The organism is Buttiauxella sp. A111 (genome assembly GCF_014189855.1).
Lineage (GTDB): Bacteria > Pseudomonadota > Gammaproteobacteria > Enterobacterales > Enterobacteriaceae > Buttiauxella > Buttiauxella selenatireducens.
Window position 1 is genome coordinate 1 of record NZ_BJFN01000002.1, and the last position, 115,343, is coordinate 115,343.

Consider the following 115,343-nt stretch of genomic DNA (forward strand, 5'->3'; position numbering starts at 1 on the left):
ATCTGAGATATCAATCCTGCGAGTGCCCACACAGATTGTCTGATAAATTGTTAAAGAGCAGTGAGTTACGCGCTTTCGCTTGCTAACTCGAGGTGGCGTATATTACGCTTTCCTCTTTCAGAGTCAAGCGTTTATTTTCGCTTTTCATCTGACTGACGGGCCGGTTTGTAAGCCGTTGTGCCGTGTCAGTGGAGGCGCAGTATAGGGATTTTCTGGAAGCTGGCAAGTACCAAAATGCAAAAAAATCACCGTTCGCTCACTTTCCAGGCAAACCACTATCACAAAGCATAATATCGCCTAGTTTTTAAACAAAAACGAGCCCCGAAGGGCTCGTTTTATCTTTTTTGTGACTTACTGCACTGCCACGATATGGCCATCTTTTACTTCTAAATGCACTTGTTTCCCAGGAATCAGCTCTCCGGAAAGGATTTGCTGAGCAAGTGGGTTCTCAATTTGCTGCTGAATAGCGCGTTTCAACGGTCTTGCACCATAAACCGGGTCATAACCATTCGCGCTAAGCAGTTTCAACGCCTCTTCAGAGATAGTGACTTCATAGCCACGGTCTTCAAGACGTTTATACAAACGCTGCAACTGAATCTGCGCAATAGAAGCAATGTGTTTTTCACCCAAAGGATGGAACACGACGACTTCATCTATACGGTTAACAAACTCTGGACGGAAGTTCTGGCTAACAACGCCGAGAACAATGTCCTTCATATGACCATAATCCAACTTGCCGAAACGTTCCTGAATCAAATCAGAACCGAGGTTAGATGTCATGATCACAACCGTATTACGAAAATCGACTGTTCTCCCCTGCCCATCAGTCAGGCGCCCATCATCCAACACTTGCAATAAAAGGTTAAATACGTCTGGGTGAGCCTTCTCAACTTCATCCAAAAGAATGACTGAATAAGGACGACGGCGAACGGCTTCTGTCAGGTAACCACCTTCTTCGTAACCCACATATCCAGGAGGCGCACCGACCAGACGCGAGACCGAGTGTTTTTCCATAAACTCAGACATATCGATACGCACCATCGCGTCATCGCTATCAAACATAAAGTTTGCCAGCGCTTTACACAGTTCAGTTTTACCCACACCCGTTGGCCCAAGGAACAAGAAGGAACCAATTGGGCGATTCGGATCGGCCAATCCTGCTCGGCTACGACGGATAGCATTCGATACGGCCTCTACTGCTTCATTCTGCCCGATTACGCGGGTATGAAGTTGTTGTTCCATACGTAGAAGTTTATCGCGCTCACCTTCGAGCATGCGAGCCACAGGTATCCCAGTCCAGCGTGCCAGGACTTCCGCAATCTCGGCGTCAGTGACTTTGTTACGCAGCAGACGCATAGTTTTACCTTCATTCTGCGTTGCAGCCGCCAGTTGTTTCTCAAGCTCTGGGATTTTCCCATATTGCAGCTCGGACATTCTGGCAAGGTCACCCACACGGCGAGCCTGCTCAATGGCAATTTTCGCCTGCTCAAGCTCCGCTTTAATCGTCTGCTCGCCGGAAAGTGAAGCTTTCTCAGCTTTCCACTCTTCTTCCAGCACTGAATATTCACGTTCTTTCTGCCCTAATTCTTCCTCAAGCATACTCAAACGTTTTTGGCTCGCTTCGTCAGACTCTTTCTTTAATGCCTGCTGCTCCAGTTTGAGCTGGATAATACGGCGATCAAGACGGTCTAACTCTTCTGGCTTCGAGTCAATCTGCATACGAATACTGGAAGCCGCCTCGTCAATCAAGTCGATGGCTTTATCCGGCAATTGGCGGTCAGCAATATAACGATGCGATAAAGTCGCAGCCGCAACAATTGCCGGGTCAGTGATTTGCACATGGTGGTGCAATTCGTAGCGCTCTTTCAGCCCGCGTAAAATAGCAATGGTATCTTCAACAGAAGGCTCTGCAACGAACACTTTCTGGAAGCGACGCTCAAGTGCTGCGTCCTTCTCTATATATTGACGATATTCATCCAGCGTGGTCGCACCTACGCAATGCAACTCACCTCGCGCCAAAGCAGGTTTGAGCATGTTGCCCGCATCCATAGCACCATCAGCTTTACCCGCTCCAACCATGGTGTGCAATTCATCTATAAATAGAATGACATTCCCTTCCTGCTTAGAAAGGTCATTGAGCACACCTTTAAGACGCTCTTCAAACTCACCACGATATTTTGCACCCGCTACCAGTGAACCCATATCCAGCGATAATACTCGGCGCCCTTTCAAACCTTCAGGGACTTCGCCATTAATAATGCGCTGGGCCAGGCCTTCAACAATGGCGGTTTTACCCACCCCTGGTTCACCAATGAGCACCGGGTTATTTTTAGTACGGCGCTGCAAAACCTGGATAGTGCGACGAATTTCTTCATCACGACCGATAACGGGATCGAGCTTGCCCTGCTCCGCACGTTCGGTCAGATCAACTGTATATTTTTTCAATGCCTGACGTTGGTCTTCGGCACCCTGGTCATTCACGTTTTCGCCTCCACGCATTTGCTCAATTGCTGCTGTCACATTTGCCGTGGTAGCACCCGCTGATTTCAGTACATCAGTTAATGTTCCGCGTGATTCAAGTGCTGCCAGAACAAATAACTCAGACGAAATGAAGTTGTCATTTCGTTTTTGTGCCAGTTTGTCACACAGATTCAGTACCCGGACTAAATCCTGCGAAGGCTGGACGTCACCGCCAGTGCCTTCAACTTGTGGTAAACGGCTTAAAGCTTGCTCAATATCGGTACGCAACTTGCCAGCATTTACGCCAGCTGAAGTCAGTAAAGGACGCACAGATCCGCCTTCCTGATTGAGCAGTGCGCTCATCAAGTGAAGGGGTTCGATAAATTGGTTGTCGTGCCCGAGAGCTAAGGATTGGGCATCGGCGAGAGCAAGCTGGAATTTATTAGTAAGACGATCCAGACGCATAACTCCTCCCATATACAGGTCAAATTTGCTACTGGAGATTAAATGAGGTCATCCCTCAATTATTCAAGGTTAATGACCTGAAATATTTGAAGCTTTAGTTACCCGCACTGGATCGTCTTGATTCAATAGGTTATATCAGCCAAATGAAACTTGCCATACGGCCTGTGGTTCTGTCGCGTCGATATGAGAAAAAATCACCCGCTTCGCTGTAAGTACAACGGTCGCCACCATAGACATGGTTGATCCCAACGGCAGACAAACGCTGGCGAGCCAGTGTAAAGATGTCAGCAATGTATTTTTCCCCCGAAGGGCGAAAAGCGCTTTCAGCTTGTATATCTTTAGCCATGAATGCTTCGCGCACTTCAGGGCCAACTTCAAATGCTTCAGGACCGATAGCCGGGCCAAGCCACGCCATAATGTTTTCTGGCGCGTCTTTAAAACAGGCTACGGTTTCTTCAATCACGCCTTCGCACAAGCCACGCCATCCCGCATGAGCAGCCGCAACTTCGGTTCCTGCCTTATTACAGAATAGCACTGGCAGACAATCTGCTGTCATTACCGCACAAACGGTACCTGGCGTTGAACTATATGAAGCATCTGCACGTTTAGACAGATAAGGTTCGCCGGTAAGTTTTAGCACACCTGTACCATGCACTTGCTCTAACCAAACCGGTTTTGTAGGCAATTTGGCAGCAGCATAGAACAAGCGGCGGTTTTCTTCGACATCATCCAGATTATCACCGCAGTGAGCCCCAAGATTCAGCGAGTCGTAAGGCGGCTGACTAACGCCGCCAATACGTGTCGAACTGCAAGCGGCAACTCCTTTAGGAAGTGGCCAATGCGGGACGATCAATTTGCTCATAACCAGTCCAGTTGATCCTTATGGAGTTCTGTATCAACACGCAGCGCTTCAATCAACTCAACCATATCCTGAGGAATTGGCGCATGCCATTCCATCAACATACCGCTGATTGGATGATGAAGGCGAAGCATCGTTGCATGTAGTGCCTGACGGTCAAACTTGCGCAGTACATTTACAAACTCTTCTGACGCACCTTTAGGTGGACGCGGACGGCCACCGTACAGCTGATCGCCAACTAATGGATGAGTAATATGCGCCATGTGAACACGAATCTGGTGCGTACGACCCGTTTCCAGACGCAAACGCAAACGCGTGTGCACACGGAAGTGCTCCATGATTCGATAATGCGTGACCGCAGGTTTACCCATCGGATGTACAGCCATATGAGTACGCTTAGTTGAATGCCGACTGATTGGCTCATCTACTGTGCCACCGGCGGTCATATGACCGATCGCAACCGCTTCGTATTCACGCGTAATTTCACGTAATTGCAATGCCTCAACAAGGTGAGTTTGCGCAGGAACGGTTTTCGCCACGACCATCAAGCCTGTCGTGTCTTTATCCAGACGATGCACGATGCCAGCACGTGGTACATCGGCAATCGGCGGATAATAATGCAGTAGCGCATTCAGTACGGTCCCATCAGGGTTACCCGCACCAGGATGCACAACGAAATCACGCGGTTTGTTAATCACCAGAATATCGTCATCTTCATAGACAATATTGAGCGGGATATCTTGTGGTTCCCAGCGCACATCCTCTTCGATTTCAGCATTGATAGTGACGCTTTCTCCACCCAATACTTTTTCTTTCGGTTTGTCGCTGATTTTGCCATTGACCAGCACGCGCTGATCAAGAATCCATTCTTTTATACGCGAACGTGAATAATCCGGGAACAATTCGGCCAAAGCTTGATCTAAGCGTTGACCGAGTTGAGATTCGGATACTGTTGCGTTGAGTTGTACTAGTTGTGCCATAGACAGCTTCTTCGTTAACGTTGGGTTTTACGGCAATGCCGTTTAATATAGTGTGCTATTGTAGCTGGTCTTTATCGGGAGCTGGTACTGTGAGCCTCCCGGATAACATTCTGAGGAAAGTCAAAACGTCATGACGCGTATGAAATATCTGGTGGCAGCAGCCACGTTGAGCCTGGCTTTGGCTGGTTGCTCCAGTTCCAAGGATGAGGTTCCTGATAGTCCACCTTCTGAGATCTATGCGACTGCCCAACAAAAGTTGCAGGACGGTAACTTTAAAGCGGCGATAACGCAACTGGAAGCGCTGGATAACCGTTATCCGTTCGGGCCTTACTCGCAACAAGTGCAGTTAGATCTCATTTACGCTTACTACAAGAATGCTGACTTGCCACTGGCTCAGGCAGCTATTGACCGCTTTATGCGTCTAAATCCGACCCATCCAAACATCGACTACGTACTTTACATGCGTGGTCTGACGGACATGGCACTGGATGATAGCGCATTACAAGGTTTCTTTGGCGTAGATCGTTCTGACCGCGATCCTGCTCATGCGCGTGACGCATTCAACGATTTCTCTAAGCTGGTTCGAGGTTACCCGAAAAGCCAGTATGTCACCGATGCCACAAAGCGTCTGGTATTCCTGAAAGATCGTTTAGCGAAATATGAGCTTTCCGTGGCGCAATACTACACTAAACGCGGCGCATGGGTTGCAGTAGTTAACCGTGTCGAAGGAATGTTGCGTGATTTCCCTGATACTCAGGCCACCCGTGATGGTCTGAAGCTGATGGAAAATGCCTATCGTGAACTGCAAATGCCGGCTCAAGCCGAAAAAGTTGCAAAAATTATCGCGGCCAACGGCAGCAATACTTGATAGACCGATTTTAAAAACAAAATGGCAGCCCATGGCTGCCATTTTTATTGCCTGAAACACCAACCTGAAACGGTTTAGCGTCAGGTCATCCAATCAAATATGGACGCTATTTCTCCGTTCCACAAGCGCTAAAAACAGAGATCCTGTCCTGCCTCACAAAAAGGGTTTGTTGACAAAAAGCGACAAAACAATGTGATTTACATCACACATTTTGACATTCAGAAAGGTATGCTGGAGTTACCAAGACGGGAAAGACAAGAGGTAACTTTATGACAATGAACATTACCAGCAAACAAATGGAAATCACCCCAGCTATTCGTCAGCACGTCGCAGACCGTCTCTCTAAACTGGACAAGTGGCAAACTCATCTAATTAACCCACATATTGTTTTGTCCAAAGAACCGAAAGGTTTCGTGGCTGATGCCACCATTAATACGCCAAACGGCCAGCTCGTAGCGAGCGCCAAACACGATGATATGTATACGGCTATCAACGATTTGATCAACAAACTGGAGCGGCAGTTGAATAAAGTGCAACACAAGGGTGAAGCGCGTCGCACAGCAGGTTCAGTGAAAGACGTTGCTATCGCGGAAGTTGAAGAAGAGTAATGAATTAGCTTTGTTACACTCAACGCGCCTCCGGGCGCGTTTTTTATTGACAGAGCGAAAACAGAGCGAGTACCTTACTTGTCTGACTTATCAGGAACCAACCATGAAATTAATTCCGTTTTTCTTCGCATTCTTTTTTACCTTCCCCTGAATGGGAGGCAATTCGTCGTGTGATAAAGAATGCGAAGACGAACAAACAGGCCTCCCCAAGCGGGAGGCCTTTTTTATGGACTTCGAAAAGGTAGCGTTATGAGTGAGACAAACCCATTGCTGGCACTGCGCGATAAAATCAGCGCCCTGGATGTAAAATTGCTGGCATTGCTGGCAGAGCGTCGCTTATTGGCTGTAGAAGTCGGAAAAGCCAAGCTCGCAACTCACCGCCCGGTACGTGATATCGACCGCGAGCGTGACTTGCTGGAGCGCCTTATCAACCTCGGTAAAGCGCATAATCTGGACGCTCATTATATTACGCGTTTGTTCCAACTTATCATTGAAGATTCAGTTCTGACGCAGCAAGCGCTATTACAGCAACACCTTAATAAAACCAATCCGCAATCAGCACGGATTGCTTTCCTTGGGCCAAAAGGTTCTTACTCGCACCTGGCCGCACGTCAGTATGCTGCTCGTCACTTCGAGCAATTCATTGAAAGTGGCTGTGCCAAATTCCATGACATCTTTAACCAGGTTGAAACTGGTCAGGCGGATTACGCCGTTGTGCCGCTAGAAAACACCAGCTCCGGTGCGATAAACGATGTCTACGATTTGTTGCAGCATACGAGCTTGTCCATCGTTGCCGAAATGACCGTGCCAATCGATCACTGCGTGCTTGTCAACGGCACGACAGATTTAGACACAATCCATACGGTATACAGCCATCCGCAGCCTTTCCAGCAATGCAGCCAATTCATTAACCGCTATCCGAACTGGAAAATCGAATACTGCGAAAGCACCTCTGCGGCGATGGAAAAAGTGGCTCAGGCCAACTCTCCACATGTCGCAGCGCTTGGCAGTGAAGCCGGTGGGGCGTTGTATGGTTTGCAAGTTCTGGAACGTAATCTGGCTAACCAGACGCAGAACATTACCCGTTTCATCGTACTGGCACGCAAATCGATTGAAGTGACCGACCAGGTCCCAGCCAAAACGACATTGCTCATGGCGACAGGTCAGCAAGCTGGCGCATTGGTAGAAGCCCTTCTGGTGTTACGAAATCACAATCTGATTATGACAAAACTGGAATCGCGCCCGATAAACGGCAACCCGTGGGAAGAGATGTTTTATCTGGATGTTCAGGCAAACCTGAATGATGAAGCAATGCGCAAAGCACTACGCGAGCTTGGTGAAATCACTCGTTCGATGAAAGTGCTTGGCTGTTACCCAAGTGAAAACGTTGTACCTGTCGACCCGGCTTGATACTGGCAGTAAGCCAGCGTCAAGCTGGCTTACTGGCTCACTTTGAATTTCAGTTTCGGCATCCCTGCAACCGCGACTTGAAGTGTAAAAATCGCACCAGAAAGCGGCCTTTCAGTAACTTCACTATCACCCATATTTTCTCGCGTCGTCGTAATGAACAACGTTTTCATGTCATCGCCACCGAAACACACCATCGTTGGGCAGCGTACCGGCAACTGATGTTCTTCCAGAACATCGCCATCAGGTGATAAACGCGCAATACGGTAGCCATCAAACAGCGCCGTCCAGTAGCAACCTTCTTCGTCTATCGCCGCGCCATCGGGTATCCCCTGCCCTGGCTCAAAGCGCTTAAACACTTCACGCTTCCCCGGTTCACCATTTTCTTCCAGAGGGGTTCGATAAATCACGCGGTTAGGCGTATCGGATGTGTACATCCATTTTTTATCTTCACTGAATGCCAAACCGTTAGCGCCATGAATATCATGTTGGACAACATGCGCAGTCAGATCGTTATCTACGCGACATAACAATGCGCCATTGTAGTCACCTGGTCCCCAAAATGTTCCGGCATAAAAACGCCCATCTCTGTCAGTGCCGCCATCATTGAAACGAGCCAAAGCGGGGTTACTCGGATTGTCACAGACTTTGCAAGTGATAAGGCCAGTACGGTTAGTGAGGTAAATTCCACTTCGCAACGCGACAATAAAGCCCCCTGTTTCACACAAAGCAAAACAGCCGACTTCCTCGGAAAACTTAATCACATCGTGTTTACTGTTTATCGTGCTGTAACGATGAATTTCATTTTCAAGAATGTCCGTCCAGTAAAGGCAATTTTCTTCTGCACTCCACGTAGGGCATTCGGGTAAATGACCTGTGTAATCGAACAGAACTTGCGGCTGCGCCATTTCTTTATCCTTATAGCCATTAAAAAAGCCACCAGGTTTCCCTGATGGCTTTTGAGTATAAAACCTTTATTGAAATTACGGTCGGCTATCATTTGCCTGACGTAACAAAGTTCGACTTTCGCTCTGGAAGCGCTGTGCGTAATCGCCAAACCAATGTTCGACTTTACGGAAGCTGTCGATGAAAGCTTGCTTATCACCGTGTTCAAGTAAGCTAATTGCCTCACCGAATCGCTTGTAGTAACGCTTGATAAGTTCCAGATTGCTTTCGGAAGACATAATAATATCGGCGTAAAGCTGTGGGTTCTGGGCGAACAATCGACCTACCATCGCCAGTTCCAGGCGATAAATGGGTGATGAAAGCGCAAGTAACTGTTCGAGCTGAACATTCTCTTCAGCCAGGTGAAGACCATATGCAAAGGTTGCAAAGTGGCGCAACGCCTGAATAAATGCCATGTTCTGATCGTGTTCAACAGCGGTGGAACGGTGCAAACGAGCACCCCAGACTTGAATTTGTTCAAGGAACCACTGGTAAGCTTCTGGTTGACGGCCATCGCAATAGACCACGACCTGCTTCGCAAGACTTCCGCTATCTGGGCCGAACATTGGGTGTAACCCAAGAACGGGACCTTGATGCGCGGCCAGCATGGCTTGTAGCGGGCCATTTTTCACCGACGCCAGATCAACCAGAATACAGTCATCAGGCAAACGTGGAAGTTGGGAGATAACTTGCTCGGTAATATGAATCGGCACACTGACAATCACCATGCCCGCATCAACCATCAACTCCGCAGCCTGCGCCCAGTCTTCTTTTTCCAGAATGCGCACCTGATAGCCAGAAAGGGTGAGCATCTTTTCAAACAGACGCCCCATCTGCCCGCCGCCACCGACAATAACCACCGGACGCAGCGCAGGAAACAGTGTTTTAAACCCTTTGTCATTCTCGCTCGAGTAAGACTCGCGCATGACTCGGCGCAGCACATCTTCAATTAAGTCAGGAGGAACGCCCAGCATTTCTGCCTCCTTGCGGCGTGAAGCTAGCATTGCAGCTTCACGTTCCGGGACATAAATCGGTAAACCATACTGGCTTTTGACTTCGCCAACTTCCGCTACCAATTCCAGGCGGCGTGCCAGCAACCCCAGCAACGCCTTATCCACTTCATCAATTTGATCGCGCAGCGCGGTCAATTCAGCCACCATAGTAAAACCTCTTATGCCTTACGCGCCGCAAGCGTGCCGTTCAGATCCTGATGAATCTCGCGCAGTAAGGTCTCAGTCGTTTCCCAATCGATGCAAGCATCTGTTACAGAAACACCGTACTTCATTTCACTGCGTGGTTGCTCTGATGATTGATTACCTTCGTGGATATTACTTTCTATCATCAGGCCAATAATCGAACGGTTACCATCTTTAATTTGAGCGACAGCTGATTCAGCCACGCCCGGCTGGCGGCGGTAGTCTTTGTTTGAGTTGCCATGGCTGCAATCTATCATCAAGGCTGGGCGGAGTCCCGCCTGCACCATCTCTTTTTCACACTGTGCGACATCTGCCGGGCTGTAGTTTGGTGCTTTGCCTCCGCGCAAAATCACATGGCCATCAGGGTTCCCCTGAGTTTGCAGCAAGCAAACCTGGCCTGCCTGGTTGATGCCAACGAAACGGTGCGGCATAGATGCAGCACGCATCGCATTTATCGCAGTCCCAAGGCTACCGTCAGTCCCATTTTTAAATCCAACAGGCATTGAAAGGCCCGAAGCCATTTCACGGTGGGTCTGGGATTCAGTGGTACGTGCACCAATCGCGGACCAGCTGAACAAATCGCCCAGGTATTGCGGGCTGTTCGGATCAAGTGCTTCTGTCGCCAGCGGCAGACCCATGCTGACCAATTCTACGAGTAAGTGACGAGCAATTTTCAAACCAGCTTCAACATCAAACGAGCCATCCATGTGTGGGTCGTTGATCAGCCCTTTCCAGCCGACGGTAGTACGTGGCTTTTCAAAATAGACGCGCATCACGAGGTACAGACTATCGCTAACTTCTTCAGACAACGTTTTAAAACGACGAGCATATTCAATCGCAGTTTCAGGGTCGTGGATCGAGCAAGGTCCACACACCACCAACAGACGAGGATCGCGGCCAGCGATAATATCGGAAATCGTCTGGCGGGAGTGCTCGATCTGCACTTCTTGAGCAGCAGTCAGTGGGAATTCCGCTTTCAGTTGATCCGGAGTGATTAATACCTGTTCGTCAGAAATATGAACGTTGTTCAGCGCGTCTTTTTGCATGATGGCAGTCCTGTTAGCTCGTTTGCGATAGTCGTTTCCTCAGTGAGGATGGCACTACCTTACCATCTTTAGTAAAGAATGCAATCCATATTGCGTAAACAATAAATTACACATAGGAAATAAATGCCGCTTAAAGCCCATTAAATCACAATTAATGTAAACATAAATATACACAACTGCATAATCACGCTTGTTTTATGCTCAACCATGCACTCTGTAAAAATAGCGTAATGCAAAGTCATAAGCGCTCTATGCTCAGATAATACGCTTTGAAATGGATATCCCCACTATGCGCTACCTGGCTCTGATTCCGATCCTGTTACTGTCTGCTTGTTATGTTGATCCCTACACGCATGCGCCAACCCCGGCTCCTACCGACTGGTATCAGGCAGGTTGGGATGATGCGATGTCTGGACAGCCAATAAGAAGTAATCCCGTCATTGCACATTTGCATAACGATGAAAATGTGGATCGTGAAGAATGGTTAAAAGGATATGCGGATGGCCAGCAGCGGATTTGTGATCCAAAGTTTTTAGCCATTCAGGGACAAAGTGGGAAATCATTCCCTTCCAGTTGTGAAACGCTGCCAGATGTAGCTGAGCGCCGCGCAATATGGGAAAAAGCCAGCCGTGAGGGATTACAGGAATCCCTCATGCATTAAACAAAAAAGGGCTGCCAAATGGCAGCCCTTTATATGGATGTCGCGTTAGCGAAATCTTACTTAGTAAGACGCTCTTTGATACGAGCAGATTTACCAGTACGCTCACGCAGGTAGTACAGTTTAGCTTTACGAACGGCACCACGACGTTTAACAGTAATGCTGTCGATTACTGGGGAGTGAGTCTGGAATACACGCTCAACACCTTCGCCGTTGGAAATTTTACGAACAGTGAATGCAGAGTGCAGACCGCGGTTACGGATAGCAATAACCACGCCCTCAAATGCCTGCAGACGTTTTTTAGAACCTTCAACGACCCATACTTTCACTTCCACGGAATCACCCGGACGGAATGAAGGTACATCCTGTTTCATCTGTTCTTGTTCAATTTGCTTAATAATGTTGCTCATAATTTAATCTCTTATCCTGGGTAAACTGATGTATTGGGTGGTATGAACCATGCCCATCATGTTTATGTTGCTGTATTTGCGTGTTCCCGTTGGAACTCCGCCAGCAACCTTGCTTGCTCTTCAGTCAGAGCCAGGTTTTCCAGAAGTTCAGGTCTTCTAAGCCAGGTACGGCCCAGCGACTGCTTCAGGCGCCAACGTCGAATCTCTGCATGGTTCCCCGACAGTAATACTGGCGGAACCTCCATGCCTTCTAACACTTCAGGACGAGTATAGTGTGGGCAGTCAAGCAATCCATCAGCAAACGAATCTTCGATTGCTGATGACTGATGTCCCAGAACTCCCGGAATAAACCGTGAAACCGAGTCAATCAGCACCATTGCTGGTAATTCACCACCACTGAGTACGTAATCGCCGATTGACCATTCTTCATCAATTTCGGTTTGGATTACGCGCTCATCTATCCCTTCGTACCGGCCACAAACCAGAATTAGCTTCTCATTTGTTGCCAGTTCGCTGACGCCTGCTTGATCAAGCTTGCGCCCCTGAGGTGAAAGATAGATAACCTTAGCACCTTCCCCTGCCGCTGCTTTCGCTGCGTGGATGGCTTCCCGTAAAGGGTTTACCATCATAAGCATACCCGGTCCGCCGCCGTAAGGACGATCGTCCACGGTACGGTGCCGGTCATAAGTGAAGTCACGTGGACTCCAACTTTGGATGCTCAGCAGGCCATTTTTTACTGCCCGGCCAGTTACCCCGAAGTCGGTAATTGCGCGGAACATCTCTGGAAACAGGCTAACTACACCAATAAACACAAGCCAATCCCCATTACGCCGTCTTTTACCGTTAATCCGGAGGTTTTAAAAACCAGGATCCCAATCTACTTCAATGGTTTGAGTAGCGAGATCGACTTTCTTGATAACCTGCCCATCGAGGAACGGAACCAGCCGCTCCTTGATACCGAACGCATCCTTCAGGTTTGCCTTAATGACGAGAACGTCATTTGAGCCGGTTTCCATCATGTCGATGACTTTACCAAGCTGATATCCCTGAGTCGTCACTACCTGGCAACCCATAAGGTCTTTCCAGTAATAGTCACCCTCTTCGAGATTAGGCAGTTGCGTTGAATCAATCACAATTTCGCAATTAGTGAGCAGATTCGCAGCATCCCGGTCATCAACGCCTTTCAGCTTGATAACCAGATCCTGATTGTGGTGCTTCCAGCTTTCCAGCTGTACTTGCTGCCACTGACCCGCCTTCTGGATAAACCAGGGCTGATAGTCAAAAATGCTATCGGCGTCTTCGGTAGAGGAAAACACTCTGAGCCAACCACGAATACCATAACAGGAGCCCATCTTGCCCAATACGATTGGGTTAACAGGTGCCTTTGGAGCGAGTTGATTGCTCATCATGACCACCGTGACAGATTAAGCTGCTTTTTTTGCTGCTTTGATCAGCGCAGATACGCGATCAGACAGGGTTGCGCCTTGGCCAACCCAATGCTCGATGCGATCCAGATCCAGGCGAGTAGCCTCGTCTTTTTCGCTAGCGATAGGGTTGAAGAAACCAACGCGCTCAATGAAGCGACCGTTACGTGCATTACGGCTGTCAGTAACAACAACCTGATAGAACGGACGCTTTTTTGCGCCGTGACGTGCTAAACGAATAGTTACCATAACATCCTCTTTAGTGAATAAAACACCGGGCCCCGTCGAGGGACGGAGCCCGGTGTCATATTAAAAGCCCGAAAATTGTACTCATTCCTGAGCGGAAATCAATTTTTGTTTTGCTGGCAAAACAAAAATTGCAGAAATTAACGACCTGGGAAACCTGGCGGCATCATACCTTTCATGCCGCGCATCATTTTCGCCATTCCGCCCTTCTTCATCTTCTTCATCATGCGCTGCATGTCATCGAACTGCTTAAGCAGACGGTTGACATCCTGCACCTGCATACCCGCACCCATCGCGATACGACGTTTGCGTGAACCTTTGATAATCTCTGGCTGCGCACGCTCTTTGAGCGTCATGGAATTAATAATGGCTTCCATACGCACCAGGACTTTGTCATCCATTTGCGACTTAACGTTATCCGGCAATTGCCCCATGCCTGGCAATTTGCTCATCATACTCGCCATGCCGCCCATGTTTTTCATTTGTTTCAGCTGATCGAGGAAATCGTTGAGATCAAACCCATCGCCTTTCTTCAGCTTGCTTGCCAGCTTTTCAGCCTGAGCACGGTCAACTTTGCTCTCAATATCTTCGATAAGCGATAAAACATCGCCCATCCCCAGAATACGAGAAGCAATACGATCAGGGTGGAAAGGTTCCAGTGCTTCGGTTTTTTCGCCTACACCCAGGAACTTAATTGGCTTACCGGTGATGTGACGAATAGAAAGTGCCGCACCGCCGCGCGCATCACCGTCGACTTTCGTCAGCACGACGCCCGTCAGTGGCAACGCTTCGTTGAAAGCTTTTGCGGTATTTGCCGCATCTTGCCCCGTCATGGCGTCTACAACAAACAGTGTTTCAACTGGATTAATCGCAGCATGAACCTGTTTGATTTCATCCATCATCGCTTCATCAACGTGCAAACGACCAGCGGTATCCACCAGCAGCACGTCAAAGAACTTCAGCTTCGCTTCTTTCAGCGCAGCATTAACGATATCGACAGGTTTTTGCCCGACATCTGAAGGGAAGAAATCGACACCAACTTGTTCAGCCAGCGTTTCCAGCTGTTTTATCGCCGCCGGACGATAAACGTCGGCAGAAACGACCAGCACTTTCTTTTTGTGCTTTTCACGCAGGAACTTACCTAATTTACCTACGCTAGTCGTTTTACCCGCACCTTGCAGACCCGCCATTAACACTACGGCTGGCGGTTGTGCCGCAAGATTCAGGCTCGCGTTCTCTTCGCCCATCGCCGCGACCAATTCGGCACGAACGATTTTGACGAACTCCTGACCTGGGGTCAGGCTTTTGTTAACTTCGTGACCAACCGCTTTTTCTTTCACGCGGCTGATAAAGTCTCGCACCACCGGCAGCGCAACATCCGCTTCCAGAAGTGCCATGCGCACTTCGCGCAGAGTTTCTTTTACATTCTCTTCAGTCAGCCGCCCGCGGCCGCTGATATTGCGCAGTGTGCGCGACAGACGGTCAGTTAAATTATCAAACATTGTCTTTTGCCTAACGTGGTAACTTAGGGCCGCAGCTTGCGACACAAAACAGAATTTGGCGGATTATACCCTAAATAGTTCAAGTTGTGGGTAGGCGGCAAGGGAGCTTATCCCCACGAGCTTACTAAAGTAAGTGATTGGGGTAAGTGAGTGCAGCCAACACCCCCATAACTTGTAGTATGACGGGTATATAACATGAAGCCGCCTTTGGTGTGATGCAACGGTTAGAGTTGGAGCAGGCGGCAGGTAACGTTATACTGCTTTTTTTCATCTCTGGCTAATTGACCGACACTTTATATGCCTGTTTTCGCAATCCTTGCGCTTGTAGCCTATTCCAGCAGCCTCGCGCTGATTATCCCCAGTCTGCTGACAAAGAACAGCGGGTGGCGTCGTTTCGCTATTATATCGGCCGTTATCGCGCTTGTAAGCCACGGTCTGGCGCTCGAAGCGCGTATTTTTGCCGCCGACGGTGGTCAAAACCTCAGCCTGCTTAACGTCGGCTCGTTAGTCAGTTTGATGATATGTACCGTGATGACCATCGTGGCTTCACGAAATCGCGGCTGGCTGCTGTTACCGATTGTTTACGCTTTCGCCTTAATCAATCTGGCGCTGGCGACCTTCATGCCCAACGAATTCATCACCCACCTTGAAGCCACGCCGGGTATGATGGTGCACATTGGTTTGTCGCTGTTTGCCTACGCGACGCTGATTATTGCTGCACTTTATGCGCTGCAACTGGCATGGATTGATTATCAGCTCAAGAATAAGAAACTTGCCTTCCGCGCTGAAATGCCGCCATTGATGAGCATTGAGCGCAAAATGTTTCACATCACCCAGGTCGGCGTTGTACTGCTGACGTTAACCCTTTGCACCGGCCTGTTTTATCTGAAAAATCTTTTCAGCCTGGAAAACGTTGATAAAGCGGTATTGTCGATTCTCGCATGGTTTGTCTACATCGTTTTACTGTGGGGACACTATCATGAAGGTTGGCGTGGGCGCCGTGTCGTGTGGTTTAACGTTGCGGGTGCCGCTATTCTGACGCTCGCCTACTTCGGCAGCCGAGTTCTACAACAATTCGTCAGCTAATTTTGCATTTTTAAAGGACACACCTTTTGGAACACATCTCAACCACCACGCTGATCGTTACCTTGATCATCATGGTGGTGGTATCGGCGTACTTCTCCGGTTCAGAAACCGGCATGATGACGCTTAACCGCTATAAACTCCGCCACCTTGCCAAACAGGGCAATCGCTCGGCAAAACGGGTTGAAAAACTGCTTCGCAAACCAGACCGCCTGATTAGCCTGGTGCTCATCGGCAATAACCTGGTCAACATTCTGGCCTCGGCCATTGGCACCATCGTCGGCATGCGTTTGTACGGCGACGCAGGTGTCGCCATCGCCACCGGTATCCTCACCTTCGTGGTACTGGTGTTCGCTGAAGTCCTGCCAAAAACAATTGCCGCGCTGTATCCGGAAAAAGTCGCCTTCCCAAGTAGCTTCCTGCTCGGGCCGTTGCAAATACTGATGATGCCGCTGGTGTGGCTGCTCAACATCATCACACGTATGTTGATGCGTCTTATGGGTATCAAAAACGTCAGTACCGTAAATAGCGCGTTAAACAAAGACGAATTGCGTACCCTTGTGCATGAGTCACACACAAAAATCTCCCGTCGCAACCAGGATATGCTGCTCTCGGTGCTGGATCTCGAAAAAATGAGCGTCGACGACATCATGGTGCCGCGCAACGAAATTGTGGGCATAGACATCAACGATGACTGGAAATCTATCGTACGCCAGCTGACACACTCCCCACATGGCCGCATTGTGCTGTATCGCGATACATTGGACGATGCCATCAGCATGCTGCGTGTCCGTGAAGCCTACCGTTTAATGACGGAAAAACAGGAGTTCACCAAAGAAACTCTGCTGCGTGCCTCTGATGAAATTTACTTTGTGCCTGAAGGGACGCCGCTCAGTGTTCAGTTGGTAAAATTCCAGCGCAACAAAAAGAAAGTCGGTCTGGTCGTTGACGAATACGGTGACATTCAAGGGCTGGTAACGGTTGAAGATATTCTTGAAGAGATTGTTGGCGATTTCACTACATCGATGTCTCCAACGCTTGCCGAGGAAGTTACGCCACAGAACGACGGCTCCGTCATTATTGAAGGTAGCGCCAATGTGCGTGAAATCAACAAGGCTTTTAACTGGACGCTGCCAGAAGACGAAGCGCGTACCGTAAACGGTATGTTGCTTGAAGAACTGCAAGAGATCCCAGCCATCGACACGCGAGTGCGATTGAGCCATTACGATATCGATATTCTCGACGTACAAGACAACATGATTAAGCAAGTGCGCGTGACGCCTGTGACACCACTTCGCCAAAGTGTTGAAGAATAATCAGCGTTGAGAATGACAGAGACAAAAAAGCCAGCCTTCGAGGCTGGCTTTTTATTTCAAGCGTTTAAATCAAATTACGCTTTTGCTTTCGCCACAGAAACCATGGCTGCACGCAGTGTGCGACCATTCAGGGTGTAACCCTTCTGCATCACCATCAGTACGTGGTTTGGAGCAACATCTTCAGACTCAACCATGGCAATCGCCTGGTGTACATCCGGGTTGAACGGCACATTGGTATCGCCAACCACTTCCACACCAAACTTACGTACCACATCAAGCATCGATTTCTGAGTTAATTCGATGCCTTCAATCATGGCGGCTAAGTCGGTGTTGGACTTGTCTACCACTTCCAAAGCGCGATCCAGGCTATCAATCACCGGAAGCAGCTCGTTGACAAATTTGTCCAGAGCGAACTTGTGCGCTTTCTCGATATCGAGCTCAGTACGGCGACGGAGGTTTTCCATTTCCGCTTTGTTGCGTAACACACTGTCACGCTCGCGCTGCTGAATTTCTTCCAGTTGCGCTGTTAAATCGGCAATTTTTTCATCGCGCGGATCAACCACTTCGGCACCCTCTACGGCCTCGACTTCTTCGTGGCTTTCCATTGCAATTTCGTCCGAGACTTGCTCGTCTGGTGTTTTCTGATCTTTACTACTCATGAATTTCTCCGCGTTTTTAGCATTCATCTCGCTGGTTCGCTTATTATGGGGATCAGTTTCCGGGATTCAAGGGAACGTGACATATTGTCATAAACGACTGCATCACTGCGCATAAGGACCATCAGCATAATGAACAAACATTTCAACTGCATTGGTATTGTCGGGCACCCACGTCACCCTACAGCCCTAACCACGCATGAAATGCTGTATCGCTGGCTCTGCACCAAAGGCTACGACGTCATTGTCGAGCAGCAAATTGCCCAGGAACTTAATCTCAATAACGTGAAAACCGGCACGCTGGCGGAAATAGGCCAACAGGCTGATCTCGCGGTTGTTGTAGGTGGTGATGGCAATATGCTTGGCGCAGCCCGCGTTCTTGCTCGTTATGATATCAAAGTCATTGGCATCAACCGCGGCAATCTCGGCTTTCTTACCGACCTTGACCCAGACAACGCACAACAGCAACTCGCAGATGTGCTTGAAGGACACTACATTGCCGAGCGCCGCTTCTTGCTGGAAGCCCAGGTGTGCCAACAGGATACCCCGACGCGCCTGAGTACCGCGATTAACGAAGTCGTGCTACACCCAGGCAAAGTGGCGCACATGATTGAATTCGAAGTCTATATCGATGAGATTTTCGCTTTTTCGCAACGCTCTGATGGGTTGATCATTTCGACACCGACCGGCTCTACCGCCTATTCGCTCTCCGCTGGCGGGCCAATTCTTACTCCGTCACTTGATGCCATTACCCTGGTGCCGATGTTCCCGCACACACTGTCTGCACGCCCACTGGTCATCAACAGCAGCAGCACCATTCGCCTGCGCTTTTCGCATATGCGTAACGACCTGGAAATCAGTTGTGACAGCCAGATTGCGCTACCGATTCAGGAAGGTGAAGACGTATTGATCCGTCGCTGCGACTACCACCTCAATCTTATTCATCCAAAAGATTACAGCTATTTCAATACATTGAGCTCAAAACTCGGCTGGTCAAAAAAATTGTTCTAAAAAGTAGCCCAGCCTCTTTACTGTATATAAAACCAGTTTATACTGTATGAAAACACAGTCATGTCTTTTCATACAGGAAAGCAATTATGCTGGCACAACTCACCATCAGTAACTTCGCCATCGTTCGTGAACTGGAAATTGATTTTCACCACGGCATGACCGCCATTACCGGTGAAACAGGTGCCGGTAAATCCATTGCTATTGATGCCTTAGGGTTGTGCCTGGGTGGCCGTGCGGAAGCCGATATGGTTCGCCAGGGCGCTACTCGTGCCGATCTCTGCGCCCGCTTTTCCTTAAAAGATACTCCCGCAGCCCTGCGTTGGCTCGAAGAAAACCAGCTCGATGATGGGCGTGAATGTCTGCTACGCCGCGTCATTAGCAGCGATGGACGTTCACGCGGCTTCATCAACGGAACCGCGGTTCCCCTTTCCCAGTTGCGCGACCTCGGTCAAATGCTGATTCAAATTCATGGTCAGCACGCACATCAGCTTTTGCTGAAACCAGAACATCAAAAAAACCTGCTGGATGGTTATGCGGGTGAATCTGCTCTGCTTGCAAAAATGGCAGAAAGATACCGCGAATGGCATCAAAGCTGCCGCTCTCTGGCGCAACATCAACAACTGGCTCAGGAACGTGCAGCCCGCTCTGAACTGCTTCAGTATCAACTGAAAGAACTCAATGAATTTTCCCCGATTGCAGGTGAATTTGAGCAGATTGATGAAGAGTACAAACGTCTGGCGAACAGTGGGCAATTGATATCTGTCAGCCAGCAAGCGTTAGCAATCCTCGCTGATGGCGAAGACAACAACCTGCAAAGCCAGCTGTATACCGCGCGTCATTTAATGGAAGAACTGGTTGGGATGGATAGCAAACTTTCAGGTGTTTTAACAATGCTTGAAGAGGCCACTATTCAGATTACGGAAGCCAGCGATGAACTGCGTCATTATTGTGACCGTCTGGATCTGGACCCTAATCGTCTTTATGAACTGGAACAACGCATCTCCAGGCAAATCTCATTGGCCCGTAAACACCATATTTCGCCGGAAGAACTGCCATTGTTCCATCAACAGCTCCTCGAAGAGCTACAGCAGCTTGATGATCAAGCCAGTTCTCAAGATGAATTAATGCAGGCGGTAACACTCCATCACCAACAAGCACTGAGCATTGCGCAGGAGCTGCATCAGCGCCGCGCGCATTATGCAGCAGAGCTTTGCCAATTGATTACCGCAAGCATGCATTCGTTGTCGATGCCACACGGTAAGCTAGCCATTGATGTTGAATTTAATGAAAACCATCTGACCGCTGAAGGGGCAGACCGCATCGACTTCCGTGTCAGTACTAACCCTGGCCAACCATTACAGCCGCTGGCAAAAGTGGCCTCCGGCGGCGAGCTTTCACGTATCGCCCTCGCCATTCAGGTCATCACCGCGCGCAAAATGGAAACACCTGCACTCATCTTCGATGAAGTGGATGTCGGGATCAGCGGCCCAACGGCAGCCGTTGTCGGTAAATTATTACGTCAGTTAGGTGAATCCACTCAGGTCATGTGCGTAACGCACCTGCCGCAGGTTGCAGGGTGCGGGCATCATCACTTCTTTGTCAGTAAAGAAACCGATGGCGAAATGACTGAAACTCACATGCAGCCGCTGGACAAACGCTCACGCCTGCAAGAATTGGCTCGTTTGCTCGGTGGCAGCGAAGTCACTCGTAACACGCTTGCCAACGCAAAAGAGTTGTTGGCGGCTTAAAGGCGATTGTTAAATATACATCCCGACAACGCTCTGCTAATCGTTCAAAAAACAATCGCTCAGTCAGCATATTGTTAATTGAGCATGTTTTAAGCCAACTTTTTTGCCGTACCAGGGTCAGAGTTAAGCGCCTTAATGTTTTAAACTGCGTAAAGGTTTATTATCATCGGCATATTATGAATGAGCCATGTGCTGCTCGGGCCCGAAAAGGAATCAAATCACTATGCGCTGTAAAACGCTGACTGCTGCCGCAGCGGTTCTTCTTATGCTGACCGCAGGCTGTTCCACTCTGGAGCGAGTGGTTTACCGCCCCGACATTAACCAGGGGAACTACCTGACACAGAACGATGTGTCAAAGATCCGTACTGGCATGACTCAACAGCAAGTTGCGTATGCTCTGGGTACGCCAATGATGACTGATCCATTCGGTACAAGCACCTGGTTCTATGTCTTCCGCCAGCAACCAGGCCATGAAAAAGTGACTCAGCAAACGCTGACGCTGACTTTCAACAGCAGTGGTGTGTTGACCAACATCGACAACAAGCCGAAGCTGGAAAACGAATAACCAACAAAAAAGGTGCCGATGGCACCTTTTTTTTGGCTACTTCTTAGCGGATTTTTCTGCTCGTTGGCGTCTGAGCTCTTTAGGATCGGCAATCAGTGGACGATAAATTTCCACCCGATCCCCCTCATTAACCGTGTCGGTCAATTTTACCGGACGGCTAAAAATGCCAACTTTATTCTTCGACAGATCGATATCCGTGCGCAGTTCAAGAATGCCTGACCTGGTAATTACCTGCTCAACCGTTGTGCCCTCTGCAACTCTAACCTTGAGCAAATACTGCTTTTCAGGCAGCGCATAAACGACTTCAACCGTGATATCAGGCGACACTGTAGACCTCTTTGGCACGAACGGTAAACGCCTGAACCATGTTTCCCGCTAACTCTTTGAAGATACGACCAAAAGCCAACTCGATAAGTTTATTCGTAAACTCAAAATCGAGCTGGAACTCGATACGGCATGCTTCCGCGCTCAGCGGTGTAAATTTCCAGCCTCCCATCAATGACTTAAATGGCCCATCGACAAGATGCATCAGAATACTGTGATTGCTGGTAAGCGAGTTACGCGTGGTGAAAGTTTTGCTGATCCCCGCTTTGGAAACATCTACCGCCGCCGTCATCTGATCATGCGACGCGTCAATGATCCGGCTGCCAGTGCAACCCGGTAAAAAGTCAGGGTAGGATTTCACATCGTTAACTAATTGATACATCTGCTCCGCGCTATAAGGCACCAGCGCAGTACGGGTAATCTGAGGCATAGCATTTCCTGAGAGTCACAAAACACGCAAATAATACCATTTATCATCATGCAAAGAAAAACTCTTAGCCCAGAGCCGTGCTAAGATATGCCTTCATCCTCGCAGCGAAGCGGGGTGTATTTGAACTCCTGGATTACTTATACTGAGCAGCACTATGACAAAGAAAAAAGCATACAAACCAGGTTCAGCCACCATTGCGCAAAACAAACGCGCCCGCCATGAATACTTTATCGAAGATGAGTTTGAAGCGGGACTCGTGCTACAAGGCTGGGAAGTAAAATCTCTGCGTGCCGGGAAGGCCAACATCGGTGATAGCTACGTCATTTTGGTAGACGGCGAAGCATTCCTGTTTGGTGCCAACTTTACCCCGTTAAATGTGGCTTCAAGTCATGTAGTCTGCGACCCAACGCGTACCCGTAAACTCCTGCTTAACCAACGTGAGCTTGATAACCTTTACGGGCGTATTAACCGTGAAGGTTACACCGTTGTCGCCCTGTCGATGTACTGGAAAAATGCCTGGTGCAAAGTGAAAATCGGCGTGGCAAAAGGTAAGAAACAGCACGACAAGCGTAATGATGTGAAAGACAAAGAATGGGCGGTTGATAAAGCCCGCATTATGAAACACGCAGGTCGTTAAGCTTATACCCGTCATACTTCAAGCTGCTTATGCGTTGGCTACTCCCGCTCACCCCAGTCACTTACTTGTGTAAGCTTCTGGGGATTGATGAGCCTCATCCGTGAGGCTCACCCTACGGGCCAGCGCAAGCGCTGTTCAAATCTGTTCCAGACAGATTTGTCACGGCCTTGCCGCCTTTAAGCAACTCGAATTATTTTGGGTATAAATATTTGATGGATGGCAACGCGCCATCCACTAAAGCCCTCAAACTATTTCCTCAAACTACCGCTCACGCAGTGATTCTTTCACCTTGTTCAACGGCTTCACCAGATAATCCATTACCGTTTTTTGCCCGGTTTTGATTTCTACACTCGCCACCATGCCCGGTAAAATGGGGAAGCGCTTGCCGTTACGGTTATGCAACTCCGCGTTTTGGGTGCGAACATAAACCCGGTAATAATACTGGTCACGCTTCACCTCATCCTGCAATGTATCCGGCGAAACCACCTCTACCGTACCCTGCAAATTTCCATAGATTGATGAATCATAAGCGGTGATTTTCACCGTCGCCGCAAGTCCTGGCCTGATGTAGGCAATATCTCGTGGGTTGATACGCGTTTCGATCAATAACTGATCCTCAAGCGGCACAATCTCCATCAGTTTGCCGCCCGGAGGCAAAACGCCGCCGACGGTCGTCACCTGCACATCTTTCACGACCCCACGCACGGGCGAAAAGAGTGACGCGCGGTCCAGCTGATCCGCTTTACCCGCCATCACTTGCAACTGCGCATCCAGCTCGGCGTTATTCTTCACCTGCTCTTCACGGGCTCGAACTGCAAACTGATTACGCGCATCGTCGATTTTGCCTTTCAGTTCGGTCGCCTGACGCTGCAAGCGGATAACCTCAACGGCCCCCGCCGCCCCTTTCGCCACCAGCGGTTGCGTCATTCTCAGTTCTTCCATCACCAGCTTGTAAGAGCTTTGCAAATTGGCGACCGTTTCATCCAGATTACGACGGCGTGAATCGTAGAGTTGCTTTTCACGCGCCACTAAATCAGGCGCGCGCAATGACTCTGCGCTAAAACGCAACGGCTCACCGGTTAACTCAGAACGCAAACGTTCAGAAGATGCCCGCAGAGCCAACGCCCTGGCGGCGGCTTCACCATAGTTAGACTGAAAACGGGTAGGATCAAGTCGCGCCAGCATTTGCCCTTTATTGACGATATCGCCTTCGTGAACCAACAACGCGCTGACAATCCCGCCGTCCAGGCTTTCAATCAGCTGCGCATGGCTCGATGGCGTCACTTTCCCGGTTCCCACCGTCACTTCATCGAGAGTGGCAAACCACGCCCATCCCGCGAAACCCAACAACCCAAATAACGTTAACCAGACCACCGATGAATAAAAGCGTCCCTGGCGAGCGAGGTCATCCTGAAGGCTTAATTGACTCATGGGAAACTCCTCAGGCGATAGAAGCCACATTGCTGTTGCGTTGAGCCTGATTAAGAATGGTGTCGCGCGGCCCATCAGCCACTACTTTGCCGTTCTCCATCACCACAATTCGGTCGACCAATTTAAGCAACGCCGGGCGATGCGTCACCAGCACCAGAGTGCGCCCCGTAAGCCAGTTGTGCAGTTGCCGAATCACATAAGCCTCGAGTTGCTCATCCATAGAAGCCGTCGGTTCATCTAACAAAACGATTTGTGGATTGCGCACAATCAGGCGGCTCAGCAGAACCATTTGCCGCTGTCCGCCGGATAATCCCCGCCCGCCTTCGTTGATGATGCGGTCGAGACTTGCCGCGTCTTGTTGCACCATCGACAGCGCGCCACTAATGCGCAGCGCCTGGAGTAACTCACTTTCGCTGGCATGCGGGTGCCCGAGCATCAGATTCTGGCGCAAAGTGCCGAAGAACAGACGCGAATCCTGAGAAAGAAAACCAATCTGGCGGCGCACATCCACCGGGTCGATATGGGCAATATCCACGCCATCAATAATCAGCTTGCCTTTGCTGGTGTTAGCCTGGCCGGAGAGCAATTTCAGTAACGTCGATTTCCCCGCGCCCACTTTGCCCAGTATTGCCACGCGCTCGCCGGGTTTGATCTCAAGGGAAGAAATCGCCAGCGCCTGCTCGCCCTTTTCAACATCGTAACTGTATTGCGCATCCTGAAACTGGTAATGACCCGCCAGCACTGGGCAATGGGCCATCTTGCGCTGAGGATCTTTATCGAGTGGTTTCTTCAGCAATTCATTCAGGCCAGTCATCGCCGTTTTGGCGTGCTGCCAGCGGGAAAAGACCATTGTCAGTTGCATCAATGGCGCGATAGTGCGGGAAGATAACAGGCTACAGGCGACCATCGTCCCGGTGGTAATCTCCCCTGCCAGCACCAGATAACTGCCGAACACCAACATTCCGGCATAAGTAATTTGCTGCACCGTAGACGCCCAACCGCTCAGCCGTGCGCCCCAGATTCGCTGCTTCATACCGATATTTGCGCCAACCGAATGAGAGTGTTCCCACTGGCGTTGAAAATACGGTTCCGCCTGCAAGGCTTTGATGTCTTCCACCCCTTCAATGGATTCCACCAGAACCGCGTTACGCACCGCACTTTCGCGCATCCCTTCTTTGGCCAGTTTTGCCATCGGCCACTGCACCAGAATGCCAGGAATAACGATCAGCGGGATCGCCAGTAATGGGATCAGTACCAGCTCACCACCCACCAGCGCCATGATCCCGAGGAACAGCAGTACGAATGGCATATCCATTGCTGCCCCCACGGTGGTGGAGGTCAGCAATTCCCGCACTTGATCAATTTCGCGCAACTGGGAAATAAACGATCCGGTCGATTTCGGGCGGGCATCGTTCTTAATCGCCATTGCCCGGGCGAAGAACAGGGAGGAAACGTGTAAATCGATGTGTTTGCCCATAATGTCGGATATATGGGTACGGGAAAGGCGGATGAAAAATTCCAGAAAAGCGGCAAATAACACGCCGAAAAACAGTACCCATAAAGTCGGGATCGATTGCGCCGGGATCACGCGGTCATAGACCTGCATCGAAAACAGAATCCCCGCCAGTGCCAGCACGTTACCCACTACGGACGCGAGGGAAATCTCAACCAGCTTGCGACCGGCATGACGGAAATGCTGCCAGAACCAGTGTGGCTCCCAGGGCTTAGTGAAATCGTCTATGCGGGCGTCACTGCTACGCGCTGCAATACCCAATAACACTACGTCCGCTTCCACCCGAGCCAGCAAGGTTTCCAGCGACTCTTCTCGCACCAGGTCGCCCCCATCGCTCAGCCAGTAACTGACCGTCCCTTCCGCGCTTAATGCTTCCAACAGAATCAGTGCGCCGCTATCGAGTTGCACAATGACGGGCAGCGTTTGCGTATGCCAGCGCACTTTTTCTTTCGGCATGATGCGCATTTGCAGTCCCATCAACCCGCTTAACCGTTCCAGGCGATGAGGCAGCGGAAGATTTTCAAACCAGCGCATTTGTTGACGCACCGCCGGTGCATCCGCAGGTAAACCAAAGCGCCCTGCGGCACGGACCATCGCGGCAATCCAGCATTCAGTATCAGGCAGTTGAGACATGCAATACTCCTTTTATTAAAGTGCTGGTAACGTATCCCCAGTGAGTTGTTGCCGCTCAATCCCGAGCATATTCAATAAATTATCCACAGCCCCGGCGTAACGCACCGCCGCATCCCAGGCGTCATACCGAGCGGTGATCGACGAACTATCCGCCTGGAAAACATCTTGTTCGACGCTCAACAAATCATTCAGGCTGCGTTTGCTTAACCGGTACTCATCGCCATAAACCTCACGCGCTTTACCCGCCGCCGCAAACTGCATTTCCCCCGCCTGCTGGCGCTGTTGTGCGCCGGTCAAATCTGCCCACGCCGTGGCTGCCTTTTGATTCACATCCAGCTTGCTGGCTTCCACTTCGGCCTGTGCATTTCTGCGTTCCCCCTCAGCCGCATCCACTCGGGCGCTCACGGCACCGCCCTGGTAAACCGGCGCATCAACAACTAACTGCACCTGGTCGTCCCAGTAATCTCCATGGTCATTCTCATAACGTGTGCGCCCGGCCTGCACAGAGAATGTCGGGTAATGCTGCGCCTGGGCCTGGCGGATTTTTTGTTCCGCTGCCAGTTGCTTCGCCTGTGCGCTGCGCACTGCGCTGTTTTGTTCATACGGAAGGGATTGCAGAGAAATCTTCTGTCGCAAAAGATCTTCTGGTAAATCAGGAAGGTTGTCGGACACCACGCCGGTTAGCACGCTGAGTGCCGCCTGAGCCGAACGCGTTTGCGCGCGATATTGCTCAAGCGAGGCGTTCATGCCGGCAATCCGGCTTTGCGCTTGCAGAACATCCGACTGCGAGCTTAACCCCGCGTTCGCTCGCAGGTTCGCCATCTCGAGCACATTATTGAGTGACCGAACATTGCGTTCAGCGGCGGTTGACAACGCCTGATAACGTTTGACTTGCAGGTAGGTTTGTAGCGTTTGTTGCCCCACGCTGTTTAGCGTGTCGTAAAGCTGAAAGCGGTAAGCGTCCGACAAATTCTCTTGTTCGTCGACGCTGCCGCCCGTTCTGCCAAAGTCCCACAACAACTGTTTAAGATTAACCCCTGCCGAGGCATTGCTGTTTAATGACCCGGCAGAATCCGTGGTATGTGAGCGGCCAAGGCCGCCCTGTAATGCAATTTGCGGAAACCAGGCGCTTTGCGCTTCATCGAGATTCGCTTTGCCGACGCTGATTTGCGCCGCCGCCTGCGCGATTTTTGGATTGCGGGCAAACGCCCGCAAAATCGCCTCTTTAATGGTTAATTGGGCCTGTAATTGCTCGCTCGGTGCGGCCTGCCAGTTATATTGCTCGGCGGCCATGAGCGGCACACTTGCCAGACAACTGGCGATAATCGCCAGTGCTGGCCCCATCTGCCTTTTAGCGTTTCGCCCCATAATCTTGCCCCATTAAACCAGATTCACATGCAACCCCTGCTGAATCAGCACATCACCCAGCGTGTTGCTGCTGAGCTGTGAGCTGTTGTGATAAACGTCGTATTCCACACCGTTGATTTCCCGCTGCCCGGCGACTTCCCATACATCGCCAGTGCCGTTAACCAAATTCACCTGGTCACCTTTCGCCCCTTTAATCAGCAGGTCGTCTTCCGGTTTATCGGTGATATTTAGCGCTTCGTTGAGGTTAAGGGTTATCGAGTTGGTGCCGGAAAGCCCCAAATCGAAGATTTCGATATGCTGGATTTTGCTGCCTTCCGCCACCAGGTCGAGGGTCATGTTGACGCCATCCAGCACCAGCGTATCGGTGCCTGCACCGCCATCAATCTGCACAAACCCAAGCGTTGAGAGATGAACGGTGTCATTACCGGTGCTGCCGTGTAGCGTGTCGCCGCTAACGGTGGTGCCGTCGGCGAGATCAATGGTCAAACCGCCGATGGTGTAAGCCGCCGCATCGCCGCTTGTGTCAGCGGGATGTTCCGTGGTTTCCGTCGTGTTATTGCTGGTTGTAGAAGTGGAATGAGTGGTACTGGTTTCATCACCGGTGGTGTTGGTTTCCGACATTGAAGCCATCATCATCATTGGTGCCGCAGGTGGTGTGGTGGAGATAATGTCACCACCCAGCCCAACGTTGAGATAACCGGTGTTCCCAGCCAGATCCGAGGCATAAAGATTCACGGCGCTGCTGAGCGACAACAACTGGAGCAGGTTCAACGTCAGCCCAAGAGTGGCCGTCCAGTTCCCATTGCTATCCGTGATGGCGGTAGTATTCACGGTGTTATTTAGCAGGCTGATATGCACCGTCGCCCCCGCACCAAGATTGCTTGAGCCACCGCTCAGCGTCAGCCCTTTACTCAGTAACGTGATGAGATTAAGGCTCGCCAGCGCATTAAAACTCAGCCCCGGCGTCGACAGTTTCACAATGGTGTTCGCGCCGTCAGTATTGGTGTTCCCAACCTTGTCGGTTACCGTCACACCAATGTGCAGAGCGCCATTCTGCAAGCCTTTAAGCACGGTATTAGGTACTGGCAGCGACCAGGTTCCATTCGCCGCGACCGTGGCGTCGTATTGAGTTCCACCGATGGTCACCACCACTTTCGCGCCATCCGTAATCCCGGCGGTTATCTTTCCGGTTAACGTCTGGCCTGAACCTGCTTCGCTGACATTCAGATAACCATCGCCGCCAAACACCGAATCAATAATCACTTTTGGCAGATTGGCGACCGCCACCGTAACAGCAGGCAGGTTAACCGACGAGGTATTACCGTCGACGGTGGTTATCGTGACGCGCGGGATTAAATTGCCGTCGCTCAACCCGAGCAAATCGCTCGGCGAGAGGTTAATTTTAAAGCTGCCGTCACTGGCCACGGTGCCATCGAAGGTTTTCCCTCCCAGCGCCACTGTGACAACAGAGCCTGATGGCGCATGGCCTACGGAACCGGTAATGGTTTGCGCCAGGGTGGCATCAACGGCACTTAATAAACCATCGCCAAACAGCGTGACGGAGTTAAGCACTGGCGCGATAAGATCGAGTTTCAAGCCCACGGTTGCAGAAGCCGCCGGGTTACCGACCAGGTCTGTAGCGCTTGCCGATACCGAGACATTTCCGGTGCCAAGCCCCTGCAAAATGCCAATAACATCCGGTGTCAGTGCCGCACTCCATTTCCCGTTGGCGTCGACGGTCGCAGTTAATTGCTGTGCGCCGTTAATGCTCAGAGAGATCGTTCGTCCATTCAGCCCTGTTGCGGTGCCGCTGATGACGCCATTAACCAGTTCAGCAATGCTCAGCACCCCATCACCAAATAGCGGGTTAAGCGTAATGGTCGGCAGGTTGTGGGAAAGCACGGTGAGATTAACGTTGCTTTCGACGAGGTTGCCGAATTTGTCGGTCACGCTGACTTTTAACGCTGCTGTACCGTCCGGCAGTGCTGCCAGCAAAGCAGGCGGAAGAGAAGCAATCCAGTGCCCGGTGGCGTCAACCGTGGTGGAAATGACGTTACCACCGATTTTCAGCAACACTTCTGTCCCTGCCGCAACGCCCTGAACGACGCCCGTGACGGTTTGAGCGACCTGGGTATCCGCTTTGTTAATAATGTTGTCCAGCGAGGCGATAACGTTACTCACCACTGGCAAGTTCGTCAGCGCGAGGTCAATATCCACCAGTGTGTTTGTCGTATTCCCATTGATATCTTTAATGGAAACATCGAGTCCGGCGGTATCTTGCGTGAGACCAATCCAGGTACTCGGTGGGACAGACACACTCCATGAACCATCCGCAGAAACAGGCACTGTAACCGTAAAGCCAAGCAGTGTGACCGTCACTGTGGCATCGCGGTAATCCCCTGTTGCCTTGCCGGTAATGACTTGTGTCACCAGTGATTCAGCAACATTGAGTATCCCGTCAGTGGCAAACAAATCTGGCATTAACACGCCAAGGTCTTTGTTAATCGCGACGTTTAGCACCACATTAGCGGTCGTCACGTTGCCATTTTGATCCGATACGCTGAGGCCAATAACCTGCGCGCCATCAGTTAATTTTCCGAGATCGACTTCCGGAAGCTGAACTTTCCAGTGACCTGTTTCATCGACCAACGCAGTTAAAGAAATCGGCCCAAGAGTAATATGAACCGTGTCGCCAGGGTCACCCCGCCCACCTAACGGCAGGCCCCCAATAATCTCGACGGCGGTCAACAAATTACCCACGCCCAGCGCATCCACTTCGAGCAATGGCGCAATGGTTGCCACGGTTATCGGGTGCGTAACCGTCGTTGAATTACCCGCCGCATCGATTAGCTTCAGGGTGATGTTTTGTTGATCCTGTGGCAAATTCGCCACATCCGCCTGCGGAATGGACACCGACCAGGTCCCATCCGCCAGCACCGTGGCGAAGTAGGTTTTGCCGTTCAGTTGGATGGTGATATCACGGCCAGTATCGGCGAGGCTCGCCGTGCCGCTTAATAGCTGGCTGCTTTTGGATTCCGTGACATCAACAATATCGTTGTCTGCAAAGGGAGCGACGGTAATCGTCGGCGCACTTCTGTCAACGTTGACGGTGATTGAATCTTGCGCCCCTTGTCCGGTGGCGGTAATGGCGTTTTCCCCTTCAGCCAACAAGGCTTTATTTTCTGGACTCAGCGTCAGGCTCCAGATGCCGCCAGCCACCGTCGCCACTCCCAGTTCAGTGCCGCCCAGTTTTACCGTGACCGTAGTGGTGCTTCCGCTAGCTTTCCCGCTAATCGTCACCGTTCCTGCTAATTCATTAATATTCAGGTAGCCATCACCGCCAATGGTATTAATGGTGACGCTTTCCAGTGGGGCCGTATGGTTAATGGTCACCGGGACGCCTGGCGTGGACGCGTGATTACCTGCACTGTCCGTCGCAGTAACCGCCAGCGTTTGGCCACCTTCAGCAAGCGTTGCAAGTTGCCCCGACGTCAGCATTAACGACCATGAGCCGTTGGCCTGAATTGTCGTTGTGAAGTTCTTCCCGGCGAGCGAGATGCTAATCTGCTGCCCGGCCATGAGGTTAGTTGAAGAACCCGTCAGCGTGACGCCGTGCTGGCTTTCTTCGTAACTGAGATCGTTATTACCTGCAAAGGCATCAACCGTCAGCGTTGGCGCAAGCGTCAAAATCGTCAGCGGTGCGCTGGTCGAACCGGTGTTGTGCGCGGCATCGCTAATGGTGACCACCACATTTTGCACGCCCTGCGCGACGCCAACCCAGTCGCTCGCCCCCGTGAGATCTAACTTCCAGGTATTCCCCGTCACGGTGGCAGTGAAATCTTTGCCGCCGATAATCACGTGCACCACCGGAGTGCCTGTTGTTGCCGTAGTTAGCGTTCCGCTCAGGATTTGCGCCCCGCCTGCTTCTGCGGTGCCGACGATGTTGTCAGTAAATAACGGAGTAGTAAGCGTAACGGTCGGCGCGGTAAATGCCGTGGTAAAACCATCGTTTATCGTCGCGCTGTTGCCATAAGCATCCATTGCGGTCACAGAAATACCATGCGACGTTCCGGTTAATCCCTGCAACGCGCCAGCAGGTAAATCCAGCGTCCAGACACCGCCGGTCGTCACATCGGCATTATAAATAACGCCATTCAGATCGATGGTGACTTTGACCGCCTGTCCGGCCCCCGTCAGACCCGTGGTGCCAGAAAGGGTAAGCGGCCCTGCCGCCTCGCTGATATTGAGGATCTCATCGCCAAACAGCGTGTCGATGGTCGGCTCAGGTTTCTTCACGTGCACCACTGCACTCGCACTTTCGGTATCGGTGTTGCCAACCGAATCCGTGACGGTCACGCTGATCGGATAATTTTCTCCGTTAACCAAATCCGTGAGCTTCGAGCCAGGAATCGTAGCGCTCCAGTCACCATTGGCCTGAACCACGGCATCGACGGTTAAGCCGCCGAGCGTAACTTTAACAATTTGCCCAACACCCGAGATCCCTGTGCTGCCGGTAATCACCTGCCCGCCTGCGGCGTGGGCTTCATCGTAGTTCAGCACCCCATCGGCAAATGGCGTATTGATCGTCAGCACCGGCACGTTATGGGTCTGAGCGGTGAAACTGCCGTTCGCCACACCGACGTTTCCGGCGATATCCGTCACGGTGACTTTTACCGGCACATTACCATCGGGATAAGCTTTCAATTCAGCGGAGGTTAACGTTAATTCCCAGCTACCATCGGCTTTCACCGTAGCCGCGCGAGCCGCTCCATTATCGACGCTGACCATGACGGTCTGCCCGGCCTTGCTGGCAAACCCGGTTTTACCGGCAATCGTTTCGTCCGTGCTCGCTTCAATGGCGTTCAGTACGCCGTCGCCGAAGGGTTTATCAAGCCCTGGATTCGGTAACACATGAGTGCGAACTTCGAAGCCGACATCACCGCTGTAAGCAGTATTTGACGCCCGATCTGTGAGGATTACTTCGATGGTGCTGGTGCCATCAGCCAGTGCCAGCAGCACATTCGGCGGGAGATGGACGGTCCAGTTTCCGTTGCTATCCACATCCCCTTTGATTGTGGTCTTACCGTTTATCAGCACAGAGACGAATTGCCCGCCGCCCGTTATCCCTGAGTTTCCGGTCAGAGCCTGGCCTGCCTGCGCTTCGGCAAGATTTAAATAACCATCAAGAAACAGTGGCGGAGTCAGCACCGCGTGCGGCAACTGATGAATCAATACCTCCATCGATCCACTTGCAGTACCGACGTTGCCGTAAGCATCTGAAGCCGTGACGGTCACGTTGCACTGCCCGTCAGGCAGGTCCTTCATGTCATTTGGCGGCACCGTGGCGCTCCAGTGCCCGGTGCCATCCACCGTGCCGGATACGGTAACTTGCTTAGGCGGGGAACCAATCAACACCGTGACTTCCGTCCCCGACGGCAGGTTGAGTGCGGTTCCCGTTATCTTCCCGCCATCAAGAGCCTCGAATTTGTTAACCGCGCCATCGCCAAAGAGAGTGTCGAGCGTCAGAGTCGGCAGCCCGGTGGTTTTGACATCAATCGAAACGGAGCCGTCAGACTTGTTTCCCGCCACATCCGTGGCCGTTAACTCAAGCGTGTTCGCCCCTTGCTTCAGGGTTTTTAAGTCGCCAGATGACAGCGTCAACGACCAGTGACCGCTGCCATCGGCGAGCGTCTGAAGCGTTTTGCCATTAATCACCAGCGACACCTTCGCCCCTGCTTCGGTCTGGCCACTCAATATCTGGTCAGCTTGTGATTCACTAAAATTGAGTTTGCCGTCCTGCAAGAAGCCGTTATCGATAGTTAGCAATGGCGGCGTGGTGTCCAGCGTTAATAAATGGTCGGCAGTACCCGTATTTCCCGCCGCATCATTAACCGAAGCCTTGATAGTGACATCGCCATCCTGCACGCCGTTGAGCACATTCGCATCGGCCTGGACACTCCAGGTTCCGTCGCTATTGACGTTACCAGTGAAAGTTTTACCGTTAATGGTCACCGTGACCTGATGTGCAAAATTCACATCAAGTGGCGTGACCTTACCGGTGATGGTCAGTGCCGCACCGGCTTCAGTTGCGTTAACGATATTGTCAGGCGTGACCGCATCAATAGTGACAACCGGCGCGGTGGTATCGACCACAAACGTGTGAGACACGTTAGCTGTTTGACCGCCAAGCGTTGCCTGAGCCTGCACATCAAACGGGCCATCTTTCAGGCCTGCTAAATCTTCCGCAGGGATTTGCGCACTCCATCTCCCCGCTCCATCTGCAACTACCGCGTAAGTTTTATTATTGAATGTGATGGTAATGGCTGCGCCCAAAAGCGTGGTGACGCCGCTGATGGTAATCGGCTGCTGGATTTCAGTGGCGTTCAGAACATCGTCGGTGGAGATAATTTCAATCGCAATAGCGGGTTGCGTGGTATTTACCGTGAAACTTTCGCTTACGGAGGTATTAACATAGCCGGGAACGGTGACGGAAATGGTATATGAGCCATCCGTTAAGGCTAATTGCGTAGGTGTAAGCTCTAAACGCCAGATGCCACCCGTTTCCACCAGAGCGTTATAGGTTGTTCCCGCAAAATTGATAACCACGGTCGTCCCAACCGGAATGTTTTCAGTTGTGCCGCTGAGTATCTGGTTGATTTGCATTTCTGCGCCATCCAGCACGTTGTCGCCAGCAAAATTATTGAGGGTGATAACGGCGGTTGTAAGCGAGAAATCTTTACTGGCTGCGGCGGTATTTCCTGCGGTATCGGTAATCACCGCGTTGACGGTGTTGTTCCCTTCTTTGCCGGCTAAATCTGCCGCCGGAATATTGACCTGCCAATTCCCATTCTGGTCAACAGTGGTGTCATACGTTTTACCGTTGAAGGTCACCGTGACCTTATCGCCCGCTTCTTTCGCATCTGATGTGCCGCGAACAATCTGATCCTGACCGCTATTCATCATCAATCCATCAATGACGCCGTTATTGCCAATGTCAGTGATCGCCAGCACAGGAGCGACGGAGTCCACCGTAACATCGACACTTTGTTCGGCTACATTTCCATTGGCATCCACTACGGTGACGGTCATCTGGGCAACACCATCCGGCACCGCCTGCAGCGCACTTGCGGGTATTGTGACCTGCCAATTCCCGTTTGCATCCACCGTCGCGGTGTAAGACTGGCCATTAAACTCCAGCACAACGCCCTGGCCCGGCCCAGTGATCCCGGTTTTACCGGTAATAATTTGGTCCTGCCCTTGCTCGGCCAGGTTCAAAAAACCGTCGCCAAATGGGGTATCAATGGTCGGGGCGGGAACGGTGAGATCCACTGTGAAATCTTGACTCTGCGTCAGGGTGACACCGTTTACATCAACCAACGTGACGGTCATGGTATGCGTACCCGCAGCAAGCTGCTGCAAGGTACTGGTTGGAATACTAATATTCCATGAGCCGTCGCTGTTAACAGTACCGGTCCAGGTCTGGCCATCTATCGTGATACTGATTGTGCGACCGGCGTTAAATGCCTGCGTGTTGCCGCTAACAATCTGGCTCTCAAGAGTTTCTACCGCACTGACAACGTTGTCGCCCGCAAATGGATTAATCGTTAACGTGGAAACCTGCGGTTGCGCGGCGGGATCATTTCCGCCATTGCTGTTACCGTTATTATTATTACCACCTCCGCCACCTCCACCGCCGCCTCCACCACCACCTGCGGCAAGGGCGATGCCGCCCGCAGCTAACAGCCCAGCGCCAATCCACAGCAAGGCATTATTGCCCTCTTCACTTGCTGCGGCGACGACAGCGCTGTCGGCATAAGTTGGCACAACAGTTTGAGCCGTTGCTGGGCCAGCCTCATTGGCAAATGGGAATAATGCGTGATGGCTTCCGGTTTGATCATCAAAATACAATTCACTGTGATGCCCGTTGGCATCCAGAGTAAAAAAGTGCTGGTAACGAACGGTACTGCCATCTTTCATATGGACAATCAGGTCATCGCCCTGACGCTCATAATAATTGACGCTTTCAGGAGAGGCTTGCACCCGCACAATACTGGGCTTAGTGAGGTTCACGACACGGTCGCTACCACCAGAGAATTGACTGATCAGCTCACCATTATCGAATCCAGTAATACGGATGGAGCCGGGAAGATTATTTTGCGTCGCCATTGCTCTTTTCCTCGCACAGAATCGCGGTTTTAGTTCGTTATGCGTTTAATAAAAGTGTGAAGTATCTCAATTCATTCCGGGTAATAAATCACCCAGAAAAACTGCTGTGTATAAAAACGTGAACCAGAACAACAAAACAAAGTAATGCATTGTTTTTATTTGAATTTCATAAAATAAATGCATTAGAGAAAACTTTCTTAATAAAAAATATATAAACAACATTTTGCCTTTCAGCAATGTAGAACAAAAAATAAGAATAATTTGACAAGGTAGGCGTTGGTTTTACACGAGGCAGGCATAATATATGGCGTAGGCGAACATTTAGTATTGCGCAACTTACATCGTCAAAATATAAAAGATAACAAGAAAAATTATAATTTGATGGATCGTTTCAATCTCCCTAAATTAAATTTTTCATTTATAGGCACGCACGCGGAAACCTTTATTTAACCAGGGTTATTAAAGGCATCAAAAATACCCCTTAATTAAATGCGGGTTATGTACGTGGCAACAGACTGTTTTATGTACAGTCATTCAGCTGCTCACTCCTTCGTGCCGCCCGGCTTTGAGCACTCATACAAAAGCATAAGAGATATGGACTGGCGCGTCAGCATCAGGTTCTGTTATACTTCATTCAACACTTGTGGGGCTGATTCTGGATTCGACGGGATTCGCGAAACCCAAGGTGCATGCCGAGGGGCGGTTTGCCTCGTAAAAAGCCGCAAAAAAATAGTCGCAAACGACGAAAACTACGCACTAGCAGCTTAATACCCTGCTTAGAGCCTTCTCTCCCTAGCTTCCGCTCTTAAGACGGGGATCAAGAGAAGTCAAACCCAAAAGAGATCGTGTGTAAACCTTGCCTGGGGTTGAAGCACTAAAACTAATCAGGATAGTTTGTTAGTGGCGTGTCTATCCGCAGCTAACCGGCGAATGTAAAGATACGACTAAGCATGTAGTACCGACGGCGTAGTAATTTCGGACGGGGGTTCAACTCCCCCCAGCTCCACCAAAATTCTCCGTCAGTGGTTACCAGAGCCACATGATGAAGTCGAAAGCCCGCATAACGAAAGTTATGCGGGCTTTTTTGTGTCTGTGATTTGTCTGTAACTATCTGAGAAGATCCGGCTGAATCCAGTGAGAATTGGATTATGCGAAAGATATTTCGCGCTCGCTGGATAAAGACGTGTTCCCGGTCATCAGTGAAATCCCCGTTCAGGAAATCAAAGCGAGAACGCTAGTTGAAGCACTTGAACCCACCAAAGCACGTGGAGCACTTGAAACAATTCGCCGCCTGGTACAACGCATAAACGAAATCATGATTTATGCAGTTAACACCGGTTTGATTGATGCAAACCCTGCGGCCAGAAGAACTGCCAAAGCTAATGCGCTCGCTTGTAATGTCTAATCTTTCAGTTTCGACTCGCTGCCTAATCGAATGGCAGCTCCTGACACTTGTGCGCCCTTCTGAGGCTTCAGGCACTCGATGGGAGGAAATCGACTTCAATGCAAAACTTTGGACAATTCCAGCTGAACGGATGAAGGGCAAACGCGAACACGTTGTTCCTTTATCTCCTCAGGCGCTAGAGATTCTGAAGGTAATGAAGCCTATCAGCGTCCACCGAGAGCATGTTTTTCCAAGCAGAAATGATCCAAAGCAAGCGATGAATAGCCAGACGGCTAATGCTGCTTTAAAACGTATTGGGTATGGTGGTAAGTTAGTTGCACACGGTTTACGCTCTATAGCCAGTACAGCTATGAATGAGACGGGTCTAAATGCTGATATAATTGAATCAGCCTTAACTCATATGGATAAAAATGAAGTTAGACGAACATATAACCACGCTTCATATCTTGAACCCAGAAAAAATTCATGAATTGGTGGGGTATAGAGGTTTACTCACAATTTTTAACCAACATAAAAAGGAAGATACAATGAGTCTAGAAGATGAAGTCCTACAGTCCAAGAAGCAAATAATTTCTGATGGCTATGATATGTCTGTGGGTGAAATAATGAACCTATATAGAGACAAGGAACTGACAATTTCCCCTGATTATCAACGTTTATTTAGATGGGAATTATCGCAAAAAACTCGTTTTATCGAATCATTATTATTAGGCATACCCATCCCACCAATATTTGTTCATCAAGATGAGGATGGCATATGGGAGTTAATTGATGGACTACAACGTGTTTCTACTATTTTAGAATTCACTGGGCTTTTAGAGAACAAGGATACTGGTGGCCTTTCACCTGCATCAACTTTAAGCGGAACGCAGTTTCTTCCTAGCTTAGCCAACAAAAAATGGAGTGATTCCGCTACACCTGACAATGAAATAGGTAAAACACTACAACTTGAAATTAAAAGAGCTAGGCTAAGAGTTGAAATACTTAGGAAAGGTAGTGACCCTTATGCCAAATATGAGCTTTTTCAACGTCTAAATACAGGTGGTGCGAACCTTTCTGAACAAGAAGTACGAAACTGCACTGCCGTAATGCTTAACCCAGAATTGTTCCAGTGGCTTAAACAATGCTCCGAACAATCCGCATTTGTAATCACAACGAATCAAACAGACGATGCGATTGAAAAACAAGCAAATATGGAACTTGTGTTAAAGTTTTTTGCTTACCGTCATTTCCCTTATACTCCAGGAATGGATGTCCATGAACATTTAGATTATGCAAATGTCGAACTTTGTAAATCAGCTATTGATAAACAAGTTGAAGAGAAAATTTTCTTAGACATTTTCAACTTATTAAACGATGCTTTAGGTAACAAGGCATTCAAAAAGTGGGATGGTCAAGATTTTAAAGGTAAGTTTCTTATTTCTTTATATGAAGTAATAACAAACGGAATTCAATCAAATTATGATTCTATTTTTGGAATTCAAGATGCTACAGCTAGGGTTAATTTCATTGTAGAAAAAATAAAATTGCTTTGGGATACAGGTGATTTCACAAAAAACTCAGGAGCTGGAGTCAGGGGTACCACTCGTTTAGCTAATTTAATGCCGCTATCAGTTGAACACTTTAAGGTTTAATGGAAAAACCCTATGGCTAAAATACGAACACTCGATTCCTTTCAGGATTATGTAGATTCTGAAATGGCATGGAGAATAAAAGAGGTAGCTCACTTAACAAGTACAATTAAAAGTTCACGCTCATTGGCCCAAAAGACTATGATCCGCGCATCAATCCCCCTTTTATATGCTCATTGGGAGGGATTTATAAAAAATAGCGCTGGAAAATACATTGAATACCTATCTAATTTGAGATTGAAATACTCCGAACTAGAAGAGTGTTTGATTGTATTAGGAATGCGCAAGCAACTTAATGCCATAGTAACAACAAATAAACACGATCTCATATCAGAATCCCTCCGTTTCATTTTATCCGGGCAATCAGAAAGAGCAACACTTAATTTTGATTCCGCGATACAAACCGAGTCAAACTTAAAGTCACATGTTTTCGACAACATAGCAAAAAGCATTGGAATTCCAGTTGAAAGCTTTACTACAAAATATAACTTCATAGATGAAAGCCTTCTTAAACGTAGAAACTGCATTGCTCACGGCGAATATTTAGATGTCAATGCTCAAGAATGGGAAAACATCTCAAAAGAAACTTTAACATTAATGAGGAATTTTAAAAACGAGCTATTAAATAATGCTTCAACAAAGCGTTATCTAAAAAACCGAGGTGTTACAGCATCTGTCTAAGACAGTATAAAAAAGGGGCATCGAAGCCAGATATTACTCTTTGATGCCTCCCCTAAACACTTTCACCAATAGAATATATTTATTTAAATATTATTACCACACCCGATACATTCATGTTTTTATATAAAAACCCAGATAACACTTGGCATCGAGAACTAATAAAAACCGTCTAATCCACCGTTCAAGTAGCATCTTTGAGGTTTTGTTTATTAATGCTCTCTGAATCACTACACTCTCCGTAAGTCACATCTACGCCGATTACGTCCGAAACACTCAAATAATTCGATAATAAACTCTGGAAAAAATTTTAATAAATAACCTTCAGCGCACAATGCCCTCCCCGCCACGCCCGCCTGTTTCATGGGTGGATTTTAATGCAGGTGCATGAACACCCCGGAGCCGCTCCAGGTCTGGAGTGATGAGGGGGGGAAATACGGGGTTTTGCTTGTTCAGTTCAGCCAACTGGTGCGCATAAACACGGTTCTGTGCCGGTGTATATTTCTGCTGATTATCAGCCCGCGAAGCCTTATCAGGCCTGAATCCGATGGCTGTCAAAATGTCGCTGTTTTCCGCTGTGTAATTAACTTCCGGACCGGTCGCCAGATAATCCCGTGAAAGTTAAATTAATAAAAAATAAAAATAACGGTTTAAACGAATTATTCAGACTCTACCAGCCCAACATCCCCCGTCAGCAGTTAGCTAAACCGCCTGATAAAGCCAAAAGCACGAGCAATCCACCCGCTCGATTGCAACGCCTGCAAATCAAAAAATATCTTTGTAAAACAACTCGCATTCCGTTCATTAGCGGGTTGGTTAACATCTTCGATTTACGATATAGTCAGCCCCGCTGCGGCAAAATCCGCAGCCGGGATTTGCACCCCGGATATCACAACGTCGATTTATAAATCCAGTTTATATGTCGAGGCTTGCGCACACCTTTTGCCTGTTACAATTCCACGTAATAACGCAATATATCAATGGTGACTCAGGCGGGGCAGTCTTCGGACTGGCCGGCATCCGTTGTGACCGGTAGTGCAAACTCCGTCTGAGCTACCACCAATGAGATTTGCACCTCTTGTGGTAGCCATTCATCGCCTTGCAACGGAGAATGCGAAAATGACACTATCACACAGCCCTACCTTCCTGCCCTTTCAACAAGACTGGCACACTGCCGATATCATCGCGGCGCTGCATAAGAAAGGCACTTCGCTGGCAGCAGAATCACGTGCTGCGGGTTTGAGTTCTTCGACACTTGCCAATGCGCTGACACGCCCATGGGCAAAAGGGGAAATGCTGATAAGTCTTGCGATTGGCGTACCCGCCGAAACCATCTGGCCGAGTCGCTATTTTGATGAAAAGACACGTAAACCCATCGTGCGCCTGATGCGCTTACCTCGTCAGAAACGAGATTCAAGCTCGTAAATCAAATTTGCCGCAGCGCCATCCAGCCATTATCCAGTGCGGTTGGCGCTTACTCCGTCAGCTATTACTGTAAAAATCCCGTGATTTCCTGAGCGTTACAAACCTGTTTGCCATCCCCATGGAATGAATAAACCGGTGCTCTGGCCATCAGCGTTTTGATGCTGCACTCTTGCCACAGCATCCCCTGAAGCGCAAACCATGACATATCGTCAAGCCACCGGCGGTGCTCCAGTGTCTCAACGCCTTCAACGATCACCAGATAATGGTTTGCATTAAAATAGCTCAGCAGGGATGACATCAGTTCCTGGCCATTATTCTTCTCAAACAGACTCCACAGCAGGCACTTGTCGGTTTTGATATAGCGGAACGGCTGAACCGACAACGCGCTAAACCCCGCATAACCGGAGCCAAAATCATCCAGCCAGAGCGAGTATTTCTCGCTTAATGCCAGAGATGTCGGGTTATGGCAGGTGAGAGTCCGGGAGAACTCGTTGATCTCAAAGTGCAGGCAACCCGTTGCATTGACACATTCCGAGATCAACTCGTCATCAAGCGCCATCAGCGTCTGTTCGTCGATGTTTAACGTCACCATGACGTTGTTGTCGCGAAACCAGGACTGGTATTGCGCCACCAGCGCGATTTGCTCCAGCAGAATATCCGTGCGTAACGTCAGCGGTGCCTTACTGAAGAACTGTTCCACGTTAGCAGAATGGCCATGCTTCAGCGGATCGAGCCGTGACAAGCACTCCACCGCAATGAGTTTCCCCTCGCGATCGAACATCGGCTGAAAGACATAGCGCATCCCGGTTGGTTTAGTTGTTATCAGTGACATATTGCGACATTACCGCGCTGGTCTATTTAAAGGTGACATCAATATTCGCAGAGGCTTTAAACGTGCCCTCTTTCGGCGTGGTACTTAGCCATTTCAGGCTCGCCAGGAAATTAGTGCTGATAACGCTGCCGTTGATATAACCCAGAGTCTGCGGGGTATTCATCGGGATCCACGTAAGCGGGGCATCCGCTTTAGAAATCACAATCCCGAAACCGCTGTCACTGGTCGGTAAAATGGTGGTGGTATCCTGCGTCGGATAGGTGGAGCTAAAACTTGCCATCAGCGTTTTCCCCTGGCAATCCTGGCCGGCACCGGTCAGGTTGGCCTCAACGGAGAATGGCATCTGTTTTTCGATTTTCCCCACCACTGCATTACGCGCCGGGATCTTGCCGAAGTTCACGGTGCTCCCGTTGTTAGCCACGACAGTTATCTGTGGGTTACAGGAGATAAAACGGATGTTGCCAAGTCCAGTAATATAAGAGCGGAAGTTACTGTCCGGGCGCGAGTTCAGACCGCCTACGCCATCAACCTGGAACAACGCATACTCATTGTTATCGGTTATCTGGCCGCTTTGCGGCGGCGCGTTACCTGTTGCTTTGATATAAACCGAATATTCAACCTTCACCGTCTGGGATTGTGCCGGGCTTTTGCAGCCGCCACGTCCGTTAGGGCGGCACGTCGTACCCGGCCCGACCAGGGTGTTTTGTTGCGCGACCGGATTGTAGTCAACGCTTTTAAAGGTGACGCCCACTTGCAGCGAATTGTGGATGCTCTGTACCAATTTGGTCGGGTCCCACCACAGATAGGCGTTTTCCCCTTTTGGGAAACCATCCGTATCCTCGCACTTAAAGGTGGAGGAGAAAGTCTGGGAACGCCAAAGCAACTGGCCTGGCTGCAAATTAGCCGTCGACACGTTGATAGGCTGATCCAAAGAGATAATCTGTTTCGCACTGCCGGTAAAAGCATCCTTACACGACAGCGCAAAACTGTTTGTTGAAAACAAGGCCGCCAGCAGGGAAAAAAGGATCAATCCGGCCCGGGGCAGTTTATTGAAAAAGCACATTGTCAGGTTCCTTTATTTTGTGCTGCAGGTCAGAGTCACTTCCTGATAACCACCCGGTTTATCAGTATCAATCGGCGGCAACTGCGGCACGGTCATCATGCAAGCATCGTCTGCGCTGTCGCCCCATTTCATTTTCAGTTTTTCGCCACTTTCAACGCCTGAAACGTAGGCTTTACCCTGTGTCCCGACCACGCCAATGCTGGTGCCCTGGCTGTTGAAAATGTTGGCGCCAATCATTGGCATCTCACCGGTATTCAACTTGCTGTGAATCAGCAGGCTCTGGCCGAGATGTGTTTCAAACACCACTTTGCCAATCGCGCGGTTAGTTGGGACGATATCTTTGGCCGCCAGCGGAATATCCAGGCCATTGCCGATGTCGGATGTGCGCAGCGACACACGGTTATGGCGATACGGCATGGCGGAGGTTTGCACCGCATAGCCAAAGGTGTCGATGGCCGCGCCAGGTTGGTTTTCAAGGCGAACGCCCTGTGCACCTTTGGCTTCAACCAGCACAAACGTATTTTGCAACGGCTGTGACAGAGTAATGCCGCCGGAGTGCGCCACGATGCCACCGGAAACGTTAAGCGAGGTCTGTTGATAGTTGCTGTTATAGCTGTGGCCTACCTCGATGTTGCCGTAACTCCCCTGATAACCGAGGTTCGCAAGGCTGGTACTTCCGCCATTCTCGGTATGACCGGTTTGCAGGAAGTAGTTCATGCGGTTGTCATCGAGCAACGTCCCGCTCAAGCCGGTGCTGAAACCGTCGCCACTCTGTTTGCTGTGGGTCGCGCTAAAGCTTGCGGTCATATCACGGTTAGCATCGAAGACGCTGAACGGAATCGACAGGTTGAAGTTGATGCTGTTGTCGGTGTAGCCGTAGTTGCTGCGACTGTTCTGGTAGAACATGCCGTAGTTGATGCGCTTCCACGAGGAGCTGATCCCAGTCTGGACGGTGCGGTCGTAGGCCGAAGTGCCCCAGTAGTTCTGGCGTGACAAGACCGCGTAAAGCGATGCGCCAGCGATATGTTGGTTAACGGACAACTGTACGCGTTGACGTTTGTTGTTATAACGCAGCGTGTCGTAGTATTTGCGCTCGTTCGTTGCCCAGTCCGGCACGCCGTTCTGGTTGTTGTCCTGATCGTAATACTGTGTGTGGTATAACCCGTTATCCCAGCTGGCCCGCTCATTGATAGCGTCTGAGAAGTCATAATAGCCAGAGGTAGAATAACGATACCCGGCAAGCTGGAACTCGGTTCCCAGGCTATTGAGGGATTTGGAATACAGGAATCGGAAACTGGCGCCGCGTTTGTTGTCGCCGGAAGCCAGATCGGTGTCGGACCAGGCCGCATCAACGGACGCAGCCCCCCATTCACCAAAGTTGGTGCCGACCCCAACAACCCCGGAGCGATAATTTTCAGCCATCAGCAGGCCGCCGTATGGCGTCAGATCGTATTTCGTACCGTGAGAGACCGTCGCCTGGACGAATTTTGGTTGATAACTGCTTGAGCCATCATGATATTTACCGGCGGTGACCTGATACTCCCACATCCCTTCGCGCAGCATATTCGGTACGGAAGAGTATGGAATGCTGAAGCTATGGCGCGAGCCGTCAGCTTCGATAACCGTCACATCAAGGTCACCGCTGAGGTTACTCGGATAGATATCGTTAAGGGCAAACGGCCCCGGCGACACCATCGTACTGTAGACGGTATAACCATTCTGGCGAACTTCCACACGGGCGTTGGTGTTAGCCACGCCGCGCACCACTGGTGCATAACCGCGCAGGCTGTCTGGCAGCATCTCAGGAATGCTGGAGATCTGCATCCCGCGGAACTGGAAACTGTCGAAAACGTTGTTGTTGGTGTTGCTCTGCCCCATCTGGACTCGGCTGCGCCATGGAATAATATCGGTTTCTACCCAGGAAGAGACGGGCGTCCATTCCTCTTTTTCACCCGGTTGTTTCGACAGAGTAGAGTTATTACGAAAACGCAGCGGGCCGAGGTTAACGCCGTTGTTCAGCGACAAGAAATAGTAATCACCCTGACGGGTGTTGTTGTTGTCTGAAAAACGGTTGTGATCGCCGCTGAACGAATAGTTCACGTAGGCCGCGTTGATGCCGTTCTCGTACACACGGGGTGAAATCATGCCCTGCGGGAGCGGTTCCATGTGGGTCTGCGGCACGGAAATATCCAGTTCCTGAAGTGCGGCATTCCAGCTCATCGAGCTGCCCGGAATGGCTTTTACGATGTCATAACAGGAACTGCTGCCCGCAGTATCAGCCACTATAATTCCGTATTCGCGGTATTCATCAGCGGACAGGCAAAACGTCCCTTGGGTATTGGGCTGTAATTTCTTAAATTCAATTTCACGGTGATCGACACGCTTTTTATTCACGTAAATATCGAACGGATAACGCCCGGGTAAAATATCATCGCCATTAGCAAGATCCTTAACCAGCGTGACGTTATCCTCACCATGAATAAACGAAGTGTTAAATTGCTCATCAGCATAAGATAACGGCGCGACTAACAATGGCATTGCTGATACACATAAAGCGCATCGAATGTGATAAGCCAGACGCCGTGGTAACAGGTCCATTTGTTTATTGCGAGCCATGCTGTTCATTCCTAAGCTGGATTATTGAATGCGTGTATCTTTTATTTCTGTGTGACCGCCATAATCATTGATGAATGTAAATGACAGATTATTGGCCGCAGACGCGCCGGCAGGTAACGCAATACGCAGAGAAGCCATCGGTTTCACCATATCGGCTTCGGTTTTCCAGGTTTTTCCGCCGCTGCCTTTGAGGGTTAGCACCCCAAAAGTGACGTGCAATGGTCCGTTGTTGGTGACCACAAGGTCATTGCCCTGTTTGCGCCAGGTGAGCGCTTCAGCTTCTTTCAGAAGCGTTGTTTTCACCGTGGTTGGGCGATAAAAGAGTTTCACGCGAGTACGAACCGCAATTTGCAGTACGTTTTCTTGTTTGGCCGAAGGGGGTATTTCCTGAACGTTAATCCAGTAAACGGATTCGCGGTCGCCAGGCAGGCCGTTGCCGGAGTAAATAAAGCGCAGAATAGCGTCTTTATTTCCTGCCAGTTTCAAAATGGGCGGAATAACCTGCATGGGTAAATTAGCTGGCGTTTTGCTGGCATCGCCATTATCAAGCCAGGTCTGCACCATCCAGGTTTCATCGGTGTCATTGTGAATAGATAAGGCGGCAGACTTTTGGTTGCCGTTATAAATAACCCGAGTCTCTCCGACCTGAATACCCGCAGAGGCCTGTAAAGATATAAGAAGTAATAATGATGCCAGTCGCTTTTTCATTTACTCAATCCAATTAATCACGCAGACCATCCGTGGTCCAGATTCCACATTCCGTGGCTTATTTGTATTCGATGGTAAAAGTGGCATTTGCGTTTGCAGGACCAGCTTGTACGGTATCGAAAGATTTGTAGCGCGCTTTCAGGTTGAAAGTGGCAGTACCATCAGCCGCGATAGTGACCCACGGGCTGTTAGCATCAGCGGACTGGTTAACAGGGATGATTTGCTCGTTGTTATCAAGAACTTCGATACCAACACCATCAGCCAGACTGGTATCTTTAGCTGGGTTAACAGTCAGCAGGTTTGAGTGACCGGCAACAGTCTGGCCATCAAAACGCAGGGAGTAATCGCCAGCTTCACATTTTTCAAGCTGAATGGTGAATGCTTTAGAAGCCGTTACGTCACCGACGTTGGTAAATGCAGTTGTTGGGTATTTACCAATGAAAACTTGTTTATCCTGGTCGCCAGAAACGACGTTACAGGTGGATTTCACGATCTCACCGGTGAATTCAACCTTGCCATTTACTGCATAGGCATTCATTGCTGTTGCTGACAGGATTAGTGCAGCGGCAGGCAGTAAAATCTTCTTCATTGTGACTCCATGTACTGATTAGAAAATAACTATTAGGAGGCAAATAAAAGCCTCTGGTTATTAATGGGATTGCTCTATCGACAACGTCCGGTTGGACTGATTGGGCGAGGGAAATTTACACCAGGAATTTACATAGATTGATTGTTTTCACGACTTAATAAACAGAAATTAATAGATTGTTACATTTGCTGGAGAGGTGAATTTGTGATCAGCCAGGGGCTATATTTTGGTGCGCAATGAGAAGCAAAATGGTTACTTGTTGTTTTAATTAAGTAATTTTTTGGTTTTACAGTCTTACATTCTGTATTTTTCGCTGGCAGCAACACGATCAATCAATCATGACAGACAACTGAGACACTTAATCTTAGGATTTGTTTTATTTTGGATTTTTATGCTACATTTAATGCCAACAGAGTTATAAGCTTACCATGATATTATTAACGCAAGGCTACTATTACACTGAGGTAATAGTTGATTATATTTCCAGTGGGAAATTAATGACTTTGCAGATACAACCATTGTTATTAAATAGCGCTGAGTTACGTCACTCCGCCATGTTCAGATAACAATTTTATTCCCCCCCATTAGCAAACTGTTAGCACTTTGATATTCGTATCAGAAGGATAATTACAAAATGGAAGACGCCTACGTCAAACAGGATATGTTTGAAATCATTGCGATTATGCGTGAGGCAGTAAAAAAGGGAAGCCGTGTCGATGTCCATGATAAAACAGGGGTCATTGCCAGCCGTATTCAGAAAATAGATTCCGCAGGGTTCTTTATCCCGTGGGATGAAGAATTGGCGAAAAAGCGCAATGCTTTGAATTTTGTTATCCAGGATGACAACGGCAAATACGATTTTAAAACGGCAAAAGCAAAAGCCGTTATCGTTAATAACGTCAATTGTTTATACGTCTGTTTTCCCGTAAGCGTCAAAGTGACGCAACGACGAATGCATTCGCGTTTAACCCTGGCAAACAAACATAACTTTCAGTGCTACGGCAAGTTTAATGATGGGCGTAAATACCACTACAGAATTAAGGATATTTCCCACGGTGGTTGTGCACTGATTGTTGAAAATGATGAGCATATTAATTCACTTTGCGGCACTACATTACGCAATGTTGAATTTGATTTTAATGATATAGGCACACTGGTTTCTAATCTTCACGTGATCAACGTAGAGCCAATAATAGAAACCGACGAGGATGAGAGCTATCGTGACGTCGTTCATCTCTCCTGCCAGTTCAAGCGAATGACGGAAAGTACGCTGCGAAAACTGGACAATATCATTGTTAAATTACTCCTTGAAGAGAAACGACTGCACCGATTATAAGGCGGCCGCTGGCTTTTCGTTTTTAAAGAGAAATAACACCGATGAAAAGTATTATCGTCTGGAGCGCCATGGATTTCATGGGGGCGGGCCTTCATTCAGCCATTACCGAATCAGGACTGGAGCCTGTCTTTGTAAGCACGACGGCAGAGCTGGAATTTGTGCTGGAGGCAGATCCCACCGTACCGTTGCTGATTAGCCTGCTGGACAGCAGTTATTCCCCCACAGAAAAAATCCTCTGGCTTAATCACCATGTGGAAGATGTGAAGGGAAAACAGATTGCGTTGCTGTTGAAACACCAGCACAAATCACTGATACCGGAACTGTTGCTGCAGCATGTTCAGATGGTTGCCGACAATGCCAGGCTGGCGCAGCTGCATTTAACGCTGCTACAAATGGTGATGAACCCAGGCATTGTTAGCTCCCGATCAACGGAGCGCGGTAAGCTGACGCAGATGGAAAAGAGCATTCTGCGGTTGCTGCTTGAGGGTTCAGATATTCGCCACGTGTCGCAGCAGCTGGCCATCAACTACAAAACTGCGCAGTGCCATAAGATGAACGCTGTACGCAAACTAGGGTTTCGCAACAGCGCTCAGCTTTATCAAAACCTCAGCGGATTCCGTTCGTTTATATTCTAAGGCTGCGGGCGCAAGGGCGTTTCACAGGGTTCCTTCCCTGCCCTTTTGCTTGCGGCTTCCAGCGCAATTATCAACGATTATGTCGGTGAACCCGGCAGGCTAAAACCGCTGTTCGCTTGCAATCCCATATGGCAATACATGGCGCATGCGGCACTTAATATCGACATCGCAATAGCCGCGCCACTCCCTTCTCCGAGGCGTAAATCCAGATAGAGATACGGCTTTAAGTTAAGGTGTTCTAATGCGCGTTGCGCGCCTTTTTCTGCCGAAAAATGTGAAGGGATACAATAGCTTTTGACTTCAGGTGCAATCTGGCAAGCCGCGATGGCCGCCGCGTAGGAGAGAAAACCGTCCAACACCACCGGAAGACCACACGCCCCCGCGCCAAGAATGACGCCCGTCATCCCCACCAAATCATATCCGCCGACTTTCGCCAACACATCCACCGCATCATTGCCGTCAGGTCGATTAACGTGGATCGCCTTTCTCACAATAGACTCTTTGTGCTGTAACTGATCGAGTGGGAGGTTTGCCCCGATTCCCACCACATCGTGAGGATCACAATCGCTAAAGACGCTGATCATCGCCGAGGCGGGTGTGGTATTCGCAATACCCAGTTCACCGACACCAAAGATAGACACGCCTTCACCCGCACGCTTTTTCACCAACTGCGCGCAGGCCAGCAGCAGTTGTTCAGCGTCCTGGCGCGACATGGCTGGCCCCTGCGCAATATTGCCGCAACCGCGTGCCAGTTTAAGGCTCACCATATCCGCGATGGGTTCACAATCAATGCCGATATCTACCGGCAAAACAGACGTCTGGCTGTTTTTAGCCAGCACGCACACGCCGGTCAGCCCTTTCTGCATATTCAGCGCCTGAATATAGGTGACCTCTTTTGGTGTGACGGCCACACCTTCATCAAACACACCGTGATCGGCGCACATCACGATGATCTCTTTTTGCAGATTATCCAGATGGCTCAGACCCCGCATACCCGCCAGTTGAGTGGCCATCACTTCCAGGCGTCCAAGACTTTTTGCCGGCTTTGCTAAACTTTCAATATAGTCAGCCGCTTGCGCCATTTTTTGTTTATCAAGCGGCCTGATGCTTGCCACTAAATCCGTTAATGTTTGCACCGTTATTATCCTCAATTGTTTAACGCGTCATTCAAACCCACAGCAATGCCAGCAGAAAAACCAGTTCACCCACTTCTTCCGAGGCACCCAATGTGTCACCGGTTTGCCCCCCTAACTGACGGCGGAAAAATGACGCGACGCCATAAACCACACAATAAGTCACCAGAATGGCGATAAGCCCCCGCGATCCGGCGAGTAACACCACCAGCAGCGCCCCAATAATCAAGGTTGTTGCTGCCTGAAAGCCGCTAATCTGGCCGATGTAAATATTGCCCATTCCTTCACCGGCGCGGGCATAGCGTTGTCTGTACATCGCCAGCACCATGGCAGACCTGGCGGCCACCGGCGCGCAAATCAACAGAGCGAAAAGTTCTTTAACGGGATAATGCGAAAGAGAAACAACGGCGAACGTTTTGATGAGGATACAGAAGACCAACGCCAGGCCACCGTGCGTTCCCAGGCGGCTGTCGCGCATAATTTCCAGCATGCGCTCGCGGCTACGGGCAGAAAAAAGACCGTCGCAGGTGTCTGCCAGCCCATCCAGGTGAAACCCGCCGGTCAGAAAAGCGAGTGCCAAAACATAGGTCAGCGCGCCAATATAAATGCCGCCCCCGCTCTGGCTGACAAGCAGCGAAACGAACGCGGCAATCCCGCCGACAATACAGCCCACAATGGGAAAATAAGGCACGCCCTTGCCATACTGGCTGAACTCAACGCCGTCAGCCCACTTTTCTGGCACCGGAATGCGGGTAATAAATCGCATCGTCGCGACCAGCATGTTTAGCGACATTTGATTTTTACCCCTATCCCCGACACCACCCACCACACCTCTTCTGCCGCCTGCGCCAGCTTTTGATTTACCCTGCCGGAGATATCCACAAAATGGCGCGCGAGGCGATTGGACGGCGTGATGCTCATGCCCAGTTCGTTAGTCACAATGAAGATCGGGGCTGAAGACTGTTGGCATGCCGCGATGAGGTCGTCAATCTGACGGTACAAGAATGCTTCCAGAGCAGGAAAATCCAGAGTTTCAGGGTCAGCGCCTCCGCTTTCTTCATAAAGCAGATTTGAAAGCATTGTGGTGATGCACTCCAGCATCACGCCTTCTCCAGGCTGCAAATGGTGGCGAATCACGTCGCCCACATCGCGGAACCCTTCCCAGGTACGCCAGTGTTCTGGCCGTTGCGCTTGATGTTTCGCCACGCGCAATGCCATCTCGTCATCCGTAACCAGAGAGGTGGCAATGTATAAAACATGGTCACAACTCTGAGCGGCCAGCCGTTCTGTATGGGCGCTTTTTCCGCTGCGTGCGCCCCCCGTGACCAGAATCATTCCGTTGCCTCCTGGTGTTCACGCATGACGTTATAAATTTTTTCTATATCAATGTTTTGCCGCATGGCGGCTGCCAGAAGATCAAACTGTTGGGCTTTGTAACTCGCGTAATCCACTGTGTTTGTCAGCGCGGCTAATCCCTTCCTCGCCCGAAGACCATCCACCACCGCCCGCGTAAAGGCGTTGCTGTCGAATAATCCATGCAGATAAGTACCAAAAACCAGCCCATCATCGCTGACCGCGCCGTCAGCCACCGTCCCGCCGTTTTTTTCCAGCGACAACGCCGGACGACAACCCGACGTTAAACGCGTTTCCCCCATGTGGATTTCATAGCCGCGTACCGTAATCCCCGACGCCTGCGCCAGCCAACCGGGCAATGAAGCTGCGATTTCAGCCGTCACCTGGGTGGTGGTTTTGCTGCTGGCAAATTGGGTCACAGTATTGAGCAACCCCAGCCCCGGTAATGTGCCAAGCCCGGATTCCACTTCGTCGATGATGGTATCGCCCAGCATCTGGTAACCTCCGCAAATCCCGATCATCGGCACGCCGCATCGATGTAACTCCAGCACTTTCTGGGCCAGCCCGTGCTCCTGCATCCAGGTCAAATCGCCAAGGGTGTTTTTGCTGCCCGGCAAAATAACCAGGTCCACACCGTCCAGATCTTCAGGATGGCGAACATATCGCACCCGCACATCCGGTTGCGCCGCCAGCGCATTGAAATCCGTAAAGTTGGATATGTGCGGCAATTGCACCACGGCAATGTCGATATCGCGCTTTTCGGTGCGCAGATATTTACCCCGCTGGAGCGCCACGCCGTCTTCATCTTCCAGATCGACATCCAGCCACGGCATCACCCCCAACACCGGGACCCCCGTTAACGACTCAATCTGTTCAATCCCAGGGTTAAGCAACGCCACGTCACCCCGGAATTTATTAATGATGACGCCTTTTACGCGCCAGCGTTCGTGCTCCTGCAACAGCGCCAGCGTGCCGTAAATAGAGGCGAAAACGCCGCCACGATCGATATCCGCCACCAGGATAACCGGGCATCCTGCCATTTCCGCCATCCCCATATTGACGATATCGCGGTCGCGCAAATTGATCTCCGCCGGGCTACCCGCCCCCTCCAGCACCAGCACGTCATACTCCTGCGCAAGGCTGTTATAAGCCGCCGTCACCTGTTCGCGCAGGCGCGGTTTGTACTCGTGGTAACTGACAGCATCCATGTTGCAGGCCACCTGCCCCATCAGCACCACCTGCGCCTTGCTATCGCTGGTAGGCTTCAGCAACACCGGATTCATTCGCACATCCGGCACAACTCCCGCCGCTTCGGCCTGGAATATTTGCGCCCGCCCCATCTCTTTACCTTCCGGCGTGATGCCGGAATTCAGCGCCATGTTCTGCGATTTAAACGGTGCGGTTCGCCATCCATCCTGATGGAAAATACGGCAAAGCCCCGCGGCCAGAACACTTTTCCCGACATCAGATGCCGTTCCCTGTAGCATGATTGCCCGCTTCATGACGCCTCCTGAATATATGTCGCCCGCATCCGGGCAAAAAAATCCGCCTCATTTTTACAAAGCGGCAATCCCAGCTCGAGGTGCAACTTGACCAACCATGGCTGCGTTAACCCCGCTTGCTGAATACAGGTATGACGAGAAAAGACCGCCTCCGGCGTCCCTTCAGCCAAAACCTCACCGTGGTTGAGCACATACACCGCGTCGCTCACCTCGTAAATCAAATCGATGTCGTGGCTGGAGATCACCACATGGTTGCCCTGAGCGACGATGCGCCGAATGATTTCAATCATTTGCATGCGCCCTGACGGGTCCAGCCCCGCCGTCGGCTCGTCCAGTAACAGATATTTCGCCTGGAGTACCAATGCGCCCGCAATGGCGACACGTTTCTTCTGCCCATGGCTCAGGCACTGAATCGGCTGATGACGGAAGGCGTGCGCGTCGACCAGCGTCAACGCTTCCTCTACCCGCCGCGCAATTTCTGCTTCATCTATCCCGAGATTGCGCAGCGCGAACGCAATGTCGCTGTCGATATCGGTGTAGAAAATCTGCTGTTCCGGGTCCTGGAAAACGGTGGTGACTTGCTGTCGTAGCGCCAGTAAACCGCGTTTGCTGTAATCCAGCGGTTTTCCCTGCCACAGCACCGCCCCTTTTTGCGGCTTCAGAATGCCGCTCAGGTTCATAAATAATGTCGATTTTCCGCAACCGTTCGCCCCCACTAACCCGGTGACCGAATGGCGTGAGAAATCCAGCGAAACACCTTTGAGTACCGGCTCATCCTGGTAGCGGAACCAGAGAGATTCAGTGGCTAGCATGATGCTCCTTACAGGTGAAAATCACCCTGATACAATTTGATATCCAGCACCGTCACCATTTGCTGATAACGCATCAACACGCGGGTGAGAAGCAGTCCGACCAGCATCGCAAACGATCGGTATCCCTGCGGCAGACGGCGATAACCAAAGCGCAACGTCTGAGCGCGATGGATAGCCAGCGCCTCCTCCAGCAAAATAAAAATAAAGCGCCATGTCAGTAGAATTTGTTCGGTCATTAAACGTGGCACCCGCGCCCGTTGCAGCAACACAATCAATTGCGGAAAAGGCAGATTCAGTACCAGCCAGAAGGTTGACGCCAGCGCCGCGAGGCTGCGCCAGAAGGTGGCATTCGCCACCAGCAAGCCGTCATGACTGATACCAACCCAGACGCTGCCCACCGGCACGCTCCATAGCAGCGCCCCAGGTTGGTGGCTGATACTGAAAAGGATGGTGACAACCCCCACCAGCAAAAAACCAAAAGGCAGCGCCATCCAACGGCACCAACGCCTGAGCGAAATGCGCAGTAACCAGCAGGTTAGCGCCGCCACCAGCGCCAGCAGACAAGCCTGGCCGGACGGCGGCAGGACAAACGCCAGCACCATCATCGCCAGCCACAGCCAGAACTTGCGGACAGGTGAAACGTGATACCAGCGGCTCTGATAGCTGATTCGGTCAAGCCCGGTCAGTTGCACGTTGTCTCCCTTTCCAGTAACCGAAAATGTAGAAAATCACCGCCGTGCCCAAAGCGCCCTGCAAGGTAAACAGTAAACTTTCTATTTCGCCGCTTGCGGGTTCATACAGCGGCTGGAACCACGGTGTGTAATTCGGGGCGATGATTTGAATCTGGCTTTCTGCTTCACCATCGGAACCGCCATACTCGCCATTGTGGTCAACGAAGAAGGGCAGTATCACCAGCGCAATGACCATCCCGAGCAAAATAATTGTCTTTTTCATCGTTAGTGCCCCTCTACCGTTATCAACCGACGTTTCGTTATTTGGTCGTAGATCAATACGGTCAGTAGCCCTTCAGCTATCGCGATCGGGATCTGCGTCAAACAGAAAATACTCATAAACTTGAGAGTCGATCCCATCATGCCCGCCTCCGAGTCCGGGAACGCGACCCCCAGCTGTACCGACGTCACAAAATAGGTGGTCAAGTCCGCCAGCATGGCGCATAAGAAGACGCCGACATCACGACGCAACCCTGCACGGCAAGCCAGTTTCCACACCAGATAACCCACAACCGGCCCCATCACCGCCATCGATATTCCGTTAGCGCCAAGCGTCGTCAAACCGCCGTGAGCTAATAGCAGAGCCTGGAACAACAGCACCACCGCGCCGAGGATAGCCACCACACCCGGCCCGAATAAAATTACCGCCAACCCAACGCCCGTGGGATGCGAGCAACTCCCGGTTACCGACGGAATTTTCAGCGCCGACAAGACGAAAACAAATGCGCCGCACAGCGCCAGCAGAACTTTCTGATGGCTGTCCTCGGCCACAATCTGACGTAAACGCACCAGGCCGTACCACAGACAAGGTAAAAAGAGCAGCCACCAGGCCAGCGCCCACATCGGCGGTAAAAAACCTTCCATAATGTGCATCGCAAACGCCTGCTCTGGCACAACCATCAGCAATAGCGCCGCTGCCAGGCCGCTGAACGAGAGCTGTTTAAGCTGTTTTTCGAGTATCATTTTCTTTCTCTGCCCCACTGTTTATTAATCAGAATGGTTGAGAAGTACGGCAGTGGGTTCTCGTCATCTATGGCGCTCAGTTCCCGCCAGCACTGCTCCCCCGGTAGCGTGGCTTCCGCCATCATCAAGGCGCAATCCAGCAAATTCGCTTCTTGCAGAAGACATTTAATGCGCGCAAAGCGACCATACACTTTCATTAATACCAGGCTGTCATGCTGCTCCAGCGCCCGGCGAATCTCCGCTTCTGGCGCAGTACAGGAAATCACGGCCAGCGATTGCGTCTCCATCGCCAGCGGCGTTGCAGAACGTGAAGCAATCGCGGAAAAAGAGGTCACGCCGGGGATGATTTCCAGCCAGTCAGGATTCTGTAACCGCTTGAGCAAAAAGACCCAGGTGCTGAACAACATGGCATCGCCGAGGGTTATAAAGCCGACCCGTTTTCCTGCCTCGACATCGCTTTGCAGTTCGGCGGCAACCGCATCCCACACTTCCTCTTTTTCAGCACTGTCAGCGCTCATTGGGAAATGACGGCAACAGACTTGCGTGTGCTCACCCAGATATTCACGGACGATGGAAAGGGCCAGGCTATCGCCGCCTTTACGCCCGGCTGGGGCATACACCACATCCAGCGTGGCCAGTACGCGTGATGCCCGCACGGTGATTAAGTCGCTTGCCCCAGGTCCGGTGCTGATTGCATAGAGTTTTCCCGTCATGCTGCCTCCTTCATTGCGCTTTTAATTGCCTGCTGCAAATGTGCGACAAACATCGCACGCACCGCCGGGTTCTCACCCAACCCCTGCAACCACGGTGTAGCCGGGATCCCTGCGGCGCAGAATTGAGATTTCCACGAATCGGCTTCGTCAGAAGCCATGTCGTTGATGGCGTGATCGCCAGCCACCAGCATTAACGGCATCAGGTGTACTGCCCGAACGCCTTCGGCAAGCATGTTGTCAATCAGTTGGCTCACTTCCGGGTAACTTTCTACCGCGCCCACTCTCGCGAGGATCTGTTGCGCTTTCATCATGTGATCAAGACAGGCGTAAGCGGCGAACGCGTGATGGCTGGCGCCATGGCCCATAAACACCACTTCTTCCCGTTCACCCAGCGCGGGCATTTGCTGGCGCAGTGCCGCCATGAGCGTCGAATAGTCATCGAAACTGCTGAGCAAAGGCGCGCCAATCACCAGCTTTGAAAACAAGGGCCGCATGATCTGCACTTCATGGACGATTTTTTCATACTCATCGCCGTTGATGATGTGCAACGACTGGATCGCCACGTCCTGATACCCAAGATCGGCAAGCTTTCGAAGCGCCTGCATCGGCGTATCAATAGAGATACCATCACGCTGTTTTAACTTTCGGATGATCATCCCTGAGGTGTAAGCACGGAACAGATCGCGATCGGGAACACTGGCAGCCAGATCGCGTTCACACGCCACAATATTTTTTTCACCGGTGTCGTGGTAGCTGGTGCCAAAACTCACGACAAGAAGCGCTTTTTTCATCGTTTAATCCTTTTGTTTCAGCCAGCGTGACAAACGTTGTGAAAATGCCGTCTGGCTTTCCAGTAATTCAGAACCCTGCACCAGGGGTGCCGGGCGCATAATGACAATGCAGGGGATCCCTGCTTCCAGGCAGGGTTGAACTTTCTCCAGGAATCCGCCTTCCGCGCCTGATGCTTTCGTGATTACCAGGTCTGCCCGACACTGTTGGTAAAAGGCGGCATTGAATTCGGCACTGAAAGGGCCGCACAGCGCGAAGATTTGATTCACGCCAAATCCCAGGTCAGCGCACTGTTGCAGCACCTCCGCGACCGGTAGCACACGGGCCATCAGCGTTTTTCCCGCCAGCCCTGCGCGCCAGGCGGCAAGGTCTTTGCTCCCGGTCGTCAGCAAAATGCGCTCACCCAAGGTCGCGGCAACCTGGCAGGCCTCATCGATGCTCTTAACGCAATAAAGCAGTGGATGTTCCACTTCAGCACGTTGCTCTGGCCGCTGGTATCGGCTTAACAGCACACCGGTTTCCCGGCAGGCGCGCACCAGGTTTTCGCTGACAACTTCCGCGTATGGGTGTGAGGCATCAATCACCCAGCTCGTGCCCTGTTTACGCAACCAGGCGGTCATTTGTTGATAATCCATGCGCCCACCGCGCACCGCTCCGGCGATGTCTCCCGCGAGGTGTTCGCCCGTCGGTGTCGCGACCGACAGGGTGTACGCAACCCCTGCGTCATCCAGTTGTCGGCATAGCGCTCGGGCATCGCTCGTGCCCCCGACGACTAACACATCGCCGAATTTCACAACGTGTAACCTCGTGGGGTAATCATCAGCCCTTGCTCGACATAGGTCGCCTGATTGCCCACGATGACCAGGCTGGTCATATCCACGGATTCAAAATCCATCTCGCCCAGTGTGGTGACCCATTTCTCTTGTTTTTTGCGCCCGGCAGCCTTCACTACGCCAACAGGGGTTTGCGAGCGTTTGCTGCTGGATAACAGTTCAAAGGCACGGGCCAGATGCCCTTCACGGCCACGACTGCGTGGGTTGTAGAAACAGATGACGAAATCGGCTTCGCCCGCAGCGATGATGCGTTTTTCGATAACCGGCCAGGGGGTCAGCAGATCGCTCAGGCTGATGTGACAAAAATCGTGCATTAACGGTGCGCCGAGCAAAGAAGCGGCGGCGATGCTGGCCGTCATTCCCGGAATCAGCCGCACTTCCACATCCAGCTTCTGTTTGGTGACCAGCTCAAGCACCAACCCTGCCATACCATAGATACCCGCATCGCCACTGCTGATTAGCGCCACGTTGTGTCCGTTTTGCGCCAGCTCAATCGCGGCCTGACAGCGTTCAATTTCCTTGCACATCCCTGTTTTGATCACCTGCTTATCGCCGGTGAAAGCCTTCACCAGATGGGTATAAGTTTTATAACCCACCACGATCTCGGCAGACTGCAACGCTTCCACGGCTTCGACGGTCATCATTGCCTGCGAGCCAGGGCCAATCCCAATTACGCTTAACATCAGTGTGAAACTCCCAGTGTGATTAACTCAGGCTTTACGGTATTCATGGCTGAAATCCGCTGCATAAAGCCGCGAATAATGGAACTCTTCGCCGAGGAACGCGCCGACCAGAATCAGCGCGGTTTTGCGAATGCCCGCGTCACGGACTTTGTCGCCAATATCCGCCAGGGTGCCGCGCACGGTCATGCTTTCCGGCCAGGTCGCCTTATAGACAACCGCGACTGGCGTCGAAGCGGGATATCCGCCCTCAATCAGCCTTTCGGCAACGCGGTGGATGCGTTGAACGGAGAGGTAAATCGCCATGGATGTCTGGTGGCTGGCAAACAATTCAATCTGCTCAAGCGGCGGCACTGGCGTGCGCCCTTCCAGACGCGTGATGATCAGGCTTTGCGACACTTCAGGCACCGTGTACTCCACGCCCAGCTCCGCCGCCGCGCCCAGGAAAGCACTGACGCCCGGCACCACTTGCCACGGGATCCCACGGCTCGCCAGCACTTCGCCTTGTTCGCGAACTGACCCGTAGAGCGACACATCGCCGGTTTGCAGGCGGACGACCGTTTTACCGGCTTTAATCCCTTCTTCCATCAGGTCGATAATTTGTGTCAGGTGCAGCTCTGCGCTGTCGTGGCACTCTGTTTCTTTCGAGCAATATTCCAGTAGCTCAGTGTTGATGAGCGACCCGGCGTAAATCACCACCTGCGCTTCTTGCAGCAAGCGGTAGCCTTTGAGCGTAATCAGTTCACGGTCACCGGGCCCCGCGCCAACAAACCAGACGCAATGGGGATCAAAAGTCTTAGCCATGATTTTTTTCCTTCTGGCAGGAAATCATAAAAGTGGGGTTATTGGGTTTGAAGTAATGCCCGTTCCCCAGTGTGGTTAACTCGGAAATCTGCAACTGAAGGCAATCAAAATCGTGAATGCCGCGGGATGAGAGATGATGAAGTGCGGCGGTAAGGTTCTCCTGAAGGATAAACGTCAGCACCAGACGCCCCTCCGGGCAGAGCTGGTTCAACGCCCAGTCAATTAACTGCGTCAGATTGCCGCCGCTGCCGCCGATAAAAATAGCGTCGGCTTTTTCCCCCAGCGCCAGCGGGGCTTCACCGGCGATAATCTCAATATTTCGGCAATCAAAATGGCGGCGATTTTCCGCCAGCAGTGTCAGCGCCGCGGGGTTTCGTTCAATTGCCGTCACCCGAAGTTCTGGGTGGCTGAGCGCGGCTTCAATCGAGACACTGCCCGTGCCTGCGCCAACATCGATAAAATGGCTGGCCCGATGGAGATCCAGCCTGGCGAGTGCCAACGTCCGCACCACTTCCTTCGTCATCGGGACTTTTGCCCCGCGTAAAAACAGCTCATCTTTCATTGAGGATCACCAGGACATTCATGTCGTACTCAGCTCGGACATCACAGGCGCGGAGCCGGTGGATGCGTTCATTTTCCATCGCCAGGTTTTCACCGATCACCAGCCAGCGTTGCCCGGCCCCTCTGGCGTTAAGCTCAGCGGCAATTTCTCGTGGGCCACACAATTTATCTGTCACCATCGCCACTTTGTGCTGACGAATCAGCGCATCGAAATCGACAGTTCTGCCGTGGCTGCTGGTCAACCAAATGTCATTCATATCAATGCCGGTTTTGGCGCACAGATATTGCACCGCGCTGATCCCGGGGATCACCTGCACGCGCTCAATACCGAAATGCGCGACCAACCGGGTGCCAATGCCATAAAACAGCGGATCGCCGGAAGCCAACACCACCACACGGTGCGATAAATGGCGGTCAAGCCAGTCGAGTAAACCGGGGATATCGGCGTCAAGTTCACGCGTTTCGCCGCAGAAATCAGGGAACTGCGCCAGATGGCGCTTCCCACCAACCAGAAACTCAGCCTCAGCGACAGCCTGCCGGGCAACAGGCGTCATCAGATGCAGGCCCGCAGGCCCCATCCCCACAACCGTCAGCATTGCAATTCCTCCGCGATGTCCTGCAACGGGCGATTACTGCCCAGCAGTTGATTATCAAAAGAGAACATCACGGCATCACAAACTGGCGGATGGTTGGTAAAGCGCAGCGTCTGGGCAACACGCAGACAAATGCGTTCGGCAAGGTAGTTATAGATGTGCTGAAAACCCCAGGCGTCGATGTGCTCTTGCGCCGCCTCGGTGGTGTCGCATTGGCTGACGGCGGTCAGCAATTCGTAAGGCGCGTGAAGCAGGGCCAAGTGCGCGACCAGTGTTTCCATGCGGGCGTCGGCAATATGGCTATGGGTATGAAATATCCCGGCTGCGACCTTGATAAGTTTCCCCGGATGCCCGACCAGCACGATGTGGCGGAATCCCAGGCGCACCGCTTCCGAAATCATGTAACCCACAAAGTTGCTCATGGTGACGATGGACTGGCTATCCACCCCAAGCTGTTCGCGTACAAAACGTTCGCCATGATTACCAGGCACCATCACGATGCGATCCAGCCCAGCAGCGCGCTTCAGCTCCAGTTCCAGCGCCAGTGAACGCTTCCAGCTCTCTTCTGACATCGGGGTCACTATGCCCGTGGTGCCGATAATGGAGATCCCGCCGATCACACCCAGGCGCGCGTTATAGGTTTTTTGCGCCCGGATCTCCCCTTCGGGGGCGAAGATCTCCACACTCGCGCCACGCGATGGCCCAATCACTTCACGTACGGCTGACTCGATCGTCTGGCGAGGTGTCCGGTTGATAGCAGCGCTTCCGACCGGCAAGCCGATGCCTTTGCGCGTGACTTTTCCTACACCTTCGCCACCGCAAAGGGTTATCTCACCAGAATCATTCAGCGCGACTCGGGCGAAAATCAGCATGCCGTGCGTGGCGTCAATATCATCACCACCGTCTTTACGGATGGCGGCATGGGCTTGCTGTCCTTCGATTTGCGGCGATTCAACATTCAGACACAGCGCCACGCCGGAAGGCGTAGTAATAGAAACCTGATGAATCAGGTGCTGGCGCAGGACCATCAACGCCGCGACTTTTGCTGCCGCCGTCGCGCAGGAGCCGGTGGTATACCCTTTGCGTAACGCTTTGCCGTTATGCCACACCGGCGCATCGAAGGAGTCGCTCATCACGCCTCCCGCATGTGGTACAGCATGGCGTTGACGATGGCGGCCGCGACGTTGCTTCCCCCCTTGCGCCCGCGCGCCGCAATGGCTGGCAGATGGCTGGTCGTGAGCGCCTCTTTTGACTCCTCCGCACCGACGAACCCCACCGGAACACCAACCACGCCGCGAACCGGGGTATCCTTTTCCAGCAAGCGAAACAATGCGGTTGGGGCGTTACCAAAAACAAAGACCTTCTCGCCTTCCTCTTCCAGCGCCAGATCCACCGCGGCCATGGAACGCGTTATCCCATGCTCTTTCGCCTGGCGCACAACGTGGGGATCGCTGATATAGCAACGGCACTCGCCACCGAAACTGGCCAACAGCGATTTATTGATCCCGGAGAGCGCCATGGTGGTGTCCGTATAAACCGTACAGCCACTGCGCAGCGCGGCGCAAAGACTGTCGAGCGCATGCTCGGAAAACCATAAGATATCCAGCCAGTCGAAATCTGCCGTGGTATGGATGACCCTTTTAATCACCGCTTCATGCAGCTCACTGGCAAAACGGTATTCCGGCCGGGTTTCCCGCACGATCTCGCCGATAATCTCGAAACTTTTGGTTTCAATCGCTTGTGGTTGTTGTATGTAATTCATCATATTTCCCTCAGAAAGCCCCAGACCAGATAATCCGCACCAGCGCAAACAGCATCAGCGCCAACGTGGAAGCCACCCACATCAATTGAATCGTTCCTGAAATATCGTCAACGGCTATCTCGCGGGAAGCGTCCCCGAGCCAGGGTTTGTCAATCCGTTGCCCAAAGTATTCATTCGGCCCGCCCAGACGAATACCTAACGCCCCCGCCACCGTGGCCTCAGACCAGCCGCAGTTGGGGCTGCTGTGGTTATAGCGATCGCGCCAACCAATACGCAGCGCGTTCACGGCATTTTTCCGGCACAGCCACGCGGCAAGGCTCAGTAACAACCAGCTGATACGCGCCGGAATGAAGTTGGCAAGGTCGTCCATTCGCGCACTGACTTTGCCAATCGCACGGTATTTTTCGTGTTTGTAGCCCACCATCGAATCCAGCGTATTGACGGCTTTATAGGCCATCGCCAGTGGCGCTCCGCCCAGCAGCAGAAAAAACAGCGGCGCAATCACGCCATCCACGGTGTTCTCCGCGACGGTTTCCACCACGGCACGATTGATTTGCGGCATGTGCAGTTGAGAAGTGTCCCGCCCGACTATCCAGGCGAGTTTTTTGCGGCTTTCTTCAAGGTTGCCCGCACGTAACGGCTGCTCAACGTCACGCGCGGCGTCATCCAGACTGCGGGCGGCAAGCACCGTGAAAATCATCCAGACTTCGACAATCCATCCGAAAGCTGGGTGAATGGCATTGGCAATATGCAGCAGCCCCCACGCCACGCCCCACGTGATCCCTACGACGCTTAGCCACATCAAACCGCCGCCGATGGATAAGGCGGTTTCGCTGCGACAGCAGCGTCTGACGAGTCGTTGTACAAAGGTAATCAGCGCGCCAATCCAGCGCACCGGATGCGGCCAGTGGTGAGGATCGCCCAGCAGATAATCCAGAATCCACGCCACCGCCCAGGCCAGTAGAGTCATCTCGCCCTCCTGGCCGCGCAGATCCAGCGATTAAGCAGAGTGGGACGCTGGGCAAAATGAATATGCAGGTAGCTGGCGAAGGTATTTCCCACCTGCCAGCCACCCGACCACGTCTGAAGAACCGCGCCGTCGCGGGTTTTGCTGCTCGCCATGACCGCCGGGGTTTCCGGCGTAAAATCTGAATAATGAAACTCGTGGCCCCGCAGCGTTTCACCGGCGTCGGCCAGCAACGTTGGCACCAGCGCGCGGCTTTCGCAGTAGCCAAAGCGGGTTAGCTTTTTGCCCATCGCGCTATGGCCGGGGATGGCGCCGACCATCGGATAAGTCACGCCGTGGCTGTCTTGCAGTGAGCTTCCGAGGTACATCAGCCCGCCGCATTCGCCATAAATCGCCACGCCCTGTTGATGGGCGGCAAGGATTTGCGCGCGCATGGCATGATTTGCGGACAATTTTTGCGCGTAGAGTTCCGGGTAGCCGCCACCGAACCAGATCATCTGGCATTCCGGCAACTGGCTGTCATGCAGGGGGCTGAAGCGCACGATGCGTACGCCTGCGCGTTCAAGAAGGGCAATATTGTCGGCGTAGTAGAAGTTAAACGCCTCGTCATCCGCCAGTGCCAGCGTTAGTCCTTTGCCGCTATCTACTGACGGTAATTCAGGCCACGCTCCTGAAGGGAGCGCATCGCAGACGCTTAGTGCCAGAAGTTGGTCAATATCCAGCGTGTTTTCCAGCACGTTGGCAAAGTCTGTCCATGGCTGCGAATTGACTACGGACTCGCGTGCGGTCACCAGCCCCAGATGCCTTTCTGGTAGCGAAACCCCTTCCACGCGGGGAACGTAGCCCAACACAGGCACGTTGCAGTAGCGTTCAATCGCGCTTTTCAGTAGCTGATAATGGCTTTCGCTATTGACGCGGTTGACTATCACACCCGCCAGCGGCAACGCAGGATCAAAACGCTGAAACCCCATGACGGTCGCGGCAATCGAAGTCGAGACGGCTTTACCGTCGACCAGCAGAATGACCGGGCAGTTAAGCTGCTTTGCCATCCCCGCCGTGCTGCAATAATCAGGATCGGTGCCATAGCCATCGAACAGCCCCATCACGCCTTCAATCACCGCAATATCCGCATGCTGCATACGCTCAGCAAACAGGGCATTTAGCGTGAAGACGGGCAACATGAAGCGGTCAAGATTCAGGGAACATGTGCCGGTCACGGCGCTATGCCAGCCGGTATCAAGGTAGTCAGGCCCAACTTTGCAAGGCTGAACGCGCAATCCGCGCTGTTTGAGGAGGCTAAGCAAACCCAGCGTGACCGTGGTTTTTCCACATCCGCTGGAAGTGCCTGCAAGAATGAATGTCCGTTTCCTGACTGCCATACCCCAATCCTGTTCAGGGTGGTCGGGCTGTCAGGAAGTGCGGTTACCCGGTCTTTCGACCAGACGCATCTGAGCAACCCACTTCCCACCGAAGTTGTTGTTTTTGGCTAACAGACTGGTCTTCTGGCTTAGCGTCACTCTCACCCGCCCTTCCCAATCTTGCGATCAGTGACATTACGGGTTCGTCAGCATCACAGCAGCGGGGGCTGCGGGGGATTTAAACCCCCTTCCCAACCACACAATGTGGTATATCAGTTAGCATTACAGTTAGTCGCGCATGGAATTAATTCACGCGTCTTCATACATGGAGACATAATTTAAAAACGCTTCAGAACATCACCAAATAAAAACTCGACACATGTTATAGCCACTAAAGAATTAAATTCTTGCGCTACGACAATTTATCAGACCAATTAAATTTACTTACTTTGACACACTCCACAATTAATACCCTTCTTGTTCATGCAATAACAAAACCCTCTTTTCTCTCATTTTTAAACGTCAAAATAGTTGCAGTAAATACGCCAATAACTTCATGAAAATAAATCACAATAATATGAAAATAAATCAAATAACAAACACGCCCTGTCGGTAACACATATTCCGCATTCAGTGTGATATTTATTTTTATTGCTAAACCAGTGGATAAAACTATATTGTGACAAATCAATAAAAGCCATTTAGTGCCGTGTCACTATCGCGCAAATTCTAATTAACTATCCCCAAAATAATTCGAGTTGCAGCAAGGCGGCAACTTGAAGTATGAAGGGGATAAACGAGGTGGTGAACGTGGCAATAGCCCAATGCCCCGCATCCTGCGGCGAACTTATCCAGGGGTGGATCCTCGGCAGCGAAAAGCTGGTGTCTTGTCCTGTGGACTGGTACAGCACCGTTGAAGTCACCACAGGTGCCCCGCTGGCGAATGAACTTCCTCTCTCACGCGCCATGGTGAAACAGCTTCTTTCTCACTGGCAATATCCGGCAGATCTGAGCCGTGAAATTCGTATTGAGCGTCACTCTACTATTCCGGTAGCCAAAGGGATGGCCAGTAGCACCGCGGATATTGCCGCCACGGCGCTCGCCACCGCCCATTATTTAGGTCATGAACTCGGTGAAGAGGCGCTGGCGGCGTTGTGTGTTTCGCTCGAACCCACCGACAGCACTATTTTTCGCAGCCTGTCGCTGTTCGATCATAACAAAGGGACGACGCGTATTGCCTGTAATCCGCAACCGGAGCTGGATCTGCTGGTGCTCGAAAGCCCATTAACGTTGCGTACGGCAGATTATCACCGCATGGAGAGAAATACCTTGCTGCAAAGGCATGTCACCGTACTGGAGACCGCCTGGGAAAAAATTCAGCAAGCCTGTGAGCAGAACAATCCGCGACTGATGGGCGAAGGCGCAACGCTTAGCGCGCAGGCGAGCCAGAATATTCTGCCCAAACCCGAGTTTAAGGCCTTGTTATCACTGGTAGAAAAGTGTGATCTCTACGGTATCAATGTCGCTCACAGTGGAAGCGTGGTGGGGTTACTGCTGGACCGCAACAAGCATGACGTTGATCTTGTGAAAGGGTTATTGACGGAATCACGCTTAAACCAGCACTGGCCGGTGCATCACTTGCTGAAGATGGTCGAGGGCGGCGCGACCTTACAGTAACGACAGCTAAAAAAGAGCGTTCTGGAAAAGGCTCTCCACCTGTTGGTGAATTTCATCAGTATTGTTCTCTGACACGGCTTGCCGCAGAGGTGCATGATGAAAAAACATCGTCCAGAATGCCCGTTTTCTCTCGCGGATATCACAAGATTGATTAACCCGCTCCCGCAACACGCCCGCCAGTAACACCATCTCACGCATACCAGCAGGAAGCTGCTCAGACAGATGTTGTTTGAGGATTTTGCTGTAAACCGGCGCATGCCCACCACAACTCACGGCAATGATCACCGGAGAGCAATCGATAATGGCAGGGGTAATAAATGATGCGCACGAAGGGTCATCAACACAATTACAGAACTTCTGTTCAGCCGTTGCCCATTGACTGACCTGGCGATTAGCCGCAGCGTCATTGGTTGCCGCGATCGCCAGCCAACACCCGGTAAGATGCTGTTTTAACAATGGAACTGGGAGCCACTCGATATCGTGTTCTGCACAAAGCTGCTCGAGCTCAGAAGTGATCGACGGTGCGACCAGGCGCAACGTCGCCCCCGCCTGCAACAGGCCACGGGCTTTATGCGTGGCAACCTGACCGCCGCCAACAATCAAACAGCGCTTGCCTTTCAAATCACAAAATAGTGGAAAGTAGTCCATCGTGGCGTGGGTGTGAGTTGGGGGTAAGTGTGCCCGGCTGATAGTGTCAGTCACGCGTTAATATCTGGGTTAACGCCTGAATCAACGTCCTGTTTTCATCTTCCGTACGCACTGCCACCCGAAAGTAACTGCTATCAAGGCCGGGATAGTTTTCACAGTGGCGAATCAGAATACGATGCGCTAACAGCGCAGCTTTCAAATCAATATCTTTTTTAATACATCTGAAAAACAGGTAGTTAGCTGTCGGCTTCCAGACCAGCAACGACGCAAACTGGCTCAGGGCCTGCCATAAATAATCCCGCTGTCGGGCAATATACTTATGGCTGACGTTAATATAATCGTCATCATTGAGCAGGTACTGGCCGACGAGTGACGAGAGCGCATTGACCGACCAGGGCTCGCGGTTATTTTTCAGCTGACGGATTCTCGCCCTGTTACCACTGAGCAAATAGCCCAGACGAAGACCTGGGATGGCAAAAAATTTGGTTAGCGAACGCAGCAGGTAGAGATAACGCGAGTGCGTCAAACGTAAGGCCAGGCTTGACCCTTGGGGAAGAAAATCAATAAAAGCTTCATCAACTATCAGCGCTATCTGGAGCGTTTCACACAATTCCGCCAGTTCGATTAACAGCTGAGGTTCAGGCATCAATCCTGTTGGGTTATTCGGCGTGGCAATAAACAGGCAGTCAGGCCTTCGTTGACGAACGGCTTCGAGGAGTTGTCTATCCGGCTGGAAGCCCTGCTCCTCATTTAACCGATATTCAATCACCTCGCAGCCATGCTGCACCAGTGCCCGGCGATATTCAGCAAAACCGGGCACCAGAAGCATTGCGCGACGTGGAGATAACGCCCGCACCAGGCCATAAATCAGCTCCGTGGCGCCGTTTCCGGCAATCACCTGCTCAACATCACACTGATTGGCCATTGCCAGCGTCTGATGAAGATGGCGATATTCAATATCCGGATAGCGCTCAATAACATCCAGATGAGAGGTAATCAGCGATTTGACGCGCTCTGATAAACCAAGAGGATTGATATTTGCGCTGAAATCCAGCAGGGATTCTGGGGCAATACCGAGTTGTTGTGCGACTTCGACACTGTTCCCGCCATGTTCACTCATGGGTCTGCCTCACAGAAAACCAGCGCATTAGCAGACAAACTCCTGGTCAATTTCTAGCTGCGTAGCCGAAAATGCCAGTACATCATGCAGATTCACAACGTCACCAATAACGATCAGTGCGGGGGCATGAAGTTGTTGGCGCTCGACTTCGAGGTGAATCGTGGCAAGCGTTCCACGCGCAACCTGCTGGCGCGTCTGGCTGGCATACATCACCACGGCGGCTGGCGTATCCGCAGACTTTCCACCGGCCATTAATTGCTGGCATATTTCTACCAGCCTAGTCATTCCCATCAGGATAACCAGCGTCCCGTCAAGCTGCGCAAAAGCATGCCAGTTTTGCGGGTCATTACCCTGACACATGTGTCCGGTAATAACATGGAAGCTGGAGGCGTAATCGCGGTGCGTCACTGGGATCCCTGCGTAAACCAGGCCACCAATAGCGGAACTGATACCCGGTACAACCTCGAATGCCAGCCCCTCTTTTGCCAATTGTTCCACTTCTTCAGCACCACGACCAAAAACATAAGGGTCACCGCCTTTTAGACGGACAACCTGTTTGTTCTGCCGGGCATGTTCCACCAGGATGGCATTAATTTCGTCCTGGGGAATCGGGTGGTGATTAGGGTTCTTCCCAACATTAATCATGAGACAGTCTTCCGGAGCCTGTCTTAATAGTTCAGGGTTAACCAAACGGTCGTAAACAATCACTTCTGCATGACGAATCGCATATAACCCTTTTACGGTAATTAAAGAAACATCACCGGGGCCAGCACCAACAAGCCAGACTTTCCCTTCATTCATAGAATCTTCCTAAATGATAAGTTTAAAAAAAAACTCCAACATCATAATTTGGCGCTTAAATTCCAACACATTATTCAGGAGTCACCGTGAAAAATACTTGATGTGCTTCTCATTATTTATTGACTTTACAGAAAGAGGTTATACATAAATATCAGAAAATGAAAAATAGTGATGGGCATTAATATTAGTTATTAATTTGATGTATTTGGTATTCATTGCAATAAAACACCTCATTAATATTAACATTCTATTAACTGAATAAGTTAATTTAATCTACCACCTAATTTTCCGTACATTCAGGTATACCCTTAACACTTAAAAATCCGTTAAGGAATTCACACTTTCACTTAAAGAACCTTCTTAATTCGTTATTAATTATAACAACATTTGAATTAAATGCAAAATAGGATTCAGATCACAAACATGAAAACAAACTCACTCGCAATTATAATTTAAATATTAAAAACCCTATAAAAAACAATTTTAAAACACTGATTTTAAAGACAATTTAAATAACTGACCACAAAACAATCATTTTACGAAAGATATTCTGAAAATAGATCAATTGCATGAATCTCGCCAGGAAAAGAAACTCCAGCCCAGTTAAAAGGCGCAATCAACCTGCGCAACAAATAATAGCAATAGTTCTTACTTTCTGATTATCAGCCCTACAGAGGATTATTAATGAAAAAATCAACACTTGTTATTGGCGTCATTGGTGCTGACTGCCATGCGGTAGGCAATAAAGTTTTGGATCGCGTTTTTACTGCCCATGATTTTCGCGTAATCAATCTGGGGGTAATGGTAAGCCAGGACGAGTACATCGATGCCGCTATCGAAACGGGTGCCGATGCCATTGTGGTGTCATCAATTTATGGTCACGGTGACATCGACTGCCTGGGTCTGCGCGAACGTTGTATTGAACGCGGGATTGGCGACATTCTGCTCTATGTGGGCGGCAACCTCGTCGTCGGCAAACATGACTTTGCAGACATTGAAGCCAAGTTCAAAGATATGGGCTTCAACCGCGTCTTCGCCCCGAGCCGCGACCTCGAAGATGTTTGTAGCCTGATTGCGAATGACATTGACGAACGTTGTCTTGAAGAGGCCTTCTGATGCAAATCGTCTCTGTCGACATCGGCTCGACGTGGACCAAGGCAGCCCTCTTTGCTCGGGAGGGGGATGCGTTAACGTTGGTGAACCACGTCCTGACCCCAACCACCACGCACCATTTGGCTGACGGATTCTTTAACAGCCTGAATAAGGTGCTAAATGTTAGCGATGCTCGCCCACTGTTGAACAGCGGTGAAGTGACCCTGAAATACTCCTCATCAGCGAAAGGCGGTCTTGCCGTTGCCGCTATGGGGCTGGTGCCGTCAATCACCCTGGAATCAGCGAAAGTGACCGCCCACTCAGCGGGAGCGAAAATCGCGCAGTACTACTCGTACAAGCTCAATCGCCACGATATCAAGGCGCTGGAAACCTCACCTCCTGACATTCTGCTGTTTACCGGTGGAACCGACGGCGGTGAAGAAAGTTACGGTCTGGCCAACGCCCATGCGCTGGCGGAATCGAACCTGGATTGCGCCATTATCTACGCAGGAAACCGCGACATTCAGGACGATATACAGTCGATTCTGGGGCATAAAGATCTGACCACGGTGGACAACATTCTGCCCGATCTCGATCACCCCAATCCTTATGCCGCCCGGCAGGCGATTTGCGATCTGTTTTTGTCCCGTATCGTCAAAGGAAAAGGTCTGGACGTCATCGTGGGGGAAACGGGCGAGGAGCCGATGCCGACGCCGTGGACCGTCTACGAGTTGGCGAAAGCGATCAGCGATTCCGACAGCGCGTGGAAGGAGTTCATGCTGATTGATATGGGCGGCGCGACGACCGATGTCTACTCCACCAGCGCAAATAACCTTTCTCCTGACACCGTGCTGCACGGCGTGCCTGAACCGTTCGTCAAACGCACCGTAGAGGGCGATTTGGGGATGCGCGTCTCTGCCATGGTTGTCGGCGACAGCACTCAGGAACTGGTGAATGTGGTCTTCGCGCATCAACCACAACGCCAGGAAGCTTTTTATCGCTATCTGCAACATCTGGCGGCTCAACCGGATTACCTGCCGTGTAACGAGGAAGAGCGGTATTTCGACACCGTACTGGCCGGACTGTGTGTCGGCTACGCCAGCGAACGCCATGCAGGCACCAAAAAACAGGTGTGCACCTGCGTGGGAAGCGTCGATTTGCAGATGGGACGCGACCTGACCACCGTTCGTCGAGTGATTGGCTCAGGCGGATGGCTCTCCCGCGCCAGCCAGTTCGACATCCACAACTGGATGAAATACCGCGAACTTGACGACGACGGCAGACGCATTCTGTTACCCACCCAATTTGAATATTACCGCGATTCAAAAGGCTTGCTTCCGCTGCTGGCAAACGTCGCCAGGCTTTATCCGCAGCTTGCCGCTCGCACCAGCATTCAATGTTTAACCCTATAGATAAGGCTGCAACGAATGGAACTCCGTAATAAAAAGTTAACCCATGATGAATTCATGACCGAACGGCATCAGGTCCTCCAGACCTGGCATACCGGTAAAGACGTTGAGAACTTTGAAGATGGCGTGAAGTACCAGCAAACCATTCCGGAGAATAAACGCTTTTCTCATGCCCTGCTGAAGGCCGATCAGGAAGGTAAAACCCTGAGCCAGCCGCGTGCGGGCGTGGCCTTAATGGATGAGCACATCGAACTGCTCAAAACGTTGCAGGAAGAGTGTGACCTTCTGCCTTCCACCATTGATGCCTATACCCGTCTTAACCGCTACGAAGAAGCGGCGGTCGGGATTCAGAAATCCATTGAAGCCGGGACATCCAAGTTAAACGGCCTGCCCGTTGTCAACCACGGTGTGGCTGCCTGCCGTCGTTTGACCGAAACGCTGGAAAAACCCATACAGATTCGTCACGGAACGCCGGATGCGCGCCTGCTGGCTGAAATCTCGATGGCCAGTGGATTTACCAGCTACGAAGGTGGCGGCATCTCTTACAACATCCCTTACGCCAAGCGCGTCACACTGGAAAAATCCATTCGTGACTGGCAGTACTGCGACCGTTTGATGGGCCTGTATGAAGAAAATGGCATTCGCATTAACCGCGAACCGTTCGGCCCGCTGACCGGTACGCTGATCCCGCCTTTCATGTCGCATTCCGTGGCGATCATCGAAGGTTTGCTGGCGCTGGAACAGGGCGTGAAATCCATTACCGTTGGCTACGGCCAGGTGGGCTGCCTGACCCAGGATATCGCCGCAATTAAGTCGCTGCGCGAACTGTCCCATGAGTATTTCTATAACTACGGCTTCGATGATTACGAGCTGAGCACTGTATTCCACCAGTGGATGGGCGGCTTCCCGGAAGATGAATCCAAAGCCTTCGGCATTATCTCCTGGGGTGCAGCGGTGGCGGGTATGGCCGGTGCCACTAAGGTGATCACCAAGAGTCCACACGAAGCCTTCGGTATCCCAACGGCTGCGGCTAACGCCCAGGGTCTGAAAGCCTCACGCCAGATGCTCAACATGGTCAGCGACCAGAAATTCCCAGCGTGCCCAGCCGTCGATCAGGAAGTGTCCCTGATTAAGAGCGAAGTGCGTGCCGTGCTGAAGAAGGTCTTCGAGCTGGGTAATGGCGATATCGCACGCGGAACGGTACTGGCGTTTGAAGCTGGCGTGCTGGATGTGCCTTTCGCCCCAGCCTCCTGTAATGCAGGCAAAATTTTACCGGTGCGCGATAACGCGGGCGCCATTCGTATTCTTGATGCTGGAGCGGTTCCGCTGCCGGATGACATTCTGGCCCTGCACCGTGACTACGTCGCGGAGCGTGCGCAATTCGAAGGCCGTAAACCTTCATTCCAGATGGTTATTGATGACATCAACGCTGTATCCCACAGTAAATTAATAGGAAGACCATGATGAAAATTAAACAAGCGCTTTTCACCGCAGGCTACTCCTCATTTTATTTTGACGATCAACAGGCCATTAAAGATGGTGCCGGTCACGACGGCTTCATTTATACCGGCAAACCCGTCACACCGGGTTTCACAGCCGTGCGTCAGGCGGGGGAATGCGTTTCGGTACAGCTGATTCTGGAAAATGGGGCGGTTGCTGTCGGTGACTGTGCGGCGGTGCAATATTCAGGGGCTGGCGGCCGCGATCCGTTGTTCCTTGCGGAAAACTTTATTCCGTTCCTCAACGACCATATCAAACCGTTGCTGGAAGGGCGTGATGTCGACGCGTTCCTGCCGAATGCGCGCTTTTTCGACACATTGATGATCGACGGGCATCTGCTCCATACCGCCGTTCGTTATGGTCTTTCTCAGGCGCTGCTCGATGCCACTGCGCTGGCTACAGGCTGTATCAAAGCGGAAGTGGTCTGTAACGAATGGCAGTTGCCATGCGTCCCGGAAGCGATTCCATTATTCGGCCAGAGCGGTGATGACCGCTATATCGCTGTCGATAAAATGATCCTGAAAGGTGTGGATGTCTTGCCGCATGCGCTGATCAACAACGTGGAGGAGAAGCTGGGCTTCCATGGTGAAAAACTGCGCGAGTATGTGCGCTGGTTGTCTGACCGCATTCTGAAGCTGCGCACCAGCAAGAGCTATCAACCGACACTCCATATCGACGTGTACGGCACCATCGGTCTGATTTTCGATATGGACCCGGTGCGTTGCGCCGAGTACATCGCCAGCCTTGAGAAAGAAGCACAGGGTCTGCCGCTGTACATTGAAGGCCCTGTTGATGCCGGTAACAAACCGGATCAGATCCTCATGCTGACCGCCATTACCCATGAGCTGACCCGTCTGGGTTCCGGTGTGAAGATCGTCGCCGACGAATGGTGTAATACCTACCAGGATATCGTCGATTTCACCGACGCGGGCAGTTGCCACATGGTGCAGATCAAAACGCCAGATCTCGGGGGAATTCATAACATCGTTGACGCCGTGCTTTATTGCAATAAACACGGAATGGAAGCCTATCAAGGCGGTACCTGTAACGAAACCGAGATCAGTGCTCGCACCTGTGTTCACGTGGCTCTGGCCGCGCGTCCAATGCGCATGTTGATAAAGCCAGGTATGGGCTTTGATGAAGGTCTCAATATTGTGTTCAACGAAATGAACCGCACTATTGCGCTCCTGCAGACAAAGGATTGAGAAATGGCACGCACATTTAAGATCTTGTCACCGACGGCTATCCTGGGTTATGGCTTCCCGGAAGAGAGTTTTCGTAAAGCCATGGAAGAGTCACCGGATCTGATTGCTGTTGACGCGGGTTCCTCCGATCCTGGTCCCCACTACCTCGGTGCAGGTAAACCCTTTACCGATCGGGCGGGCGTCAAACGCGATCTGCGCTATATGATCACCGCGGGTGTTAAAAACAACATTCCGGTCGTCATTGGTACAGCCGGAGGTTCAGGCGCTGCACCGCACCTGGAATGGTGCCGCCAGATAATCCTCGAGATTGCGCAGGAAGAGAATTTAAGTTTCTCCATGGCGTTGATCCCGTCAGATGTCGACAAAGCTACGGTTCATCAGGCACTGGATAACGGCGCGATCACCGCACTGGATTTTGTCCCTGAACTGACCCACGAAGCGATTGAAGAGAGTACTTACATCGTCGCGCAAATGGGCATCGAACCTTTCCAACGTGCGCTGGAAGCTGGTGCGCAGGTGGTGTTAGGCGGACGTGCTTACGATCCAGCCTGTTTCGCCGCGCTGCCGATCATGAAAGGCTTTGATGAAGGGCTGGCGCTGCACTGCGGGAAGATCCTCGAATGTGCGGCCATTGCCGCGACGCCAGGTTCTGGTTCGGACTGCGCCATGGGCATCATTGATGAACACGGCTTTACGCTGAAGACATTCAATCCTAAGCGTAAATTCACCGAAACATCCGCTGCGGCACACACGCTGTATGAGAAATCCGATCCGTACTTCCTGCCAGGGCCGGGCGGCGTGCTGAATCTGAAAGGCTGTAGCTTCAAGGCCGTTAACGACGGAGAGGTTTACGTCAGCGGTTCACGCCATGAAGAAACGCCTTATGCGCTGAAACTGGAAGGGGCGCGTCAGGTTGGTTTCCGTTGCCTGACCATTGCCGGGACACGCGATCCGATCATGATCGCCGGCATTGATACCATTCTTGAAGAGGTCAAAGCCAGCGTAGCGAGCAACCTCTCGCTCAATGACGACAGTATCCGCATCACGTTCCATCTGTATGGCAAAAACGGCGTCATGGGTATCCATGAACCGATGCAAACAGCCGGACATGAACTGGGGATCTTGTTGGACGTGGTCGCTCCGACGCAGGATATCGCCAACAGCGTCTGTTCGCTGGTGCGCTCAACCCTGCTGCACTACGGCTATGAAAACCGAATTGCGACCGCCGGTAACCTCGCGTTCCCGTTCTCGCCATCCGACATTCAGGCAGGGCCAGTGTATGAGTTCTCTATCTATCACCTGATAGATGCAAACGACGACCTACGTTTTGATTTCTCCATTGAACAGGTGACGCCAGAAGGAGTTCAGGCATGAAACAGTCCATTTGCTCATTGGCGCAGGTCATTCGTTCCAAAAACGCCGGACCGTACGAACTGGTATTAGATATTTTATTTAAAACCCGGGAAGACTATCAGCGAGTAAAAGCATCTGAGCAATTAACACCACAGCTTATTGCCGATTTATATCACGTCGAGCCTGAAACTATTCACCGCATTGTCTGGTTTGATCCAGCTAACGCGGTAAAGATTGTCATGCCGCGCGATATTATTTCAGGAAGCGTAGGTGACAATGATGTTTATGGTGCTCAGCAACATGCACCTTTATTAAGTATTCAGTTCGACCTGTAGTAACAATAATACAACAACATCAATGGGTGTGCGGGATATTGCTGTATCCAAGCACACCAAATTATTCATGCGGTTGGTCATAAACAGGTGTGTGCCTTGAGTGAAGCGGGGTACACGCCGCCCTACACCTTAATACCCAACCATTATCCGATGGAGTAAACATGAAGAAAATTAGTTTAACAAAAATGATCATACTAGGCCTGATATTAGGCATGATTACGGGTGTGGTCATTAATAATATGGCATCGGCAGATACAGCAAAATCGTATGCAGGAGATATTTCCATTTTCACCACCATATTCTTACGAATGGTGAAAATGATTATCGCGCCATTGGTAATATCTACCCTGGTTGTTGGTATTGCCAAAATGGGCGATGCTAAAACTCTGGGTCGTATATTCTCGAAAACGTTCTTCCTCTTTATTTGCGCCTCTCTGCTGTCCATTGCACTGGGTCTGGTGATTGTTAATATCTTCCAACCAGGTGCGGGCATTAACTTTGTGCCTCACGATGTCGGTGCGTTGTCAGCCGTTAAATCTGAACCGTTCACGCTGAAAGTCTTTATTTCACACGCCGTGCCAACCAGTATTGTCGATGCGATGGCGCGCAATGAAATTCTGCAAATTGTGGTGTTCTCTATTTTCCTCGGCTGCAGCCTGGCGGCAATTGGGGAAAAAGCCGAACCTATCGTGAAAGTGCTCGATTCTCTGGTACACGTGATGCTGAAGCTGACGGGCTATGTGATGCTGTTTGCACCACTGACCGTTTTCGCTGCTATCTCTGGTCTTATCGCCGAACGTGGTTTAGGTGTGATGGTCAGCGCAGGGATCTTCATGGGTGAGTTCTACCTGACTCTGGGGATGCTCTGGGCAATTCTGATTGGCCTCTCCACCATGCTCGTCGGGCCGTGTATTGGTCGTCTGACCAAAATGATCCTCGAACCTGCCCTTCTGGCTTTCACCACCTCCAGCTCCGAAGCGGCTTTCCCTGGCACGCTGAATAAACTGGAGACGTTTGGCGTTTCCTCAAAGATTGCCAGTTTCGTGCTGCCAATCGGCTACTCCTTTAACCTCGTCGGCTCAATGGCTTACTGCTCTTTCGCCACGGTATTCATTGCGCAGGCTTGCAACATTGAACTGAGCATGGGCGAGCAGATCACCATGCTGTTGATCCTGATGTTGACCTCTAAAGGCATGGCCGGTGTACCACGTGCGTCAATGGTGGTTATCGCCGCCACGCTCAACCAGTTCAATATTCCAGAAGCAGGATTGATTCTGTTGATGGGTGTCGATCCGTTCCTCGACATGGGCCGTTCAGCAACCAACGTGATGAGTAACGCGATGGGTGCAGCCATTGTTGGCCGTTGGGAAGGTGAGCACTTCGGTGAAGGTTGCCGTGGTGCCGCTCCGACCAAAACCCCTGGCATCGAACGCCCGGCGGTATCTGAAGCGACCGTTTAATGATATTTGAGGCCGACGTCTGTCGGCCTTTTTTACCACAACAACACAGGGCTACAACGTGAAAATAAAACTATTAGCAGCAAGTGTGTTATCGATCAGTTTCTTATTCAGCGCCACCACACTTGCGCAATCCGCGCCAGACTACACCGCACTCATCACGCAGGCGCATCAAAAATATAAAAACAATAACGACGGAAAAGTCGCTGACTATATCCCAGCGCTTGCCACCTACAGTCCGCAAAATTTTGCCATCACCATCGCCACGGTGGACGGCAAAATTTACCAGGTCGGTGATGTTAAAAAAGCCTTCCCCATGGAGTCCCTGAGCAAGGTATTTACGATGGCGCTCGCCATGGAACAACACGGGCCACAAGAGGTTCTGGATAAACTCGGTGCCAATGCCACCGGGCTGCCGTTCAACTCAGGTTTAGCCGTGGAGCTGACAAAAGGCGCGCCGGAGAACCCGCTGGTGAATGCGGGTGCGATGAGCACCGTGAGCCTGATTGAAGCAAAAGATAAAACCGACCGCTGGAACAAAATTCTCAACAACCTGAACGCATGGGCGGATGCTTCGTTGACCGTCAACGAACCGGTATTCAAATCAGAAATGGAGACCAACCAGCACAACCAGGCGCTGGCGCAATTAATGGACTCCTATAACAGTTTCTATGGCGATACGCGTGAAGCCGTTGAAATTTATACCCGCCAGTGTTCCGTCGATGTCACCGTCGAACAGCTCGCCAAAATGGGAGCCGTCCTCGCCAATAAAGGCAAATCGCCTTACAACGGAAAGCAGCTGTTAAACGAAAAATATGTTCCGCAAGTGTTGGCGGAAATGGCTATTGCCGGGCTGTATGACGGCAGCGGCAAATGGCTTTACACCGTCGGTATTCCGGCGAAAAGCGGTGTGGGTGGCGGCATGGTCGCCGTGGTTCCTGGGGAATATGCCATCGCCGTGTACTCTCCGCCGCTGGATTCCGCAGGTAACAGCGTGCGCGCCCAGCAAACCATTGAATATGTTGCGCAAGCGACACGGTCTAATCTCTTTTTAGCAAAATAAGTCCCAGGAAAAGGGCATCCAAACAGATGCCCTTTCATCAATGAATGATAAGTGAGAAGTCGACATGTCTAAACCATTTGCCTGGCAGGATCCGTTTTTTCAAAGCAAAGATAGTACGGAATACGCATTGCTCAGCGACCAACACATTACAGTGACAGAACTGGACGGTGAAGAGGTCATCAAAGTTGCCCCAGAGGCCTTAACGTTACTGGCTCAGCATGCTTTTTATGAAGCGTCGTTTTTCCTGCGTGCTACGCATCTCAAACAAGTTGCCAGCATCCTGCACGACCCACAGGCCAGTGATAATGACAAATACGTTGCGCTACAACTGTTACGCAACGCGGAAGTGTCGGCAAAAGGCGTGCTGCCCAATTGCCAGGATACCGGGACGGCAACCATTGTGGCGTCTAAAGGTCAGCACATCTGGACGGGAGGCGATGATGCCGAAGCCTTAAGTAAAGGCATCTACACCACTTTCCAGGAAAATAATCTCCGTTACTCGCAGAATGCGCCGTTGGACATGTACACCGAGGTGAACACGCAGACCAACCTGCCGGCACAAATTGATATCAGCGCGACGCCGGGCAACGAATATCGCTTCCTGTTCGTCAACAAAGGGGGCGGCTCCGCCAACAAAGCGGCCTTGTTCCAGGAAACCAAATCGCTTCTTCAGCCTGAAAAGCTGACCGCTTACCTGATTGAAAAAATGAAATCGCTGGGTACTGCTGCCTGCCCTCCTTACCATATCGCGTTTGTGGTGGGTGGACTGTCGGCCGATCAGGCGCTGAAAGTCGCTAAACTGGCGTCGACAAAATATTATGACAACCTGCCAACCGAAGGGAACGAACTGGGCCAGGCATTCCGCGATACGGCACTTGAAACCGCGTTGCTTAATGCCAGCCGTGAATTTGGTATCGGCGCACAATTTGGTGGCAAATACTTCGCCCATGATATCCGAGTGATCCGTCTGCCACGCCATGGCGGCTCCTGCCCGATAGCGATGGCCCTCTCCTGCTCTGCTGACCGCAACATTAAAGGCAAGATTAATAAGCAGGGTATCTGGCTGGAAAAACTCGAACACAATCCGGGTAAATTTATCCCCGATTCTCAGCGTACAGAGAATAGCGCTCAGACGGTTCATCTCGACCTTAATCGCCCACTGAAGACGATCCTGGACGACCTGTCAGCGCTGCCTATCGGCACGCGCGTGTCGTTAAATGGCCCTATCGTGGTCGCCCGCGACATTGCCCATGCAGAGATCAAAGCCCGCCTGGATAAGGGTGAGCCGATGCCTGACTACATGAAAAACCATATCGTCTATTACGCAGGCCCGGCCAAAACTCCTGACAACCTGGCGTGCGGTTCACTCGGGCCAACCACTGGCGGACGCATGGACGGTTATGTTGACCAGTTCCAGGCAGCAGGTGGCAGCTTGATCATGCTCTCAAAAGGAAATCGGAGTCAGCAAGTGACCGATGCCTGCCACAAACACGGTGGGTTTAATCTTGGGAGTATCGGCGGCGCCGCGGCATTACTGGCACAGCAATATGTGAAAAGCTTGCGCTGCCTTGAGTACCCTGAACTGGGCATGGAAGCGGTCTGGATGATGGAAGTGAAAAACTTGCCGGCTTTTGTTCTGGTTGACGATAAAGGCAATAACTTCTTCCAACAGTTTGAGAATAAGCAAAGCTGCGCATCTTGCCCTGCGAAGCATTAAGGAGCGTTTATGGAAACGCGTACCAATACTGAGCGTCATCGTCAGCGGCAGCAAAAGATAAAAGAGCGGGTCGACAGTCGCGTGGCGGCGGCAACCGAAAGGAAAGGTATCGTGATCGTCTTTACCGGGAACGGTAAAGGCAAATCGACCGCAGCCTTTGGGACCGTGACTCGTGCTATCGGCCATGGCAAAACCGTCGGGGTCGCACAATTCATTAAAGGCCAGTGGGATAATGGCGAATACAACACGCTGCACCAGCACAATGTTGAATTCCACATTATGGGCACCGGTTTTACCTGGGAGACGCAAAACAGAGAAGAGGATATACAGGCCGCTCATGCGGTCTGGCAGGAAAGTAAGCGCATGCTCGCGGATGCGCGCTACGACCTGGTTGTTCTCGACGAACTCACTTATATGCTGGCGTATCACTATCTGGATATTCAGGAGGTGATTGCATCAATAGTGAATCGTCCCTCTCATCAAAGTGTGGTAGTGACCGGGCGCGGTTGTCACAGTCAGTTGCTTGATGTTGCAGACACCGTCAGTGAAATCCGGCCGGTAAAACATGCGTTTGATAGCGGGATTCAGGCTCAATCTGGTATTGACTGGTAAGACACGTCGCCTGGTTAACGCCAGGCGACATCGCAATCAGGTGAGCTGGGAGATCAGCGATTTTTCCATTAACCAGGTGCGAAGAGTTTGTAAATGCACGGGAACGGCTTTTTCTGCCTGCCAGGTCAAAATAAAGCGGTTTCCGGTGCGAATAGGAACGTCACAAGGAATAACCATCGCACCACTGTCCAAATCGCGCTGAATGGCAAAACGAGGTAATAATGCGGTTCCCAGATTGGATCGTACCGCAGCAATTAGCATAGAGAGTAAGTCAAAACGTGGGCCTTTATTTACCAATGGGCTGCTCACATCTGAGAGCGCAAACCATTCTTGCCAACCGGTGGTACGCGTACTTTGGTGCAACAAAGGAAATTCATTAAGCAATTCATCCACGGATAACTTTTGACCAGGCCTGGATAGCAGGCTTCGACTACAGACCGGCAGAATTTCCTCTTCAAATAAATATTCCATACCCGACCATGGCGTACAAAAATCCTCTCGCATAATAGCGGCGTCATAATCATTGTTTAGAAAATCACCGATATTGGCCAGGGAATGGATATTGACGGTAATATCGGGATTTAATTCATTGAACTCGCGTAAATTGGGAATCAACCAATGAGTACTTAATGTGGGGTTTACTGCTAACTCAATGGCCCGTACAGCAGGCTGCCAGGCCATTATCGAATGGGTATCACGCTCAAGTTTATTTAGCGTTTCTTTAACAATGCTCAGATAGTGCTTACCAGCAGCATTTAAATAAATACGTTTTTTTGCATGGTCAAATAATTCAGTATGCAGAAAATCCTCCAACGCGTTGACTTGTCTGAACACAGCACTCTGTGTTAAAGCCAACTCTTCTGCTGCTCGAGTATAGCTTTCGTGACGCGCCACCACTTCAAACGTCACCAGCAATTCGGTCTTCGGTATTTTTCCTCTCATAGTGCCTTCCATTTGCAGTGAACAAAAAAAGTTACAGTATCAACCAGAGCAAGGTGACAAACCTCAGCCCCGTGAGGACTGACGCCAGCCAGGTTTCATCCCTTTGCTGCTTTATTGATCTTTTGCTTCAGTCCAGGCTTATATACTTTACTATGTTAATCGCTATACCTTACAAATCATTCTGCTGTCTGGTCGGAAGAGCGACTCGATATTTTAACAGCCCAGTATCTCTGATGCCGTGTTCTTTCTTTTATTTTTGAACGAAAATAAAAGAATCAGCCCAGGGCTTTTTTGAGGATTTCCATTCAGAGGAAAAAGCAAGAAAACTCTCCGGTATATTACAAGGCCGAGATCTCATTTTTAATAAAATATTTTGCTACAGAATGGAAATGAGAATTATTGAGCGGCACGTTCTATGAGAATATACATTTCAAATATGCAAGATGTGGAATATTGTATATCGCCCGCCCTGATTTATGGCTGATTATCGTTCAATTTCGTTAGCAGATTATTCTGATGACTTATTAAACCAAATGGGTTACTTAACTCAAATTTAAAAACGCAGGGTAGCTGTCGTGCAAAGAAATAATCCAAACGTGATAACAACTCGGCAGTATCGAATATATTAGATACACGGGACTCGCGTGAGCCTCATCCCCACTTTGGCAAAGGGCGCATCGCTATCCGCGTTTTTGGTACGAAAAACGGCAGAAATAAGGTATAAAGAGCCGCATGAAAATCCCAAACAGACTCCAACCGCTGGTCGATGACGGCCTGGTTGACGATGTGCTCCAGCGACTGAAGAGCGGCAAAGAAGCCGACGTTTACACCGTTTTATGCGGTGACAAAATCCAGTGCGCCAAAGTGTACAAAGAAGCGATGCAACGCAGCTTTAAGCAGGCGGTGCAGTATCAGGAAGGGCGTAAAGTCCGTAATACCCGTAATAACCGCGCCATGCAGAAAGGCTCAAAATTCGGACGCAAGCAGCAGGAAGAAACCTGGCAAATGGCCGAGGTCGATGCGTTGTTCCGTCTTGCTAACGCCGGAGTCCGCGTCCCGCAGCCTTATATGTGCATTGACGGCGTGTTATTGATGGAACTGGTCACGGACGCTGAAGGTGCAGTTGCGCCACGTCTTAGCGATGTCACCCTGGACGAAGAAAGCGCTATTGCTGATTTCGATACGATGATCCGTAATATCGTGCGCATGTTGTGTGCAGGTCTTGTGCATGGGGATTTATCGGAGTTTAACGTGCTGCTCGATGCGCAAGGGCCGGTCATTATCGACTTGCCGCAAGCGGTAGACGCCGCGGCAAACAACCATGCGGAATCCATGTTCAAACGTGATGTGAATAACATCACGGCCTACTATGGCCAGTTTGCTCCGCAGTTGCTGGGCACACGTTACGCGAAAGAAATCTGGGCGTTATATGAAGATGGAAAATTAACCCCAGAAACACCGCTAACCGGTCTGTTCGTCGAAGAGATTCATGACGTGGATATGGATTCACTGATGGATGAAATCATTACCGCGGAAGATGATTTTTACGAGCGTCAGCGGGCGCTCAAAGAGCGCGAACAAGAATAAGAGTCATGAAAAAGAAAGCCCGCATAACGAAAGTTACGCGGGCTTTTTTGTGTCTGGAACCGTCAGCTAAGCGGGCTAATCACCCCAAGCACGCTCCCGGCATCCATCGTATTACCGGTCGCAGCCTGTTGTTTCAACGTGCCGCTGCGATGTGCCACAACCTGGACTTCCATTTTCATGGCTTCCATGACGGCAATCACTTCGCCTTGCTGCACCGCTTTGCCCTCTTCAGCCAACCAACTGTGAAGCACGCCAGAAATAGGCGCTTCAATGGCGTCTTCATTGACCGGTTCAGCCGCAGGCGTCAGCACATTGCCAGGTTCTGAGATAACCGCGCCACTAAACATGTTCGCGGGTAGGCCGAGCTGAACCCGGCGACCGTCAAGTTCAATCCAGGTACGAGTTAAAACTTCATCCGGTTTTGGTACCTGGCGCGGGGCAAATTCAATGCGCCCGGCAAAGTCAGTTTCAATCCAGCGGGTATGAACGGCGAAACCGTCGGTAAAATCGGCATCGTCCATCACTGCACGATGGAACGGCAGTACGGATGCAACGCCGTCGATTTCAAACTCACACAGGGCACGACGTGCGCGGGCAATGGCCTGTTCGCGCGTACTACCGGTGACGATAAGTTTCGCCATCAGTGAGTCATAACAGCCTGGTACGCTTGATGTTTCGTCAACGCCGCTGTCCAGACGAATCCCCGGCCCGCAGGGAGCACGGAATACCGTTATCTTGCCTGGCGTAGGTAAGTAGCCTTTTCCCGCATCTTCGGCGTTAATGCGGAACTCAAACGAGTGGCCACGCGGTGCAGGCGTTGCCTGAATACTCAACGGCAAGCCTTCAGCGATCCGCAACTGTTCCACCACAATATCCAGCCCGGTTGTCTCTTCGGTGACCGGATGTTCTACCTGGAGGCGGGTATTCACTTCGAGGAACGACAACGTCCCGTCGCGGCTCAGCAAAAACTCCACGGTGCCTGCGCCAATGTAACCCGCATGGGCACAAATATCGTGGGCAGCCTGGTGGATTTGCTCGCGAAGGGTTTCAGTAATAAACGGTGCGGGCGCTTCTTCCACCAGTTTCTGATTGCGGCGTTGCAAAGAACAGTCACGCGTACCGAGCACCACTACATTGCCGTGTTTATCGGCTATCACCTGCGCTTCTATATGGCGTGGGCGGTCGAGATACTGCTCGACATAACATTCAGCTCGCCCAAATGCGGTCAGTGCCTCGCGAGTCGCAGAGTGATAAAGCTCCTCCACTTCCTCAAGTTTCCAGGCCACTTTCAGACCGCGCCCACCGCCGCCAAAGGCGGCTTTTATCGCAACAGGCAAACCATAAGTGGCGGCAAAATCCAGCACTTCTCTCCCACTGTTCACCGGATCAGGCGTGCCTTTTACCAGGGGCGCGCCCACTTCCATAGCAATTTTACGCGCCTGCACTTTGTCGCCGAGCTTTTCGATAGTCTCCGGTTGCGGGCCAATCCAGATGAGCCCCGCCGCCTGCACCGCACGAGCAAATTCAGCACGTTCAGAGAGGAACCCGTAGCCAGGATGCACCATCGTTGCACCGCTACGTCTGGCAATATCCACCAGCGCCTCAATGTTTAAATAGGTGTCTGCGGAGCTTGTGCCAGGCAGCGCCCAGGCTTCATCGGCCATTTGCACGTGCATCGCGTTGGCATCCGGGTCAGCGTACACCGCCACCGCCTGCGCACCGTAATCCCGGCAGGCACGAATAATACGAACAGCAATCTCGCCACGGTTGGCGATCAGAACTTTATGCAGCGCGGTGGTCACGGGTATAACTCCCTGTTATTTCAGTAAACGGTTGGATAATGTTGAACCGGATGGCAGCACCTGGCGGTATTTGTCCAGCCAAATCAAGGTGATATTCAGCGACGGCGGCGATAACCGGATAACCGCCCGTTAAGGGGTGATCATGCAAAAACAGCACCGGTTGGCCGCTGGCTGGCACCTGGATAGATCCGCTGCACGTCCCCTCACTCGGCAGTTCCTGATGCAGGCGTCGCTCCAGTTTTTGCGTCCCATCCAGCCGCAATCCGATACGGTCAGACTGTGGGGTCACATTCCAGTCCTGCGCCGTTAAATGCTCTAACGCTTGAGCGGTAAACCAGTCAGTGCGCGGACCAAGCACAATATCCAGAGTGACGGTTTCCCCGGCGGCAGGCAGATTTGGCACCGGGAGTTCATCCAGCAAAACAGCGTTGCAATGTGGATGTGCGCCGGTGTGTAAAATGTCGCCGACACAAATCGGGTTCGGGCCGACTTGCGCCAGGCTGTCGCGCGCGCCGCTCCCGAGAATTTGCTGCACAACAAACCCGCTACGCACCGCAAGATAGCTGCGTAAACCGCGAGCGGGCGTACCCAGGTGGATTTCATCCCCCGCGGCTAAATTCAGCGGACGATAGCTTTCAACGCAATAGCGCACGCCTTCAGCGGTTTTCAGGGTGAGCGGGCAAGGTGCCCCCGTAATGCTCACGACCACATCGCCGTTTGCCCGGGCGCGAAAACCGCCTTGCGTTATCTCCAGACACGGTAAGTGCGTCGGGTTACCTACAATGCGATTTGCGGTGTGCTGCGCATTTTTGTCCATCGATCCTGATTCCGATAATCCCAGCGCGGCTTTCCCGCCGCGCCCGTCATCCTGCCACAAGGTTTGCAGACCTGTGGCAAGCACGGTTATCGTCGCGTTTTCCGTTATCGGTGGTGTTTGTGCCTCGACATGAGCGGGCAAAGAGATGATTCTGGAGCCAACGCTTCCATCAACAAACTGAACCTGGCTGCCAGGCAACAGCAAAGCCGGCTGCTTGCGCGCAAGGTCCCACATTTTTAGTTCTGTCTGGCCGATAAGCTGCCAACCGCCAGGGCTTGCTTGCGGATAAACACCGCTGAACTCTCCGGCCAGAGCGACTGAACCTGCGGGAATGCGGGTGCGCGGCGTACTGCGGCGCGGTGTTTTCCATCCGCCCGTGTCTGAAACCAGATAGGCAAAACCGGGCGCAAAGCCGGTAAACGCCACGTTCCAGGTACATTCCTGATGACGGCGGACAACGTCCTGAAGCGTGATCCCCATTAACTCAGCGACGGCGGGGAGATCTTCGCCGTTGTAGTGCACGGGGATGGTTACCTGCTGCCCACTGCGCGCACTGCGCTGATTCAAAGGACGCCGGGCGATCTTTTCTGCGAGCTGCGCCATGCTGGTTTGCAGCGGTTGATAACGGATCAACAACGTCCGTGCGGCAGGGATAATCTCTTCGATACCCTTTTCTGGCGTGGCGCTAAGCGCCTCGAAAAGTGCCAGCGTGTCGTCAAGCGATGCCAGTTCGACCAGGAAACTGCTTAAGTTTACGGCTAAAAATCTCACTTCACGCTCCCTGCCAGGCGGCATCAGGAACATCGGTAATAAACATGTGGCCCGGTGCGTGGCTAAGAGCAAAAGGGACGCCCGATTTCATCACTGCCGCTTGCGGAGTCACACCGCAGGCCCAGAACACCGGGATTTCACCTGGTTCAATGCGCACCGGGTCACCAAAGTCAGGACGTGAAAGATCGCTGATGCCCAGCAGATGGGGTTCGCCAATGTGCACCGGCGCACCATGCACGGCCGGGAAACGTCCACTGATCATCACGGCGTCTGCCACGCGTTCTGCCGGGATTGGGCGCATCGAAACGACCAGTTCTCCCTGCAAACGGCCTGCCGGGCGGCAAAGGCGGTTGGTTTTGTACATCGGCACGTTACAACCGTCAGTAATATGACGCACGTCGATGCCCGCTTCGCGCAGCGGTGTTTCAAAGGTGAAGCTACAGCCGATTAAAAAACTGACCAAATCAGGATGTTGTTCCCAGACCGCACGCGCATCGGTGATTTCATCCACCAGTTTGCCCTGCTCCCAGACGCGATAACGGGGAATATCGGTGCGTAAATCGGCACCTTCTGCCAGCACCGTTTGATAACCCCCCGCTTCAATTACATCCAGCACGGGGCAGCTTTGCGGGTTGCGCTGGGCATACAGCAGGAAATCAAACGCCCAGTCTCGCGGCAGGCAAATCATATTCGCCTGGGTCATGCCTGGGGCTATGCCAGCTGTCGGTTTATCAAAGCCGTGACGAATCACAAGGCGAGCCTCGCGGGCAGCGGCAATTGCCTGCTGACTGGCTTTCATGAGTGCATTCATTGCCGCGTCTCCTTACGCCTGAGAAATAAACGAACGGATGGCGATGCCCTGTGCTTCAAGCAAGGTGCGGATCTGGTGTGCCATGGCTATCGCTCCTGGGCTATCGCCATGTACGCAGATAGACTCCGCCTGAATCGGGGTAAATTTTCCTTCGATTGATGACACGCCACCTTCGGTAATCAGTTGCAGCATGCGTTCTGCAACCTGCTGCGCATCGTGCAGAACCGACCCTGCTTCCCGACGGGAAACCAGCGTACCGTCGGCATGGTAGGCGCGGTCTGCGAACGCTTCCGAAATCGTTTTCAACCCTTTTTGCTGCGCCCATTGCAGCACTGGGGAACCCGCCAGCCCCACCAGCGGCAAATTCGGGTCAACAGCCAGAATCCCGTCGATGACTGCCAATGCCTGGCGCTCGTTATAAGCAATGGTGTTATAAAGCGCGCCGTGCGGTTTAACGTAGCGCACTTCTGTCCCCGCCGCGCGTGCCAACCCTTGCAACGCGCCAATCTGGTAAATCACGTCGGCGGTAAGCTCATCGCTTGCGATGTCCATATTACGACGGCCAAATCCCACAAGATCTGGATAGGCGACATGCGCCCCAACCGTGACGCCCTGAGCTTTGGCGGCTTTCAGAGTTTCAAGAATGCCTGCGGGCGACCCGGCGTGAAAACCGCACGCTACGTTGGCACTGCTCACCAGTTTAAGGATTGCGGCGTCGTCGCCCATGCTCCATTGCCCGAAGCTCTCTCCCAAATCGCTATTGAGATCAATCGTTTTTAACATCTGCTTTTCCTCAAACAACTTTCAGGAAGTCAAAAATAGCGCCAACGGAAATCGCGCCCATGTACCAGGTCAGTGCACAGGTCACAACGCCCGTCCACAGCAGCCAGCGTGGGTAAACATAACCCGACATCAAATCAGCGCGTTTCCAGCCAACGTAGACAAAAATGGTCAGGCCGATTGGCAGGATCAGGCCGTTGAATCCACCCGCAAAGACCAGTAATGCGGCCGGTGCCGTTCCCAGCAACAGGTAAACCACCAGCGATACGGCTATAAATAGGATGGTCGCGATATTACGCTGGCGTTCAGTCATCTTCTTATTAAATACCGTCATGAAACTGACCGAGGTATAGGCTGCGCCAATGACACTGGTGAGAGCCGCAGCCCAGAAGATAAAGCCAAAGATCCGCACACCAAAACTGCCAACTGCGTGTTGGAAGGCTTGCGAGGCCGGGTTCGCAACCTGGCTGGAAATGTCTAACGTCACGCCGCTTGCCACAACCCCCAGCACCGCCAGGAACAGCACGTAACGCATCAATCCCACCACTAATATGCCTTTGGTGGCTGCCGACGAAACCGCATCGATGTTCTCAACGCCAGTCATGCCTTTATCCAACAGGCGATGCGCACCGGCATAGGAGATATAACCCCCGACCGTGCCCCCTACGATGGTGGTGATCATGGCAAAGTTCATAGTGTCCGGGAACACGCTCTGACGCAGCGCTTCGCCCACCGGTGGGGATGAAACTATCGCCACATATAACGTCAGACCGATCATCACCAAACCCAGGATAATAATCAGGCGGTCGATGGCCGTACTGGCGCGACGCGATGAGAAGATGTAAATCGCAAGCATCGCGCTGAGTAATCCACCCCATTTTGGCGAAATCCCTAACATGGCATTTAAGCCAAGACCGGCCCCGGCAATGTTTCCGACGTTAAATACCAGCCCACCGAAAATCACCAGAACCGCCAACAGATAACCACTGCCTGGCAGCGCTTCGTTAGCAACATCTGAGGCGCGCATCCGCGTCACAGTCACCACGCGCCAGATATTCTGTTGCACGACAAAGTCGATGATTATCGAGGCCAGAATACCAAAGGCGAATGCCGCTCCCATGGTGGCGGTGAAGGTTGCCGTCTGGGTGATGAAGCCCGGTCCAATAGCCGAGGTCGCCATCAGGAAAATCGCCGCAAGCAGCGACGAACGTCGCTTCTGGACAAAGGATTTGTTTTCGATTTCTTGCGCTGCCATCTGACTCACTCCGTTATTAGAATTATGACGTTGTCTGTTAAGCAATAAGCGGACCATCGTTGAAATAAAACTGGTGATTGTTAATCAAACATTAAATTATTGTTGAACAATAACCTAGTGAGTGTTGATTAATTAGACAAACAGAATCGAAAACTCGATGATAAAAAGCCAACACAGATCACTTTTTGCCGCTCGCTATCTTTCCGGAAATGAAGATTTGCACCACTAAGGTGCATAAAAATGCATTCATGCGCATTTATAGTGCATGAAATTGAAATAATCCCACCATCTCAATGCCTTGCCGCTACCAGGCTAATATGTGAAGATTGCCGCTCACGAGGCCACCGCGCAGAACCCCATGAAGAAAGATGTGTCCGCTCAAATGCTGGGCGAGAAAATCGCTGAAACCATCCGCCAGAAAATTATCGTAGGCGAGCTCGCCCCTGGCGCACGCCTGTCTGAAACGGCGCTCAGCGAACAGCTGGATATTTCGCGCAATACGCTACGTGAAGTGTTTCGCATGCTGACCCAGGAAGGGTTGCTGCGCTATGAACCGAACCGTGGGGTTTACGTGGCAGTGCCAGATATGGCAGCCATTTTAGATATTTACCGCATTCGCCGTCTGATTGAGTGTGATGCGCTGACGCATGCCTATCCGTTACATCCGGCGGTAGCAAAAATGGCCGCAGCCGTTGAAGAGGCGCGTGAATATCGCAAGCTCAGCAACTGGCGTAATGTCGGCACCGCGAATATGAAGTTTCATACCGCAATTGTTGAACTGGCTGACAGTGAACGCCTGACACGCCTGTACCGCAATATTTCCGCAGAACTGCGGCTGGTATTCGGCCATCTCAACGATCCAGAAATTCTCTACGCCCCGTATATTGAGAAAAACGCCCACATCCTGGCGCTGCTGATTGATGACCAAAATGAAAAAGCCGCCCACACCATGATGGAGTATCTTGAGCTATCCGAACGTACGGTACTGGCGGCCTGGTCCAGACACCAACAATCGTCCTGATGAATAGCTAACAATCACGTGCATTTTTTCAACCTTTAGTTTAGCATTTGCTTAATTAAGATAATGCTAAACTAAATCTATGAATCCCGAACTGCTAAAACTCCAGGCCAGTGCGACCGATGCCGCAAAGCTACTCAAAGCAATGAGTAACGCCAATCGGCTACTGATCCTCTGCATGTTGCTCGATTCTCCCGGCACCGGTGCGGGCGAGCTGGCTGCGGCAACCGGCCTGAGCCCTTCTGCCACTTCTCAACATCTTGCCCGCATGCGCAATGAAGGCCTGCTCGACAGTACCCGCGAGGCGCAGCGCATTCTTTACTTCATTAAAAGTGATGCCATTCGGGAAATTATCGGCACGCTTAAAGCCATTTATTGTCCGTGAGGAACAGCATGACTATTCAGACTATTTCCCCAGCCGAAGCCAAAGTCCTGCTCGCCAAAGGCGCTGCGTTGATTGATATCCGCGAGCGCGACGAATATGCGCGCGAGAATATTGCCGAGGCACATTTACTGTCGCTTTCTGCCATCGAAAATGGCGACAGACTTGGCCCGTTTGATCCCTTTGATACGGTCATTTTTTATTGCCAGTCCGGCATGCGCACCGCTCAAAATGCGCAGAAGCTGGCGGATGCGGTGGCTCCAGCCAAAGTTTTGCTGATTGAAGGCGGATTAACGGCGTGGAAGAAAGATGGCCAGGAAATGCTCGCAGATAAATCGCAGCCTTTGCCGTTAATGCGCCAGGTGCAGATAGCCGCAGGGACATTGATTCTCGCAGGGGTGATTCTCGGTTTTGCTATCCACCCTGGCTTCTTTTTACTGTCGGGATTTGTGGGGGCAGGTTTGTTGTTTGCAGGTATCAGCGGTTTTTGCGGCATGGCTCGCTTGCTGGCCATTATGCCGTGGAATAAGCGCTAACTCGCAAGTATAAAACCAGCCGCTTTGGACTATGGTTAACGGTATACATTGTGTCGATTAAACGAGGTTAATTATGTTCAAAGCTGGCGATTTGGTGCAACCCAAGCAAGGTGGCCCGAAATATGAAGTGCTGGATGTTCAGGGAGATACACTTTTCTGTACCCCCCGGAATATTTTGAGCGGTGAAAAAGTCACGCTAAAAGCGGAAGACGTGACTTTGTATAAAGAAGACGACGATTTTGGTGTTTGCTAATGATGTGATTTTCAGGCGGGCAACCTTTTCCCCGCCTGAAACTGACACGTTCAATCAGTACCCTCTTTCATATCCGGCAAAAAAACATTTCACTGCGGTGTCAGCATTCACCTCTTTGAAAAAATCGGCGACCAACTCTTTATCGAGGTTGTAGCGACGCGTCAAAACGCCTGCTTCCCATGCAGCACGTTGGCGGTCACCGGTTTGCTCCGAAATGCGATGGCTAAACCCCAGAACAAAACCACGTTTATAGTCCGAACAGAAGCGAGTCACCCTGGTGACACTGTCAGCTTCACGGGCTTTTAGCCCTGCCATCAATCCCTTACCAAAATGGTTATCCACTTGAATGCTCCTGTCCGCCCCTTCGTTATATAAATAATTATATAACGAAAATTCATGTGCTGGATAGCCCAAAAAACAGCAGCAACCGGTGAAAATATAACCATATGATTTACAACTGAAAATTAATAGCTAAACGACAAAATCAGGAAACTCTGCCTGTTCTGTCCCATTTAACGGATTTTATTGACAAAATGTCAGTAAATAAAAATTTATCACTAATTGTCCAATTCCAAGCAGCGATATAATCTAGTCGAACAAAATTAAACCATTTATTAGCACTGCCATTAGCGCTTGCGGGTAGTGCATCTCTCTAATTTTCATATGGAGTCGGAATAATGTTTTCTCCTGAGTCACGCTTGCGCCATGCAGTTGCGGATACTTTTGCAATGGTGGTGTATTGCTCGGTTGTAAACATGATGATAGAGATTTTCCTCTCCGGCATGAGCTTTGAGCAGTCACTCTCTTCGCGTCTGGTTGCCATTCCAGTCAATATATTGATTGCCTGGCCCTACGGTTTCTATCGCGACGCGTTCATGCGTTTCACTAAACGCTACAGCCAGTCTAACTGGGCAAAAAATCTTGCAGACGTGCTGGCTTACGTGACTTTCCAGTCACCGGTTTACGTTGTCATTTTGTGGTCGGTCGGCGCTGACTGGAACCAGATAGCGGCTGCGGTTAGCTCGAACATTATTGTGTCGATGCTTATGGGTGCAGCGTATGGCTATTTTCTGGATTATTGCCGCCGTCTGTTCCGTATCAGCGGTTACCGGAATGCAAAAGCTGGGGTTTGAGCACGCTCAAGGGTGTTAGCGTTGCGCCATGACGTGCAACAACGCCGGTTTCGATTAATGCTCGCCAAACAAACCAGACAAATAACGCTCCAGCGCAATGCGTGAACTAAAGCCGTGCGGAATACCGTAATGCTGATGAATTTCGCCAGCCAGGTAGAGTGGAAACTGTTGGTAATGATCGCAAGTTTTAACGTCCGTCGCTGGTTCTGCCAGGGTTTGGCTTCGTTCTTTTAGCGTCGGGTGAATGATAAGCGCAGTTCGTCCCATACGCGCTTCACGATTGACATACACGTAATTTTCGCCACGGCGATATCCGTACGTTTTGGGTGTGACAACATCCATGGTAAAACCGGCTTTTTCAAGGACGCGGGCCACCTCATCGGGTCGTAAATACATATTTTTTCCTCATCATCTTTTATTGCAGCGCAACCTTACAATATCCAGCATTAGCAACGCTTTCAGATTAGTCCATAAAGACCACGAAAGAGAGTGTACGCCCTCATGACTAAATATTATGGTCTACACTTAGTGGTACATCGCAAAAAGGGAGAAACTAATGTTTAACCGCGTAAATCGAAATGATGTAGACGAAGGTGTTGATGATATTAACCGTGACGTGAACCAACTGGCTGACACCCTGGAAGAGGTTCTCAAATCGTTCGGTAGCGATGTTAAAGAAGAAGGGGAAGCCGCCCGCAAAAAAGCGGAATCTCTATTGAAAGAGACGCGTGCTCGCCTTCAGGGTCGCACCCGAGTAAAACAAGCCGCTTGTGATGCGATCGGTTGCGCTGATACCTATGTGCGCGACAAACCCTGGCAGAGCGTAGGTATTAGCGCCGCCGTGGGTATCTTCATCGGGGCTTTACTCGCGTCCCGACGTTAGTCATAAAAGCGTAGTGATAATAAATATGCGTCTAACCCCGGAAACCTTTCCGGGGTTTTTATTTTCCGTCCTCAGCTGATCGCCTCACGCAATTGCTTTGCGGCCTGTCGCGCAAGTGACGGCGAAGTCAGATTAGTAAAGCTCATCAAAATCCCCCCTTCCCCTTTTGACACCATTCGCCAGTCACTTAATGCCTGCACCGCCAGCCCCGCTTCGCGAGCCTTAGCCACCCATTCGCGCTCATCGCCACGGACACGCATCACCAGTTGAATGCCTCCGGCTTGCGGTACGACATCGAACCCTTGCTCTCGCAGTGCCTGTTCCAGCCATACGCGTCGCTCGCTGTAGCACAAACGCATCTTTTTCAAATGTCGCCAAAAGTGGCCCTCGCGAAGAAAATCGGCAATGGTTTGCTGAATCAGTAACGGGGCGGTGCAGGGTAAGAAATGCGTATGCCGTGAGAATGCCTCGACCTGCTGTTGCGGCACCACCAACCAGGCGACGCGCAGTGCCGGAAACAGTGATTTGCTGAATGTTCCGGCGTAGATCACTCGCTGCGGACCATCGAGGCTTTTTATCGGGGGTAAGGGTTTCCCGTGGTAGCGAAACTCGCTGTCGTAATCGTCTTCAATCACCCAGCTTTGGTTGACCGCCGCCCAGTCGAGTAGTTGATGGCGGCGTGCCAGCGACAACGCCACGCCAAGCGGGCTTTGATGAGCGGGCGTAAGTAGCGCAAAACGAGCGTCAGGAAAATGGTCTATCCCGTATTCAATTTGCATCCCTTCGCCATCGACGGGCACAGGATGCAACGCCATCCCTGCTTCGTCGAAAACCGGGCGCACATAGCGGTAGCCGGGATCTTCCAGCCATATTCCATCCCCTGATTTTGCCAGCGTATGCACCACCAGCCGCATCGCAGCCTGAAAACCGGCGGTGATAAATATCTGCTCCGGCTGGCAGTCAATACTGCGCGAAAAACGTAAATAGTCGGCAATGGCCTGGCGCAGTGTCGATTCACCGTTAGATTCGGGCATGACCAGGTCATAGCGGGTTTGCAGACGGAGACGCCGCCCCATAACCCGCGCCCACAACCCTCGCGGAAAAGCGTCAAGGGCGGGCAACCCCATTTGAAACGGACGCGGCGCACCTTGTGGTTGGCTCAGTGCATTCGCAACGTTATTTGCCCCCGATGTGACGGAAGGACTGACAAACGTTCCAGCCTGGCCGCGTCTTTCCAGCCAGCCTTGTGCCACCAGTTCTCCATAGGCGTTTTCCACTGTCGCCCGTGCCACACCGAGTTCCAGCGCCATGGTGCGACTTGATGGCAAACGGCTCCCAGCCACCAGCTCACCGTCACTGATTGCCTGTTTGAGTTGCCTGGCGATTTGTTGATAACGCGGGATAGCGTGGTGGGCACTGACCACGAGTTCATTCGTCTTTGCCATTATGGCCTGCTTTTTAAGTTAATTTATGGCTCTCTTTAGTAGTCCATCATAGTGCTAAATTGTCCGCACACCAACATGAGGAACAACACCATGATCGAATTACGCCAGCCCTACTTTGACCTTTCCCCAGCAGTATTTAAGCCAATGCTTCAGGCGCTGAAAGGGCTGGAATCCAGCTCACTGGGTTCAACCATGATTGAACTGGTTTTCCTGCGTGTCTCGCAAATTAACGGCTGCGCCTATTGCCTGGAAATGCACTCAAAAGCCCTACGCAAAGATGGCGTTGACCAGACCAAACTGGATGCACTCGCGGGCTGGAAAGTGAGTCATCACTTCAGCGACAAAGAGCGCGCAGCACTCGCCTGGGCTGAAGCCGTCACACTCATTACCGAAGGTGGCGCCGAAGATGCGGTGTACCAACCGTTGCTGCAATTCTTTACCGCCCAGGAAATTAGCGATTTGACGTTTACCGCCAGCCTGATGAACGCGTTTAATCGTCTGGCGATCAGTATGCGTATGTAGTTTGGTTTCCCTTATCCATAAGGGCTGTCTCTTAGTCACATCGTTGAGACCAGGATGGGGTGTTTATGCCGGAAACGGTGAAGGTTCCGTTCACCCAAAGTTCTCAGTTATATGGAGTCACCGAACCGGTGAACGACTTAGGGTGGCCACCGTCGCCACCCTAAGAACCCGGACTCCCGGCAAATAAATCGCCGCTGCGCGGTAAACACCGTTTTTTACCCAACATTCGCGGTCGTTCGCGATTCGTTCCCGACGATCGCTCTCTTTCGCCGCTCCCGGCGGCTCAACCACGACTGAAGGGCAAAAAACGGCGCGATTTAAGCCGGAACCAACGTCAACGTCAAAACCTAAGGTCAAAAGCCGAAGCGGTTTTGACCTTGTTCCCGGTATAAATTGCCCCAGTGTTCCCCATAAGTCAGGGTGGCGTGGTCGGGAACCACGCCAGTGAGCGATCGCCGGGAGCGAATCGCGAACGACCCTGAACGTTGGGGATAAGCTGGGGTTTACCGCGCAGCGGCAATTTAAAGACCGGGCGCCGGGGTTGCCAGGGGGCTGGCGCTAGCCACCTGGCACGTTCACCGTTAACAACGGTTGAAGAGATGACCAACCGTACAGGTGAACGGAAAACCTGCGAAGTTTACAGATCTCCCCCTCAGGGAGAGGGTTAGGGTGAGGGTTGTTTCGCTACAATTAGCCCTCATCCCAACCTTCTCCCCCAGGAGAAGGAGCAAAATACCCCTCACCAAAAATACCATATCTTGTATGGTTGATAATTTTCATTCCCACATCTAGTATTCATATTCTCAACCATAGAGAGAATAAGAATCATGCGCATTACCATATACACTCGAAATGACTGTGTCCAATGCCACGCCACCAAACGCGCAATCGAAAGCCGTGGATTCACTTTTGAGCTGGTTAATCTCGATTTAACCCCAGAAGCAGCGGACGATTTGCGCGCTCAAGGTTATCGCCAGTTGCCGGTCGTCATTACCGATCAGGAAAGCTGGAGCGGGTTTCGCCCGGACATGATCAACCGCCTGCGCGCCCGAGTCAGCTCATGAGTCATCTCGTCTACTTCTCGAGCACCTCGGAAAATACCCTTCGCTTTGTTGAGCGCCTGGGACTGCCCGCGCTGCGTATCCCGCTGGAGCTAAAACAGCGGCTGATCGTTACGGAACCCTACATTTTGATCGTGCCGAGCTACGGCGGTGGCGGAATTGCAGGTTCAGTGCCCGCCCAGGTGATTCGATTTTTAAATAATGCGACCAACCGTGCATTACTGCGGGGCGTTATCGCCAGTGGAAATCGTAACTTTGGCGAAGGTTTTTGCCGGGCTGGCGACGTGATAGCCCAAAAATGCCAGGTGCCGTATCTCTATCGTTTTGAGCTGCTCGGCACTGAACAGGACATCGAAAACGTGCGTAAGGGAGTCAAAGAATTTTGGCAACGACAGAAGCTATCAGCGTAATGGCGACGGAAAGCGCGGATTTTCACGCGCTCAACGCCATGTTGAATCTCTATGATTCCGAAGGGCGGATCCAGTTTGAGAAAGACAAACTGGCAATAGAACACTTCCATAAACAGCATGTGTTGCCCCGTTCACGCCACTTTCCCCATCAGCAGGCTCGCCTCGAGTGGCTGGTGGCAGAAGGTTATTACGACAACACCGTGCTGCAACGTTACGAAAGCCGTTTTGTCACAGCGCTATTTGAAAAAGCCAGTAACAGCGGGTTCAAATTCCAGACGTTCCTTGGCGCATGGAAGTATTACACCAGCTATACGCTCAAATCCCGGGATGGCAAAGAGGTTCTGGAACACTTCCCGGACAGAGTTTGCATGGTGGCGCTTACCCTTGCGCAAGGTGACGAGAATCTGGCAAATCGCCTGATGGATGAGATGCTCAGTGGCCGTTTCCAGCCCGCAACGCCGACTTTTTTGAACTGCGGAAAGATGCAGCGCGGCGAATTCGTTTCCTGCTTCTTGCTGCGAATAGAAGACAATATGGAATCGATTGGCCGCGCGGTGAACTCGGCACTTCAGCTCTCGAAACGCGGTGGCGGCGTGGCTTTCTTGCTCTCGAATTTGCGAGAAGTCGGTGCACCGATTAAACGAATCGAAAACCAGTCATCCGGTGTGATCCCGGTGATGAAAATGCTGGAAGATGCGTTTTCTTACGCCAACCAACTCGGTGCGCGTCAGGGCGCGGGGGCCGTGTATCTGCACGCGCACCATCCCGATATTTTACGTTTTCTCGATACCAAGCGTGAAAATGCTGATGAGAAAATCCGCATTAAGTCGCTCTCGCTGGGCGTGGTGATCCCGGATATCACCTTCCAGCTGGCAAAAGATAATCATCCGATGGCGCTCTTCTCACCTTACGATGTCGAGCGTATTTACGGGAAGCCGTTTGGCGATATTGCAGTCAGCGATTTGTATCAGGAAATGCTGGCAGACGAACGCATCCGTAAGACCTTTATTAACGCGCGCGATTTCTTCCAGACACTGGCGGAAATCCAGTTTGAGTCCGGTTATCCGTACATCATGTTTGAAGATACGGTCAATCGCGCAAACCCGATTGCCGGGCGCATTAATATGAGCAATTTGTGCTCAGAAATTTTGCAGGTGAATAGCGCTTCGACGTATGACGAAAACCTCGATTATGCGCAGGTTGGCAAAGATATCTCCTGTAATCTCGGCTCGCTAAATATCGCCCATACCATGGATTCGCCTGATTTTGGCCAGACCATAGAGACGGCGATCCGTGGGCTGACGGCGGTTTCCGATATGAGCCATATTCGCTCAGTGCCCTCTATTGAGGCCGGAAATTCCGCTTCGCACGCTATTGGCCTCGGGCAGATGAATCTACACGGTTATCTGGCACGCGAAGGTATTGCTTATGGCTCTGCTGAAGGGCTGGATTTCACTAATTTCTATTTTTACACCGTCACCTGGCACGCCATACGTGCATCAAATTTGCTGGCGCGGGAACGCAAACAGCGCTTTGCCGGTTTTGAACAATCACGTTACGCGAACGGGGAGTACTTCCGCCAATATCTGCAAGAAAGCTGGCAGCCGAAAACGCAAAAAGTGCGCGAGTTGTTCGCCAGTGCGGGTATCGATATTCCAACACGCGAACAGTGGCAGCAGTTGCGCGACGATGTCATGGAGTTCGGTCTGTATAACCAAAATTTGCAGGCCATTCCGCCGACCGGATCGATTTCTTATATCAATCACGCGACGTCGAGTATTCATCCGATTGTCTCGCGCATTGAGATCCGCAAAGAGGGAAAAACCGGGCGCGTTTATTATCCAGCTCCGTTTATGACCAACGACAATCTGGAGTTTTATCAGGACGCCTACGACATTGGCCCGGAAAAAATCATCGACACTTACGCGCAAGCCACACGTCATGTCGATCAAGGGCTGTCGCTGACACTCTTTTTCCGCGATACCGCAACGACTCGCGATATTAACAAAGCGCAGATTTACGCCTGGAAGAAAGGCATCAAAACGCTCTATTACATTCGCTTGCGCCAGATGGCGCTGGAAGGCACCGAAGTTCAGGGCTGCGTTTCCTGCGCTTTATAAGGAGAGAACATGACTGAGTTAAGCCGCGTAAGTGCCATCAACTGGAATAAAATCGAGGATGAGAAAGACCTCGAAGTGTGGAACCGCCTGACCAGTAACTTCTGGCTTCCAGAGAAAGTGCCACTGTCCAACGACATTCCGGCGTGGCAGTCGCTGACGCACGACGAACAGCAACTCACCATTCGCGTGTTTACCGGGCTGACGTTGCTGGACACCATCCAGAATACCGTAGGGGCACCCGTGTTGATGGCGGATGCGATAACACCTCATGAGGAAGCGGTGCTGTCGAATGTGAGCTTTATGGAGGCGGTACATGCCCGCTCCTACAGTTCGATTTTCTCAACACTTTGCCAAACCAAAGATGTTGATGCCGCCTACGACTGGAGTGAGGAAAATGCGCCGTTGCAACGCAAGGCGCAAATCATCCTTGCGCATTATCATGCTGATGACCCGCTGAAGAAGAAAATTGCCAGCGTATTTTTGGAGTCCTTTTTATTCTATTCAGGCTTTTATTTACCGATGTATTGGTCAAGTCGCGGCAAATTGACTAATACGGCAGATCTTATCCGCCTGATTATTCGTGACGAGGCGGTGCACGGTTATTACATCGGATATAAGTTCCAGAAATCACTGGCCCAGCAAAGTCTGGAACGCCAGGCCGAGTTGCAGAATTTCGCCTTCGAGTTGCTGATGGATCTTTACGATAACGAAGTGGAATATACCGATGCGCTGTACGGTGGCGTTGGCAGGCCCGAAGAGGTGAAAGCGTTTCTTTGTTACAACGCGAATAAGGCGTTGATGAACCTGGGCTACAACGCGCTGTTCCCGCCTGAAATGAGTGAGGTGAACCCTGCGATACTCGCGGCACTTTCGCCAAACGCTGACGAAAACCATGACTTTTTCTCAGGTTCTGGTTCGTCTTATGTGATGGGGAAAGCGGTGGAAACTCAGGACGAAGATTGGGATTTTTAATCGAGAATATGCCAGAGATATTTTGTATATTTTTGACTGAGATATTTCCTACCAACAATACAAAATAAAACCTTACATTTTAGCCTGAATATCGCCCTGGTCAGGCTAATTACCCTCCTCGTTACAAAAAATATCATCTTTCTCTGAATTGCTCTCAGCCCTTTACTCATGGGAAATGTCGGCCACATCGCTGTCACGGATATTGGATATATCGGAAATGGAGGGTTGTCTCAGATTCTGAGTATGTTAGGGTATATGCAGTGAATATTTCCATCAGGAATTGTGTATAAATATATAAATACAGGAATAACTTTATTGCATGGCAATTAAACTTGAAGTGAAGAATTTATATAAGGTATTTGGTGAGCATCCACAGCGCGCATTCAAATATATCGAAAAGGGCATTTCAAAAGCTGAATTACTGGAGAAAACAGGGCTGTCGCTTGGCGTGAAAGACGCCAGTCTGGCAATTGAAGAAGGCGAGATTTTTGTCATCATGGGGTTATCAGGTTCTGGTAAATCCACCATGGTTCGCCTTCTCAATCGCCTGATTGAACCAACCCGTGGACAGGTACTGATTGATGGCGTCGACATCGCCAAAATATCAGACGCGGAACTCCGTGAAGTACGCAAAAATAAGATCTCCATGGTATTCCAGTCCTTTGCTCTGATGCCACATATGACGGTGTTAAATAATACCGCTTTTGGTATGGAATTAGCCGGTATTCCGTTAAAAGAACGTCAGGAAAAAGCGCTTGATGCATTGCGTCAGGTTGGGCTTGAAAATTATGCCCACGCTTATCCCGATGAGCTTTCCGGCGGTATGCGTCAGCGTGTTGGTTTGGCCCGTGCTTTGGCAATTAATCCAGATATATTATTGATGGATGAAGCCTTCTCTGCCCTCGATCCATTAATTCGTACTGAGATGCAGGATGAGTTAATTAAATTGCAGGCGAAACATCAACGTACCATTGTGTTTATTTCCCACGATTTGGATGAAGCAATGCGTATTGGCGACCGTATTGCCATTATGCAAGGTGGTGAAGTTGTGCAAGTCGGTACACCGGATGAAATTTTAAATAATCCGGCGAATGATTATGTGCGTACCTTCTTCCGCGGTGTGGATATTAGCCAGGTGTTTAGCGCGAAAGATATTGCCCGTCGTAACCCGGCTGGCCTACTGCGCAAAACCGCCGGTTTTGGCCCACGCTCGGCACTCAAACTGCTGCAAGATGAAGACCGTGAATTCGGTTATGTCATTGAACGTGGGCAGAAATTCCTCGGGATTGTCTCGACTGATTCGCTAAAAGCCGCACTGGCTACGGGTCAGGGTCTGGACAATGCTTACCTCGAATCTCCAGCGGCCGTTTCCGCTGATACGTCACTGAGCGATCTTCTCACCCATGTAGGCCAGGCACCGTGTGCAGTTCCGGTTGTTGGGGAAGAGAGTCAGTACGTGGGCATTATCTCGAAAGGGGTTCTGCTGCAGGCGTTAGATCGTGAGGGGGTAAGTCAATGAGTGCATCAAATCCGTGGGATACCGGCAGTGCGACTGCCGACGCAACAACAAATCAAGCCGCAGCAACCGCCGATGCGTGGGGTAGCCAGGCTGCGTCCACACCGGCTGCAAGCAGTAGTGCAGATTGGCTGAATACAGCCCCGGCACCTGCTCCAGAGCATTTCAATATTCTGGATCCGTTTCATAAGACACTGATCCCACTCGATAGCTGGGTGACACACGGTATCGACTGGGTGGTGACGCACTTCCGCCCCGTGTTCCAGGGGATTCGTGTGCCTGTGGACTACATCCTCAGTGGCTTCCAGCACTTTTTGCTGGGGATGCCTGCGCCTGTGGCGATCATCCTGTTTGCGTTAATTGCATGGCAGATGTCCAGTCTGGGAATGGGGATTGCGACGTTAGTTTCGTTGATTGCCATTGGCGCGATTGGCGCGTGGTCGCAAGCGATGGTGACGCTGGCGTTAGTTCTGACCGCCCTGCTGTTCTGCATGATTATTGGTTTGCCGCTCGGCATATGGCTTGCCAGAAGTGAACGTGCCGCGAAGATCATCCGTCCGCTGTTAGATGCAATGCAGACCACTCCGGCGTTTGTTTATCTGGTGCCGATCGTGATGCTGTTCGGTATCGGTAACGTACCGGGTGTTGTCGTGACGATTATTTTTGCTCTGCCACCGATTGTGCGTCTGACGATTCTGGGGATTAAGCAGGTCCCGGAAGATTTGATTGAAGCGTCACGTTCGTTTGGCGCAAGCCCGCGCCAGATGCTGTTTAAAGTTCAGTTGCCGCTGGCGATGCCAACCATTATGGCGGGCGTAAACCAGACGTTGATGCTGGCACTTTCAATGGTCGTTATCGCGTCTATGATTGCCGTCGGCGGTCTTGGACAGATGGTACTGCGTGGTATTGGCCGCCTCGATATGGGTCTTGCGACCGTCGGCGGCGTCGGGATCGTTATCCTGGCGATTATTCTCGACCGTTTAACTCAGTCCATTGGCCGCGATTCGCGCAGCCGTGGCAATCGCCGCTGGTACAACACCGGCCCAATTGGTCTTTTGACCCGTCCCTTCATCAAATAAGCATGCTGGCGGCATTCGTGCCGCCGCACGCCCCATCACCATTAAAAAGGAATAACGATGCGACACACGACGATTATCGCTACAGCCCTTGCCACCCTCGTAACCACCAGCGCTTTTGCCGCCGATTTGCCGGGTAAAGGTATTACGGTTCAGCCTGCACAAAGCACCATCTCAGAAGAATCATTCCAGACTTTACTGGTAAGCCGTGGCCTGGAGAAACTGGGTTATACCGTTAACAAACCTAGTGAAGTGGATTACAACGTGGCGTACACATCCATGGCCGCAGGCGATACCACGTTTATCGCTACCAACTGGAAACCGCTGCATGACGATATGTTTGAAGCCGCAGGCGGTGATAAGAAATTCTACCGTGAAGGGACCTACGTTCAGGGTGCCGCACAGGGTTATCTGATTGATAAAAAAACGGCAGAACAATACAAAATTACCAACATCGCGCAGCTAAAAGATCCGAAGATCGCCAAGCTGTTTGATACCAACGGCGACGGTAAAGCGGATTTAACCGGGTGTACGCCTGGCTGGGGTTGCGAAGCGGTTATCAATCACCAGATTGGTGCTTACGGCCTGACCAATACCGTGGAACATAATCAGGGCAACTACTCGGCAATGATTGCCGACACCATTACGCGCCACAAAGAAGGCAAACCGATTCTGTACTACACCTGGACCCCTTATTGGGTGAGTGATGTGATGGTTCCGGGTAAAGATGTGGTGTGGCTGCAAGTGCCGTTCTCTTCTATGCCGGGCAAACAAAAAGAGGTGGATACCAAGCTGCCAAATGGTGCCAATTATGGCTTCCCTGTGAACACCATGCATATCGTTGCGAACAAAGCCTGGGCCGAGAAAAACCCGCAGGCGGCGAAACTGTTTAGCTTGATGAAACTGCCACTGGCGGATATCAACGCGGAGAATGCGATGATGCACAATGGTAAAGCGTCAGAAGCGGATATTCAGGGGCACGTTGATGGCTGGATTAAAGCGCACCAGGCTGAGTTTGATGGCTGGGTGAATGAAGCGTTAGCTACGAAGTCATTACGTTAAGAGCGCCCTCACCCTAACCCTCTCCCCCAGGAGAGGGGATAGTCGGTTTTCTCCTTCTCCCTTAGAGAGAGGGGATAATCAATTTTCTCCTTCTCCCCCAGGAGAGGGGATGGTCAGTTTTCTCCTTCTCCCCCAGGAGAGGGGATAGTCGGTTTTCTCCTTCACCCTTAGAGAGAGGAGATAGTCGGTTTTCTCCTTCTCCTGGGGGAGAAGGCCGGGATGAGGGCGCCCCCAACTAAAACAAACCGCACAATCCGACCCCTTGCCTCACTAATTTTCGCTATTATTCCGGTTCTAACATCACAAACCGAAGAAATAGAATGAAAAATTCCACTCAAGGACTGAGCCCCGCTCTGATCGTCCTGATGTCTCTCGCCACGGGTTTGGCCGTTGCCAGCAACTACTACGCACAACCCCTGCTCGACACCATTGCTCATGCCTTTTCCCTTTCGATTAACCAGGCCGGATTTATCGTTACCGCCGCGCAGTTAGGCTACGCCGTCGGTCTACTGTTCCTGGTACCGCTGGGTGATATGTTTGAACGCCGCGGACTCATTGTCTTTATGACGCTACTGGCTGCCGGAGGCATGGTGATTGTGGCTCTCAGCCAGACTCTGTGGATGATGATTCTGGGCACCGCACTCACCGGTTTGTTCTCGGTCGTGGCACAAATCCTCGTCCCGTTAGCCGCAACGCTTGCTGAGCCAGAAAAACGAGGCAAAGTCGTCGGCACCATTATGAGCGGGTTGCTGCTGGGAATTTTGCTGGCACGTACCGTGGCCGGGCTACTGGCAGGCCTGGGCGGATGGCGTACCGTTTATTGGGTCGCGAGTGTGTTAATGGTGGTGATGGCGCTGGCTTTGTGGCGTGGTTTGCCGAAAGTGAAGTCCGAGACTCATTTAAATTATCCGCAATTGCTCTCTTCAGTATTCAGCCTGTTTATCAAAAATCCGCTGCTGCGTACCCGCGCGCTGCTCGGCTGCCTGACTTTTGCCAACTTCAGCATTCTTTGGACGTCGATGGCATTTCTGCTGGCATCACCACCGTTTAACTTCTCGGAAGGGGTGATTGGTTTATTTGGCCTCGCTGGTGCAGCAGGAGCGTTGGGTGCACGTCCCGCAGGCGGGTTTGCCGATAAAGGTAAAGCCCATCTCACGACCACCATCGGATTGGTACTGTTGCTTCTCTCGTGGATTGCAACGGCGATGGGGCAGTATTCCGTTATCGCGCTCATCATTGGGATACTGGTACTCGATTTAACGGTTCAGGGTGTGCATATCACTAACCAAACGGTTATCTATCGCATGATGCCGGATGCGAGAAATCGTCTGACTGCCGGTTATATGACCAGCTATTTCATTGGGGGTGCTGCGGGCTCTGTTATTTCAGCCAGCGCATATCAGCACGCAGGATGGTTTGGTGTGTGCGCAGCAGGTGCCATTGTAGCCCTACTAAATTTAGTAGTGTGGTGGCGTGGTTATCACCGCCAACCGTGATGTGACTAATCCTATAAAGTCACTGAGAATAATTTGGGGTATTAAGGGTCGTACCAGTCTGTTAAGGTTATCCCTGTTGGTTCATTCGAGTGACATTACCGTCAGTTATATATAAATATTTAATATGGATAGTCCTGAAACAGTTCAATTAGAAAATAATCAAAACGATGCGACCCTGGCTGAAGGATTAAAAGACAGTATACCCATTGTCATCAGCTATATCCCGGTAGCCTTTGCGTTCGGACTTAATGCCACCAAGTTAGGATTTACCCCGCTCGAAAGTCTATTTTTCTCCTGCATTATTTATGCTGGTGCCAGCCAGTTTGTTATTACGGCCTTGCTGGCGGCAGGCAGCTCTTTATGGGTTGCCGCCTTAACGGTTATGGCAATGGATGTGCGCCACGTCTTATATGGCCCTTCCCTGCGTCAACGAATGACTCGCCAGTTGAGTAAACCCAAAACTGCGATTTGGGCATTCGGCCTGACCGATGAGGTTTTTGCCGCCGCCACTGCGAAGCTGGTCCGCGATAACCGCCGCTGGAGCGAAAACTGGATGATCGGTATCGCCTTCAGCTCGTGGTTCTCATGGGTTTTAGGCACCGCGCTGGGTTCATGGTCGGGTAATGGCTTGCTGGATAATCTGCCCGCCGTTGAAGCGGCGTTAGGGTTTATGTTGCCTGCTCTGTTCATGAGTTTTCTGCTGGCGTCGTTCCAGCGGAAACAATCCTGGACGGTTACCGCATCGCTTGCGGGGGCACTGTTGGGCGTTACGCTTGTGTCCATTCCTGTAGCTATTCTTGCGGGGATTGTCTGTGGATGCCTGGCAGCATTGGTGCAGGCGTTTTATCAAGGAGAACCCGGATGAGTACACAAGTGCTTTTACTGGGTCTGCTGGTCGGGCTTGCCAACTATCTGTTTCGATATTTGCCTCTGCGCATCAGGGCAAATACCACTCGTCCGGCCAAACGAGGGGCGACGGGCGTGCTGCTCGACAGTATCGGAATCGCATCAATCTGCGCGTTGCTGGTAGTTTCGAGCGTGCCGGAGATCATGCACGACGCGCAGCGTCTGGTCCCAACGCTGATGGGCTTTATCATTCTCGGGCTGAGCTTTTATAAGACTCGTAGCATCATTATCCCGACACTATTAAGTGCTCTGGGTTATGGATTAACCTGGAAACTCATGATGGTGATATCAATCTGACGAATAAAAAAACGTATAAACAATACATTTACTTTATTTGTCACCATCGTTACTATATCGACCGCAACTAATGAGGTTATGCCAAAATGGATAGTTCGTTTACGCCCATTGAACAAATGCTAAAATTTCGCGCCAAACGCTACGAGGATTTCCCATACCAGGAAATTCTGCTGACGCGCCTGTGCATGCATATGCAAGGCAAGCTTTTGGAAAACCGCAATAAAATGCTGAAAGCTCAGGGGATTAACGAGACGCTATTTATGGCGTTGATCACTCTTGAATCGCAGGAAAATCATAGTATCCAGCCTTCAGAGTTGAGTTGTGCGTTAGGTTCATCTCGTACCAATGCAACCCGAATTGCCGATGAGTTAGAAAAGCGTGGCTGGATTGAGCGTCGTGAAAGCGATAACGATCGCCGCTGCCTGCATCTGCATTTGACCGAAAAAGGTCATGAATTCTTGCGTCAGGTATTACCACCGCAGCACCACTGCTTGCACGAACTGTGGTCCTCGCTGAGTGGTTCGGAAAAAGAGCAACTGGAAGACATTACCCGCAAACTGCTCACCCGCCTTGATGAAATGGATGAAAACCAGACTGTACTTGAAGCCGTGCGCTAAGAGCTGTCAACGCGTTCTATCGTAGTGCCCCAAAGAAAAAATACTGACAGGCCAGCAACTCACCTTGCTGGCCTGTTAGGTCTAACAGGTCGGCTCAGCCGATCACTATAATAAAAAAGTGTGGAGATAAGCATGAGCGCACATGCGGAGACTCAAACCCCGCAACAACCGGGCAATAAAAAAGGCAAACGTAAAGGTGCCTTGCTTATATTGACCTTGTTGTTTGTAATTATTGCTGTGGCATATGGGATTTATTGGTTTCTAGTGTTACGTCACTACGAAAATACGGATGATGCGTATGTGGCCGGTAATCAGGTGCAGATAATGGCCCAGGTTTCCGGAAGCGTAACCAAGGTTTGGGCAGATAATACCGACTTCGTTAAACAGGGCGATGTTTTGGTGACTCTGGACCAGGCTGACGCTGAGCAAGCTTTTGAACAAGCACAAACTGTGCTGGCTTCAAGCGTACGCCAGACTCGTCAGTTAATGATTAACAGTAAGCAATATCAGGCAAATATTGAGCTGCAAAAGACCTCTCTTGCTCAGGCTCAAAGTGACCTTAATCGCCGCGTGCCGTTGGGTAATGCTAACCTGATTGGCCGCGAAGAATTGCAACACGCCCGAGATGCCGTCGCATCGGCTCAAGCGCAACTGGATGTTGCTATTCAACAATTTAATGCCAATCAGGCAATGATCCTCGGAACAAAACTCGAAGAGCAGCCAAGTGTTAAACAAGCGGCTGCCGAGTTGCGTAACGCCTGGATGGCACTGCAACGGACGAAGATTGTCAGCCCAATGACCGGTTATGTTTCACGCCGTGTGGTGCAAGTGGGTGCGCAGATTAGCCCAACGACACCACTGATGGCTATTGTGCCTGCAAATGGCTTGTGGGTTGATGCAAACTTCAAAGAGACGCAGCTTGCGCATATGCGTATTGGCCAACCGGCGACGGTCGTCAGTGATATCTACGGCGACAAAGTCGAATACACCGGTAAAGTTGTGGGCCTTGATATGGGCACAGGGAGTGCATTCTCACTGCTGCCTGCACAAAACGCGACGGGTAACTGGATCAAAGTTGTTCAGCGCTTGCCGGTACGTATTGAACTGGATGCTAAGCAGCTTGAACAACATCCGCTGCGTATTGGGCTGTCCACGTTAGTGACGGTAGATACCAGTAACCGTGATGGCAGTATGTTGGCAAATGAAACGCGTAGCTCTCCAGTGTATGAAAGCAACGCGCGCGAGCTGAATCTTGCGCCCGTCAACGCGCTTATCAATAACATCATCCAGGCCAATGCGGGTTAACAAAGCGGAGCTTGTATGAAACAGCAAAAACCGCTGACGCCGCTGGAAGGTGCGCCACTGGTCATCATGACCATCGCCTTGTCATTGGCGACCTTTATGCAGGTGCTGGACTCCACCATCGCCAACGTGGCAATACCGACGATCGCCGGGAACCTTGGCTCATCACTGAGCCAGGGGACATGGGTGATTACGTCGTTTGGGGTGGCAAATGCCATCTCAATTCCAATCACCGGGTGGCTGGCAAAGCGCCTTGGTGAAGTGAAGTTGTTCATGTGGTCGACGATTCTGTTCGTGCTGGCTTCATGGGCTTGCGGCGTCTCTAAAAGTCTGGAGATGCTGATTTTCTTCCGCGTAATCCAGGGGATCGTTGCCGGACCGCTGATTCCACTCTCGCAGAGTCTACTGCTCAATAACTATCCCCCTGCGAAGCGAAGTATTGCGCTGGCGCTGTGGTCTATGACGGTTATTGTGGCGCCAATCTGTGGGCCTATTCTCGGCGGCTATATCAGTGATAACTATCACTGGGGCTGGATCTTCTTTATCAACGTGCCAATCGGTGCCGTGGTGGTGTTGCTGACACTGCAAACGCTGCGTGGCCGTGAGACGAAGACCGAGAACCGCCGTATCGACGCCATCGGGCTTGCCTTGCTGGTTGTTGGGATTGGTAGCCTGCAGATCATGCTCGACCGAGGTAAAGAGCTGGATTGGTTTAACTCAACGGAAGTCATCGTTTTGACCATCGTCGCGGTGGTGGCGATTAGCTTCTTGATTGTGTGGGAGCTAACCGACGATAACCCCATCGTTGATCTGTCGTTGTTTAAGTCGCGAAACTTTACCATCGGCTGTCTGTGTATCAGTCTCGCCTACATGCTCTACTTCGGCGCAATTGTTTTGCTGCCGCAGCTATTGCAGGAGGTATATGGCTATACGGCAACCTGGGCGGGTCTGGCATCGGCACCGGTTGGGGTTATTCCTGTCTTGTTATCGCCAATAATCGGGCGCTTTGCTCATAAGCTCGATATGCGACGGTTAGTGACGTTCAGCTTTATTATGTATGCGGTGTGTTTCTACTGGCGTGCATATACCTTCGAACCGGGAATGGATTTTGGCGCATCGGCCTGGCCGCAGTTTATTCAGGGCTTCGCCGTGGCATGCTTCTTTATGCCACTGACGACCATTACGCTTTCCGGGCTTCCACCTGAACGTATGGCGGCCGCGTCGAGTTTGTCTAACTTCACGCGAACCCTTGCAGGTTCGATTGGGACGTCAATCACCACGACGCTTTGGACTAATCGCGAAGCAATGCACCATGCGCAGTTAACGGAGTCCGTTTCGCCATTTAACCCGAACGCACAACAGATGTATTCGCAACTGGAAAATCTGGGAATGTCGCCGCAACAAGCCTCTGGCTATATTGCGCAGCAGATTACTAATCAAGGGCTGATTATTTCAGCCAATGAGATTTTCTGGATTTCAGCGGGAATATTTATTCTGCTTCTGGGGCTGGTTTGGTTTGCCAAACCACCGTTTGGTGCCGGTGGCGGCGGCGGTGGAGCGCACTAAGTCAGTCATATAAAAGGGGCCGATTGGCCCCTTTTGCTTAGCTTTTCCCGCCAGCTATCCGCTCAAATAAAAAGGGCCAATCAATATTGGCCCTCCAAATCATTCACGGAATAGTCACAGCTAGATGTGCAGTTCCTGAAGCTTCTCTTTCGGCAGCGCCAATTCTTCATTACTGTTAACGCTAACACCATGCTCAAGGATGTGGCGCGCGATATCCTGCGCTTCTTGCAGCGAGTGCATGTGGTAAGTCCCACACTGGTAAACGTTCAACTCTGGGATCTGGTTTTGCTCTTTCACCTTCAACACATCTTCCATTGCCGCTTTCCATGCATCAGCAACACGAGACTCTTCTGGCACGCCAATCAGGCTCATGTAGAAACCTGTGCGACAACCCATCGGTGAAATATCGATTATCTCTACGCCATTCCCATTCAGGTGATCGCGCATAAAACCAGCAAACAGGTGTTCAAGGGTATGAATCCCTTTTTCTGGCATCACTTCCTTGTTCGGGATGCAAAAACGCAGATCAAATACTGTGATAGTATCGCCATGGGGCGTATGCATTGTTTTGGCCACACGCACTGCTGGCGCGCCCATGCGGGTATGGTCAACGGTAAAGCTATCCAACAACGGCATCTGATCACCTCCGATAAGTGATTTTTTTAAAAATAAAATGAACCATTCTTTCCTGGGCGACTCTGAGTATATGAAAGACGCGCATTTATTATCATCATCCCTGATTCAGAGATGTATATTTTGGCCACATTGATTGTGGCCTTTTTCTTTTGTGCTAAGAGTGGCTTGCGAGCCAAACGTCGAACGGCTCAGTGTCTTTAGCTTCGATTTCCCGCTGACGTTGCCACGAAGCATCATGCTCCTTCTGCAAGTCATCTTCGGTCAAAATCTCTAACGGCTCTTGTATCAGCATCTGACGATACTTCTCTGCTAACGCAAGCCCTGTACCGCCAATGCCATTATCAATCATAGACCGAAGAATTCGCGCTGAGTACGTTAATTCCGGATTGTCGAAACTGGCGACCAATTGGTCACACACATCCTGATAATCGGTATTCCCTGCAATGCCATCCAGCGTTTCAGCAACACGACGCAAATCAGTGAACAAATCTTTCCCCACTTTTGCCAGCGGGTACTGCGCCGTTTCACAACCCATACCCAGCGTCAGGCCAGGCTTACGCCCTTCCAGAATCACACGATTCCAGTTTTTGCGGGTGCAAAGCAATTCATCACTGCTCATTTCAGGAGCGTCAGCAAGCACACACCAAATCATGAACAGGTCGAGGAAACGGACTTGCTGCTCATCAACACCGACCGGTGAGAACGGATTGATATCGAGTGAACGCACTTCGATATATTCAATCCCTCCGCGCATCAGGGCATCAGAAGGTGACTCCCCTTCCGCTGTGACGCGTTTAGGACGAATCGGGGCATAGAGTTCATTTTCAATTTGCAGCACGTTGGTGTTGATTTGCAGACGCTTACCGTCTTTCTCAACACCCATCTTTGCATACTCTTCCGATGGCGTTTTAATGGCACGTTTTAATCCGGCGACATAAGTTTCCAGATCGTTAAACGTAATGCCAAGATTGCTCTGGGATTTGTTGGTGTAACCCAAGTCACTCAGACGCAATGAAGTTGCGTATGGCAGGTAATTCATACCGCATTCGGTTTTTTCGAACGGCAGCGAGCTTTCTTTCCCTTGCAGGAAAGATGAGCAGATAGCCGGTGATGCACCGAACAAATACGGGATAACCCAGCCAAAACGGTAATAGTTACGAATAAGACGGAAGTAACCCGCAGAAATCGCTTCTTTACCGCTCAGTGCATCTTCTACACCCAGACGCGCCTGCCAAAACTCCAGCGGCAGCGAAAAGTTGTAGTGCACGCCAGAAATGGTTTGCATCAACGCGCCGTAGCGATTTTTCAATCCTTCACGGTATAGCGTTTTAAAACGCCCGTTGTTAGATGTACCGTACTGCGCCAACTCAATATTCTGACCATCGTCGATATAACACGGCATGCTTAGAGGCCACATGCGCTCTTCACCCAAATTACGGGCAACATGGCGATGGATATCGCGCATGAATGTCAGCATGTGGTCAATGTCGCCATCAACCGGAGTGATAAACTCAAGCAACGCTTCAGCGAAATCAGTTGTTATCCATTTGTGTGCCAGCGCTGAACCAAGGCATTCCGGATGACCTGTTGTCGCCAACTGACCATCTGGCGTGACTCTTAGCGTTTCACGCTCAAGACCACGACGAATACCTTTTACTGCCTGAGGATGCTGTTCCAGCCAGGCTAGCGCCTGTGATACGTTCGGGATCAAATTGACCTCCCGCATGTCGAATTCATTTTTATTAAGCATAATTGTTTTAGGTAGAGGTGATGATTATCACTCTACTCAATTAGTGCCACCACGCCATGCCTTGTACCGTTGCAGCCGCGACAACGATATAGCGTAGCGCTTTACCAAGGCATAAAAAAAAGATTACCGGTCCCCAGCTCATGCGTAATAAGCCGGCTAACAGGCACAGCAGATCGCCAATTAAAGGCATCCAACTGAGTAATAATGTTGCCGGGCCGAAACGAACCAGCCAGGCAGTTGCTTTTCCTTGCCAACGCGAGTGTTCTCGCAGTGGAAAAAAACGTCCCAGAATAACGTTAGTTAAGCCACCAAGGCTATTACCCATTGTTGCTATTAAAATGAGTAACCAGGTTGGCCCAGAGCCTGCGACTAATAGCGCGACCAGCACTGCTTCTGAACTTCCTGGGAGCAATGTTGCGCTAAGAAAACTACTGGTAAACAGTGATAAAAATGATAGCGCTTCACTCACAGCAAACGCACATCCACACCACCCATTCCAGCTGCGCGAGCAGCTTCCAGGCCAAAATCTGCATCTTCAAACACCACACATTTATTCGCTGCCACGCCCATTAATTCGGCGCACAGCAAAAATGTGTCGGGAGCAGGTTTGTGGTTTTTAACATGATCAGCCGCGACAACGGCTGAAAAATACTGGCGCAAGCCCAGGTGGTTCAGCAGCGCTTCGGCGATATCGCTTTCACTGCCGGTACCTACAGCCATAGGACGACGCCCATGCCAGGACTTAACGACTTCAATGAGAGGAAGCGGACGCACAGTATCAAGAAGCATAGCCCTTACGGCCAGCGTCTTTTCCTTCGCCAGATGGTGAGGGTCCAGGTCTGCATGATTGAGTTCGATAATCGCCTGCGCAATCCGCCAGGTTGGGGAGCCATTCAACGCAACCATTGCATTTTCGTCGAACTGCATGCCATAACCCGCCAGCGTCTCACGCCACGCCTTACGATGTGTTGGTTCGGTATCGAGGATGGTTCCGTCCATATCGAAAATCAGACCGTCGTAACGTTCGTACATCTCATCCCTCACATCGCTCAATATTGAGGGGTTACTTTATCGTAAACCAATAATATTGTCGCTTATTGTAATCGAGATAGTTAAGAAGGTGATTTATTGGTATGTAGGGTGTTACAGGAGAGTTTAAGTGTTGCTTTAGGGAAGATACGTTGGGGATGAAGATGGTGCACCCAGGAAGATTCGAACTTCCGACCGCTCGGTTCGTAGCCGAGTACTCTATCCAGCTGAGCTATGGGTGCATCGGGATGTTGCTTTACTGCGGTTCTCGTGAATATCGTTAAGACAATCAGAGAAAATATGGTGCATCCGGGAGGATTCGAACCTCCGACCGCTCGGTTCGTAGCCGAGTACTCTATCCAGCTGAGCTACGGATGCATCGGGATATTGCTTTACTGCGGTTCTCGTGAATATCGTTAAGATAATCAGAGAAAATATGGTGCATCCGGGAGGATTCGAACCTCCGACCGCTCGGTTCGTAGCCGAGTACTCTATCCAGCTGAGCTACGGATGCATCGGGTGTACTGCTTTTACTACTGATTTAATGTCACTCAACTTGACCGCAACATTAAAGAAGATGGTGCATCCGGGAGGATTCGAACCTCCGACCGCTCGGTTCGTAGCCGAGTACTCTATCCAGCTGAGCTACGGATGCAAAATGGCGGTGAGGCGGGGATTCGAACCCCGGATGCAGCTTTTGACCGCATACTCCCTTAGCAGGGGAGCGCCTTCAGCCTCTCGGCCACCTCACCACACGCCTCTTTCGAGTGCTTCAAGTTACTCGTTAGAGCTTCTCGTCGCTGCGTGGCGCACATATTACTTTCTGGCACTTATAAGTCAAACAATTTTTCCCAACTAATTTTCAATTGCACACTTCACACACAATTCGGGCAAATTGACGACAAAAAGAGTGTTTTATCAACAGACAAGATAGGGCTCATACGGATAAGTAAGCATTACGGCTGAATAAGCAATTACGGTTTTGACAGAAGATAAGTGAGGTATTGCGAGGTAAAGCGAAGAAAATGGTGCGCTAAAGGAAGCGTCTCGCTAGTAGATAGCGAGACGCAGTAACTTTAGTAACTCGTTTGTTGCGATTTTTCAGCCTGGATACGTTGGTAGATCTCTTCACGGTGTACAGAAACTTCCTTCGGGGCGTTAACACCAATACGAACTTGGTTACCTTTTACCCCAAGTACTGTCACGGTCACCTCATCCCCAATCATGAGGGTCTCACCAACTCGACGAGTTAGAATCAGCATTCTTTGCTCCTTGAAAGATTAAAAGAGTCGGGTCTCTCTGTATCCCGGCGTTCTCCATCATATACGACAAAAAGTAAGTAGCTACAAACACATAAAGTGTCACTAACCACAACATTACATTCTGTTATGAATAAGTCTAGCCGATATACGCAACTTTAACCTGACTTTATCATTATTGAGTGTGTGCAAATTTAAGAAGACGCTATCCCCTGAATGAGAAATAGCGTCTATCTGCACTTTATTTTTTTACTTAGAGCTTAGCCGAGACCCAAGCTTCAATACCGGCCAGTGCGCCCGGCAATGCTGCAGCATCCGTACCACCCGCCTGGGCCATATCTGGACGACCGCCCCCTTTGCCACCGACTTGCTGAGCGATAACACCAATCAGTTCTCCCGCCTTCACGCGGTCGGTCACATCTTTAGAGACACCTGCAATCAGAGAAACCTTACCTTCTGATACAGTCGCCAGAACGATAATTGCCGAACCGAGCTGATTTTTCAGGTCATCGACCATAGTACGCAGCATCTTCGGTTCAACGTTGGCGAGTTCACTCACGAGGAGTTTAACGCCCTTCACATCGACAGCTTTGCTGGAAAGGTTTGCACTCTCCTGCACTGCCTGCTGTTCTTTCAACTGCTGCAACTCTTTTTCAAGCTGACGAGTACGTTCCAGAACCGAACGCACTTTCTCATTCAGATTCTGGCTATCGCCTTTGAGCAGTTGAGCAATATCCTGAAGCTGTTCACTCTGAGCATGCAGATTTGCCAGCGCACCTTCGCCAGTAACGGCTTCAATACGGCGCACACCCGCAGCTGTACCGGATTCTGCAACGATACGGAACAGGCCGATATCGCCAGTGCGGCTCGCGTGAATACCACCACACAATTCGGTAGAGAAATCACCCATGCTCA

The 115,343-nt window shown here is 51.1% G+C and carries 109 protein-coding genes, 5 tRNA genes, 1 other RNA gene, 3 pseudogenes, 1 riboswitch and 1 other annotated feature (1 of these 120 running past the window's edge); of the genes and pseudogenes, 52 read left to right on the forward strand and 66 right to left on the reverse strand.

The genetic code is table 11. The features are described from left to right. Positions 1-351 precede the first annotated feature (351 nt). From clpB to rluD, 3 genes are all read right to left on the reverse strand, one after another. Positions 352-2,925, reverse strand: a complete 2,574-nt coding sequence (gene clpB / locus BSPA111_RS06135; RefSeq protein ID WP_183270309.1) for an ATP-dependent chaperone ClpB — start codon at positions 2,923-2,925, stop codon at positions 352-354. A 130-nt stretch (positions 2,926-3,055) separates the two neighbouring features. After that, entirely contained in the window at positions 3,056-3,787 is a 732-nt protein-coding gene (gene yfiH, locus BSPA111_RS06140) for a purine nucleoside phosphorylase YfiH (protein ID WP_183270310.1), read from the reverse strand. After that, the gene (rluD, locus tag BSPA111_RS06145) at positions 3,784-4,764 is read right to left on the reverse strand and encodes a 23S rRNA pseudouridine(1911/1915/1917) synthase RluD (RefSeq protein WP_183270311.1); all 981 of its coding nucleotides are present in this window, start codon (positions 4,762-4,764) and stop codon (positions 3,784-3,786) included. Before rluD ends, yfiH begins: the two co-directional genes overlap by 4 nt. Positions 4,765-4,894: 130 nt before the next feature. Here rluD and bamD point away from each other — a divergent pair, with 130 nt between their 5' ends. The 4 genes from bamD (at position 4,895) to pheA (ending at position 7,650) form a co-directional block, all read left to right on the forward strand. Then, the gene (bamD, locus tag BSPA111_RS06150) at positions 4,895-5,632 is read left to right on the forward strand and encodes an outer membrane protein assembly factor BamD (RefSeq protein ID WP_183270312.1); all 738 of its coding nucleotides are present in this window, start codon (positions 4,895-4,897) and stop codon (positions 5,630-5,632) included. 269 nt (positions 5,633-5,901) lie between these two features. Further along, positions 5,902-6,240, forward strand: a complete 339-nt coding sequence (gene raiA, locus BSPA111_RS06155) for a ribosome-associated translation inhibitor RaiA (protein WP_183270313.1) — start codon at positions 5,902-5,904, stop codon at positions 6,238-6,240. Positions 6,241-6,342: 102 nt separating this feature from the next. Beyond that, positions 6,343-6,468, forward strand: a sequence feature (Phe leader region). Continuing rightward, on the forward strand, positions 6,344-6,391 hold the full coding sequence (gene pheL, locus BSPA111_RS22515; protein ID WP_101706155.1) for a pheA operon leader peptide PheL: 48 nt from the start codon (positions 6,344-6,346) through the stop codon (positions 6,389-6,391). Its footprint overlaps the feature before it by 48 nt. A gap of 21 nt (positions 6,469-6,489) precedes the next feature. Beyond that, positions 6,490-7,650: a bifunctional chorismate mutase/prephenate dehydratase gene (pheA, locus tag BSPA111_RS06160; RefSeq protein ID WP_183270314.1), complete on the forward strand. Its 1,161-nt coding sequence runs from the start codon at positions 6,490-6,492 to the stop codon at positions 7,648-7,650. Between the two features lie 29 nt (positions 7,651-7,679). Here pheA and BSPA111_RS06165 read toward each other — a convergent pair whose 3' ends face one another. The 3 genes from BSPA111_RS06165 to aroF form a co-directional block, all read right to left on the reverse strand. Further along, positions 7,680-8,555, reverse strand: coding sequence for an SMP-30/gluconolactonase/LRE family protein (locus tag BSPA111_RS06165; protein WP_183270315.1), 876 nt, complete (start codon positions 8,553-8,555; stop codon positions 7,680-7,682). Between the two features lie 75 nt (positions 8,556-8,630). After that, positions 8,631-9,752, reverse strand: coding sequence for a bifunctional chorismate mutase/prephenate dehydrogenase (tyrA, locus tag BSPA111_RS06170; RefSeq protein ID WP_183270316.1), 1,122 nt, complete (start codon positions 9,750-9,752; stop codon positions 8,631-8,633). 11 nt (positions 9,753-9,763) lie between these two features. Beyond that, positions 9,764-10,834 carry a 3-deoxy-7-phosphoheptulonate synthase AroF gene (gene aroF, locus BSPA111_RS06175; RefSeq protein ID WP_183270317.1) on the reverse strand — a complete coding sequence of 357 codons (1,071 nt, stop codon included), beginning with the start codon at positions 10,832-10,834 and terminating at the stop codon, positions 9,764-9,766. Between the two features lie 289 nt (positions 10,835-11,123). Between aroF and BSPA111_RS06180 the strand changes: the two genes are divergently transcribed. Beyond that, positions 11,124-11,495, forward strand: coding sequence for a DUF2799 domain-containing protein (locus BSPA111_RS06180; protein ID WP_183270318.1), 372 nt, complete (start codon positions 11,124-11,126; stop codon positions 11,493-11,495). Between the two features lie 56 nt (positions 11,496-11,551). On the opposite strand, the gene rplS is transcribed toward BSPA111_RS06180, so the two are convergent. From rplS to ffh, 5 genes and pseudogenes are all read right to left on the reverse strand, one after another. Beyond that, positions 11,552-11,902: a 50S ribosomal protein L19 gene (rplS, locus tag BSPA111_RS06185; protein WP_034457314.1), complete on the reverse strand. Its 351-nt coding sequence runs from the start codon at positions 11,900-11,902 to the stop codon at positions 11,552-11,554. Between the two features lie 52 nt (positions 11,903-11,954). Further along, a pseudogene (trmD, locus tag BSPA111_RS06190) lies at positions 11,955-12,714 on the reverse strand (tRNA (guanosine(37)-N1)-methyltransferase TrmD); the annotation flags it as partial. 45 nt (positions 12,715-12,759) lie between these two features. After that, a complete protein-coding gene (gene rimM / locus BSPA111_RS06195; RefSeq protein WP_183270320.1) occupies positions 12,760-13,308 on the reverse strand; it encodes a ribosome maturation factor RimM in 549 nt (182 codons plus the stop codon). Positions 13,309-13,326: 18 nt separating this feature from the next. Next, positions 13,327-13,575 carry a 30S ribosomal protein S16 gene (gene rpsP / locus BSPA111_RS06200; protein WP_139882735.1) on the reverse strand — a complete coding sequence of 83 codons (249 nt, stop codon included), beginning with the start codon at positions 13,573-13,575 and terminating at the stop codon, positions 13,327-13,329. A gap of 137 nt (positions 13,576-13,712) precedes the next feature. Then, on the reverse strand, positions 13,713-15,074 hold the full coding sequence (gene ffh / locus BSPA111_RS06205; RefSeq protein WP_183270321.1) for a signal recognition particle protein: 1,362 nt from the start codon (positions 15,072-15,074) through the stop codon (positions 13,713-13,715). A 297-nt stretch (positions 15,075-15,371) separates the two neighbouring features. Here ffh and BSPA111_RS06210 point away from each other — a divergent pair, with 297 nt between their 5' ends. Continuing rightward, positions 15,372-16,160 carry an inner membrane protein YpjD gene (locus BSPA111_RS06210; protein WP_183270322.1) on the forward strand — a complete coding sequence of 263 codons (789 nt, stop codon included), beginning with the start codon at positions 15,372-15,374 and terminating at the stop codon, positions 16,158-16,160. A 26-nt stretch (positions 16,161-16,186) separates the two neighbouring features. Next, entirely contained in the window at positions 16,187-17,473 is a 1,287-nt protein-coding gene (locus BSPA111_RS06215; protein WP_183270323.1) for an HlyC/CorC family transporter, read from the forward strand. 74 nt (positions 17,474-17,547) lie between these two features. On the opposite strand, the gene grpE is transcribed toward BSPA111_RS06215, so the two are convergent. Beyond that, the gene (grpE, locus tag BSPA111_RS06220) at positions 17,548-18,132 is read right to left on the reverse strand and encodes a nucleotide exchange factor GrpE (protein ID WP_183270324.1); all 585 of its coding nucleotides are present in this window, start codon (positions 18,130-18,132) and stop codon (positions 17,548-17,550) included. Between the two features lie 129 nt (positions 18,133-18,261). Here grpE and nadK point away from each other — a divergent pair, with 129 nt between their 5' ends. The 3 genes from nadK to bamE all read left to right on the forward strand — a co-directional run bounded on the left by nadK (position 18,262) and on the right by bamE (position 21,453). Beyond that, entirely contained in the window at positions 18,262-19,140 is an 879-nt protein-coding gene (gene nadK, locus BSPA111_RS06225; protein WP_183270325.1) for an NAD(+) kinase, read from the forward strand. 86 nt (positions 19,141-19,226) lie between these two features. Beyond that, the gene (gene recN / locus BSPA111_RS06230) at positions 19,227-20,888 is read left to right on the forward strand and encodes a DNA repair protein RecN (RefSeq protein WP_183270326.1); all 1,662 of its coding nucleotides are present in this window, start codon (positions 19,227-19,229) and stop codon (positions 20,886-20,888) included. 223 nt (positions 20,889-21,111) lie between these two features. Continuing rightward, positions 21,112-21,453: an outer membrane protein assembly factor BamE gene (gene bamE, locus BSPA111_RS06235; RefSeq protein ID WP_183270327.1), complete on the forward strand. Its 342-nt coding sequence runs from the start codon at positions 21,112-21,114 to the stop codon at positions 21,451-21,453. A 36-nt stretch (positions 21,454-21,489) separates the two neighbouring features. Here the strand turns inward: bamE and BSPA111_RS06240 are convergent, their stop codons facing one another. Next, the gene (locus tag BSPA111_RS06240; RefSeq protein WP_183270328.1) at positions 21,490-21,780 is read right to left on the reverse strand and encodes an RnfH family protein; all 291 of its coding nucleotides are present in this window, start codon (positions 21,778-21,780) and stop codon (positions 21,490-21,492) included. Continuing rightward, a complete protein-coding gene (locus BSPA111_RS06245) occupies positions 21,770-22,207 on the reverse strand; it encodes a type II toxin-antitoxin system RatA family toxin (RefSeq protein ID WP_183270329.1) in 438 nt (145 codons plus the stop codon). The genes BSPA111_RS06240 and BSPA111_RS06245 overlap by 11 nt, the downstream gene beginning before the upstream one ends. Before the next feature lie 154 nt (positions 22,208-22,361). Here BSPA111_RS06245 and smpB point away from each other — a divergent pair, with 154 nt between their 5' ends. Beyond that, positions 22,362-22,844, forward strand: a complete 483-nt coding sequence (gene smpB / locus BSPA111_RS06250; RefSeq protein WP_183270330.1) for an SsrA-binding protein SmpB — start codon at positions 22,362-22,364, stop codon at positions 22,842-22,844. A gap of 261 nt (positions 22,845-23,105) precedes the next feature. On the opposite strand, the gene BSPA111_RS06255 is transcribed toward smpB, so the two are convergent. The 4 genes from BSPA111_RS06255 to BSPA111_RS06270 are packed head-to-tail and all read right to left on the reverse strand — an operon-like array spanning position 23,106 to position 35,955. Next, entirely contained in the window at positions 23,106-24,275 is a 1,170-nt protein-coding gene (locus tag BSPA111_RS06255) for an HlyD family efflux transporter periplasmic adaptor subunit (protein WP_183270331.1), read from the reverse strand. Positions 24,276-24,285: 10 nt separating this feature from the next. After that, a complete protein-coding gene (locus BSPA111_RS06260) occupies positions 24,286-26,421 on the reverse strand; it encodes a type I secretion system permease/ATPase (RefSeq protein WP_183270332.1) in 2,136 nt (711 codons plus the stop codon). Positions 26,422-26,436: 15 nt separating this feature from the next. Then, entirely contained in the window at positions 26,437-27,789 is a 1,353-nt protein-coding gene (locus tag BSPA111_RS06265) for a TolC family outer membrane protein (protein ID WP_183270333.1), read from the reverse strand. Between the two features lie 12 nt (positions 27,790-27,801). Continuing rightward, positions 27,802-35,955, reverse strand: a complete 8,154-nt coding sequence (locus BSPA111_RS06270) for an Ig-like domain-containing protein (protein ID WP_183270334.1) — start codon at positions 35,953-35,955, stop codon at positions 27,802-27,804. A gap of 645 nt (positions 35,956-36,600) precedes the next feature. Between BSPA111_RS06270 and ssrA the strand changes: the two genes are divergently transcribed. From ssrA to BSPA111_RS06290, 4 genes and pseudogenes are all read left to right on the forward strand, one after another. Next, positions 36,601-36,964, forward strand: a transfer-messenger RNA (tmRNA) gene (gene ssrA, locus BSPA111_RS06275). Positions 36,965-37,099: 135 nt separating this feature from the next. Continuing rightward, positions 37,100-37,891 (forward strand): annotated as a pseudogene (locus BSPA111_RS06280) (tyrosine-type recombinase/integrase); the annotation flags it as partial. 74 nt (positions 37,892-37,965) lie between these two features. After that, positions 37,966-38,994 carry a DUF262 domain-containing protein gene (locus BSPA111_RS06285; RefSeq protein WP_255459252.1) on the forward strand — a complete coding sequence of 343 codons (1,029 nt, stop codon included), beginning with the start codon at positions 37,966-37,968 and terminating at the stop codon, positions 38,992-38,994. A 12-nt stretch (positions 38,995-39,006) separates the two neighbouring features. After that, positions 39,007-39,672 carry an MAE_28990/MAE_18760 family HEPN-like nuclease gene (locus BSPA111_RS06290; RefSeq protein WP_183270336.1) on the forward strand — a complete coding sequence of 222 codons (666 nt, stop codon included), beginning with the start codon at positions 39,007-39,009 and terminating at the stop codon, positions 39,670-39,672. A gap of 450 nt (positions 39,673-40,122) precedes the next feature. On the opposite strand, the pseudogene BSPA111_RS22805 reads toward BSPA111_RS06290, so the two are convergent. Continuing rightward, a pseudogene (locus tag BSPA111_RS22805) lies at positions 40,123-40,278 on the reverse strand (phage polarity suppression protein); the annotation flags it as partial. Positions 40,279-40,283: 5 nt separating this feature from the next. On the opposite strand from BSPA111_RS22805, the gene BSPA111_RS06300 reads away from it, so the two are divergent. The 3 genes from BSPA111_RS06300 (at position 40,284) to BSPA111_RS06310 (ending at position 41,094) form a co-directional block, all read left to right on the forward strand. Continuing rightward, positions 40,284-40,577, forward strand: coding sequence for a hypothetical protein (locus tag BSPA111_RS06300; protein WP_183270337.1), 294 nt, complete (start codon positions 40,284-40,286; stop codon positions 40,575-40,577). 72 nt (positions 40,578-40,649) lie between these two features. Beyond that, entirely contained in the window at positions 40,650-40,721 is a 72-nt protein-coding gene (locus tag BSPA111_RS06305) for an ash family protein (RefSeq protein WP_183270858.1), read from the forward strand. Positions 40,722-40,788: 67 nt separating this feature from the next. Further along, positions 40,789-41,094 carry a helix-turn-helix transcriptional regulator gene (locus BSPA111_RS06310; RefSeq protein WP_183270338.1) on the forward strand — a complete coding sequence of 102 codons (306 nt, stop codon included), beginning with the start codon at positions 40,789-40,791 and terminating at the stop codon, positions 41,092-41,094. Between the two features lie 64 nt (positions 41,095-41,158). On the opposite strand, the gene BSPA111_RS06315 is transcribed toward BSPA111_RS06310, so the two are convergent. From BSPA111_RS06315 to BSPA111_RS06335, 5 genes are all read right to left on the reverse strand, one after another. Continuing rightward, complete coding sequence (locus tag BSPA111_RS06315; protein WP_183270339.1) at positions 41,159-41,926, reverse strand: EAL domain-containing protein; 768 nt, start codon at positions 41,924-41,926, stop codon at positions 41,159-41,161. Positions 41,927-41,948: 22 nt separating this feature from the next. Continuing rightward, positions 41,949-42,989 carry a fimbrial protein gene (locus tag BSPA111_RS06320; RefSeq protein ID WP_183270340.1) on the reverse strand — a complete coding sequence of 347 codons (1,041 nt, stop codon included), beginning with the start codon at positions 42,987-42,989 and terminating at the stop codon, positions 41,949-41,951. 12 nt (positions 42,990-43,001) lie between these two features. Then, positions 43,002-45,527, reverse strand: coding sequence for a fimbria/pilus outer membrane usher protein (locus BSPA111_RS06325; protein ID WP_373925630.1), 2,526 nt, complete (start codon positions 45,525-45,527; stop codon positions 43,002-43,004). Between the two features lie 99 nt (positions 45,528-45,626). Continuing rightward, positions 45,627-46,313, reverse strand: a complete 687-nt coding sequence (locus tag BSPA111_RS06330; protein ID WP_183270342.1) for a molecular chaperone — start codon at positions 46,311-46,313, stop codon at positions 45,627-45,629. 58 nt (positions 46,314-46,371) lie between these two features. After that, positions 46,372-46,902 (reverse strand): fimbrial protein, encoded by a 531-nt coding sequence (locus BSPA111_RS06335; protein ID WP_183270343.1) that lies wholly within the window; start codon positions 46,900-46,902, stop codon positions 46,372-46,374. A gap of 634 nt (positions 46,903-47,536) precedes the next feature. On the opposite strand from BSPA111_RS06335, the gene BSPA111_RS06340 reads away from it, so the two are divergent. Continuing rightward, positions 47,537-48,238 carry a flagellar brake protein gene (locus BSPA111_RS06340; protein ID WP_183270344.1) on the forward strand — a complete coding sequence of 234 codons (702 nt, stop codon included), beginning with the start codon at positions 47,537-47,539 and terminating at the stop codon, positions 48,236-48,238. Positions 48,239-48,279: 41 nt separating this feature from the next. Beyond that, on the forward strand, positions 48,280-48,873 hold the full coding sequence (locus tag BSPA111_RS06345; protein WP_183270345.1) for a LuxR C-terminal-related transcriptional regulator: 594 nt from the start codon (positions 48,280-48,282) through the stop codon (positions 48,871-48,873). A gap of 77 nt (positions 48,874-48,950) precedes the next feature. Here BSPA111_RS06345 and cobT read toward each other — a convergent pair whose 3' ends face one another. The 19 genes from cobT to BSPA111_RS06440 are packed head-to-tail and all read right to left on the reverse strand — an operon-like array spanning position 48,951 to position 64,448. After that, positions 48,951-50,009, reverse strand: coding sequence for a nicotinate-nucleotide--dimethylbenzimidazole phosphoribosyltransferase (cobT, locus tag BSPA111_RS06350; protein WP_183270346.1), 1,059 nt, complete (start codon positions 50,007-50,009; stop codon positions 48,951-48,953). A gap of 31 nt (positions 50,010-50,040) precedes the next feature. After that, positions 50,041-50,799: an adenosylcobinamide-GDP ribazoletransferase gene (gene cobS, locus BSPA111_RS06355; RefSeq protein WP_183270347.1), complete on the reverse strand. Its 759-nt coding sequence runs from the start codon at positions 50,797-50,799 to the stop codon at positions 50,041-50,043. Beyond that, the gene (gene cobU / locus BSPA111_RS06360; protein WP_183270348.1) at positions 50,790-51,341 is read right to left on the reverse strand and encodes a bifunctional adenosylcobinamide kinase/adenosylcobinamide-phosphate guanylyltransferase; all 552 of its coding nucleotides are present in this window, start codon (positions 51,339-51,341) and stop codon (positions 50,790-50,792) included. Before cobU ends, cobS begins: the two co-directional genes overlap by 10 nt. Next, the gene (locus tag BSPA111_RS06365) at positions 51,338-52,861 is read right to left on the reverse strand and encodes a cobyric acid synthase (RefSeq protein ID WP_183270349.1); all 1,524 of its coding nucleotides are present in this window, start codon (positions 52,859-52,861) and stop codon (positions 51,338-51,340) included. The genes cobU and BSPA111_RS06365 overlap by 4 nt, the downstream gene beginning before the upstream one ends. After that, a complete protein-coding gene (locus tag BSPA111_RS06370; RefSeq protein WP_183270350.1) occupies positions 52,858-53,673 on the reverse strand; it encodes an energy-coupling factor ABC transporter ATP-binding protein in 816 nt (271 codons plus the stop codon). The genes BSPA111_RS06365 and BSPA111_RS06370 overlap by 4 nt, the downstream gene beginning before the upstream one ends. Before the next feature lie 8 nt (positions 53,674-53,681). Next, positions 53,682-54,359, reverse strand: coding sequence for an energy-coupling factor ABC transporter transmembrane protein (locus BSPA111_RS06375; RefSeq protein ID WP_183270859.1), 678 nt, complete (start codon positions 54,357-54,359; stop codon positions 53,682-53,684). Then, positions 54,346-54,627, reverse strand: a complete 282-nt coding sequence (locus BSPA111_RS06380; protein WP_183270351.1) for an energy-coupling factor ABC transporter substrate-binding protein — start codon at positions 54,625-54,627, stop codon at positions 54,346-54,348. The genes BSPA111_RS06375 and BSPA111_RS06380 overlap by 14 nt, the downstream gene beginning before the upstream one ends. A gap of 2 nt (positions 54,628-54,629) precedes the next feature. After that, positions 54,630-55,367, reverse strand: coding sequence for a cobalt ECF transporter S component CbiM (gene cbiM / locus BSPA111_RS06385; RefSeq protein WP_183270352.1), 738 nt, complete (start codon positions 55,365-55,367; stop codon positions 54,630-54,632). Next, entirely contained in the window at positions 55,364-56,080 is a 717-nt protein-coding gene (locus tag BSPA111_RS06390) for a cobalt-factor II C(20)-methyltransferase (RefSeq protein WP_183270353.1), read from the reverse strand. Before BSPA111_RS06390 ends, cbiM begins: the two co-directional genes overlap by 4 nt. Then, the gene (locus tag BSPA111_RS06395; protein ID WP_183270354.1) at positions 56,077-56,871 is read right to left on the reverse strand and encodes a sirohydrochlorin cobaltochelatase; all 795 of its coding nucleotides are present in this window, start codon (positions 56,869-56,871) and stop codon (positions 56,077-56,079) included. Before BSPA111_RS06395 ends, BSPA111_RS06390 begins: the two co-directional genes overlap by 4 nt. 3 nt (positions 56,872-56,874) lie before the next feature. Continuing rightward, positions 56,875-57,663, reverse strand: a complete 789-nt coding sequence (locus BSPA111_RS06400) for a cobalt-precorrin-6A reductase (RefSeq protein WP_183270355.1) — start codon at positions 57,661-57,663, stop codon at positions 56,875-56,877. After that, positions 57,660-58,385 carry a precorrin-3B C(17)-methyltransferase gene (locus tag BSPA111_RS06405; protein WP_183270356.1) on the reverse strand — a complete coding sequence of 242 codons (726 nt, stop codon included), beginning with the start codon at positions 58,383-58,385 and terminating at the stop codon, positions 57,660-57,662. Before BSPA111_RS06405 ends, BSPA111_RS06400 begins: the two co-directional genes overlap by 4 nt. A gap of 27 nt (positions 58,386-58,412) precedes the next feature. Continuing rightward, a complete protein-coding gene (locus BSPA111_RS06410) occupies positions 58,413-59,186 on the reverse strand; it encodes a cobalt-precorrin-4 methyltransferase (protein ID WP_183270357.1) in 774 nt (257 codons plus the stop codon). Continuing rightward, positions 59,179-59,748, reverse strand: a complete 570-nt coding sequence (locus BSPA111_RS06415) for a decarboxylating cobalt-precorrin-6B (C(15))-methyltransferase (protein WP_183270358.1) — start codon at positions 59,746-59,748, stop codon at positions 59,179-59,181. The genes BSPA111_RS06410 and BSPA111_RS06415 overlap by 8 nt, the downstream gene beginning before the upstream one ends. Then, the gene (gene cbiE, locus BSPA111_RS06420; RefSeq protein WP_183270359.1) at positions 59,738-60,343 is read right to left on the reverse strand and encodes a precorrin-6y C5,15-methyltransferase (decarboxylating) subunit CbiE; all 606 of its coding nucleotides are present in this window, start codon (positions 60,341-60,343) and stop codon (positions 59,738-59,740) included. The genes BSPA111_RS06415 and cbiE overlap by 11 nt, the downstream gene beginning before the upstream one ends. Continuing rightward, the gene (gene cbiD / locus BSPA111_RS06425; protein WP_183270360.1) at positions 60,337-61,473 is read right to left on the reverse strand and encodes a cobalt-precorrin-5B (C(1))-methyltransferase CbiD; all 1,137 of its coding nucleotides are present in this window, start codon (positions 61,471-61,473) and stop codon (positions 60,337-60,339) included. The genes cbiE and cbiD overlap by 7 nt, the downstream gene beginning before the upstream one ends. Continuing rightward, on the reverse strand, positions 61,473-62,102 hold the full coding sequence (locus BSPA111_RS06430) for a cobalt-precorrin-8 methylmutase (protein WP_183270361.1): 630 nt from the start codon (positions 62,100-62,102) through the stop codon (positions 61,473-61,475). The genes cbiD and BSPA111_RS06430 overlap by 1 nt, the downstream gene beginning before the upstream one ends. Before the next feature lie 10 nt (positions 62,103-62,112). Beyond that, complete coding sequence (cbiB, locus tag BSPA111_RS06435) at positions 62,113-63,072, reverse strand: adenosylcobinamide-phosphate synthase CbiB (protein WP_183270362.1); 960 nt, start codon at positions 63,070-63,072, stop codon at positions 62,113-62,115. Further along, positions 63,069-64,448, reverse strand: coding sequence for a cobyrinate a,c-diamide synthase (locus tag BSPA111_RS06440; protein WP_183270363.1), 1,380 nt, complete (start codon positions 64,446-64,448; stop codon positions 63,069-63,071). Before BSPA111_RS06440 ends, cbiB begins: the two co-directional genes overlap by 4 nt. 95 nt (positions 64,449-64,543) lie before the next feature. Continuing rightward, a riboswitch (cobalamin riboswitch) is annotated at positions 64,544-64,719 on the reverse strand. A gap of 518 nt (positions 64,720-65,237) precedes the next feature. Between BSPA111_RS06440 and BSPA111_RS06445 the strand changes: the two genes are divergently transcribed. Continuing rightward, positions 65,238-66,104, forward strand: coding sequence for an L-threonine kinase (locus BSPA111_RS06445; protein WP_183270364.1), 867 nt, complete (start codon positions 65,238-65,240; stop codon positions 66,102-66,104). 6 nt (positions 66,105-66,110) lie between these two features. Here the strand turns inward: BSPA111_RS06445 and BSPA111_RS06450 are convergent, their stop codons facing one another. Genes BSPA111_RS06450 through cobA form a run of 3 tightly spaced genes read right to left on the reverse strand, consistent with a single transcriptional unit; the run spans position 66,111 to position 68,673 of the window. After that, complete coding sequence (locus BSPA111_RS06450; protein WP_183270365.1) at positions 66,111-66,806, reverse strand: bifunctional precorrin-2 dehydrogenase/sirohydrochlorin ferrochelatase; 696 nt, start codon at positions 66,804-66,806, stop codon at positions 66,111-66,113. Further along, positions 66,799-67,872, reverse strand: coding sequence for a threonine-phosphate decarboxylase CobD (gene cobD / locus BSPA111_RS06455; protein ID WP_183270366.1), 1,074 nt, complete (start codon positions 67,870-67,872; stop codon positions 66,799-66,801). The genes BSPA111_RS06450 and cobD overlap by 8 nt, the downstream gene beginning before the upstream one ends. 27 nt (positions 67,873-67,899) lie before the next feature. After that, positions 67,900-68,673, reverse strand: coding sequence for a uroporphyrinogen-III C-methyltransferase (cobA, locus tag BSPA111_RS06460; RefSeq protein WP_183270367.1), 774 nt, complete (start codon positions 68,671-68,673; stop codon positions 67,900-67,902). A 684-nt stretch (positions 68,674-69,357) separates the two neighbouring features. Between cobA and glmS the strand changes: the two genes are divergently transcribed. From glmS to cobO, 10 genes are all read left to right on the forward strand, one after another. Next, complete coding sequence (gene glmS / locus BSPA111_RS06465; protein ID WP_183270368.1) at positions 69,358-69,789, forward strand: methylaspartate mutase subunit S; 432 nt, start codon at positions 69,358-69,360, stop codon at positions 69,787-69,789. Beyond that, positions 69,789-71,177, forward strand: coding sequence for a methylaspartate mutase accessory protein GlmL (gene glmL, locus BSPA111_RS06470; RefSeq protein ID WP_183270369.1), 1,389 nt, complete (start codon positions 69,789-69,791; stop codon positions 71,175-71,177). The genes glmS and glmL overlap by 1 nt, the downstream gene beginning before the upstream one ends. Positions 71,178-71,192: 15 nt before the next feature. Continuing rightward, positions 71,193-72,638 (forward strand): methylaspartate mutase subunit E, encoded by a 1,446-nt coding sequence (locus tag BSPA111_RS06475; protein WP_183270370.1) that lies wholly within the window; start codon positions 71,193-71,195, stop codon positions 72,636-72,638. Beyond that, positions 72,638-73,879, forward strand: coding sequence for a methylaspartate ammonia-lyase (locus BSPA111_RS06480; RefSeq protein ID WP_183270860.1), 1,242 nt, complete (start codon positions 72,638-72,640; stop codon positions 73,877-73,879). Before BSPA111_RS06475 ends, BSPA111_RS06480 begins: the two co-directional genes overlap by 1 nt. A gap of 3 nt (positions 73,880-73,882) precedes the next feature. Then, positions 73,883-75,253, forward strand: coding sequence for an acyclic terpene utilization AtuA family protein (locus BSPA111_RS06485; protein WP_183270371.1), 1,371 nt, complete (start codon positions 73,883-73,885; stop codon positions 75,251-75,253). After that, positions 75,250-75,567 (forward strand): DUF4387 domain-containing protein, encoded by a 318-nt coding sequence (locus BSPA111_RS06490; protein WP_183270372.1) that lies wholly within the window; start codon positions 75,250-75,252, stop codon positions 75,565-75,567. Before BSPA111_RS06485 ends, BSPA111_RS06490 begins: the two co-directional genes overlap by 4 nt. A 161-nt stretch (positions 75,568-75,728) precedes the next feature. Then, positions 75,729-77,027: a dicarboxylate/amino acid:cation symporter gene (locus tag BSPA111_RS06495; RefSeq protein WP_183270373.1), complete on the forward strand. Its 1,299-nt coding sequence runs from the start codon at positions 75,729-75,731 to the stop codon at positions 77,025-77,027. A 58-nt stretch (positions 77,028-77,085) separates the two neighbouring features. After that, positions 77,086-78,087, forward strand: a complete 1,002-nt coding sequence (gene glsA, locus BSPA111_RS06500) for a glutaminase A (protein WP_183270374.1) — start codon at positions 77,086-77,088, stop codon at positions 78,085-78,087. Positions 78,088-78,151: 64 nt separating this feature from the next. Beyond that, complete coding sequence (locus BSPA111_RS06505; protein WP_183270375.1) at positions 78,152-79,804, forward strand: class I fumarate hydratase; 1,653 nt, start codon at positions 78,152-78,154, stop codon at positions 79,802-79,804. Between the two features lie 9 nt (positions 79,805-79,813). Beyond that, the gene (gene cobO, locus BSPA111_RS06510; protein ID WP_183270376.1) at positions 79,814-80,416 is read left to right on the forward strand and encodes a cob(I)yrinic acid a,c-diamide adenosyltransferase; all 603 of its coding nucleotides are present in this window, start codon (positions 79,814-79,816) and stop codon (positions 80,414-80,416) included. 36 nt (positions 80,417-80,452) lie between these two features. Here the strand turns inward: cobO and BSPA111_RS06515 are convergent, their stop codons facing one another. Continuing rightward, positions 80,453-81,358, reverse strand: coding sequence for a LysR substrate-binding domain-containing protein (locus BSPA111_RS06515; protein ID WP_183270377.1), 906 nt, complete (start codon positions 81,356-81,358; stop codon positions 80,453-80,455). Positions 81,359-82,090: 732 nt separating this feature from the next. Here BSPA111_RS06515 and BSPA111_RS06520 point away from each other — a divergent pair. Continuing rightward, the gene (locus BSPA111_RS06520) at positions 82,091-82,945 is read left to right on the forward strand and encodes a PA4780 family RIO1-like protein kinase (protein ID WP_183270378.1); all 855 of its coding nucleotides are present in this window, start codon (positions 82,091-82,093) and stop codon (positions 82,943-82,945) included. Between the two features lie 62 nt (positions 82,946-83,007). Here the strand turns inward: BSPA111_RS06520 and BSPA111_RS06525 are convergent, their stop codons facing one another. The 5 genes from BSPA111_RS06525 to BSPA111_RS06545 are packed head-to-tail and all read right to left on the reverse strand — an operon-like array spanning position 83,008 to position 89,181. Continuing rightward, the gene (locus BSPA111_RS06525; RefSeq protein ID WP_255459246.1) at positions 83,008-84,747 is read right to left on the reverse strand and encodes a biotin carboxylase N-terminal domain-containing protein; all 1,740 of its coding nucleotides are present in this window, start codon (positions 84,745-84,747) and stop codon (positions 83,008-83,010) included. Then, entirely contained in the window at positions 84,728-86,335 is a 1,608-nt protein-coding gene (locus BSPA111_RS06530; RefSeq protein ID WP_183270379.1) for an urea amidolyase family protein, read from the reverse strand. The genes BSPA111_RS06525 and BSPA111_RS06530 overlap by 20 nt, the downstream gene beginning before the upstream one ends. Position 86,336: 1 nt before the next feature. Next, positions 86,337-87,146, reverse strand: a complete 810-nt coding sequence (locus BSPA111_RS06535; RefSeq protein ID WP_183270380.1) for a putative hydro-lyase — start codon at positions 87,144-87,146, stop codon at positions 86,337-86,339. Positions 87,147-87,158: 12 nt separating this feature from the next. Continuing rightward, positions 87,159-87,929 (reverse strand): LamB/YcsF family protein, encoded by a 771-nt coding sequence (locus BSPA111_RS06540; RefSeq protein ID WP_183270381.1) that lies wholly within the window; start codon positions 87,927-87,929, stop codon positions 87,159-87,161. Between the two features lie 10 nt (positions 87,930-87,939). After that, positions 87,940-89,181: an NRAMP family divalent metal transporter gene (locus tag BSPA111_RS06545; RefSeq protein WP_183270382.1), complete on the reverse strand. Its 1,242-nt coding sequence runs from the start codon at positions 89,179-89,181 to the stop codon at positions 87,940-87,942. A gap of 358 nt (positions 89,182-89,539) precedes the next feature. Between BSPA111_RS06545 and BSPA111_RS06550 the strand changes: the two genes are divergently transcribed. From BSPA111_RS06550 to BSPA111_RS06565, 4 genes are all read left to right on the forward strand, one after another. After that, positions 89,540-90,202 carry a GntR family transcriptional regulator gene (locus tag BSPA111_RS06550; protein ID WP_183270862.1) on the forward strand — a complete coding sequence of 221 codons (663 nt, stop codon included), beginning with the start codon at positions 89,540-89,542 and terminating at the stop codon, positions 90,200-90,202. A gap of 79 nt (positions 90,203-90,281) precedes the next feature. Next, positions 90,282-90,584, forward strand: a complete 303-nt coding sequence (locus BSPA111_RS06555; protein WP_183270383.1) for a helix-turn-helix transcriptional regulator — start codon at positions 90,282-90,284, stop codon at positions 90,582-90,584. Positions 90,585-90,592: 8 nt separating this feature from the next. Further along, a complete protein-coding gene (locus tag BSPA111_RS06560; protein ID WP_183270384.1) occupies positions 90,593-91,117 on the forward strand; it encodes a rhodanese family protein in 525 nt (174 codons plus the stop codon). A 73-nt stretch (positions 91,118-91,190) separates the two neighbouring features. Beyond that, positions 91,191-91,370 carry a hypothetical protein gene (locus tag BSPA111_RS06565; RefSeq protein WP_183270385.1) on the forward strand — a complete coding sequence of 60 codons (180 nt, stop codon included), beginning with the start codon at positions 91,191-91,193 and terminating at the stop codon, positions 91,368-91,370. A gap of 54 nt (positions 91,371-91,424) precedes the next feature. On the opposite strand, the gene BSPA111_RS06570 is transcribed toward BSPA111_RS06565, so the two are convergent. Beyond that, positions 91,425-91,712 (reverse strand): DUF2623 family protein, encoded by a 288-nt coding sequence (locus tag BSPA111_RS06570; RefSeq protein WP_064513252.1) that lies wholly within the window; start codon positions 91,710-91,712, stop codon positions 91,425-91,427. A gap of 335 nt (positions 91,713-92,047) precedes the next feature. On the opposite strand from BSPA111_RS06570, the gene alaE reads away from it, so the two are divergent. Continuing rightward, positions 92,048-92,503 carry an L-alanine exporter AlaE gene (gene alaE, locus BSPA111_RS06575; protein ID WP_183270386.1) on the forward strand — a complete coding sequence of 152 codons (456 nt, stop codon included), beginning with the start codon at positions 92,048-92,050 and terminating at the stop codon, positions 92,501-92,503. A gap of 54 nt (positions 92,504-92,557) precedes the next feature. Here alaE and BSPA111_RS06580 read toward each other — a convergent pair whose 3' ends face one another. Next, positions 92,558-92,899, reverse strand: a complete 342-nt coding sequence (locus BSPA111_RS06580; protein ID WP_183270387.1) for a DUF2002 family protein — start codon at positions 92,897-92,899, stop codon at positions 92,558-92,560. Positions 92,900-93,059: 160 nt separating this feature from the next. Here BSPA111_RS06580 and BSPA111_RS06585 point away from each other — a divergent pair, with 160 nt between their 5' ends. Next, positions 93,060-93,386, forward strand: a complete 327-nt coding sequence (locus tag BSPA111_RS06585) for a DUF883 family protein (RefSeq protein ID WP_183270388.1) — start codon at positions 93,060-93,062, stop codon at positions 93,384-93,386. 71 nt (positions 93,387-93,457) lie between these two features. Here BSPA111_RS06585 and BSPA111_RS06590 read toward each other — a convergent pair whose 3' ends face one another. Continuing rightward, a complete protein-coding gene (locus BSPA111_RS06590; protein ID WP_183270863.1) occupies positions 93,458-94,789 on the reverse strand; it encodes a PLP-dependent aminotransferase family protein in 1,332 nt (443 codons plus the stop codon). Positions 94,790-94,921: 132 nt separating this feature from the next. On the opposite strand from BSPA111_RS06590, the gene BSPA111_RS06595 reads away from it, so the two are divergent. The 14 genes from BSPA111_RS06595 (at position 94,922) to emrB (ending at position 109,754) form a co-directional block, all read left to right on the forward strand. Then, positions 94,922-95,353, forward strand: a complete 432-nt coding sequence (locus BSPA111_RS06595) for a carboxymuconolactone decarboxylase family protein (RefSeq protein WP_183270389.1) — start codon at positions 94,922-94,924, stop codon at positions 95,351-95,353. 827 nt (positions 95,354-96,180) lie between these two features. After that, positions 96,181-96,417 carry a glutaredoxin-like protein NrdH gene (nrdH, locus tag BSPA111_RS06600; protein WP_183270390.1) on the forward strand — a complete coding sequence of 79 codons (237 nt, stop codon included), beginning with the start codon at positions 96,181-96,183 and terminating at the stop codon, positions 96,415-96,417. Next, positions 96,414-96,824, forward strand: coding sequence for a class Ib ribonucleoside-diphosphate reductase assembly flavoprotein NrdI (gene nrdI, locus BSPA111_RS06605; protein ID WP_183270391.1), 411 nt, complete (start codon positions 96,414-96,416; stop codon positions 96,822-96,824). The genes nrdH and nrdI overlap by 4 nt, the downstream gene beginning before the upstream one ends. Further along, entirely contained in the window at positions 96,797-98,944 is a 2,148-nt protein-coding gene (gene nrdE, locus BSPA111_RS06610; protein WP_183270392.1) for a class 1b ribonucleoside-diphosphate reductase subunit alpha, read from the forward strand. Before nrdI ends, nrdE begins: the two co-directional genes overlap by 28 nt. Before the next feature lie 9 nt (positions 98,945-98,953). Then, the gene (gene nrdF / locus BSPA111_RS06615; protein ID WP_183270393.1) at positions 98,954-99,916 is read left to right on the forward strand and encodes a class 1b ribonucleoside-diphosphate reductase subunit beta; all 963 of its coding nucleotides are present in this window, start codon (positions 98,954-98,956) and stop codon (positions 99,914-99,916) included. Positions 99,917-100,235: 319 nt separating this feature from the next. After that, a complete protein-coding gene (proV, locus tag BSPA111_RS06620; RefSeq protein WP_183270394.1) occupies positions 100,236-101,435 on the forward strand; it encodes a glycine betaine/L-proline ABC transporter ATP-binding protein ProV in 1,200 nt (399 codons plus the stop codon). Beyond that, positions 101,432-102,511, forward strand: coding sequence for a glycine betaine/L-proline ABC transporter permease ProW (proW, locus tag BSPA111_RS06625; protein ID WP_183270395.1), 1,080 nt, complete (start codon positions 101,432-101,434; stop codon positions 102,509-102,511). The genes proV and proW overlap by 4 nt, the downstream gene beginning before the upstream one ends. Positions 102,512-102,568: 57 nt before the next feature. Beyond that, positions 102,569-103,570 (forward strand): glycine betaine/L-proline ABC transporter substrate-binding protein ProX, encoded by a 1,002-nt coding sequence (gene proX, locus BSPA111_RS06630; RefSeq protein ID WP_183270396.1) that lies wholly within the window; start codon positions 102,569-102,571, stop codon positions 103,568-103,570. 320 nt (positions 103,571-103,890) lie between these two features. Continuing rightward, positions 103,891-105,066, forward strand: coding sequence for an MFS transporter (locus tag BSPA111_RS06635; RefSeq protein WP_183270397.1), 1,176 nt, complete (start codon positions 103,891-103,893; stop codon positions 105,064-105,066). Positions 105,067-105,190: 124 nt separating this feature from the next. Then, positions 105,191-105,931 carry an AzlC family ABC transporter permease gene (locus BSPA111_RS06640; protein ID WP_183270398.1) on the forward strand — a complete coding sequence of 247 codons (741 nt, stop codon included), beginning with the start codon at positions 105,191-105,193 and terminating at the stop codon, positions 105,929-105,931. Then, positions 105,928-106,269: an L-valine transporter subunit YgaH gene (gene ygaH / locus BSPA111_RS06645; protein WP_183270399.1), complete on the forward strand. Its 342-nt coding sequence runs from the start codon at positions 105,928-105,930 to the stop codon at positions 106,267-106,269. The genes BSPA111_RS06640 and ygaH overlap by 4 nt, the downstream gene beginning before the upstream one ends. An 86-nt stretch (positions 106,270-106,355) precedes the next feature. Continuing rightward, complete coding sequence (gene mprA, locus BSPA111_RS06650; RefSeq protein ID WP_183270400.1) at positions 106,356-106,886, forward strand: transcriptional repressor MprA; 531 nt, start codon at positions 106,356-106,358, stop codon at positions 106,884-106,886. Positions 106,887-107,018: 132 nt separating this feature from the next. After that, positions 107,019-108,191 carry a multidrug efflux MFS transporter periplasmic adaptor subunit EmrA gene (emrA, locus tag BSPA111_RS06655; protein ID WP_183270401.1) on the forward strand — a complete coding sequence of 391 codons (1,173 nt, stop codon included), beginning with the start codon at positions 107,019-107,021 and terminating at the stop codon, positions 108,189-108,191. Positions 108,192-108,206: 15 nt separating this feature from the next. Further along, entirely contained in the window at positions 108,207-109,754 is a 1,548-nt protein-coding gene (gene emrB, locus BSPA111_RS06660) for a multidrug efflux MFS transporter permease subunit EmrB (protein WP_183270402.1), read from the forward strand. Positions 109,755-109,874: 120 nt separating this feature from the next. On the opposite strand, the gene luxS is transcribed toward emrB, so the two are convergent. From luxS to alaS, 11 genes are all read right to left on the reverse strand, one after another. After that, complete coding sequence (gene luxS, locus BSPA111_RS06665) at positions 109,875-110,390, reverse strand: S-ribosylhomocysteine lyase (protein WP_183270403.1); 516 nt, start codon at positions 110,388-110,390, stop codon at positions 109,875-109,877. Positions 110,391-110,544: 154 nt separating this feature from the next. Continuing rightward, complete coding sequence (gshA, locus tag BSPA111_RS06670; protein ID WP_183270864.1) at positions 110,545-112,101, reverse strand: glutamate--cysteine ligase; 1,557 nt, start codon at positions 112,099-112,101, stop codon at positions 110,545-110,547. Positions 112,102-112,180: 79 nt separating this feature from the next. Then, positions 112,181-112,609 (reverse strand): YqaA family protein, encoded by a 429-nt coding sequence (locus BSPA111_RS06675; protein WP_183270404.1) that lies wholly within the window; start codon positions 112,607-112,609, stop codon positions 112,181-112,183. Beyond that, positions 112,606-113,172: a fructose-1-phosphate/6-phosphogluconate phosphatase gene (gene yqaB, locus BSPA111_RS06680; protein WP_183270405.1), complete on the reverse strand. Its 567-nt coding sequence runs from the start codon at positions 113,170-113,172 to the stop codon at positions 112,606-112,608. The genes BSPA111_RS06675 and yqaB overlap by 4 nt, the downstream gene beginning before the upstream one ends. A gap of 162 nt (positions 113,173-113,334) precedes the next feature. Further along, a tRNA-Arg gene (locus BSPA111_RS06685) sits at positions 113,335-113,411 on the reverse strand. Positions 113,412-113,470: 59 nt separating this feature from the next. Then, positions 113,471-113,547, reverse strand: a tRNA-Arg gene (locus tag BSPA111_RS06690). 59 nt (positions 113,548-113,606) lie between these two features. Next, positions 113,607-113,683: transfer RNA gene (locus tag BSPA111_RS06695), tRNA-Arg, on the reverse strand. 64 nt (positions 113,684-113,747) lie between these two features. Then, positions 113,748-113,824: transfer RNA gene (locus BSPA111_RS06700), tRNA-Arg, on the reverse strand. A 4-nt stretch (positions 113,825-113,828) separates the two neighbouring features. Continuing rightward, a tRNA-Ser gene (locus BSPA111_RS06705) sits at positions 113,829-113,921 on the reverse strand. Between the two features lie 324 nt (positions 113,922-114,245). After that, positions 114,246-114,431, reverse strand: coding sequence for a carbon storage regulator CsrA (gene csrA, locus BSPA111_RS06710; protein WP_013574027.1), 186 nt, complete (start codon positions 114,429-114,431; stop codon positions 114,246-114,248). A gap of 250 nt (positions 114,432-114,681) precedes the next feature. After that, positions 114,682-115,343, reverse strand: partial view of an alanine--tRNA ligase gene (gene alaS / locus BSPA111_RS06715; RefSeq protein ID WP_183270406.1) — the final stretch only. The gene runs 1,966 nt beyond the window's last position; the window shows 662 of its 2,628 coding nt (coding positions 1,967-2,628); its start codon lies off the right edge, out of view; the stop codon is at positions 114,682-114,684.

Excerpts from the sequence above, each read along its gene's own strand:
- alaE (WP_183270386.1), top strand. The coding sequence starts at position 92,048 with ATGTTTTCTCCTGAGTCACGCTTGCGCCATGCAGTTGCGGATACTTTT.
- cobS (WP_183270347.1), bottom strand. The coding sequence starts at position 50,799 with ATGTCGCTAAACATGCTGGTCGCGACGATGCGATTTATTACCCGCATT.
- BSPA111_RS06410 (WP_183270357.1), bottom strand. The coding sequence starts at position 59,186 with ATGGCTAAGACTTTTGATCCCCATTGCGTCTGGTTTGTTGGCGCGGGG.
- BSPA111_RS06545 (WP_183270382.1), bottom strand. The coding sequence starts at position 89,181 with ATGGCAGCGCAAGAAATCGAAAACAAATCCTTTGTCCAGAAGCGACGT.
- BSPA111_RS06505 (WP_183270375.1), top strand. The coding sequence starts at position 78,152 with ATGTCTAAACCATTTGCCTGGCAGGATCCGTTTTTTCAAAGCAAAGAT.
- BSPA111_RS06640 (WP_183270398.1), top strand. The coding sequence starts at position 105,191 with ATGGATAGTCCTGAAACAGTTCAATTAGAAAATAATCAAAACGATGCG.
- cobU (WP_183270348.1), bottom strand. The coding sequence starts at position 51,341 with ATGATTCTGGTCACGGGGGGCGCACGCAGCGGAAAAAGCGCCCATACA.
- BSPA111_RS06515 (WP_183270377.1), bottom strand. The coding sequence starts at position 81,358 with ATGAGAGGAAAAATACCGAAGACCGAATTGCTGGTGACGTTTGAAGTG.
- BSPA111_RS06535 (WP_183270380.1), bottom strand. The coding sequence starts at position 87,146 with ATGAATGCACTCATGAAAGCCAGTCAGCAGGCAATTGCCGCTGCCCGC.
- csrA (WP_013574027.1), bottom strand. The coding sequence starts at position 114,431 with ATGCTGATTCTAACTCGTCGAGTTGGTGAGACCCTCATGATTGGGGAT.
- BSPA111_RS06370 (WP_183270350.1), bottom strand. The coding sequence starts at position 53,673 with ATGCTAGCCACTGAATCTCTCTGGTTCCGCTACCAGGATGAGCCGGTA.
- BSPA111_RS06335 (WP_183270343.1), bottom strand. The coding sequence starts at position 46,902 with ATGAAGAAGATTTTACTGCCTGCCGCTGCACTAATCCTGTCAGCAACA.
- BSPA111_RS06635 (WP_183270397.1), top strand. The coding sequence starts at position 103,891 with ATGAAAAATTCCACTCAAGGACTGAGCCCCGCTCTGATCGTCCTGATG.
- cobD (WP_183270366.1), bottom strand. The coding sequence starts at position 67,872 with ATGAGTGAACATGGCGGGAACAGTGTCGAAGTCGCACAACAACTCGGT.
- BSPA111_RS06340 (WP_183270344.1), top strand. The coding sequence starts at position 47,537 with ATGGAAGACGCCTACGTCAAACAGGATATGTTTGAAATCATTGCGATT.
- rluD (WP_183270311.1), bottom strand. The coding sequence starts at position 4,764 with ATGGCACAACTAGTACAACTCAACGCAACAGTATCCGAATCTCAACTC.
- cbiE (WP_183270359.1), bottom strand. The coding sequence starts at position 60,343 with ATGCTGACGGTTGTGGGGATGGGGCCTGCGGGCCTGCATCTGATGACG.
- bamD (WP_183270312.1), top strand. The coding sequence starts at position 4,895 with ATGACGCGTATGAAATATCTGGTGGCAGCAGCCACGTTGAGCCTGGCT.
- nrdH (WP_183270390.1), top strand. The coding sequence starts at position 96,181 with ATGCGCATTACCATATACACTCGAAATGACTGTGTCCAATGCCACGCC.
- tyrA (WP_183270316.1), bottom strand. The coding sequence starts at position 9,752 with ATGGTGGCTGAATTGACCGCGCTGCGCGATCAAATTGATGAAGTGGAT.
- BSPA111_RS06495 (WP_183270373.1), top strand. The coding sequence starts at position 75,729 with ATGAAGAAAATTAGTTTAACAAAAATGATCATACTAGGCCTGATATTA.
- yfiH (WP_183270310.1), bottom strand. The coding sequence starts at position 3,787 with ATGAGCAAATTGATCGTCCCGCATTGGCCACTTCCTAAAGGAGTTGCC.
- BSPA111_RS06345 (WP_183270345.1), top strand. The coding sequence starts at position 48,280 with ATGAAAAGTATTATCGTCTGGAGCGCCATGGATTTCATGGGGGCGGGC.
- smpB (WP_183270330.1), top strand. The coding sequence starts at position 22,362 with ATGACAAAGAAAAAAGCATACAAACCAGGTTCAGCCACCATTGCGCAA.
- aroF (WP_183270317.1), bottom strand. The coding sequence starts at position 10,834 with ATGCAAAAAGACGCGCTGAACAACGTTCATATTTCTGACGAACAGGTA.
- BSPA111_RS06265 (WP_183270333.1), bottom strand. The coding sequence starts at position 27,789 with ATGGGGCGAAACGCTAAAAGGCAGATGGGGCCAGCACTGGCGATTATC.
- nadK (WP_183270325.1), top strand. The coding sequence starts at position 18,262 with ATGAACAAACATTTCAACTGCATTGGTATTGTCGGGCACCCACGTCAC.
- BSPA111_RS06485 (WP_183270371.1), top strand. The coding sequence starts at position 73,883 with ATGGCACGCACATTTAAGATCTTGTCACCGACGGCTATCCTGGGTTAT.
- BSPA111_RS06555 (WP_183270383.1), top strand. The coding sequence starts at position 90,282 with ATGAATCCCGAACTGCTAAAACTCCAGGCCAGTGCGACCGATGCCGCA.
- BSPA111_RS06320 (WP_183270340.1), bottom strand. The coding sequence starts at position 42,989 with ATGTGCTTTTTCAATAAACTGCCCCGGGCCGGATTGATCCTTTTTTCC.
- BSPA111_RS06565 (WP_183270385.1), top strand. The coding sequence starts at position 91,191 with ATGTTCAAAGCTGGCGATTTGGTGCAACCCAAGCAAGGTGGCCCGAAA.
- cbiB (WP_183270362.1), bottom strand. The coding sequence starts at position 63,072 with ATGACTCTACTGGCCTGGGCGGTGGCGTGGATTCTGGATTATCTGCTG.
- raiA (WP_183270313.1), top strand. The coding sequence starts at position 5,902 with ATGACAATGAACATTACCAGCAAACAAATGGAAATCACCCCAGCTATT.
- BSPA111_RS06165 (WP_183270315.1), bottom strand. The coding sequence starts at position 8,555 with ATGGCGCAGCCGCAAGTTCTGTTCGATTACACAGGTCATTTACCCGAA.
- clpB (WP_183270309.1), bottom strand. The coding sequence starts at position 2,925 with ATGCGTCTGGATCGTCTTACTAATAAATTCCAGCTTGCTCTCGCCGAT.
- BSPA111_RS06380 (WP_183270351.1), bottom strand. The coding sequence starts at position 54,627 with ATGAAAAAGACAATTATTTTGCTCGGGATGGTCATTGCGCTGGTGATA.
- yqaB (WP_183270405.1), bottom strand. The coding sequence starts at position 113,172 with ATGTACGAACGTTACGACGGTCTGATTTTCGATATGGACGGAACCATC.
- grpE (WP_183270324.1), bottom strand. The coding sequence starts at position 18,132 with ATGAGTAGTAAAGATCAGAAAACACCAGACGAGCAAGTCTCGGACGAA.
- emrB (WP_183270402.1), top strand. The coding sequence starts at position 108,207 with ATGAAACAGCAAAAACCGCTGACGCCGCTGGAAGGTGCGCCACTGGTC.
- BSPA111_RS06580 (WP_183270387.1), bottom strand. The coding sequence starts at position 92,899 with ATGTATTTACGACCCGATGAGGTGGCCCGCGTCCTTGAAAAAGCCGGT.
- rimM (WP_183270320.1), bottom strand. The coding sequence starts at position 13,308 with ATGAGCAATCAACTCGCTCCAAAGGCACCTGTTAACCCAATCGTATTG.
- BSPA111_RS06595 (WP_183270389.1), top strand. The coding sequence starts at position 94,922 with ATGATCGAATTACGCCAGCCCTACTTTGACCTTTCCCCAGCAGTATTT.
- BSPA111_RS06285 (WP_255459252.1), top strand. The coding sequence starts at position 37,966 with ATGAACCTATATAGAGACAAGGAACTGACAATTTCCCCTGATTATCAA.
- BSPA111_RS06330 (WP_183270342.1), bottom strand. The coding sequence starts at position 46,313 with ATGAAAAAGCGACTGGCATCATTATTACTTCTTATATCTTTACAGGCC.
- proX (WP_183270396.1), top strand. The coding sequence starts at position 102,569 with ATGCGACACACGACGATTATCGCTACAGCCCTTGCCACCCTCGTAACC.
- BSPA111_RS06475 (WP_183270370.1), top strand. The coding sequence starts at position 71,193 with ATGGAACTCCGTAATAAAAAGTTAACCCATGATGAATTCATGACCGAA.
- BSPA111_RS06585 (WP_183270388.1), top strand. The coding sequence starts at position 93,060 with ATGTTTAACCGCGTAAATCGAAATGATGTAGACGAAGGTGTTGATGAT.
- BSPA111_RS06310 (WP_183270338.1), top strand. The coding sequence starts at position 40,789 with ATGACACTATCACACAGCCCTACCTTCCTGCCCTTTCAACAAGACTGG.
- bamE (WP_183270327.1), top strand. The coding sequence starts at position 21,112 with ATGCGCTGTAAAACGCTGACTGCTGCCGCAGCGGTTCTTCTTATGCTG.
- cbiM (WP_183270352.1), bottom strand. The coding sequence starts at position 55,367 with ATGATACTCGAAAAACAGCTTAAACAGCTCTCGTTCAGCGGCCTGGCA.
- rplS (WP_034457314.1), bottom strand. The coding sequence starts at position 11,902 with ATGAGCAACATTATTAAGCAAATTGAACAAGAACAGATGAAACAGGAT.
- recN (WP_183270326.1), top strand. The coding sequence starts at position 19,227 with ATGCTGGCACAACTCACCATCAGTAACTTCGCCATCGTTCGTGAACTG.
- rpsP (WP_139882735.1), bottom strand. The coding sequence starts at position 13,575 with ATGGTAACTATTCGTTTAGCACGTCACGGCGCAAAAAAGCGTCCGTTC.
- BSPA111_RS06255 (WP_183270331.1), bottom strand. The coding sequence starts at position 24,275 with ATGAGTCAATTAAGCCTTCAGGATGACCTCGCTCGCCAGGGACGCTTT.
- BSPA111_RS06390 (WP_183270353.1), bottom strand. The coding sequence starts at position 56,080 with ATGACGGGAAAACTCTATGCAATCAGCACCGGACCTGGGGCAAGCGAC.
- BSPA111_RS06290 (WP_183270336.1), top strand. The coding sequence starts at position 39,007 with ATGGCTAAAATACGAACACTCGATTCCTTTCAGGATTATGTAGATTCT.
- mprA (WP_183270400.1), top strand. The coding sequence starts at position 106,356 with ATGGATAGTTCGTTTACGCCCATTGAACAAATGCTAAAATTTCGCGCC.
- BSPA111_RS06550 (WP_183270862.1), top strand. The coding sequence starts at position 89,540 with ATGAAGAAAGATGTGTCCGCTCAAATGCTGGGCGAGAAAATCGCTGAA.
- nrdF (WP_183270393.1), top strand. The coding sequence starts at position 98,954 with ATGACTGAGTTAAGCCGCGTAAGTGCCATCAACTGGAATAAAATCGAG.
- BSPA111_RS06270 (WP_183270334.1), bottom strand. The coding sequence starts at position 35,955 with ATGGCGACGCAAAATAATCTTCCCGGCTCCATCCGTATTACTGGATTC.
- BSPA111_RS06480 (WP_183270860.1), top strand. The coding sequence starts at position 72,638 with ATGAAAATTAAACAAGCGCTTTTCACCGCAGGCTACTCCTCATTTTAT.
- ffh (WP_183270321.1), bottom strand. The coding sequence starts at position 15,074 with ATGTTTGATAATTTAACTGACCGTCTGTCGCGCACACTGCGCAATATC.
- BSPA111_RS06365 (WP_183270349.1), bottom strand. The coding sequence starts at position 52,861 with ATGAAGCGGGCAATCATGCTACAGGGAACGGCATCTGATGTCGGGAAA.
- cbiD (WP_183270360.1), bottom strand. The coding sequence starts at position 61,473 with ATGAGCGACTCCTTCGATGCGCCGGTGTGGCATAACGGCAAAGCGTTA.
- BSPA111_RS06260 (WP_183270332.1), bottom strand. The coding sequence starts at position 26,421 with ATGTCTCAACTGCCTGATACTGAATGCTGGATTGCCGCGATGGTCCGT.
- BSPA111_RS06490 (WP_183270372.1), top strand. The coding sequence starts at position 75,250 with ATGAAACAGTCCATTTGCTCATTGGCGCAGGTCATTCGTTCCAAAAAC.
- BSPA111_RS06440 (WP_183270363.1), bottom strand. The coding sequence starts at position 64,448 with ATGGCAGTCAGGAAACGGACATTCATTCTTGCAGGCACTTCCAGCGGA.
- BSPA111_RS06430 (WP_183270361.1), bottom strand. The coding sequence starts at position 62,102 with ATGAATTACATACAACAACCACAAGCGATTGAAACCAAAAGTTTCGAG.
- nrdI (WP_183270391.1), top strand. The coding sequence starts at position 96,414 with ATGAGTCATCTCGTCTACTTCTCGAGCACCTCGGAAAATACCCTTCGC.
- luxS (WP_183270403.1), bottom strand. The coding sequence starts at position 110,390 with ATGCCGTTGTTGGATAGCTTTACCGTTGACCATACCCGCATGGGCGCG.
- cobA (WP_183270367.1), bottom strand. The coding sequence starts at position 68,673 with ATGAATGAAGGGAAAGTCTGGCTTGTTGGTGCTGGCCCCGGTGATGTT.
- proW (WP_183270395.1), top strand. The coding sequence starts at position 101,432 with ATGAGTGCATCAAATCCGTGGGATACCGGCAGTGCGACTGCCGACGCA.
- BSPA111_RS06520 (WP_183270378.1), top strand. The coding sequence starts at position 82,091 with ATGAAAATCCCAAACAGACTCCAACCGCTGGTCGATGACGGCCTGGTT.
- glmS (WP_183270368.1), top strand. The coding sequence starts at position 69,358 with ATGAAAAAATCAACACTTGTTATTGGCGTCATTGGTGCTGACTGCCAT.
- cobO (WP_183270376.1), top strand. The coding sequence starts at position 79,814 with ATGGAAACGCGTACCAATACTGAGCGTCATCGTCAGCGGCAGCAAAAG.
- BSPA111_RS06180 (WP_183270318.1), top strand. The coding sequence starts at position 11,124 with ATGCGCTACCTGGCTCTGATTCCGATCCTGTTACTGTCTGCTTGTTAT.
- BSPA111_RS06315 (WP_183270339.1), bottom strand. The coding sequence starts at position 41,926 with ATGTCACTGATAACAACTAAACCAACCGGGATGCGCTATGTCTTTCAG.
- BSPA111_RS06395 (WP_183270354.1), bottom strand. The coding sequence starts at position 56,871 with ATGAAAAAAGCGCTTCTTGTCGTGAGTTTTGGCACCAGCTACCACGAC.
- BSPA111_RS06405 (WP_183270356.1), bottom strand. The coding sequence starts at position 58,385 with ATGTTAAGCGTAATTGGGATTGGCCCTGGCTCGCAGGCAATGATGACC.
- ygaH (WP_183270399.1), top strand. The coding sequence starts at position 105,928 with ATGAGTACACAAGTGCTTTTACTGGGTCTGCTGGTCGGGCTTGCCAAC.
- BSPA111_RS06325 (WP_373925630.1), bottom strand. The coding sequence starts at position 45,527 with ATGCCATTGTTAGTCGCGCCGTTATCTTATGCTGATGAGCAATTTAAC.
- BSPA111_RS06245 (WP_183270329.1), bottom strand. The coding sequence starts at position 22,207 with ATGCCTCAGATTACCCGTACTGCGCTGGTGCCTTATAGCGCGGAGCAG.
- emrA (WP_183270401.1), top strand. The coding sequence starts at position 107,019 with ATGAGCGCACATGCGGAGACTCAAACCCCGCAACAACCGGGCAATAAA.
- BSPA111_RS06415 (WP_183270358.1), bottom strand. The coding sequence starts at position 59,748 with ATGAAAGATGAGCTGTTTTTACGCGGGGCAAAAGTCCCGATGACGAAG.
- BSPA111_RS06560 (WP_183270384.1), top strand. The coding sequence starts at position 90,593 with ATGACTATTCAGACTATTTCCCCAGCCGAAGCCAAAGTCCTGCTCGCC.
- BSPA111_RS06210 (WP_183270322.1), top strand. The coding sequence starts at position 15,372 with ATGCCTGTTTTCGCAATCCTTGCGCTTGTAGCCTATTCCAGCAGCCTC.
- BSPA111_RS06540 (WP_183270381.1), bottom strand. The coding sequence starts at position 87,929 with ATGTTAAAAACGATTGATCTCAATAGCGATTTGGGAGAGAGCTTCGGG.
- pheA (WP_183270314.1), top strand. The coding sequence starts at position 6,490 with ATGAGTGAGACAAACCCATTGCTGGCACTGCGCGATAAAATCAGCGCC.
- glmL (WP_183270369.1), top strand. The coding sequence starts at position 69,789 with ATGCAAATCGTCTCTGTCGACATCGGCTCGACGTGGACCAAGGCAGCC.
- proV (WP_183270394.1), top strand. The coding sequence starts at position 100,236 with ATGGCAATTAAACTTGAAGTGAAGAATTTATATAAGGTATTTGGTGAG.